Raw genomic sequence first — 115,343 nt, 5'->3', positions numbered from 1 at the left:
AGCGTTGATTCGCCAGTCGTCACCGAGTTGCTTGATGATCGACCCTTGGAATCCTTGGTTCCTGGCGCGATCCTTTCCGCTGTGGGATCGGTGCTGTTTTGCGCGGGGTACTTAGTGCCGCAAGAGATGTTCTTGAAACTGCGTTGGCTGACTCGGACGTTTGAATCCTTCAACCAAAAACGCTTTCTCGCGTTTCTGCCTTTGTGGTTCGCTATTTCAGCCGTTGGCGTGTATTTCTTTTTGAAAGCGACCGGGTTCGAGTTCAGCGGTTTTTCCAGCATCTCCGAAAAACGTCGCGTCTTGATCAACGGCGTTGACTCGTCATTGGGATATGTCCGTCTGATTGGGCAAGAACTTCCCAAGATGGTGTTGCTGTTCTTGGTGGGCGTTTGGATGATGCGAAAACGCACGTCACTAGTGGTCACGCTTTCTTTAGCCGCCTTTACGGTGCTCGCGATTGCATTGCCGTTTGTCGCATCGAGCCGAGGCATTGTCGTTTTGACGATGATCATGGCATGCGTGTTGATCAACCGCATCCGGCCCATCAACGTTGTCGCGGTTGTCGGTGTCGGTGTATTAGCGCTTTGCGTGATCTCAGGAATGCTTGCTCTACGCCGGGTCAATTCTCGAGGTATGCAGTTTGGCGAAGCATTAACCGAAATGGGCCTAGAGCCTATTTTCGGCAATCACAGCTTTGCGGATGTCGTCAAGTTGTCGCACATCTATGAAGCCGTACCCGATGAGATCGACTACAAGTATGGATCAAGCTTCGTGTCCATTTTGTACACTCCGATCCCACGTTCACTATGGGAAGACAAGCCGCAAGTTTCCATGGGACGCGAGATCACTGAAAAGGTCTACAACAAGGGGTTGTTGTTAAAGGACAAAGGAGGCGGAACGCCGCCAGGATTATTTGCCGAGTCGATAATCAACTTTAGTGTCTTTGGCTTCCCGTTTGCCGTGCTCGTTGCGGGGGCCTTGCTAAGGCTACTGGCAAATTCGCTCGACCGGGTTGCTGATTATTCCGTTCCCGGTGCGGTTCTCTATGCGTCGGTGATACCGCCTTACTGCCTAAGCATGATGTCAGGTGACTACACTCGGTCATTGACTCAGTCGCTAACCGCACTCGTCATCGTGGTCGGTGTCACTCTTGTATCAAGAGTCAAGATTGGCAACTAAGCACAAGCGTTGCCGCGTCGAATTGCCTGTTAGTTAGTAGACTTCGCTCGAGGGTTATTCCACGTCGCCAGTGAACGCCCGAGGACGGTCTCTAACTTGGCAACTTCAGGCTCAAAGTATCGATGTAGTTCGAGTCGAAAGGCATCGTCGAGTTCATCGCGAGGTGCATTAACGAACATTGCTCGATTCTTGAGTTGCTTGGCGAAATCAAATGCCTTGCCATTTAGTTTGCCCTTGGCCCAGAATGTGATTTCCCGGACCGCTCGCGATCGAAGTACTCTTGTAACGACGCGTGATTTCGCTTTCATCGCAGCGTTTTGTTTTGGGAATTCAGTGCGACCGTCATCGGGAAGTTCCAAGAACCGTAGTAGATTTTGGTAGCACTTCAATGGATCATGGGCAAAGTCGTCCAGAACGACAAAGTGAATTTGTTCCCGCGGAATGATTGTAAGAGCGCGTTCGATTTGCGAACCGAGTGCCGCGACATAACGGTATTGAAGCAGTTTTTTACTTAGGCACCGATTGGGAATAAGAGTGTCATCGGACAAGCGGGCGTCCTGCAATTGCCAGGCGGTGGAAAAGTTATCTTCGTTTTCCTGCTCGTAAAAACACATTTGCATGTGGTAGGCATGCGCAACCTCGGCCGGACATCGGAACGCAAATACGAATTTTGCGTTGGGATTGTAGGCGTAAGCATCCGGCAGAGCGTTCTCAGAGTACAGGTACATCGTTGAGCCTTCACCGACAGCAGCTTTCCCCGACGCATTGGCGAATAGACGCTCGTAGTCGGCAAGCGTATTGATTCCGATTTGGCTGCTGAGCTTTGGCATGTCGGATGCCCAGAATGTCGGCTCTTTCGGCTCCGAGATGAAAACATTCGGATGCGTGCGCAAGTAGCTTGCTATCGCGGTGGTGCCACACTTTGGCGCGCCGGCGATGAAGAAGTTTGGTTGGACAGAAGTACCACTCACAATCAGCTCACCGGGTGGTTGGTCTTGGCGAAGAGTGAATCGACTTGCACGATCGTTCCGTCTCGGGAAGCGACATTTAGAAATCCGATCGTTTCGTAGCCAGCGTTGGTCATCAGCACGGTCAATTCACCAAACGACGCTTCACCTTCGTAAGCACGCAGAAGTGGGCATTCCACAAGCACGTACTGAAAGTCGTGTAAACGCTGACCCGCACCTTGGATTGCTGGTTCTTCAAAACCTTGCAAGTCGAGTTTCAACAGCGCAGGTTTGCCAAAGTCGACTCCTTGGAAATGAGTGTCGAGCCGGCAAACTTCCACTTCGATTCGGTTGACAACCTGCGCTGATCCAAGCAACGCGTTGTCAGGGACTCCATCAAGAAACGACGAGCACTGTGTGTCTGAATACTCGTTGAACACCATCTTTCCGTCCGTCTTGCCAAGCGCCTTTTGCACTACGGTGACGTTCGGAAGGTCACCGAGGTTGCGATGCAAGGTTGCGACCATCTCGGGTAAGGGTTCAAACGCGACCACCTTGGCATTCGGGAAATACTGGCTAATTGCTCGCGAGAACTGACCTCGGTTCGCCCCGCCATCAACAACAAATTCCAGTCCAGGTGCCAATTTGGTTAGTTGCCGGCCAATCGCGTGCGAGGCGATCGAGCGAGGTTTTCCTTTTCGCAATAGGTCGCGAAAGATCCCTTGTTCGACAACGGAAGTGAGCTTTTTTAGTTTTGAAATCATGAGTGACTTTCCGCTGTGGCGGATTGGAATGAACTCGCGGCGAGATTTGCCAAGTGATCGATGCTAGGAGCAGGACCGTTGATTGCTACGCGAATAAGATCGATCAAATGTTCGTGCGGATCGTTGCCCCAATCATGTAGTGGAAACGGAACTCGCTGCGACAACTGAATTACCTTGTTGCTGCGTCGTATTCCCACGACGGGGACCCGGTGGATCAACGCTAAGATCAGCGGGTGCATACGTACGCTGACGACGCAAACCGAACGGGCATAATTTTGAACGACTTGGTCCGGGTAGTCGAAGTGACAAAACCGAATTCGCGGATGCTGGATTTGCGATTCCAAGTTCGTCAGCATTTCTTCGTCGAAACCGGCTCGGCAGTCGTTCGATACGAGCGACACAGTATGATCCGGGAAGGCTTCGGCAATTGTTGACGCTAGCGCCGACATCTCGTCTGTGGACGCATATGATCGCGACGGCGCGAAATGCAAACCGACCGAGATCATGGGCAATTCGGAAGCGTGGGACTCAAGTGTTTCTAGGTTGTTTGCATCTGAATCGTCTACCAAGCCCGGTAAGTGTTCGCCCGCGATCGCTTTGCTGAGCACGACATCAGCCATTAGATTCAATCGTTTAGCGTCGCACCCCGCCTGCTTGAGCATCTCTTGCGAATACTCATCGCGGCAATCGACGCGCTGACAGTTGTTTGTGATGACTCGGCACAATAATTTGGCGACGCGACGGTGAACTCCTTCCACCCCAATTCCTACCATGATTGCACGGCGACTTAAGACACGTGCCATGGTGGTAAGAATCACCAGGAAGATAAGTCCTTTGTAAGACTTGTCGCCGGTAAGGATTTGTCCGCCACCGATGATCAACTGTCGCCCGCGTAACGCCTTGGCGATTGCGGAAAAGTCTTTGGCTAGGACGATTCTACGGCCGTTTTGTTCGTAAAGCTCTCTTGCACCCTCACGCACTCGCGTGCAGATCACGGTTCGATTGAACTTACGTTGTTCGCCGGTGTTTCGAATCTTTGGAATCGAAAGCAGGTTCTCGACGGTTGCAAGAATCGCCTCGTCGCCAACATTCCAGCCACCAAAAGAACCGTACAGAACGTACTGGTCACTTGAGACATTTGATGCGTTCGCACTAGCTGTCATGATCGCGCCGCCACGGATTGAAGTGGGACGATCCCCTGTTCGCAAGGAGGCATCACCGGCCAGTTGCCGTTTTCGAATGCGTCGATGAAGAGAGACAATTGATGTTCTGCCTCTTCACGCAGTTCTTGCCCCCGACGGTAGGCGGATTGCCGAGCAACTTGGTATGCGTCTGGGTTGGCGATCCATTGTTCCATCAAGTCCGACGATAACTTTGCGAAGTTCTCATCACGTTGAATCACCAAGCCACCGTCACCGCCGACAACGTATCCCGTGCATCCGCGTCGGTACGTCATTACCGGAACTCCCGCCATCAATGCTTCGTTGAGCACGATTCCCCAGGATTCGTTTCGATAAAGCGTTGGGAATAGAAAAACGTCCAAGTTCTCGTAGAACGCTTTCTTGTCGTCACCGTAAACGGGCCCGTGGTGAATGATGCGGCCTTCGCTGCGGGCGATTGCCTGAGCGATTCGCTCCTCAGCATCGGCGCCCCGAATTGGACCGCCAAGATGCAATTCAACGTCGGCGCCTCGACGTCGCATTTCTTCGAAGGTGTCGATTGCTTCGCCGACGCCTTTGGTGATCATCAGATTACTGAGCATTCCCAGACGAAGCGGGCGACCTTGGATTTCGGACTTTGTCAGCGAGGTTGCTTCATCGGAATCAATGCCGACGATTCCCGGAGTTACAAATGCGGATTCAAATTTTGTACCGTAGATCGTCTTTAGTTCATGCAGCATTTCCGGACAAGCAACGACGTGAACCGCTTGGCTGCCAAGGATGCGAATGAGCCAAGCCATCCGACGATCATGGCCATAGAGGTACGACCATCCGTGATGATGAACGACCACCCGGAATCCTCGTAGTCGGGCAAAAATACCTTGCCAGGCGTTGTACAACAATCCAGCATTTGAATTGATAGGAATGTAAAGGTATTCACCAGAGTTAGCTTTCCAGCAAGCAATTCGTAGTCCCGAGAAAATGCTTTGGATCGCTTTTTTCGCCAGCCAAATGCGATTGGATTTCTTGTACCCGCGACCCACATCGCACAATCGCACGCGATACCGATCACGCAGTTCGTCGACAATGCGCTGAGTCATCAGCGTCATGCCGTTCTTAGTGCCGGGCATGACCGCGACGACAGAAACGCGAATAGGTTTTTCTGGTGAAGTCATAGCGGTGCTGGTTGGTCGCTTTTTGAATCGTTTTAGTGGCGATTCGTTTCGGTTTACTGAGCGAGAGGAGTAAGCATCCAAACGGTCGAAGGGAAAAAGTCTTAGCGAACGCTTTGGGAGTCCGGCGCGGGAGGAGCGGTTTCGGGGGCGTCGCTAAGTTCAATGCGCTCGTACCCACAACGTTCCATTGCCGATCCGGCATGTTGCCAGAACTTGCGTTCCATTTCGGGTGTGAAGTGCGTTCGCCATCCGCCTGATTTTCCCGTTCGAACAAAACTTCGATTTGCTTCGCCTTTGGCAGCCCAGAAGTCAGCTTCCTTTTGTTGCATCGCTTTAACGCTGCAATGATCCACCGCTTCGTGAAGCAATTCATCGCTTGCGTCGATGCCGATGTAGTCGGCCATTTTTCGAAGGCACCCCAACGTGTCCGTCTTTAGCTCTTCGAACTTCAGGACTAGGAAATCGTTGCCGTCCAAGTCAGCGGCGTCGAGCCATGATTCAACGTGTCGGTGCCAACTGCGATAACCGTTCGTCTTGCCTCGCAGGAACAGATCTAGAAACTTGGCAAACGAATTCTCGTAGACTGAAAAGTTCTTCGAGTACGCCTTTTGATAGAAGTACTCGGACACAGCCACGTCACGGCCATCACGAACAAAAAGAATTGAGCGTTTGTATTCGCTTCGATAGGGTTCGTGAGTCTTGATCAGTCGACCACTCGTTCCAATCGAAGGTAGGTGTTGGTGCCGGCCGACCGAATGAGAAGTCTGATCGATACCGCCACGCCAAGGTGTTGGTTTTTGAGTGACCATATGCGCGAGCAAATGGCGTATCCAAGTGTTGCCCGACTTCGGGTACGACGCCAGGAACACGTCGTTGGGTTTGAGTCCGCGATGTCGCAGCGAGACGAAACGATGCCGAAGTTCACTGGTTTGAAACCGGTAGCGTCCTGATTGGATCAGACGCTTGACCAGCGAAGGCTGCGAACGTGGGGCCTGCTTGGGTTCGCTGTCCATGAAACGTGTTGCATCAACAAATTGCGGAGAAAAGTGAAAGCATCAGGCTGGCGACTTTCGTGATGGCGTCAGTCTAGTCGACGCTCAATCGTCGGCAATACGCTAAAGCCCTTCCCGCGAATCCGTTGTCGCTGTCGCTGGCTGCTTAATCCGCTTTTGCTTGCGGTTCCGTATGATCGTTAAGATCCCACCCGCCTTGCGAGGGTCCCAGTAGGGTGTGCACCAAATCCCGAGCCGCCACTTCACCAGTGCCGTGGCAATTGCGTTTCGGCTAACGATCACAATGGTGCCCATCACCGCTGCGCCCCAGATTTGATAATGTTCAATCACCCATGGGGTAATCGCAAGGTATAAGCCGCCAATCACGAGCGTTGAGACTGTTGCAAAACCTTGGTTATCGGTCATTCGCAACGCTAATCCCGCACTGCCGGCACCCACGAAGATCACGTTCGCAGCAGCCAGCAAAATCAGCGACGGCGTTCCGATTGTGAACGCGGGATCGAAAATGGCTAACATCCAGCCGCCAAAGAAACAGATTCCAACGAACGCGACGATTGCCGGTGGAGTTGCCAGTGTGCAAGTGCCTCGCAGTAGTCGTTCCATCTTCTTGTAGTCACGATGGCTATGGAGTTCCGCGATAAAGCCGGGGATAGCCGCGTTGATGAACTGCAATGGTGCGCTAACCGCAATCATCAATCGCCGAATCGCTCCCCAGGTATTGATCATCTCACTGCTGCAATACTTGCCGATCAAAATCGTCTCGATGTCAGTGATGCCCCGAGTGGCCACCTGAGAAACCAAAACTTTTGAACTTTCCGAGAACAGTTTTGATGTGGCGACCGGAAAGCGGAAGCTGAGTTGGCGGTCATGCTGTTTGAAAACTCGAAGCATGAACACCATGGAAAAAACCGTGACGATGGATGTCGCGATCAGGTGCAGCATGATCGCCTTACCGGCGGTATCTACATCCTTGCCGTGAACAAGCAGGCTGGCCAACACAAGCAAGTTGACTGCGGGGCCCTCTTGTTGGCCACCGATTATCGCTGCCAATGAGAAGTGCTTCAGTGCTCTCGCCGCCTCGGTGATCAAGCTCAGCATCAACCGAGCGGCGATCCAGGTCACTATGATCGCGGCGATTGGTGCCACGACCCAGCCAAAGAACAGGGGGTCTACAAGCAAAATGCCGACGAAAACAGCAGAAACTAACGCCCATATCCCAAACGAAAGCACCGTTACCTGAAAGAACAAAGCCGATTTCGGAGGTGGCGTTTCCGATTCGGGATGGTCACCTGAATCGTCGGTCCCAGCCCGGCGCGTATGGCTCAACCGACGCAGCAAGACCGACCCCAATCCCGACGCACATACCAAGGCTGCTAAGGCGACGATGCCTAATACAGTGTTGTAAATCGACAATTCATCTTCAGGGAGCGTCTCGCAAACCAGCCGGTAATTCAGCAAAACCGATCCAATCGCTGCAACCCGACCCACAACTGACCAGATGCCGCTTGACGCCAGTTGCCGGGTGAAACTTCGGGGAGGTCTTGATTTAGGCTCGGTGGAGTCGGACATGCAAAGATCTTAATTTGTTCCATGGTGATTACATGTGCGACGCCGAAACAAAATACAATTTCGGAGCCGACGCTGGTTACCAGCACTGCTGGTTCATATCACAAGCGGTAAGTTTCATTGCCGGTCGCGGTCAATGATCGCACCTGGATAATTCATCATGGCAATCGAGCCATGATGACTATTTGTTAGTGACTACCTGGTCAGGAAAAACGTTGACGCTCTTATTCGCTCTCGCTTTAACCGTTGTTCTAGCAAACTTCTTCTGGTTACGATTTCGTCACGACGCCACTTTGGCTCTTGGTACTTCGATCGTAGCGAGCTATTGGTTTCCTACCTACTGGGTTGTCGACGTTCTCGGAAATCCGATCAGTGTGCAAACGGCTTCGGCGGCACTGTGCTTGTTCGCATTCGTTTTGACGCGGGGATCACTCGCTTTTCGTTTGAACATGCTCGACATCGCGATCGGTTCCATCATGGTCGTTCACGCTGTTTCGGACGGTGTGGTACATGGTGAAGGGCCATTGGCGATCGTTCGCGCGTACGGGGAATGGATGCTCGCTTACGCTTCGGGTCGGTATGCGTTTGGTTCTATTGAAGCCCTACGCAATGCACGCTTTCATATCTGGGCGTTCTTCGCTATCTCGCTATCCATTTGGATGGTTGATGTCTTTGGTGGAATCAATGTTTGTTTCGATGTTACCGAGATGTTTGCGGACTGGGAGCCGCCTCGTCGGACCAAAAGATATGGGATCATTCGAACAGCCGGACTCACCACGCATCCGATTTTCTTCAGCGCACTACTAATGTCGATGCTTCCGCTTGCCGTCGCGTCGTTGGGCTGGACTTACAAGGAGCAATTCAATCGACGCTATCTAACGGCGGCAGTCAGTCTAGGGATAGGTTGCTTATTCTTGTCTCGTGCTGCGGTGCTGTCGATATTTGCTGCGGCCGGAGTGTTTGCGACCACGATGAGTCGTAAGGTCTTGTTCGCTGGCTTGGTCAGCGTTGCGATTGGAATCGGAGCGGTTGCGATGAACTTCGAGGCCGCAAAGACAATGTGGATGAAGACCGGCGACTTCAGTGACGAACGCGAAAAAGTCGTAGTGATTAATGGGGAAGAAAAGATCCACACCAGCACGCTGGCTCGCTTTCGGGTTTACGACGTTTATGGTCGCTCGGCAATGCGGGCGGGATTTTTTGGCTACGGAACTCAGGCGGTAAGTGGCTTTCCACCGAATATTCCTTACCTGCCCAAGGAAGCCATGGCCACGGAAGTCGTATGGACGGTGGAAAATTCATATTTGTTGTTGTTGCTTCGCTTCGGTTGGGTGGGGCTCGCGTGCTTCTTGTTGTTGATGGTGTCTCCCATGATCACGATGATGACAGCACGCGAGTTTGAGGTGCGAGAGCAGATGCAAATCTTCGTCGCCGCAGCGGCGTCGGTATCGGTGCTTTTATTCACCGTGTACGCGGACTACCAAATGATCGGCGCCTTTCTGTTCTTGCTAGGCGTCACGTCTAGCTTGGCGGATCCTCGAATTGGCGTTGGCGACGAGTAGGAAGGGCTAATGATCGCTGGCTAGGACACATCTAGTCAGTTTGATTTGTAGCGAGTGGTACACCTATTCCAATTGTTTGGATTAGGGGGGGGAGTCAAGAAAGGCTTCCCAAGACGTGGCAACGTTCGCTTCTATGTTCGAGGTTGAGTAGCTAGTCTCTAGGTGACGTCCATCGGCGGCCGATCAACCGTCGTCTCATGTGGCCTCACTTATTCACTCACTTTTCGCTCAGTAGAACTGCTCGCATGACGCAATCGAATCCCCGCGGTGCCCTCGTTTATGGTTTTTGGGGCCAGAACATCGGCAACGCCTTTTTCAATATTGGTGGCAAGTGGATCGTGGAGAACACGTTCGGTCCCAACGTCAGCGAGATCCAAGATCAACCGGCGTACCGTACTTTTCACAAAAAGCACAGTGGGAACCCTAAGAACGACATCAAGTTGCTTCAGTACATCGACTGTGACTATGTCGTTCTTCAAGGTCCGATGCTAACGACGTCCTTTCGTGCTATTTGGGAGCCGACGTTCAAGGCACTGAAAGCACGCGGGACCAAGATCATTCTGCTTAGCGCTGGTTTCTTTCGCTACACCGACGAAGAGTTCGACGCAGCGATCAGCTTTTTGAAGCAGTACCCGCCCGACATGATCAGTTCGCGTGATGCGAGAACCTACGAGAAGATCAAAGACTTGGCACCGCTTACCTACAGCGGCATCGACAGTGCGTTCTTCTGGCCACGCGCCTACACGCCTGTCAAACTCGACATGGATCCTTACATCACCGTCAACTTCGATCAGTATCCTGAACCGAACATGACGGTTTCTAACGCTCCGCTTCCTGGTTCGGTGACCGCCAACGCGGATCAATCGTTCGAGGCACTGGGCCGACACTGGGCATTGAAGCAGCCTTCACTCCTGAAGAAATTTTCCGCCGCAGGGCAATGGCAGTGCTATCTCGGTGCTCGATTGGACATGCGTTCTTTGCCAGAGAAGATTGACGGACTGACCGTAATGCGTCCCGAGCATCGAGTGAACCCGCACATCACATGGAAGGTTTACAGTCAGCCAGGAGCGATTGGATCCGACGAGCCGTTCACGTACTTCACGATCTATTCCCAAACTGAGTTGACGCTATCGGACCGTGTGCATGCTTGTGTTGCAACGCTCGCGGCCGGCAAGCCAGCAATGCTGTGTCACCCGACACCTCGCGCTTACTTGTTCGAACGACTAGGGCTCGACGAGATACGGGCAAAACCAGTCTTGCTCGATTTAGATATGTTGCATCAAGAACAGGAATCCGAGTTGGCTTTCTTGCGTGACGCTGCACAACAGTTGTTCCCCAAGGGCTAGTGTTATGAAATCAAAATTGAAGGCATTCATCAAAGCGCAATCGTTCGGTGTCCACCGATTGCTTAGCCGTGCTGGATTGCATGTTTCGCCCGTTCACTATTATTCGGCCCAACCTGATGTAATCACACTCGAAAAAACGAGGGAAGATTGGGCCAAGCCGTCAGCGATGCCTGGCGTTGCAGTCGATCTTGATGCGCAAGTCGAAACCCTTCGTCAGACTTGCCTTCCGTATCAGGACGAATACGACAAAAGTGAAACCTTCGCCTTCGCTACCCAGAACAACTATGGGCCGGGATATGGTGCAATCGAGGCTCAGTGTCTACATGCCTTCATTCGCCACCATAAGCCTTCACGCGTCGTAGAAGTGGGCAGCGGAGTATCAACACAATGCATGTATGAAGCGTTTCAAATTAATCAGAAGGAATCGCCCAAGCCGTTCGAAATCACCTGCGTCGAACCCTATCCCTCGGATAAGCTTCGTCAAATGAACGTCAATCTGATCGAGAAATTCGTTCAGCGTGTTGCGTTTGAAGATTGTTTCGAGGCACTGGGTGAAGGTGACTTGTTGTTCATTGATTCGTCGCATGCGGTTAAACCCGGAAGCGACGTGAACTACCTCTTCTTAGAAATCCTGCCCCGAATTCGACCGGGAGTATTGGTTCATATTCACGACATTTATCTGCCGTATGACTATGCACCAAAAACACTGCACACTTATCTTCACTGGATGGAAACTTCGCTGTTGCGAGCCTTCCTAACGCACAATCACAAGGTGGAAATTTTGTTCTGCCAAAGTCATTTGCATCACGAAAGACCTGACGCTTTGCGTGATGTCTTCCCGAGCTATCAACCGCTGGAATTGGTTGACGGCCTTTATCCTGACGGCATGAAGTCGAGCCCGGCAGCGGTAGGAAAACATTTTCCTTCTTCTATCTATCTGCGCATCAAGTAGACGGTGGCCTCTTCTATGAATCAACGAACGGTCATCATTCATGACTATGCCGGACACCCTTTCCAGGTTGAACTGAGTCGGTACCTAGCATCGGTTTGGAAAGATCAGGGCATTCGCGTCATTCACGCGTTTTCGTCTTCCACGCACACACCGCAAGGTTCACTGCAAGTCACGCCGGATGATCCACCAAACTTTGAAGTGGTGCCGTTGTCGCTTGGGAAGATGATCCAGAAGTATCGGTTCGTGGATCGTTTCATCTCTGAAAAAAAGTATGGACGCTTGCTGTGCGAGCTTTGCGAACAACGCAAGCCGGAAGCGGTGCTTTCGGGAAATACTCCCACGGTAGCCCAGTTGATGTTGGTGAATTGGTGCAACCGAAACAACGCTCGCGTTGCAACGTGGATCCAAGACATGTACGGAGTCGCCGCCAAACGTGTGCTAAGCAAGAAAATCCCCGTGTTGGGAGGACTTGCGGGAAACTATCTCATTCATCTTGACGGGAAGAGCTATCGGCAAAGTGATTCCGTGATCCCCATCACCGAGGATTTCACTCCGCTTTTGCTGAAGCAAGGTGTCGACGCTTCCAAGATTCAACCGATTCATAATTGGGCGCCGCTGGACGAAATGCCACAGATGCCTCGTGACAATGATTGGTCGCAATCGATGAAATTGGGGGATGAGCCTCGGTTTATCTATTCAGGGACATTGTCGGTCCGACACAATCCGCAATTGCTGCTCGATTTGGCGATCAGGTTGGACAAAGAGAAACGCGGACGTCTGATCGTGATCTCCGAAGGTGAGGCTGCCGATTGGTTGGCCGAGCACAGCAAGAAACTTCCCAGCCTAAGCGTGCTGCCGTTTCAACCGTTTTCGCAATTGCCAATGGTGCTCGGTGCCGCAGATGTATTGCTGGCGATTTTGGAACCCGATGCAGGAGTGTTCTGCGTGCCCTCCAAGATTCTCACCTATCTTTGCGCGGGTCGAGCCTTGTTAACCGCAATTCCTCACGACAATCTTGCTGCTCGCTTGATTCGTGATCTCGATGTCGGTCTTAACACATCAGCCACTGAGTCCGAACCATTTGTACGAATGGCGATGGAATTGGCCGCCGATAATGAACGACGGCAGGAAATGGGCGAGCGTGCCCGGCAATATGCCGAGAAAGAATTCGACATCGCAAAGATCGGCAAACGATTTGCAGCCGAACTCGGGATTCCAGTTGACCAGGAATGTCTGGCGAAATGACCCGCTACGCTCGTCGAACCCGGATTTGAAAGCCACCTTCGACGGGCTTGTCGCTTATCACGATCAAGTATCCGCCACCACAACCTGACATATTGTATCCTGCGGTTGCGTCGAACTTTTTAAAGAAGGGTTCGAACTCGTCGGGCACCGTGAGCGGCAACATCTTCCGCCACGCATCAAGAGTTAGCAGCAAGGCTTCACCAAGCATCTCGGTGGACTTGGATCTGACCGCTTTCATTGCCAACTCGCTTGAACGAGCTAGACCGGAAATATTGGCACGGGATAGATCTTGTTCGAGCAGGGGATCGTAGCCATCGGTTCGTTCGCGTAGCGGGACCATCCAAATCACGCTTTCCAACCAAGCCGTTGTCTCTTTGTCACATTCAGATTCAATCTTGGTGGGCCAAAACCCGCCGTCGTAATGAAGCAAAGAATAGCCCGGCAAACAGAGCCCCAAAGCGTCCTGTGAACCAGAGATGTATTTCTTGCCTGGTGGGTTCTCGGCTCCGAATAGAATTTCAGCGAGATGAACTGGGTCACCGCTCGGAAACGTCGACCAAATTCGCTTGGCTGTCTCACGAGTGCTCGTGGCCATTCCGCCGCGCAGCATGAAGCTGCGATCGGGTTCTACTCCTAAAACGGTAACACCGCCAGGATGAACTTCCGAGACCCACGGTTGATCGAGCCAACCCCCGGTCATGCATATCCGATAAGGGAAGTACAGATTGGTGGTGTCGATGCTAACTGATTTTTCAGGCGTGGCTTCCACGGGGCGACCATCGAAGTCATTCGGGTCGACAACGCGATACTCAACACCATGCTTTTCGCAGAGTGCTCGTTTGACAGGTGAATCGTTGTAGATCGACGAGAGGTAGCAATCGGGATTCACTGACTCAATAGCTTCTTCAAAATCCGCTTCCCCTTCACCATGCAAAGCAATGCTGCTGGCAACGCATTCCAACGCGGCTAACATGTTGGCGCGGTCAGCTTGCGAATACAGCGAACGAGTTGACTTGAGCCGGAAGTGATTCTCATCCGAGCCCACACCGACGTACAAATCGCCTAGCCTGGCCGCTGACTGAAGAAACCGAAGTTGGCTGGGATTGAGTTGGTCAAAGAATCCAGAGGTCAAAATCTTCATAGGTTGATTCGATCTCAAGACGTCGAGATCTTCGCCTTCTCAATGATTTCAGTAGTCGAAGTGGGTTGTAGAAAACTGGGCACGACGCGCGGGACCGTCACGAGTTCGATGCCTCGGTCGCGACTGAAGTCGCGCTTTTGATCCAGTCCGCTGTCATCGTCGTTAACGATGTAGACATCCGGGTGAACGTCCTCGCAGAACGTGACGCAGTCGATCTTTCCCATGCTGTACTCTTCGTCGCCCAACACTGCGAAATCAACTGGTTCCAATGCCGCGACCAAAAAAAGCCGATTGTTGTCTTGGTTGATGGGGCGGCCTGGTTTGAGCTTGCCAATGTTCTTCCCACGCCCAACGACAACCACTAAATGGTCGCAGTATTCCTTGCATTGTTCGAAGAATACGGCGTGGCCCGACTGCAAAATGTCAAAGCAACCCGTGCAAAAACCAATACGACCCTGCAGGCCGGATAGCTTGGCACCGCACTGACCGGGTTCCAGAAGCTTGGATTCAATAGAACTCATGCTGCGACAATCTCTTGGGTGGACCCTGCCGGCGCACGGGCTTCAACCTTGCGTGCGTCATGGGAAAAACATGAGAGCGATGATTGGCCTTCGCTCTAGTAAGCGCCTTCGCGAAGCAACAGCGTACGAAAGGTGCGAACAACGATGTACGCATCAAGCCAAACGGACCAATTGCAAACGTAATAACTGTCTAGCCGAACGCGTTGGTCATAGCTTGTGTCATTGCGACCGCTTACTTGCCATAGCCCGGTAATCCCCGGAACTACGCGAAGATAAAGAGGATACATATCGCCATAGCGACCGATTTCGTTTGTGACGATCGGGCGAGGTCCAACGATACTCATTTCTCCCTTCAAAACATTGAAGAGTTGCGGTAGTTCGTCGAGGCTGGTTTTGCGAAGGAAGTGTCCGATCTTTGGAATGATGCGAGGATCGTTTTTCAGCTTTTGATCTTCGATCCACTGCATCCGCATGACGGGATCGGCTTCGAGATGCTGCTCAAGAACTTGGTCAGCGTTGGTGACCATCGTGCGAAGTTTCCACGCTTTGAACTTCTTGCCACCACGACCGATTCTTTCATGTCCGTAGAACGCTGGGCCTGGACTTTGTCGTTTGATCATCAGCACAAAAGTACCGATTATAGGAGCTAAGACGATCAACGCGAAAAAGGCGACTACCCAGTCAATGAGCTTTTTGACCGCTTGTGCGATAGGGCTGCGTAGATGGTCGCTGACGTGCACGCCCAGCACACCAGCACATTCGCGCGAACTCGACCACAGGCTGGGCAATAGGTAGGGTGAAGGCAGCACGAGCAGGTTCTTAAGGTCTGCACTGAACTTCATCACCTCATTCATGCTGAGGGTATCGCATCCCGCCGGAGCAACAATTCCCCATCGGATCCGATAGCGTTGTGCTAGTCGCGAGATCCTTTCAACCGAACCAAGATAGGGAAGATCAGGATTCCCTGAATCAAATGTGACTTCCATCGGAGATTGAGGGAAATCGACAAGTCCGATGGGACGTAGGCCGCGCTGCGGGGCACGCTGATGAAAGTTGTAGATCGCACGACCTTGAGGACCAGCGCCGATAATGATCGCCCGTTCGCCCCACCAATCGAACTTAGCAAGTTGATAGCGACTAAACGTTCGAGCAAACGGTAGGCAGATTGCGGTGAAGATCCCGCCGACTGTCCCAATCACAAGTTCCGAAAAACTAAGCGTCGCAAATAGCTTGTTGAGCAACAGGACGAGGGCGCAAGAGATAAGGCATGAGCGGACAAGTTGTCGAAGTTCCAAAACCGGACTCACAGCCGTCCCCGGAAAGAGTCCCATCAACGATCCAATGGCGAAGTAGCAAGCTAATACGCCCAAGGACTGAAAGAACATACTCACGTTCGTGTTAAGTCCGAACGCGAACTGCATCACAATCGCGGTGGCAGCCAAACATGAAACAATGGCGATCGCGTCAACTAATAACAATGATCCGGCGGTTAGGAAGAACCGAACCGTTCCGCTTGGACCTGCGGCTAATGCCTTGGGCCGTTGAATCCGTTTGGCGGTTGGATTTTCATACTCTCCTGTCCATGCGCCGGGAAACGATTGCATTTCCGCTCGCGAGATGGGATCGATCGGTTCAATCGCGTCAGCAGAAATGACGCCAACAGGTAGCTTGGACATGTCCAAATAAATCTCGATGTGGAAACTAATGCAGCTTTGTTACCCAAACCCGCCGCCTGCGGGGTTGGGCCAATCGTGAGTCAAGCAACCTTGCTGGTTGGGCAATATAGCATGTGCTTTCCGGTTTTCTCACTCGGACATCCTAGTCAAGGCAAACATATAGGCACCCCTCATCCAATCAAAACTGTTGCACCGGTTAAGAAACCACCAGTGAGAGTTCTATAAGGAGAGTTAATTCCTCCGCTGCCGCTTGTGATTATTTTAACGGCACCGGACTCTTGGGTATATCACCACTTGGCTCGCGGGGGTGGTGTGCTGATGTGCACTGGCCTGGGGGTATGTACCGATTATTCGGTTCGAACCGGATTTGACCAATGAACCAGTCGCATGGATCGTTGGGTTGAGCTTTAGCCAATCACCCGTTTCGTTGGTGTTTTCAGGCTATAGGAGATCATTGGATCGTCGAAGACAGCAGCTAGGGAAGGATCCCGAAATTCCGCAGGAGCATGTCGTGAACAAGATTCAATGGACACTGGCTTCAGTTGCGTTGTTATCCATGGTGGGATGCGCTGCACTGAACGATGCCAAGTACGAAAACACTCAAAAGGCTCGCGCCGTTCTTGAGTACCACAAGTGTGGAAAACCTGAGTGCGAGCGATATCCGCATGACTACAAGCTCGGATGGCTTGATGGTTTCTATACCATCTCGACCGGGGGACCGAATTGCCCACCAGCGGTCGCGCCTCAGCGATACTGGAATCCGAAACAGGTTCTCGACGATTGCGACAACCGACGCCATGCGTTCTACAGCGGTTGGCAAGACGGTGCGGCACGGGCAACACAGTTCCCCGATACGCATCACTTACGCATCTTTGAAACTTGTGAATGCCCAATGCCACGTTGCGAAATGCCGTGTGGAACCGGAGCCTGCGGACCTTGTGGTGCAAACTACCTGGGTGCGTCGGCGTACACGGACCTGATCGAGATGCCTTACACCGAAACGATCATTCCAAGCGAATCGGAACTGCCTGTTCCACCCGCTCCCATGATTGACGGTGAGGCCGACCAGTCGGCTCTTGAGTATAACGGCGACGAGGTGCTTGAAGCCGACGCTTCCGTTGGAATGATCTCTACGCCCGAAACCTTGGTCACCCAAGACATCGCTGCTGTCCCACATGAAGACCTTCTTAAGGCGAACGATGCCGACACCATCTTCGGTGCCGCGTTCGATGTCATGTTGCCAAGCGATGCAACCGTTCAACTGCAGTCCAGCGACCCGATCGAAAACTTGCAAAACGACGCTGTTGCGGTAAAAGCCACAGCTAAAGTGCAAACCATCGTTGTGGAAGAAAAGGATCTCGCAAAAGAAGAGCTCGAAAAACAACGTCAAGCAGCCATCACAAAGGCAAAGCTTGAGGAAGAGCGAATTGCGGCTGCCAAACTAGCTCAAGCAAAGATCGCCGAAGAGAAACTGAAACAAGAAAAGCTAGCTCAGACGAAGCTTGCCGAAGTCAGCAACGCTCAGCCAGCAATCAAGATTCCGGTGCCCGTTCAAGACCAAGTACCAGCGACAACCGCTGATGCTAAGCAGGCGACCGCAAAGCCTGTGGTCGACAACGCACCGGTTCAGCGAGCTCAAGAAATTACCATTGCTGAAGACAAGCCTACGGCAAAGTCCGACGCGCCGGTTGCCAAATCGAACTCTTCGGTCAAGTCAAATGCAACTCAGCAAGCAAGCGTTTCAGAACATCCTGAAGTCGCTGTTAAAATGCTTCCGGTAACATTCGAGATGATTGAAAGCGATCAACCGCCAGTAGTACTCGCCAAATAAGGTTCGGTACTCAATAGATACAAGTCGAACGTGTTGAATGTGTCGCCTCGCCAAGGGGCGACACCTATCGGATCAAGGATGGTTCGGACACGCAAAATCGACAAACGATGTGTTCGTTGTACGACGACACTTTTCCAAGTCACTAAAAGTCCATTGCGAAGGGAATCAGCAATGAATCAATCGAATCCAATTCGATCGCGAATCGTTACGAAGATCGCATCTAAGCCCGCTCGCCTGCGGCACCTGATGATGGGATTGATGGCCGTTGGGATGTTGACCAGTAGTACTGGTTGTCATTTGGTTTCATCCGCCAAGGATGCCGTTCCAGCTCACCGGCTGCCGCCCGATCTTTTTGACTGTCCTCGCGAATCTCTCGCACCATTGCCGTTCGCTGCGCTGGGACAAACCAAGCCTGCGGATCACGTCATCGGTGCTGGCGACACGCTTTCGGTTTACATCTATGGTGTGTTTCCACCTACCGAAGATGAAACCCCGGTCGTGCAACGAACGCAAGCGGTCAATCAACGGTACTACCCTGCTCGTGGATCAAGCCTTGGTCCAACTACCGGTTTGCCCATTCGCGTCGAAGCCGATGGAACGATCGATCTTCCTTTGATCGGACGACAAGTCGTTGCTGGACAGACCATCACCCAAGCTATCGATTCGATCTTGGAAGAGTATCGTGCGGAAGACATTCTTCAGGAAGGTCGCGAACGAATCACAATCAGTCTGTCGCAACCTCGTGTGACTCGAGTAGTCGTACTTCGTGAAGACACACCAGCGGAGAACGTCAGCATTGTGTCGCCACAGTCAGTGGACGAAATTCACCGCGGTAGTGGTCAAGTCATCGACTTGCCCGTGTACGAGAACGATGTGCTGCACGCGATGGCTGCAACTGGTGGATTGCCAGGAACCGACGCTCCTCGCGAAGTCTACGTGATTCGCAAAGGAAGCGGCTTTGACAATCGCTTCTTAAGTGCGGGTAACTTGCAAAGTCTCGTCAGCGGTGGTCAAGGTGATGGATGCAGCCCTGGCGTGATCCGAATTCCGCTGGCCGGGTGTCCTTGCGAACAAGTGCCGTTCACCGAAGAAGACATTACGCTTGGCGAAGGCGACGTGCTTTACATCCCTCGTCGTAATGAATACTTCATCACCGGCGGTTTGCTACCCGGTGGTAAGATTCCATTGCCGCGCGATGAAGACGTTGACGTGATCGAAGCGATTGCCATGGCGACCGGTTCGGCCGGTGGTCCTCTGGGACTCGATGGTTCCGTGCTTTCCGGCGGAAACCCAGGCTACCTGCGAGAACCAACCCGCGTGTTGATCCTTCGCAAACTGCCCGACGGTCGCCAGATGACGATCCGTGCCGACTTGGACCGTGCAATCTACGATCCGAAAGAACGAATCCGCATCCTTCCAAACGACGTTGTGATGCTGATGTTCAAGCCAAGTGCATCGACTCTGAACGTGACGCTGAACTGGTTCTCCGGCAACGGCATCGTCCAGGCGATCACCCGTACGGTTAACAGCGACTAACAGTCGTTATGATTCCCAAAAAAGAAAGCGGCGAGGATTACCCTCGCCGCTTTTTTTTTTGCGACAACCGAAACGTCGACTTTTAGTTCATGTCCGTTGGAATCGACGACGCGCGTGCCGGCGATGCGATTCGCTTGGACGAACCATTCTTGCTGGCTGGCCTTGAATAGTCGCTGCGGTAGTAACCGTAATATCCGCCTTCGACATTGAACTTCTTGCCAGCACCGAACGCGTTGAGCATACAACCGACGAAGTTACCGCCCGAAGACTCGATCCGTCTCATTGTATTGATTACCTCGTCACGACGAACACGCGAAACGCGTACCACCAAGACTCCGCCGTCAAGTCGAGGCATGACGACGATCGGATCCGAGACGGCTAGCACGGGCGGCAAGTCAACAAGAACCAAGTCGTACATTTCGCGAGCCTCAGCAATCACTTCATCCAACTTGTCGGATTGAAGTAGTTCTGCTGCCATCTTGGGTGACGACCCGGCTGTGACCACATGGACGCCTTCGGCTTCCGTTTCGCGAATCATATCTTTGAACTGTTCACGCCCTTCAAGGACATCGCAAAGGCCAGCTCCCTTCGCGACAGAGAAATAGCGGTGAACACTTGGTCGACGAAGGTCGGCGTCAATGACCAGCACCTTCAAGCCAATTTGCGAGAACGAAACGGCAAAGTTGGACGTGACCGTCGATTTTCCGTCCCCCTGCATCGGGCTGGTAAAACCAAGTACTCGCAATTCACCCGAGCGAATCTCAGGCAACAGGACCGTACGCCCGAGTCGGAAAGCTTCCGCGTTGGGGGAGTTTTCCGCAGCGATCAATCCAGAGATGCCTTCTCGGATCGAGTTCAACTTCGCAACCATTCCCAAGTTGGGGAGGCCGATTGCTTCGTCGAGTTCTGACGCCGAACGGAAGCGTCGATCACGAACTTCATTGGCCACCGCGAGTACCAATCCAGAGAAAAGTCCAAGCATTAGTCCACCGAGACCGCAGATGGGCAATTTCGGCCATGACTTTTTACCAAGGCGTGGAACTTCCAAGAACTCGTAAAGGTAGCCACTCAAACCACTCGCAGTATCGAGGTCGCGGAGTTGTTGAACAACGCCATCGAACAAAGCTTCCTGGCGAGAGATTTTCTTTTGCAGGACCAAATCTTTTAATTCGTATTCGATCAACGCTTTTGCTTTCTCTTCCGCATCAGCGGCCAAGAAAGTTAATTCTTTGCGTTGTTCATTAAGCGCAGACATGTCGTGATTCAGGAAACCGACGTAAGCCCGTAACAATCCCGTAGGTGTTAGTGTGCTATCAGCGAACATCGCCGCTGGTTCCGCAAGCTCGTCGTTCTCTTGCAGGAACGCCTTGACCGATTCAATTTCGCTTTGAATATCTTGAACCTTTGGATGCCCAGGGCCAAAGACAGCGGTAAGACGTTGCTTTTCGCTGTTGAGTTGTAACAGGTGAGTGATTTCGGCTCGTGCTTTTTCCGTCTGAGCAGGCATCGCGGCTCGGAACTCAGCCGTATTCGCTGAATTCATTTGCAGCCCTGCAAAAACTCCTAATCGTTCAAGGCTCTCGCTATCGATCAACGCTAACTTGTCTAGTTGATCCGCCGCTGTGCTTTTTTCCTCGTCCATTTCTGAAAGAGTTTCTTCGACCCGTTCCAATCGCGTGCGAATGGTGGATTCTTGAATATCAATGTCGAGCAATTGTTCCTGCAGACGGCGATAGCGATCCTGGTAGATATTGCTGCTTCCTTCACCTTGGAAGAACAACGGTGCTTCCTGTCTGGCCGTCAAATATTCTTGTTCAGCCGCCACCAGATCGGTCTCAACTTCGGTCTTGGCCTTGTTGACCATTTCGTTGGCGCGACCCATCACCTGCTCAACTTGATTGATGATGAATTGCTCGTAGCGTTTCAGCACCGCGGTCAAAATCAACTGGGTGTCTTCGGGGTCGGTGTGAGTTAAAGCAATGTTCAGGCTACGTGCTGTCTTAGCTGATCCGTCACCGCCCTTTACCAATTCCAAACGATCAATCACGTACTCGACGGGATCACCCGAATCGCCCAGGTGAGGTGTGATGGATTCGAGATTCATCAACCCGTTGGATTCCAGTGCTTCGCCAACGATCAAGCGGCTTTGCAGCAATTCCATGTGGTTGGCCAGGATGTCTTCATCAATGATGTCGGTGGCTGCGGATCCCGCACCCAAGCCCGCGCTCTTTTCATTGATCAGCACCTTCGCTTGCGAGCGATACCATACTTCCGCGTTGAGAGCGTAGATGAGCCCAACCGCCAACCCGGCGAGAGTTAGCAAGCCGATCAACCAACGTTGGCGACTGAGAATCGCGAAGATCTCCAGACCGTCGTTGTCCTCGTCGCTCGAAAGGCGATTGGAGAGCTGTGTTCGCAAGCTGGTGTTTTCTGTGGAGGTCGCCATCAAAGCCAGGCTTCAAAAAATTAAGGGTCGAAGTTCACAGCGAACGCGAGGGGAGCTCCAACCGCTGTTCGTCTGTGCTGTAAATTAATGTTCGCATCTCGGGGCGAACGCTCCCATTGTCCGTGAGTCGTTGAGGAACGCAATGAATTCCTCTGGTCAGCCAAGGCCAATGTCTGGATTCCAGCCGCAAAACTGCCCCAGAGTTGACAGGTGTCACCAACCCTACAATAGGACTATTCCACACCATTGTAAGGGTTCTTTCCCCAAACGCCCTAATCTTCCCCGTCTGCGACAAGAAGCGGATACGGCGAAGTCGAGCCAATTTGCGGATGTATGAGTGGTGAATGAGCGTTTCGCCGCTGGAGGAGACCCGGCTAGGCTCTAGCGGGTGGTTCGGCAATGCGTAGCAGGTAAGGTAGTCGGGGGTCGGCCACTGTCCAGAGCGAAATCGCGGCTGGCTAGCTGACTATTGCCATGCCGATTAGAATGGAGCCGTAGATTAGTGTTGAATTTGAATGACGCTAGTTTTAGATATCCATCTATCGATATCCGGGGGTGATCTGGATTCGACCGGATGTAGAGAAGCGCTGACCTGCGTGTCGTGGTTGATCAGTTGGCCACGTAAAAAGCTGATCACAATTTTTTAATTGCAAACGAAAGTTTCGCACTGGCCGCCTAAGAACAGGTAGCCCGGGTTGATGGGGGCCGCCAAAGTCGCCTGAATACCCGTCACAATTTTGGATCGCTCTCCGTCCTACTCGAGACGCGGTGAGTTAAAAAAGATTCGAGTTAGCGGAACTGGGAGCCTGTCAAGCAGCGCCCAGCGAAGTGAAAAGGTTCTTCAGTGAACTACAAATAGTTTGACTACACATCGTAGACGGTCACGTGGACGCATCGCGGGACGCGGGTTCAATTCCCGCCGCCTCCATCGCTGGTTTGTTCTGTTTTTATCAGGGCGAAGCAGCAATAACTTTCAAGAGCCTCGTTTCAAACGAGGCTCTTGTTGTAGGGAGACGACTGCTATCGCGTTTAAGAACATTCTTTGCAGCCACTCCATTGTTCGGTTGTTTCACGATTGTTGGTTGCTTCACGATTGTTGGTTGCTTCACCGGGCGCGGCCGATAGGGCGAAAGTTGTTACCGATCTGGTAGTGAGACGACCTAGACCAAGCTGACGCGGAAGTTGACACCGCCCAGCCTATCGTGGTCGTTCGTAAGTACGATGTCCTGAGTGTCATCGCCCAGCACCATCCAGAGTTCTGCAACAACGATGTGTGCTTGGTAAGCGCCGGCATCAGCGATCGAATCAAACACGTACCTCCCGCGGTCGTCGGTGACGGTTTCTGCCACAACATTGCCAGTGCTGTCGAGCAGTTCTACCGTCACACCGCTGACTCCTTCATCCAAACGACCATTGTCTGCCGCTGGATGTTGATCGCCACGAAGATTGGACTGATCCATCGCGAGCAAAGTTAGATCGTGGTCACTGATAATGCTTCTAGGATTTGAAGGCCACTCATCAGAATCCGTTGCGTCGACCACTGTTCCGCTTACCACGAATGAGGTCTCACCAGAGTCGGAGGTGTCCGAAATTTCTGTCAACGCATCGAAGTCGGCGGCGACGGAGGCTGCGATTGTTTGACCTACTTCTTGGCCAACCAAGTCATCAAAGTCGAAGTGAATGCCAAGGTAAACTCGACTACGACCGTTTTCTGCCATCGCCTCACTAAACGAATCAAACGTCCGCGTTGCGTCATCAAGGTCAAGACCGTAGGCGTCCTGAAGTTCAGGGTTGTCGAGCAATACTTCTAGCTCTTCTGATGTCACTTCAAACGAGATGTCGTCGGTGCCGTAGAAATCTTGCAGCGTTCCAAACAGAGCTCCGCCAAAGGTCGCGTGGCCTGAGATATAGGTTGGGAATTGCGGAGTGAAGCCGACAATGTCATCACCGCCATCGGGTGCTCCCAGTGCGGTCCACTGCGTATCGCCTTCGGTCAGTGGATTGCCGTCGTCGTCACCTTGTTGAATGGCGGTGATGGGGCGCCAAAACTCTTCGCTGAACTTGGTTTCCCAAGCAACGATGGCAGCATCGGCCATAGCAACCGAGGCCTGGGCGAATAGAGCGACGTTTTCTTCAAATGTATTTCCTTCTTGAGTGGCAACGCTTTCGAGAACGTCCGTGTACAGAGCAATGGGGGTACCGAGACCTTCGCGGTCATAGGCCCAAAAGATGCCGATTTCGGTTTCTTCAGCGGTTCGCTCGGTGCTGTCGACTGATCCTAACGCGAGTACTTCGTTGTACGATGCAGCGTACTCATCACTGGTAAGTGCTGGCGTGGTGTCGGGGACGAATGGTTCGGTGGATGAAATCGAGAAGGTGTCGACATCTCGCCATGCTGTTCCCCAAGCTGGCACGTCAGGGTTCAGCGGATCGGGTTGAAAGTAACCAACCTCATCGGTGTAGGTATATTCGCTAGTCAGATCGGAACCATCATCGACTCGAAGTGCAAGAATCTCGTTGGCAATCTCTTCGCCGAGCAATAGGCTCGCGCTCAGATCGTCACTCGACGAAAAGACCGTGAGCGATTGTTCGAAGGCATCATCAAGCTGAGCTTGTTGATCAGGGTACAGACCACTTAGCGCCGTGTAGGCCGCTGCGGTCGCGACCGCTTCCGCCGACAAGTCATCAGTCGCATTTACGATATCCGAGTCGTAATCGTAAAACGTTCCTTCCGTATTTCCCGACGCGATTGCGACGGAATCAAAGATTGCCAAGTTCAGGATTGCAGCGGACCGTGATGCGTAACCCGGGTTTTGATTCTCGAGACTATCGCCCAAGACTGCTCCGAACACATCATTCCAAAACAAAACAGGATCGCTACTCGCCTCGGAAACTGGTGTGTCCTCGGCCGTAGGATTACCAACGGTCACTGAATCGTCAGTTTCTAATTCGTCATCAGTAGTGTCTTCAGTGGTTGTTGCGTCACTGTTGAGGTCATCGGTTGGCTGTTCATCCGTCGGTGTCTCGTTTGGATTGCCAGGATTGCGAGAAAGTGGATCAAACCTTTCTTGTTCGCGACTGAGGCGATTGATCACCAACAAAGCATCGAGCGCTGAATCTCGGCCGTCATTGTTAACGTCCGTCATTCGGCCAGGTTCGCGATTGAAATCGTTGCCACTTTGAACACCCTGCCCCGATCCGTTCGCGGATTGGCGATTCATTTGGTTGATAATCGTCAGGGCGTCTAAAGCGGATACCACGCCGTCTTCGTTGACGTCTTCGGGCAGTAGTTCGTTGTGAAAGATGTTTGCCGCTAGTAGCTGCCGTGTCTCTAGGTTCTCAGCCAACGCGCGTCGTCGCTGAGACGGTCTTTTAACATTCTTCCGACGCGACCGAGTCCGATTGATCCAGCGATTCCAAAACGTTGCCATGGAATTACCTATGGGTTGGTTGGTACGAGAGAAGAGAGAGCCAACGAAGATCGCCTAACTGCGACTTGTGGCGGGCTATTAGTTAGGGGACGAACAGTTCAGTTCAATGTCACATCGCCAAACCGGACTAGAGTTCCATCGGTTTGCAATTTCTCGCCCCGCTCGGTCGGTACTCTTGGGGTTAGTACTCTTAGAGTGACAAATGGCTGGCAAATCGTCCTAATTCAATGGTGTGCGATGACCTTCTGCCGTCTTGCACATTGTTCGTCATGCTCACGATCTTCAGGTGCAAGATAGGTCACGCGAGCGTGTCGGGAACCGCAGACATGTTGAGACCTTTGTCTACCGGCTTGCTGTTCTAGAATTCGATGCGGAAATACTTGAACTGAATGCCAATCGCGTCTGCAGATATTGGTAAGTTCAGTAGCTCGCGTTATATCGCCGATTCACGCATCACCCTAACGTTCGGCTGCAAAACAAATCACTTCCCTCGCCATAGAAGCTCGACATGAATTCGTTATCGAAGAACCGGTTTGTAACTCAGTCATTCAGCAGCGTTTCTTTGGTCGTTGGTGCCATTGTGTTATCGGCTCTTGTGTCGACGACGTCTGCCGTGGGGACCAATCAAGAAGGGCCGAACACTGCACCGCGAGACACAAGTCTGCTTGTTGACGAGAAAGCACTTGATCAAATGATCAAAGATCGACAAGCCGAGCTTGCAGAACGTCAGTCGCTATTAACCCAGGCTATGAATGACTTGGGCACAGACCATCCATCCGTCGCCGTGATGCAACAGGAGTTGGACGAGGTGGAAAGACAAATCTCTATTTGGTCCAAGCCAACGGAAACACTCGTTGACATCGGCGATGATGATTTGCGTTTGTTGGTAGTGCAGTTGATGTTGCGAATTGATCAACTGGAAAGCAGTCGCAATGAGCAACAGTTTCAGCAGCAGAGAAGTCAGCGAAATGACAGCATGTTCCGTGGCGGTCGTCCTCGTTCGGGACCAAGACCAAGGCTTCGCTAAATCGCCGCGAACGACCTTTGCAAATGCAGATCGGTCTCACACAACAAGCAGTTCAAGTGTAGAGACCACACATAGCCATGCTAAAAATCTGTGTCGTCAGGCCAAGCTACGACTGCTGGTTCTGGAAAGCGTTCCGAATGGCCTCAATTGTCGTGGCCGTCATACTTGGTTTGTACTGCAGCACTACGTCGGATTCCGGTTCCGGTGCCTCGCTATTGGCCGGTTCATTCTTCGGCTGGGAAGCAGATGGTGGTTCGTAAGGCCCCAAGATTCGCATGATTCCGGTATCTGTGACGGAACGATGGTCGGCTTCGGTAGCCGCCGAATCGTTTGCATTCGTCGGAAGAGCAAACTCAAATCCAGCTTGGCATACAGGGCAATGAACCCAAGTTCCAAGCAGCGAAGCGTTTCCTTGCACGTGATGGCCTAGAGGGCAGTGAGTCGAGATTTTATTCATCGTTGATGTGACATGAGTTTGTTTGAGCCATGCATTCTTGCACGGAGTATTCAAACTGTAAGTTGTCATAGGTTGGTGATTTCCGCCAGTGAAAATCAACCGATGAAGGCATTTGCGGTTTAACGGCCGACTTCGATCCCGTCGCTGAACAGGTTGGTGTTCTTACTGAACGAACCCATTTAGGATCGAAAGGCGGGGTCGCGGCCTTTACCACGCTCCTTCGATAATCTCGTGACCATCGCGAGTTCCCAAGGCGTGCCAAACATCAATGTCGATGGATTCCGTTATTGATGAAACACTGCCGTCAAGTTTCGCGACATTGACTAGCCCAATGTGGTAACTCCGCGACGTAATCATGGCGTAAGTGGGGTTTCCGGCGATACCGTTCTTACCTTCTTGCCAAGAATTGAAATCCGTTTCCTCGTAGAGTATTCCGCTATTGGTGTATTCGACTTTGCTGTTGGGTGGAAGTGTAACGGTGAAGCCAGTGTGGTGAACTCGACCATCGGGCCATTCGGTATGGCCGGTGTCCTTAAACTGAGCACCACTGGCAACGATCACTTCGGCTTCAGCTTTGTTGATCGGCAAGGTTGTCGATGACGGCCCGCCATTGCGTTGATAGGGCGTCCAGGCTTTGACTTCACCGACCAGTAGAGTTTGCGTCGTACCGTCCAAGCAGTCTCGGAAGCTCAGGAACGAATTGGGGTAAAACATTCCATCACCTGCTTTGCGATCAGCCGGATTGAAGACAAACCAACGACCGAAGTTGAATCCGTAAGTGGTGGGATACAAGGAAGGGCGACCGTCATCAAATCCGCGAACTTGATCAGTCCCAGGATCACTCGGGCAGGCGTATGTTGCGATTTTCAGCCCGTCAATGGCGGTCTGGTAATCCCATGCAACAGAGAGATCAATGTTTTCGTAAACGTTGCCCTGTTCGAGATAGGGCAAGATGCGACCGTGAACTCCCCACGAACCGTTGTTGCCGGTATCAGTAACGCTTAGATCAACGATCGCCGAAGGAGGGAATTTTTTGAAGGCACTTTGGTAATTGTGACAAGCCAAGGCAATTTGTTTCAGGTTATTGCTGCACTGCATCCGACGGGCCGCTTCGCGAGCGGCCTGGACGGCAGGCAGCAGCAAGCCGACGAGAATACCGATAATGGCAATCACGACAAGAAGTTCAACAAGCGTGAAAGCATCACGACGCTTCGGCATAGAGTTCCCTCTTTCAATCGGCTCGGCTGTTCAGATTCGCTTTTGTGCAGCTCGCTCCAATGCGGCTGTATTCGACGCGGCTCTATTCCCTATGGTCGCTTCAATTCGAAGTCTTTGACCTTGAGTGCGACAGGTATGCAGACCACGTGCCAAACCCAATATTTGCAAAACCAATGGTATTCCCCGAGGCCCAGTCGTCAATTCGGCAATGCGTGACGTTCCTTTCGCCACCGACGGCGGATATTCCACCGGCACGAATTGAATAGAATGGAGACGTGAACCAGCACCCCGCTCCTTTTCGATCGCTTCGACTTCGTCTTATCGCCCCTATGGTCGTCACGGCGTTGTTGGCCGCTGTCGCAGTCGCGATTGCATCGTATTGGCTCGGAGACCGTTGGGCTCAGGGTGATCTCAAGCAGCGGTTCGACGCAATTGAACGCTCACTGGCGGAATCCACCTTTCCGCTCAATCCGATGGTGCTCGATTCGCTAGCCGATCTAACGCAAACCGAATTGGTTGGACTGGACCTTCAAGGCAATGTGACTCACAGCACGATTGATCTGGACGCCGCGTCGCGACAACGTTTCAGTATCTATCGCTTTGCGACAAGTAATCCTTCGTCGCGCCAGGATCGAGTGTCAGAGGTTGAGGTCCTATTCGATAAGCAGCAGATCGCCGCGAGCCGACAACGCGCAGCGATCCTACCACTCGTTACAGGGCTGTCCACCATCCTGGCCCTCAGTAGCGTTGCGTTGCTACTATCGTCGCGATTGGTCAGTCGCTTTGGCAAGTTGCAACGACGTGTGGAACTAGTAGCCGGGGGCGACTTTGAATCAACAGTATCAGATGATGTCGAAGATGAACTTGGACGTCTTGGCGGTGCTGTGGATTCTATGGCTGCCCAACTAAGTGAGCTTTGGAAACGCATCAACCGCCAGCAAAGTGAAAAGCTGCTGCATCAAATCGCGGGCGGAATGGCACATCAACTTCGCAACAGCCTGACCGGAGCAAGGATGGCGGTGGAATTACACGCTAGCCAGTGTCGCAGCGACGATGAAGGGATTGAGGTTGCGATCGAGCAAATCGAAGTTTCCGAAGACTACGTTCGACGATTGTTGTTAGTCGCGTCAGGTCGGCAAGATGAAGATCGACCGGCGGACATTCGCCAGTGTTTCCTTGATATACAGAACAGCTTATCGCCGATAGCGAAACACTTGCGAGTAAACATCGACTGGAATTGTGACGATGCAATCACAGGCTTGTTCGTTCAGGACGGTCCCACCTGGATCGCTGCGGCTAGCAACTTAGTTCATAACGCGATGCAGGCCGGTGACGACGTGAAAGTTGCGTTGCAGAAGGTTGCCGATGACCGAGTTCGGTTAGTCGTGTCCGACAATGGATCGGGGATCGCGGACTCGGTTGCTGATGAGTTGTTTGAACCGTTTGTGACGTCAAAACCCGAAGGCATGGGGCTTGGTCTTTCAGTTGTTCGTAGGGCTGCGGAGCGATTGGAAGGCGACGTGCGTTGGCGCCGCGAAGATGATCGGACCATTTTTGAATTGGATGCCAGAATCCTTTCGCAATCAACCAAGGCCCAAGGGGAACGAACGTCATGACCGAGAAGCAAACGATCCTGGTTGTCGATGACGAACCTTCGATCTGCTGGGCACTCGAAAAGATGCTCACGCGCGAAGGTCATAATGTCGTGACCGCATCGAGTGCCGAGGAGGGATTGCAGTTAGCCAAGAAGCATCAGCCCGCGATGGTCGTGCTGGATGTTCGTTTGCCTCAGGAAGATGGCATCACCGCCCTGCCTAAATTTCTTGCCGCGACTAACAATGCACCTGTTGTGATCATCACTGCGTTTGGCGACTTAGAAACCGCGGTTGCAGCAGTAAAGAAGGGGGCAACCGACTATCTGACCAAACCATTTAAGTTGGAGGATGCGCTGCGAACTTGTCGGCTCACGTTGCAAAAGTCGTCGCAAAGAGCAGTGCCCAAGGCGACTCAGCCAATGGCTGCTGATAATTCTGTCCTGGTCGGTGCCTCACCTGCGATGCAGCAAGTGTTTCGCCAAATCGCACTCGTCGCGGATAGTGACTTGTCGGTTCTGATTACGGGTGAAACGGGCACGGGAAAGGAACTCGTTGCTGCAGCGATTCATCGGCACAGTCAACGTTCCAAGGCTCCTTATATTCCTATCGCACCGGTGGCATTGAACCTGGACTTGATCGAGAGCGAACTTTTCGGCCACGTCAAAGGAGCTTTCACTGGCGCAAGCGAGGACCGTCCGGGGTTATTCGAGAGGGCCGAAGGAGGAACGATCCTGCTCGATGAAATTGGTGACTTGCCACTCGGTACGCAGGTCAAGTTGTTGCGAGTTTTAGAACAGGGGCAATACAGTCGCGTCGGCGATGCGACGCCACGGACCGCGAACGTTCGAGTGTTAGCCGCGACCAATTGTAATCTTCACGACGCGGTAACCTCGGGCGAGTTCCGTGAGGATCTTTTTCATCGGCTGACCGGGGTGCAGATTCATTTGCCACCCTTGCGTGAACGCACCGAGGACATTGGTCCGCTGTGCCAACATTTCTTAACCGCCATGAACTATGGCGATACGACGATTGACGAATCGGTTTTCGCAGAACTGAAAACGCGACCGTGGCATGGAAACATTCGTGAGCTAAAAAATGCGGTCGGTCACGCGGCCGTTGTCGCTCGCGGCCGCCGGCTAACCATAGACGACTTCCCCGTCGCCAAACCGAGTCGCGATGCCGTGCCAGTTTCCTCAACTCACTCGCTTGAATCAGCAATCGCTACCTGGGCTGAAACCAAAGTTGCGGAGGACCCTAGCGCCGTAACGATCCATAGTGACTTTCTCGCCGCCGTTGAACCTTCTCTATTGCGGGTGGTGCTGCGTCATACTGGCGGGAACCGAGCCCGGGCGGCAGAGATGCTTGGCATCCATCGAGGCACGCTACGTGATCGACTTCGCGCCTACAAGATCGACGACGAGAATTGAAGCAATCTCGGCTTTGATTGGGCGGATGACCGCCGCATTAATCCATTGGACATAAAGTATCTTACTAGTAATATATTTTGCAGTGAGATATTTGATCCCCGGCCGCGAGATTGTCCATGAAGCTACAGCACGAACTCAAACGACCAATCCCGTTTGCGTCACTGCAGCAGGAAGCGTTGTTGAACTTGTTGCGCGCCGGTGATCAGCTCGACAACCGCCTGTCGCGTTTATTCCGCGAACATGGGCTGACGCTGTCTCGCTTCAATGTTCTGCGAAGCCTAATCGTTGCTGAGCGGCCACTGACGTGCGGTGAAATTGGGGAGCGGATGATCCAGTTGGTTCCCGCAATCACTTCGCTGGTCGACCACCTTGAACAAAACGGAATGGTCCAGCGGCATCGTAGTAGTGAAGACCGTAGGGTCGTCCATGTGCAAATCACAAAGCATGGACGCGAAGTGGCGGACGCGTTGAAAGATCCACTTGTTGAACTCGAAAAATCATTGTTGAAGAAGTTGAACCGCAGCGAGCTGAAGTCGCTGATCGAACTATTAGAAAAGACACGAGAGTCACTCACCGAGAGCGAAGACTAAACAGAATGCTATATTTTCAGAACAAGATATCGACGTCCTTGGGATTGTTGATGATCGCCTTGCTCGGCGGGTGTAGTAAGCCCGCATCTGGACCACCGCAAATGCCGACTCCGTCGGTTACAGTAGCGAAGCCGGTCAAGAAAACCATCGTTGAGTGGGACGCCTACACGGGGCGACTTGAAGCGGTCGATTTGGTGGAAATCCGAGCTCGCGTGGGCGGCTATCTGCAATCAGTGCATTTCGATGAAGGCCAGATCGTCAATAAAGGCGATTTGCTGTTCGTTATCGACCCGCGTCCTTTTGAAGCTGAGCTAAACGCTGCGAAGGCTAAGCTTCAGCAATCTGAATCTCGGCTGAAACAATCCGAGGCTATGCTCGATGAAGCCAAGGCTCGTTCGATGCAATCCGAGGCGCAACTCAACTTGGCGGAATTGCGGTTCAGGCGATCAAAGCAGCTGAGCCAACGCAACGCGAGTTCTCAGGAGGAAGTGGACGAACGCGAAGCCGAGTATCTGCAGGCGAAAGCAGACATTGAAGGCGTGACCGCAAGCATTCATTCTGCTGAATCAGCAATCGCGACTGCTCAGGCCGAAATTGAAATTGCCAAGGCAGGTGTTGAAACGGCTGAGTTGAATCTTCAGTACACTCAAATACGAGCTCCCGTTTCAGGTCGGATCAGCCGGCAAGAGATCACGCAAGGCAACTTGATTGCGGGCGGTTCCGCCACGTCCTCGATGCTGACAACGATCACGTCGATCCAACCGATCTACTGCGTCTTTGATGCAACCGAACAAGATGTCTTGAAGTACATTCGCCTCGCTCAATCTGGCGAACGAGAAAGTTCGCGAGTCGCCAAGAATCCAGTGTTCCTGGGGCTAGTCGATGAAGATGGATTCCCGCACAAAGGACACATGGACTTTGTCGACAATCGTTTCGACACCGATACGGCTAGTATGCGTGCTCGATGCGTGTTTCGAAATGACGACCAGCTATTGTTGCCGGGTATGTTCGCCAGAATTCGGATCCCCGGCAGTTCCAGTCATGAAGCCGTTTTGATTCCCGATTCCGCCGTTGGGACAGATCAATCATCGCAGTACGTGTTTGCCGTTGTTGATGGAGTGATCAAACGCTATCCCGTCAAGCTGGGACCCATTGTCGATGGACTGCGAGTAGTTCGCGAAGGACTAACGGGTGATGAAACGATCGTGATTGAAGGGCTGCTTCAGTCGCGTCCCGATGCCAAAGTCAACGCAGTCGAGGGAACGATCGAGGTAGTGGAAGATGGTCTACCCGACGAATACGAACCGGTGCCAAAGTCGCAGTGGATATCGCCTGCTCCTGACCAAGCACCTTCGGCGGCTTCGCTAGAACGACCCAATCCGTTGTCGGACAATTTGGCTGATGGAACCATTGGAAACCGCTTTTGTGCTGGGGGCTTGCTCTCATGAAATTTCCACACTTCTTCATTGAGCGGCCAATCTTCGCTGCGGTTCTGTCCTTCCTGATCGTTTTGGTTGGTGGGATTACGTACGTCACTTTGCCCGTCTCGCAGTACCCCAATGTCGCGCCGCCAACGGTGTTGGTGCGAGCCAGCTATCCCGGTGCGACTCCGCAAGTGATTGCTGACACGGTTGCCACACCGATCGAACAGGAAATGAACGGCGTCGACGACATGCTGTACATGGAATCGTCGTCGAGTAGCGATGGCACCATGCAGTTGACCGTTACCTTCAAGTTGGGAACAGATCTCGACGATGCTCAGGTTCTTGTCCAGAACCGTGTCGCGATTGCAGAGTCTCGCCTTCCCGAGCAGGTGCGCCAGATCGGTGTCACTACGACGAAGCAGATTCCCGACATGTTGATGGTTGTTCACATCAACTCACCCGACGACAGTCGCGATTTGCTGTACATCAGCAACTATGCGTTTCTTAGAGTGCGGGATGCTCTGATGCGACTAGACGGCGTCGGCGAAATTCGCATCGCTGGTGGCAACGAGTATGCCATGCGGATTTGGCTGGACATCGAAAAGATGACTCATGTGGACCTGACGGCCGGCGAAGTGGTCGAAGCAATTCGTGGCCAGAACGTCCAAGTGGCTGCGGGTGTGATCGGCCAACCACCAACGAGTGACACAGGTGACTTCCAACTTAACGTGACGACTCAAGGTCGTTTGGTCAAAGAGGAAGAGTTTGGCGATATCATCGTCAAGCGCGGAACGGATGGTCGAGTGACGCGGTTGCGCGACGTTGCTCGCGTCGAACTGGGAGCACAAGATTATTCGCGGTTGAGTTACCTGGATGGTAAGTCGGCGATTGCTGTCTTGGTGTACCAGCGCCCTGGGACCAATGCCGTCGATACGGCTGCCGAGGTAAAACGCACCATGGCAGAAATGAGCGAAGAGTTTCCGCAAGGGATCGGATACGAGATCGCTTACAACCCAACCGACTACGTTGAAGAATCAATTGATGAAGTGATCGAGACATTGTTCTTGACAACCGTCTTCGTCGTTCTAACCGTCTTCATGTTCCTGCATGGATGGCGTCCTACGGTCATTCCGGTCATCGCGATTCCGATTTCGTTGATCGGAACGTTTGCGGTGATGCAGTTTCTGGGCGTGACCCTCAATACTTTATCGTTGTTCGGTTTAGTGCTCGCGATCGGGATCGTGGTGGACGATGCGATTGTGGTTGTTGAGAACGTAGAGCGATTGATTGCCGAGGGGATGTCGGCACGCGAGGCTACGCACAAGGCGATGGATGAAGTCGGGTCCGCCCTAATCGCGACCACGTTGGTGTTGATCGCTGTCTTCGTGCCGACCGTGTTTGTTCCAGGCATCAGTGGTCAGTTTTATCAACAATTTGCGTTGACGATTTCGATCTCTACGGCCATCTCAACGTTTGTGTCACTGACGCTTAGTCCGGCATTGTGCGCTATCTTGTTGCGGCCCACAGATGCCGCGAAGAATCGCGTTGGCCGATTGATTGACGTGTTGTTTGGATGGTTCTTTAGGCTATTCAATCGCACGTTTGATTTCACGAGCAACGTGTACGCCAAAATCATTGGTCGCTTGGTGAAGAAATCGGGAATCGCCATTGTGATCTACGTACTGCTGCTGGTTTGCACCGGATTAAGTTTCGGACTTGTTCCGACCGGTTTCATACCGGACCAGGATCAAGGCTACATCATTGTTGCGATCAATTTGCCCGATGGTGCTTCGTTATCGCGTACCGATAAAGTGACTCGCCAAGTTGCTGAAATCGGGAAAGGAATTGATGGTGTGGCACACGCGGTAGGCATCGCTGGGCTTTCGGGTGCGACCTTTACCATCAAACCCAATGCTGCCGTAACGTTTTTGCCGTTGCAAGATGCTAAGGATCGTGCCGAGCGTGGTCGTAGCGTGGAAGCAATTGCTGCGGATCTTCGGCGTGAAGTCGGCTCAATCAATGAAGCTCAGGTTTTGATTATTCCTCCGCCACCGATTCGCGGGATTGGGCGTGGAGGTGGATTCAAAATGTATGTTCAAGATCGCGGCGGAGCAGGAACGAACGCACTGGGGCAAGTGACCGACGCTATGTTGGCTCAAGCCAATGCTCAACCTGGGATCACTCAGGTGTTCACCAACCTACGCATGGATGTGCCGCAGGTGTACGCTGATATTGATCGGACCAAGGCTCAAATGTTGGACGTGCCGGTTGGTAACGTGTTCGATGCGTTGCAAATCTATCTAGGGTCGATGTACGTCAACGACTTCAATTTTCTAGGTCGAACGTATCGCGTCACGGCGCAGGCGGAACCTGAGTATCGCGATGAGGCGTCCGACATCGTGAAGCTTCGCACTCGAAGTGCGCGTGGTGCGAGTGTAGCGCTTGGGTCGGTCGTCGACGTCACCACCACGGCTGGTCCGGATCGTTTGGTCCGATTCAATCTATTTCCGGCCGCCGACTTGAACGGGACGACTGTTCCTGGTTTTAGTTCCGGTCAGTCACTCGCAGCCATGGAACAACTTGCTGATCAGAATTTGCCCGTTGGTTTCGGTTACGAATGGACCGAGCTTGCATTTCAAGAAAAGCAGGCCGGCAACACGATTGTCTTCTTGTTTCCGTTGGCGGTTTTGTTCGTGTTCCTTGCCTTGGCAGCTCAGTACGAAAGTTGGCTCTTGCCATTGGCGATCATCTTAATCGTTCCGTTATGTTTGCTGTTTGCGATCGTGGGAGTTTGGTTCCGCAGCATGGACAACAATGTGTTGACTCAAATTGGGTTCATCGTTTTGATTGGACTGGCTTGCAAAAATGCAATTTTGATTGTCGAGTTCGCTAAGGCTGAGGAAGATGCTGGTAAGAATCGTTTCGACGCTGCCGTTGCGGCATGTCGTTTGCGACTGCGTCCCATCTTGATGACGGCGTTTTCGTTCATCTTGGGCGTTGTTCCCTTGCTCGTTGCAACGGGAGCTGGATTTGAGATGCGGCGTGTGCTCGGTACAGCCGTGTTCAGCGGTATGTTGGGTGTCACCTTATTTGGTCTATTCCTGACGCCAGTGTTTTATGTTCTGCTTCGTCGGTTCGCAAAGGCAAAGCCAACCGATTCGGGATCCCAAGCAGCTTGACATCGTTGCAAACTGATCAAGCGATGGCTATCAGCATGTGGCAGTGCGCATGGGGTAGCCATCGCAACGAGAGAATGATTGGTCTTAAGGAGAAGTTCACGGCGCAATTGTCAATATGAACCATACAAAACAGAGCACCGGAGCGTGTCATGCTACTATCTTCGCGACTGCCTTCCCGGCACCGGGCAAAGAACAGCTGTGGGAGCTGGCGATTGGCGATTTGATTCGCGCGTCGTCAACCTTCCCTGGTCACCAAGGGACAACCATTCTGCATCCCGAGTCCGCTGACCAACCGCACTATCGAGTGATCACACGTTTCGACACCATGGAAAACATGCGTCGCTGGTATCACTCGAGCGAAAGGCAGGAGCGAGTCGAAAAGTTGAGTCCGTTCGAACAACAGCCTGCTGAGATTCAGCAACTTACTGGCTTCGAACCATGGTTTACGCCACCGGACGATTCGTCGGTGTCGTTCGACGCACCACCGAAGTACAAGATGTTTGTCGTGGTTTGGATTGCTGTCTACGCTGCCGTTCTGCCAATGATCAGCGTTTTGAAACCGGCATTTGCTTCAATACCACCCTTGCTTTCCAGTGCGATGTTGGCAGCCATCAGTGTGGCCACCATGACATGGATCATCCTGCCGCTGCTGACATGGGTGTTTCGAGCTTGGTTGTATCCTAAGCCCTCATAGAATTGGCCCGTTCACAACGACGCTGGTTGTTTGCCAACCTGCGTCGTTGGGTCTGACACGGCGTTAGGGAAGCACGATGCGGTCGATTTGCGTGAACTTACCGATTTCCATATTCGCGCCGCCGACCATTAGCAGTTCGTTTTTGCTGATAGGAAGCATGCGATGAAAGAAGCGAGCGGGATCGCTCTTGGCAAGCGTTGACCAGGATTTCTGATCGCTGCTGAGCCGATGAACGAAGCCGTCCATGGTGCTGACATAGAGGTTTCCGCCGGTGGCAAATGACGATGATCCAAAGCCAGACATTCCGCTTCCTGGCAACGATGGTCCTTCCGCCCAGGTCTTTGCAACGGGATCGTAAACATCGACACGAGTGGTCGGTTTACCGTCGGAGTTCATGCCGCCGAGCACGAATAGTTTTCCTTGGTGAGCGGCCACGCTGATTGCTCGGCGTTGAAAGGTGGGCGTTGCAAGTGGTTGCCAAGTGGCTTTGTCGTCGCTTAGGTCAAGTGACCAAGCCGTGTCATGCCATTGGCTTTCGTCACTTTCACCATTCAGTTTCCAGCCTCCCACGACATAAACCGTGTCGCCAATCACCGCGGCGTCTAATGACGAACGAGGTTCGGGAAGCGACGGCAAATCGGTCCATGTGTCGGTCGCGGCCTGATAAGCGGCCACAGAGTTCTGCGAGTGCAAGCTGTGTTCTTCGCCGCTGGCGTTTGTTGCGGTGAAACCTCCGATGCGGATCACACGATCTTGATGAGCTACCAAGGCGAGCCCTTGCAACGACGGACCGCCGGCCAGTTGGCGCCACTTGCCGTTTTCGCCAGCAGCAACGTCCAGACACCAAAAGCGATCGGATTGTTCGGCCGTCGAATACGAATGGGCGCTCCCGGTATGTCCGCCATACACATACAAGTTGTTGCCAGCGATGGCGGCACCAAAGCTGGTCAATTCTTCTGGCAAAGCGGGCAAGTTGGATGGGACAATCGAAACATCGCTATCGGCTTCCATCGTTGGTCGTTGGGGTTCGCGTTTGACCTTCTCATTTTTCGACGACTCACCGGGAATTCGGAATGTGGCCGTCAAGTAGTCCGTGGTGCTGCTGTATGATTCGCCATCAAGAGTGCCCTTATTCTTGCCGTCGGTCACTCCCGCCACTATCGCATTCAAACCCGGTTCCACAACCGAACTCTTGAACGTCACGATGCCAGCTATGTCGGTCGTTGCGGCGGTTTCTTCGTGACCATCTTCGCAATACAGTTTGACTTCGACATCTTTGGCGGGTTTGCCATCGCGAAGAATCGTAACGCTTAGTCCACCGGTGGGCGACGCGATAATGATCGACTGCAGCGGTGCGTTCGCTCGCTCTTGCGTCGGCCAAGTACTTGAGTCGGTTTGCGGTAAATGCTCGACGTGATAGGTCAGTTTGGTTCCATGGTAAAGGCCATATGTCACAACCCCGGCGACTTCTTCCGCTGACGCGACTGCTTTCTGACTTCGAATGCCGATCAGCGAATCGGACTCGACTGACTCGGTCGAGAGCGTAGAGTTGCCATCGGATAATTGGATGGCTGCGACCTTCTCGGGCATGTGATAGGTTCGGTCTTCCAGTGATTCGCCGAACCACATGACGGCATGACCTTGATCATCCGTAGTCAACCATGGCATGTGGCCATGAGCGAGGTTGGATAACGTTAAGCAGGAAACGGCAACAAGAGCCAGGCGGGATCGGTTGAGGATGTTCATTATTCTCAGGGATTGGTGGAGAGGTAGGTTGTTGCAAAAATTAGGGATTCAAGAACGCGACCGCGAAAGAAAGTGAGTTCGCTTGGTCGGGCTTAAGTTCGCATGTGAGATCGCTGTTTGCGTCAAACGCAGGATCAATCATCGCATCGTCGGGAGGTAGATTCGTTGCTTGTTCGGCAGGGATGCTTTTGCGAATCTCTGCCGGAATCATGGCAACGCGAACTCGGTACAAACCGCCATGCAGGCCCGCACTTGCAGGGACTTCAAACTTGCCATCGAATACGGGAACCGAAGCATTAGGACCGGTTGTCTGACGCATCGGTTCCAGCGTCACCACCGCCCCCGATAAAGGTTCTCCGTCAGCCATCACGATGCCGGTTGCTTCTACCGAAGGGGATGCAGAGTCTTTGCAACCCACCACGCAAGTTGAAATCGCAAGAGCAAGAATCAGCGATTTGTACACGCGACGCATTACCAAGGTTCCTTGTCGATCACTTCACCATCGTTGCGAGCAGTCAGTCGTTGCAGGATTACAGCGTCAACCGATTCCGTCAGAAACCGAACCCCGCCATCGCTAAGTACAAACTGTACGCCGGAAATATGTGGCCCTCGAAACGATTCGTACGAGGGTATGTCAAACAACGAGATTTCAGTCGCGTTGAATTTTCCAAAAGTGGATGCCGTGGAATGGTAGGGATAGCTTAACGCCCATTTTCCAGCGCTTTCGCCACCCGATCCAGGATAGGGAAACGGTAAAGACGACGTTTCGCGAACCTGGACACCGAATTCGCCGGCAAGCAAGGTGTTCGTGGTTCCGTCTGCATTGGAGATATCATCGACGGTGACCCAAGAAAGCCAAGAGGAATCATCGGGCAATCCCGCCGTTACTCGTTCATTGCGAAACACGTTCATCGCATCAACGATCGCACCATCGTGGATCTGGTTGCGATACTTCTTGGTACCAGTGGAAACTGCGTAACTGGAGTACCCATCCGGTGAGCCGCCCACGTTGGGAAATGACATCGAAGGGCAAAGATAGACTTCCGGAGTCTTGCTGGCCGGCACTTCGTTCTGCGGCGACCAAGCATCCGAAGTCAAGTCGAACTGCTCGAACAACGACGACTGTTCCAAGAAAGGCAGAATGGACACAAAAGCCGTGAGTCCACCTTGCTGAATGGGCTCTCGATTGGTTCCGCCGACGCGAACGCCCAATGCACTGGGCGGTAATTTGCGATGGACGTTGTTGTAATTGTGCATAGCCAACCCGACCTGCTTAAGGTTGTTGCTGCACGACATGCGACGTGCCGCTTCGCGTGCGGCTTGAACGCCGGGCAATAGTAAGCCGATCAAAATGCCAATGATGGCGATGACGACCAACAACTCGATCAGAGTAAATCCTGCTCGTCGGCGATTGGCTTTGCGATGCGATCGACCATTCTTATCACGTCGGCGTCGCAGTAACACACCGCCGGCAACAAGTCCTAGGAGTGCCCAGCTACCCGGTTCGGGAACGGCAGTGGGTGAGGCAAAAGCCGTGCTTTGAGTGAACGTGTCAACATGGAATTGTTGCAACGACAATGAGCTCCCCGCTGCACCAAAGTCTAGGCGAAACGAATCTTGGCTCGTGGTAAGGTCCCAAATCGCGAGATATTGAATCATGTCGCCGCTGGAACCGCCCAACGACGTTCGACTGGTTTCCATGGCGAAGGTAGGAGCGATCGTTCCCGCGGTCAGTTCGTCAAAGCTCAACAGCAAACCGCCGTAATTCAGTTCACTGCCGCCTGTTTGGAACTGGGCGACGATTCTCGTGTTGTCGCCTCCACTGGTTCCTGAATTGATTGTGGATTGAAAGCTAAGCGGTGCAAACGGCGAATACGCATTCCCGCTTTCGACAGAAATGCCGCCCGGACCAACGGCAATCGAGCTAGCGGTTCCGAACTGTCCTGCGATGTCCGGAGTTGAATCCACAAAACCGTTAATGGGATTGTTCGGCAGTATCGCGGCTTCGAACACGTCCCAACCGCTGTAGGTGCTGTTCGCATCGCCACGGGACCATCCAAAGATTTCACCGGAGACATTCGGCACAACATCGCCGGGAACATAAATCGCTGCGAATGCAGCCGAAGAAGATACGAGCCCACCGTAAGAGACGGCGAGTGAGATCCAAACAAAACGACACCAATGCATAGCACTGACCTCTGCAAAACAAGTCACGAAAATCGCCCGCTCGTTGCACGATGCAACGGGGTGCGGCGCTTCTGTCTTGCTCGCTGGATCAAAGTCGAGTGGGCGATTTTGGCGTCTTCAGACGCACGAATGCCAGCACCGATTGGTCTTGCTTGCTACCTTGGAAGGCTGTTGAGAATTGATCTCAACAAGGCCGATTCTAGGTGCTTGGGGTTGGCCGCGAAAGCCCCAGCTTTCAAAATTCTCGAGCAGGCCTTCGTTTGGCACTGAAAAACACGGCCATTTTTTTTTTCGCAGCCGACGTTGACAAAATTGACTCCGGGAGTTTTCTTAATGAGACCCGTTCGCAACAAGGCGGGATGCCCGCCGTCTCTTACTCCCCTACCAGCTCTATGCCTCTGCCTTCTGATGATCCTCAGGGCGAACGATGCGCAAGCCAAAGTGATGCGCCCCAAGAAAATCTGGCCCGGAAAATACTCCGGTTTGAAGAGCTCGCACTCTGTGGTGATGAGATTTGGATCGAGTACCAAGGGAAGCTTTATCGGCTACAGAGCACCCGGCAAGGCAAACTTGTTTTGACGAAGTGAGCCTTGTTCAAACGATTGGCTGCTCGGCACGATAACGCACCAAAAACCATCCGCGGCCAATCGACGTTGCGGTTTCTAGTTCATGCGGATCTGAAAGCCCACCAATGAAAGAGGAGGGTCTACTGTTGGGCGGATGCCACTCGGCCCAGTCGCCACCATCAGTGCCGGTTAACTGCAACTTGATCGCACCATTCGCACAACGTTCGATTGCACTGATGTAGACGAGGCGACTTTCGATGCGAGGCGCTTCCAACAACACAAGCGTTGTCGGGCGACCAAATGGATAAGCCATGAACGGTCCGACCGCATTACGTTGTCCATCAGTCGTCGGCCAGTCGTCTCGAAAGGTCGAAGCGATCGCTTCGAGTTGATCAACACGACTTGCAAATCGAATGCGTTTGCCTTGCCACGCAATGGATTGGTGGTAACGCCCCACCGAACACCAAATCGCAATCACGCCGACCAGCACAAACAACTGCCGTATGGAGCGACTGCCTAGTGCATTCTTAGAACTGTCTAGTGCATTCTTAGAACGCCCCAGCATTCTCGCGAACAGTGCAATAAGGGTGACCGCCGCGACCACCGAAGTAATGCTGAAAGCACCGAATCTAAACCAGTCCGTGTTGCCCATCGCGTCCGAAAAATCAAGCCTTTGCATTATCGATTCGACGGACGGATCGACTGCGATCCACAAAGGAAACGCAATCAACGTGACGATATGGATAATCCAAATTTGCTTGGTTTTCATTGGTAATTCTGACGTTTCAACGCAACGAGTAAACCGCTGGAACGGATTGCAATGCGTCTGCGTGCGCTCGAAGACTCCTCTGTTGACTTCGCTTATTTGCAATAGGCCAAGGCCATTAATGCAAAGCTAGTTGCAAGGTTTTTATCGTTCTCGAACCAACGCTGATTGTCGTTGCTCCAAGACCCATCATCGTTTTGCCGCTTGGCAAGTTCAGCAACCAAGTCAGCTTTCCAATCGTGCTTCGTTCCGTCGCTTTGATCGACCGTTTTTAAGCCGCTCGCGTTGAGACCCGATGCGAAGGTGTGGTAGTAGTAATACAACCCAGCGGAACCCATTCCTGGGTTCTCTTCGACGCTGTAGTGATCCGTGATCCATTGCTGAGCCGCTTTAACGCGGGGATCGTTTGGCGTAAGCCCAGCAAAGATCATGCTCTTGAGTCCCGTGTAGCCCATCGAGCCATAACTTCGTAGTCCACCGTTGGGTGTGTATCGTTCATCCGAAGTGCTTGGGTCAATTTTTGTTGTTGGGATTTCGTAGTAGAATCCTCCGTCATCGACCTTCGCGGCGAACTGGGTATCGTTGTATTCGGCATCAAGATTCTGGCACCGCGAAACAAAGGCGAGTGCTCGCTGAATAGCTGGATCGTCAGGACCGGTTTCGGCTGCTCGTAACGCTTCAATGAAGTAGCCAGTGTTGGAGAGGTCTGGACGGCCTTCACCACCGTAGCCCACGCCACCGTACCAAGGGTCCGACGGTTCGCGTTTTCCCTTGCCGTACTGAACACCGGTGACAAAGTCTTTGGCACGATTGATCAGCTCGTTGTACTTGCCCGGATTCTTGTTCGTGGGTGAATTATTCGCTTCAGCAAAACAGACGATCGAGACGCAGGTTTCGTAGTTCTTCAGCCGGCCGTTCCCGTAGATGCCTCCATCGGGTTTGACGTAGCTTTCCAATGCGTCCAATCCCTCGGCAACGATCGGTTCGTCAACGCCGCGGCCGTTTCGCAGCGCCGACGTAACCGCTAGTGCTGTGACACCGGGACCGACTTTGTCCGAAAATGTGCCCGCGTCGGACTGACCTTCGTTAGCCAAGAAAGCAAGTCCTTTGTCGACAATTGACTGTCGCAAGGTTTCTGTCTTGGAAATCGGCTGCGTTTCTTGGGCATGAGCTAGCGAGACGGTGAAGGCGAGCGCGACAGAGGTGACAAAAAAGCGTCGAGTCTGGCGGAAATTCCGGCGGTGTTTCATAATATGGCACTCCGATGCAACGAGGTTTGGGTAGGCAGGAAAGCTCCTAGCAAGGAAGGCGAAATAAGGCACAAGCCGTGCCAAAGCTATCAAAACGCGGAATTAGATAAGCGTGCCGGCAACAAAGCGGCGAAGCCCAGCGGATGGGAATCAACGTCATGGACCCGTTTGAAAACGCCAGATTGAATACCGATTGAATGCCGGTTAAATGCTTGGGGCGGGCCTCAAGGTGGCGACTAGAACGAGCCCCATGCAAAAGTATGGCCGCGGTAGGAAATAGCAAAGCTCCGGACACTAATCGGTGTCACGTTAGAAAAAATTACCAATTTGAGCGTGACAAATAAGCTTCGTTTTGGCCAAGCGTATTAGGGAGTGTTAGGTGACAGATTGTGGAGATCCCGAAGAAAGACTCGATTTGTTCCGCCGGGCTATCTCCGGCGATACCGAGAGTCTTGATCGCCTTTTAGCAAGCTTTTCAGGTTACCTGCACGTCCTTTCACGCACTCATTTAGACAAGCGAATCCAGCACCGGGTCAGCCCGTCTGATGTAGTTCAAGAGACACTGATGGAGGCGCACCGCGACATTGCAAATTTCCATGGTCTCGAACTTCATGAATTCACCGGTTGGCTCCGTCAAGTCTTAGTACACAATATCGCAAACGCCGTAGGAACTCATATGTTGGCCGCAAAACGTAGCGTCCATCGCGAACAACTTGTAGGAAGCCTTTCCGCTTCCGTAGATCATTCGCATCAGCGACTTTCAGCACTTGCTGCGGACGCTTACCGTTCGCCTGCTTCAGAAGCGGGGCATCAAGAAACGCTATCGGAACTAGCTGCTGCACTCGAACAGTTACCCTCAGACTATCGGACCGTCATTGTTCTTCGGCATCTCGAAGGGCTTGATTTCGCCGAAGTGGCAGATCGAATGGAACGTACCTCGGGCGCGGTCAGAATGCTTTGGCTTAGGGCAATCGAACATCTGCGTTTGGCAATGGAGAAGCAATCATGATTTTGGATCAAAAAACCGAACAACCCCACGACATGATCGCTGAACTGTTAAATAAGTACGCCGAGCGTCTTGAACAAGGAGACGAACGCGGCGCTTCATTGCTGTTGGACCAGCATCCGGAACTCAGCGCACTTTGGGGCCAGCACTTAGAAACGTTGCAAGCTCTTTGTCGCGTTTCTAAACAAGCCCAACGATCCGTTGCTCCTGACCAGCAATCCGAGATCAATGGATCGGTCCTGGGCGATTACCGTCTCAATCGAGAGATCGGTCGTGGTGGCATGGGGGTTGTCTATGAAGCAACGCAACTTTCTTTGCGTCGCAGCGTGGCGTTGAAGGTGTTGCCTTTTGCCGCTGTCTTGGACAAGCAACAAGTCGCTCGATTTCGAAACGAAGCCCAGGCTGCTGCATCCTTGCATCATGCTCACATCGTTCCGGTCTACGCGGTCGGGTGTGAACGTGGTGTGCACTACTACAGCATGCAGCTCATCGACGGCCAGACACTGGAACAGGTCATTGAGTATCCAGATCTGTATGCGGCTCCTGACCGAAGCAGGAAGCGTCAAAATGATACCACGATCGAGCAAAACGTTCGGTGGAACCACCGTAGCTCGTCACCATCTCGCAAGTTCGTTCAAGACTCCGATTCGCTCGCTGAAGAATCCGGCGATTTGTCGTCGGGCAAAGTGGATATAAGGGCGAAAGCTGATCGAACAACGCATGTAGCCTTTGATGATCATGCCAGCACGTTGCATTCGATTCGTAGCCGGGACTACATCCGAAACTCAGTCGAGTCAATTATCTGTGTTGCCGACGCCTTGGATTTCGCTCACCAACAAGGTGTGGTTCATCGCGACATCAAGCCATCCAACCTCCTCATCGATTCCACAGGAAAGGTTTGGGTTGCTGACTTCGGACTCGCTCGAGCCAGAGGCTTGTCAAACCTAACCGCCGAAGGAAAGGTGATGGGCACGGCTCGCTACATGAGTCCTGAACAGATCTCTGGTAAACCCCAAGAGATCGATCATCGAACTGACATCTATTCGCTAGGGATCACGCTCTATGAACTATTGACGCTGACACCAGCGTTCGCGGCAGAGGATCGTGAGACGATGTTCGCTGCCATCGAGTGCCTCGAACCGACGTTGCCTCGGCGAATCAATCCGTCCATCGCAGTGGACCTTGAAACCATCGTTCTCAAGTCAATCGCCAAGGGAAAAGACGATCGCTATGCGACAGCCGGCGAGCTTGCCGAAGACCTTCGCCGCTTTCTTGATGGACGACCTACAATCGCGCGTCGCCCGACGCCGGTTGAGCGCGCCGTGCGGTGGGCGGTTCGTCGCCAACGTTTGGTAGCATCGGTTTTTTGTTTGATGTTGGTGGCCATTAGTGGACTGGGAGCAGCGACTTTCCTAATTGCAAAGGAAAGCCGATTAAAGGATGAAGCAACTTTGGAAGCGAGGCTGCACCTTGACCAGGCTCACGCACTGGTTGATCGTTTTGGTGGTTTGATGTCGAGCCGTCTTTCGAACATTCCAGGTGGTGATCAAATCCGAAGTGAAGTTTTGCGCGAGGCAGAACGTTACTACGAAGACTTTCTTAGATACGCCGAAGACAAACCAGCGCTCGGCGCTGACCTGGCGAAGGTTCGTTTCCGTTTGGCGGCAACGCTATCGCAGTTAGGCGAGATTGATCAAGCAGAGCACAAATACTTGGAAGCCTTGGCGGGCTATGCAGCCATTCGCGATGACTTCAATGGGACCACCATTAACGATGCTGATATGGCATTGTGTCTTCACAACCTAGCCGCACTTCAGAAAGATCAAGGCCGCTTTACCGAAGCTTTGCACCACTATCGCCAAGCAAGTGAACTGCATGAGCATCTCGTGGATAAATTCCCCGACAATGCAAGCTATCGGCAGCAAATGGCGATGACGAAGAACAATCTCGGCCTGCTGCTTTGGCAAAGTGGCGATGTAGCTGAAGCAAGAACATGCCTGTTAACAACGCAGACTCAACTGCAGGATGCATTGCAACAGTCGCCATCGAACGTCGAGCTTCGTCAGCAATTGATCGAATGCCGGAACTCGCTAGTGGCAACCTGCCTGGAGAACGATCTCGGTGAGGCGGAGTCGTTGCTGCTTGCGAACATTACCGATTTAGACGACTTGTTGGCTGAGCAATCACAAGCCAACGGCAAGGACACCAGTGCGGTTCATGCATCGATCAGTCAACCGCTTGACTATCAGATTGCCGTTTCACGGAACAATTTGGCGACGGTGCTTAGCCGAGGGGCAAGATACGAAGAAGCGGTACGAGTATTAGAAAGAACGATTCCACTACTTAATGATATTTGCGCCAAGTCTCCCTCGAATGCGACATCGAAGATGCAGCTTGCCATGGCCCATAACAATCTGGGGCAAGCCTTATGGTCCAATGCTACAGCGAACGAAAACGCAGATGGTAGTGCGGCGGTTGAGGCTTTCGAGACCGCCGAGAGTCTTTTGCGACAAGAGTTCGCTCAATCCCATTCCCGCCACGAAGTACTAAGCCAACTTGCGTCGGTGCTGCACAATCGGGGAACCGTCTGTCAAAGTCAGGGATCCCTGGCTGAGGCGATGGATCGATTAACAGAAGCTCTGGGGTTGCAGTCGCAAGCCTTAAAGCAAGCTCCGTTTCACCACGGGTATCGAAGCCAATTGCAGAAACACCGCGAACTATTGGACCGGTTGTTGAGTCAACTAAAAGCCTGTCATCCCTATCACTCGCCATCAATAACAATGGCCGCGGTGGGCTCGCCAGCAGGTGGGAAGTAAACAAGGATTTATGTGATGCAAAATAGAATAAGGACAATTCATCATCGCAGTACTTCGCGTCAAGTTCGCGGGTTTGTTCGCGTAGAACAATTGGAGTCTCGCAGCTTGCTGGCTGGTTTGATCAACGTTGGCGATTCTTTGCTTCCGTTGGATACCGGCCCGGTTGTTGCCGTGGCGGCGGAAGTTAGACACGAAGTCATACAAGACAATGCAGCGAACCAGGGTCGTGATTTGTCGGGTGTTTCCGATACAGATCTCGAGAACGACATTTGCCATCATGGTGATGGCGAACATGATGATGAACACAGCCATGGGCAGGATGGAGAATGCCTGGAAGCCGAACTGAAGAACGATCAGTTCAGCGGCACTACCACAGAGCCTGCTGATCGGCCCGATATATCCGTACCGCCAGCGATCCGATCGGAACGTGGGTCAGAAAAGGAACAACAGGCTCCCATCGAAGTTAAGGAATCCTCGAACTGGTTGTCCTCTTTCGCGACGTCAATGGACAGCGGTCGTTCCCGGTTATCTTTCGACTCGGGGCAACCATCGTCCGCATCCGAAACGCGCGCGGATCGATCATCAAGCTTTCGATACTTTGTCGCTTCCAATCAAGCCGTTCATGACCCGTTCAAGAGCCTAGATGCAGAACCGTTGATGACTGATGCGGTACGGAACACATTCTTCGCCCATTCGTTGTTAGAGCGATCGGGTTTGCAGTTACGTGAAGGTTCTGCCAAGTCATCGACCGATTCGATGAACAAAGAATCCCATGTTGCTTCAAACGATGCCAGGTTTGCGGTGAGCGGACGCGAAGTCGCCTCTGGCGAAACGAGTGACCGCAACAACGATATGACGATGATGGATGAAAACGATGTCGCGGATCAATCTGCCATCGCAGCCGCGGAAGAGGCTCTGCGTATTGCGGACCACGCACTCGCATCGTCACTGCTTGATCCAGCGGCAATCGACGTCGCAATCGCTCAGGAATTCGTTGAACAAACGGGTGTGGCGATTGCGCAAACGCAAGGGCAGCCCGCCACGATTGAAAGTCGATTGGCTTCGGCACCGCAAGGTTGGCAGGTTGGTTTCTTCAGCGTCGTGTCGTTGGTGATTTCAGTGCGCACGTCTCCACTGAGTAAGAAGTCGCAAGACACGACGACTTTTAGATCCATGACTCGCTACGTTCGCTCGATAACCGAAGCTCCGGTTCGCCGCAAGAAATCCGCCATCCATTATCTGCTTCGCGGAACTCGTCGTCTGTTTTATTGGTCATCCAAACTGAAGAATGTTGAGGTCGGAAAACGAGGAGTCAGGCAATGTTGAAACGTCATCACGCTATTCAGTTATGTTCGTTACTAACCTTCGTTGTCTTAAACGTTGTTGGTTCGCAACGACTTTGTGCCCAACCCGTTGGGGAGCCGGAGGTTAAAGCCGAGTTTGTCGAACCCAAGATTCGTCATGTGCCTCGCTTAGGCGAATGGTACCTTGGCGTTTATGGCAATTACACCTCCACCGGTTTGCAGTTGACTCAGGTTTATCCACGGACAGCGGCTTCGGCCGTTGGTTTAGAAGTTGGCGACCGAATTGTTGCTGTCAATGGTCAACGGATCAGTATGCGGTACCCGCTCGACATTGCATTGCAATCAACGAGAAATGGTTGGGTGAGGTTGTTGGTGCAGGATCACCGAACCAATCGACTGCTCAACGTGAACGTACGATTGACTCGCGTTCATCGACACTTCTAGCACGTCCTGTCGTTTGGAATTGGTTCTCGCGTTATGCCGAATCGTTTGATTCGGATGATTTCCAATGGTGCCTAGAAATCCAGACGCTACAAGGTGCGTGGCGCAGGACGTACTTCGAGGTGCTGCCGAGCAAGAAGTTTCCAAGCCGGCTATGTTCACTGTCACCAACAATGATTAAGTCCGCATTGTCGGACTCTGCAGCCTGGACGATAGCTTCGCCGACATGATCTGCAATCTGGATGCGAGACGTCGTATGAGGGAACGTATCGGCAAGCCGGCTAGACATTCGCTCGGCCGTCTCTGTAATCGGCGCGATTTGTTCGGGAGTGACGGTCATTGGGTTTGCCATGTAACCTTCCCCGACGAAGACGTACGGATTAAGGACCACGCTAACCACCTCGACTCTAGTGTCGCTTTGCCAATTCAGTTCTAACATTTCGGCGACGGCCTCACGCGACGCACGCGATCTGTCAAAGCCGAGCACGATCTTCGCTGGTTGGGAAGTGTCGGATTGTGGTCGTACAACAACGACGGAACATTCGGCGCGACTGGCAACGCTGTCCGATACGCTTCCCAGCAACAATCGTCCGATGGCCGAGTGCCCCTTCGCTCCGATAACAATCAGGTCGGCCTGCGATTTCTTGGATTCTTCTAAGATGCATGGCACGATCGCCCCCGATCCATGAACAATCGACGTTGAGTTGCATGATGCATCCAGGTCAGTTTGTGCTTGATCCAAGATCGCTTTGCTACGTTGGTTCTCTTGTTCCGACCATTCCGCCAGCCATGGTTGCAATGCGTAGCCCGTTGGATCGTAGGTGACGTGCATGATCGTCACATCGACCGTGTTGTCTTCGGCGAGCGATTGTACAAAACCGATGGCTTCGTCTGCGTTGTCCGATCCATCAATCGGCAATAGAACTTTCATCGTCGTTTCTCCGCTGGCGGGCAGTTGGGGATCAATGTTGCATGACTGTGGATGCAGCTTTCATACCAAGCCTAATCTGCAAACTTCATCCACATCGGGCGACCTAGCCATTGTCGACTAAGTTCATGTCACCGTGGGGTGGATTGTTGCTATCTGTAACCGATCTTGGGTGCTTCAATCTGTGAATTCTTTGCATCATCTTCGCCAGTGGTATCGCGATTGCAAAACAGTCGGTTTTAACAAAAAGCCGTGCAGAAAAAGATGTCAGAAACGCAAACACGAACCGCAAGCATTCGCCAGAATGGTCTCGCAAGTAGGTTGTTAGAATTATCGCCCGCAGCGGTCTTGATAACGAATCTGTTGGGGGAAATTCAGTGGGTGAATCGTGTGACACTGACATGGTTTGGATATAGCGAAGCCGAATTGCAAGAAAAGGTCGTTGACGTCCTGTTCTCGAGACAAGTAGCGAGTGACGCTGGTGCACACCAAGCGTGCCCCCTGTCACATTTTGGGCAACGATCGGGTGAGTACGATGGGAAACAATGGGACCTTGTTGGCCGACGAAAAAATGGCAGCATCTTTCCCGTTCGATTCACGTCGCATCGTTTGTCGAAGACTCTGGATGAGATTGTGTTTTTCGGTGAAATGAATTTTCCGCTAAAGGATGCTGATCTTGCAAAGCGAATCGAGGACGAGCGACTATCCGCCGTTCTAGAGATGGTTTCGGGACTCGCCCACGGGTGTCGAAATGCCATGCAACGCGCTCAATCCTGTCTTGCTTTGATAGAGCTTGATCTGCCGAAGGAATCGAGTTCGTTGCAACTTACCGACCGTGTTCGCGCGGCACTGGCGGACTTGCATAAAAACTACGAAGAAGCAAAAAGCTATGCCTCTCCGATCACGCTTCGTCGAAGTGATGTGGACTTGGCTAAGTTGTGCGGTGATACCATGACTGAACTTTCGATCGAACTTGCTCAGTACTCAGTGCAACTGAAAGTCGAGTGCGATAGCGTATGCCAGCGTGCTTATGTCGACCAAGCTCGAATGCAACAAGTCATTTATCATCTGCTAAAGAACGCGATTCAGGCGAGTCCCGAGCTCGCCCTAATCCGGTGCGTCTTCCATGCAAGCACTGCACCGAGTGGAGAAGGGCTTGAACTTCGGATTCGCGACTACGGTTCAGGGATTGGCGAAGACATTGCCAAACGTGCGTTTGAACCATTCTTCACAACAAAGCAGCAAGGGACTGGACTTGGGTTATCGCTGTGTCGCCGTATTGTCGCGGCTCATGGAGGCACGATTGATTTCGTATGTCACTACGATGTCGGCAGTGAAGTGTTGGTTCAGCTTCCTAGCATGCGAAATGAATCATGACATTACTTTCGGGCCAACACCTTTACCCACACGCATGATACGATTGGAAGTCAAAACATCGTCGCGGTCGCGCGCGAATGCAAGTTCACTTACATCGATTAAACCATTGACTCGACATTAGCGACCTGAGGATGCTTAACGTCCATCGTTGTACGAACGATTGACTGACAAAGTGCTTTACGAACGATACCTAGATCACTGATGTTTCCAGCGTTGGGCCGTGAAGCAAGTCCATTGAAAGATTTACACCGCGAGTGATTAAAAGCAAGCTCAAGTCGCCGCTTCAACGCATCGCCAGCGGTGGAGTACTGTTGTTGGTGGTCTTTGGGGTTTCCGTCATCGGTTACCGATTCTTGGGCAACTATGGGTGGCTGGAATCGGTCTGGATGGTCGTCATCACGATCTCCACCGTGGGGTACAGCGAATCAAGTTCGCTTTCCCCAATACTGCAAGTGTTTACCGTCATGGTCATTCTGTTTGGCATGTCGGCAGCCGCCTATACCTTCGGCGGCTTGATTCAACTTCTCTTGGAGGGCGAGATTGATCGTCTGATCGGACTTCGACGTATGACTGCAGAAATTGCCAACATGAAGGGACACGTCATCATCTGCGGCTTCGGCCGAATGGGACAGTGCTTAGCTGAAGAGCTTAAATCGCAGGGCCGCAAAGCGGTTATTCTCGAAAGCAATCCGGATCGACTGCGTGAAGCTGACATGCTCGGGTACGCTTGCCTGACCGGCGATGCGACGGAGGAGTCAACGTTAATGTCCGTCGGGATCGATCGCGCCAGTACTTTGGTCGCGGCTTTGTCGGGTGATGCTGAAAACGTGTTTTTAACGTTGACGGCTCGAAACTTGAACGCCAATCTTCAAATCGTTGCCCGAGCTGACCAGGTAAGTACCGAAAAGAAACTGCACCAAGCCGGTGCGAATCGAGTCGTCATGCCCACGGTGGTCGGGTCGAGGCAGATGGCTCGTGTTATCACTCGTCCCACTACTGCAGACTTGATTGAATTGGTTTCGCAGCGTGAATTTGCGGATCTTGAACTTGATGAGCTGCGCATTAGCGAGCACGGGAAGCTTGCGGGACTAACCGTTGGAGCTACCAACGCGCACCGAGATCACAACCTGTTGATGATTGCGATTCAAGATGCTACGGGAGCATTAACGTTTAACCCGAATGCTATGCACACGTTCAAAACTGGCGAGGTTGTGATCGTGATGGGGCATACCGGCGATATCAAAAACTTTCGAGCCAAGTACGAAGAGCAGCTTTCTGAGGCTTAGCAAGTGTTCGAAATGCACCGCCGCATCCGCGTTACTGCAGCATTGCTTGAAGTCGCATCGAGGTGACCACTTGATGAATGATGGCTTCCTCTTTCTTGGAAATCTTTCCAATACCCAGATGGCCGCCTGAAGATTTTGCAACTTCGATCATCTGTTTCTGCGTCAATTCAACGAGCCGGTTTTGAGCTGTGCTCGACATCTTTGCGAAAGTCTCATGCGTGTATCGCTTCCACGCATCAACACAAAGTCCTGGGGGATGTTTCGTCAGCCAACGGTCCAGCAAGATCCAAGCCGTCGTCGCTTCGTGTATACCTAAACGAGTCGCAGCAGCAATCACCGCGGTCCGCTCCCGTTGATCAGCGACTCCTTCTGCCCAAGCGACCAACACTAGCGGAATCAATCGTAGCGCGATCACGCCATCGGCAGTGATGCCGAGCTTCGCCATTTCGTCGAGTAGCTTTTCGTCGTGAATGCCAGTGCTGCGTAACAGTTCACGGCGCCCATCATCGCTGGTCGCTTCCGCGTGCAGCTTTTGAACGATCTTTTCTTCTAGCTCAGCGAAAAAGTGTTCCGCCTCAGCGTGTTTACTTAGCGGTGATTGGTGTTTCAATTTCTTCATGATGAGATCTATTGCTGAGATATGCAGAACGAGCCAAGTCTTATGGAACACTCGTGCAGCAAAGGGTGGGCCACTCACTGCAATCACTGCTGCGGGTATTAAACATCCGAGCGGAAGTGGAACGTCCACGCTCATTTGTGCGTTATGGCGCGCAACATGCACGCTGGATGTATGGTTTTTCACCGATTCTTGGTTTGGCATCACGAATGCGTGCACTACTGATTGCGTTACCTCTCTGGAAACCCACGGGAGACCATGATGAAAAAAGTACTGCTTGCCACCGACGGTTCTGAACCAGCCCTTCAGGCGGCTAGGTTTGTTGCAAGGCTTCCTCACGATGGGCAGTTAGAGCTAATCGTTGTGACGGCTGTTTTCGTGTCTGGTCGCGAGAAAACTTTACTCGACAGCGATTGGATTGCAGCGTGTTTAGCTCAGGAACGCAAACAGGCTGACCAAGCGTACAAGTCAGTTGTCGAAATGTTCGAGGGGGCCAACGTGAGTCTGAGGCAGGTCGTTCGTGAAGGACTGCCCGCTGAAACTATCGTACAGGTCGCCAATGAGGTTCGTCCTGATTTAGTGGTAATCGGAGCAACGGGACATTCGGCTATCGCTCGGGTGTTACTGGGAAGCACCAGTGACTACATCGCCACCCATGCACCCTGCAGCACGCTTGTGGTCCGTCCGAACCAAGCGTCAACGCAGAATCACCCATTGCAAGTCACGATTGGGTACGACGAAACGGGGCCAGCGCAAGCTGCATTGGAAGAGTTTGCGGAGTTTCGCTGGGGATCCAGCACTAAAGTTGACGTCGTTACTGTCGCCACCACACCGGCACTTCAGGCGCTAGCCGGCGGAAAGAGCGAGGACGACCAGCGTCTTACCCAGCATGCAGTCGATGATGCCGCGCAGCAGATTCGCGAGGTTGCTCCGAACGCTATCGGTCGAATTGTTAACGGTGATCACGTCGGGGAAGGATTAGTAAAGTTTGTCGAATCCAACCGGGCTGACTTGTTGATTGTCGGCGAAACGCCTCGGACCCGTTTGAACCGCATGCTTATGGGGAGCATGACTCGATTCGTTCTTCGCCATGCTCCGTGCAGTGTGTGGATCACTCGCAATCGAATGATCGAGGGCGTTAAGAAAAGAACATCAAAATCAACAGTAGCGTCGCAATAGATAGAAGATGAATAGGTCAATTGATCTTCTTCGTAAATTTCAAACAAGCCGTTTCAACTGAGGCCACCGGACATGAGAAACTTTAAGCACATCCTAGTTTATGCGGGTACCGAGCAGCCGGAAGTTGCTGTCACACGTGCTGCTCAGTTAGCCCTCGAAAACAACGCATCACTGACATTGATGGACGTTGTCAAGCCAATCCCTAAGGCATTGGGTTTGATGACGGATGTTGCGAAACCGGACGAGCTTGAAAAACTCGTCGCAGCGGATCGCCGTCGCCGTTTACTAGATCTTGCCAGCGAGATATCTGACACTGGACTGCAGCTCGATGTGCTGGTTGCCATTGGCGATCCGGCGACGGAAATCACTCGTCAAGTTGTCAGTGACCAATACGATTTGGTGGTCAAAACAGCAGACGGATTCTCACCGGCTGGCAGGCTATTTGGCAGCATTGCCAAGTCTTTACTACGACTGTGCCCATGCCCAGTATGGTTGCTGAAACCGCAAATTCATGGTGAATTCGATCGCGTCCTGGCAGCCATCGACGTTGATTCTTTGGATGCGAAACATGCGGATTTGAACCGCAAAATCCTTGAACTCGCTTACTCAATTGCTCAGCGTGACCAAGCGGAATTGCACGTCGTGGGTGCATGGCAAATTTGGATGGAGGACGCCGTGCGTCGAAACGCCGGGGACGACGCTGTTGAGCTACTTCGCAAAGAGCATGAGGCGAAGGTCAACAAGGCAATCGATGAATTATTGCAAGCCCCGTATTCCAAGTCGGACGACGTTCATCTGCATCTGCGCCAGGGGACGCCTGCCTCAGTGATTCGAAGTGTTGCGGATGAGATTGAGGCGGACCTAATGGTGATGGGGACCGTCTGCCGAACTGGCGTTGCAGGGTTCTTAATCGGAAACACTGCCGAGACGGTGATCTCCGACGTGACATGCTCTCTGCTGGCCTTGAAACCGGATGGCTTTGTGTCACCCATCCAAGTTGCAAATGCATTGTTGATTGAAGAAGACGAACCCTTGCCTCTATTGTGAGACCCTTGATGAAACGCTTTCTACTTTATGTTGTTCCGATTGCGACGGTACTTGTGGCGGTGGCGACTGCGGCAGATCCTCCTCTAGATCAACCCAGCAAGATCACTCCGCTGATGCATTTGAAACTCGATAAGTCAAAGGCCATTCTCGAAGGCCTAACGCTCGAGCAATTCGACACCATTAAAATCAATGCCCGGGCACTTCGATTGCTGAGCACAGAATCTGGTTGGAACGTGTTGCAAACAAAAGAGTACGCAGCCCAAAGTCGCGACTTTCAACGTGCTGCGGATTTGGTGATCGAAGCCGCTGATGACAAAGATATTCATCGTGCGACGCTTGGCTACGTTGCCCTCACCGTTCGCTGTGTCGAGTGCCATTCCTATATGCGAAAGCACCGGGTTGAGTTTATGAAACTGGATGTCGAGTAGCGCGGCGGTACCGATAACGAGGCAAACCGCATGCACACGTCGCTCAAGGGTCTTTCCTCCGTGGAACCTTCGGCCTCTGACCTTCGAACTTGAAAGTTTGTCTGATGACTGTATCAACTGAGAACTCCGTGAGCATGGAGCAATTGATCGAGGGACTCACCCGGGACGCCGCCTATCCGCACCCGACGGCGGGCGAAGTCGAAGTACACGAAACGCATATTTCAGTGGTGTTTCTTGCCGGGGATTTTGCCTACAAGATCAAGAAGCCGCTTCGAACCGATTTTTTGGATTACAGCACCCTCGAACTGCGAAAGCAGTTTTGCGAAAAGGAATTGGCGCTGGATAGCCGATACGCAAGCGATCTGTACCTAGGCGTTGAATCCATCGGTTGGGAACGTGGGCAGTTGTGTTTGGGGACTTCTGCGCCGCCTGTTGAATACGCAGTGAAAATGAGAAGGTTTGCTAAAGGGTCGTTGCTTAGCGAACGCATTGAGACCGGGGAATTGACGACATCGGATCTGAAACAATTAGCGAAGACGATCGCTTACTTTCATTGCGGTGCAACGAAGTGTGAAGCGAGCTTTGCATCCGGATGGACGGATTATCTGGTCAAAAATTTTCATCAGATCGCAACTCAACTCAAGGACAACACAGATTCCCAAACGGCATCCACTCTAGCGGAATTGCATGATTGGTCGGATGACTACTTCAAGCAGCATCTGCAGGTGTTCGGCAGTCGTGTTGCCGATGGTTTTATTCGCGAATGCCATGGCGATCTGCATTCCGAGAACATTGTTTTTTGGGACGGACGACTCGTTCCGTTCGATGGCATCGAGTTCAACGAACGTTTGCGGTGGATCGACGTTCTCAGCGATGTGGGGTTCTTACAAATGGACCTTGCCGCCCGAGGACACCAAGATTTGTCGCATACCGTCATCAATACTTACCTGGAAGAAACGGGCGATTATCAGTCGCTAGTCATTCTTCGTTGGTTTCTAGTTTATCGCTCCTTAGTGCGATCTTGGGTTGCAACGATGCGATCTAAGCAGAGCGGACTGAGTTCCAGCGAACGTCACGCTTCGATTGCCGATGCTCGGCAGCACATCAGTTTGGCCCAAAAGTTCACGATGGACAGTCGCCCTCAGTTGTGGATCACGCATGGCGTAAGCGGTAGTGGCAAAACGACCCTCAGCGAATCGGTCGTGCAAAAGCACAGCGCATTCCGCTTGCGCAGCGATCTTGAACGCAAGCGGTTGTTTGGTCTCTCAGAAACCCAACGCCCTTCAGAGCAGTTGCAAGCTGAGATGTACAGTGACACGGCCGATGAACGCACCTATGAGCGACTTGCATCACTTGCGAAAGATATTGTTCGGGCTGGTTATAGCGTCATCGTTGACGCGACGTTCTTGCGTCGAAATGACCGTCAGCGTTTTCTTAAGCTGGCAAGTCAAGAACACGTTCCGTTTGCGATTTTAGATTGTCGAGCAGATCCTCAAACGCTTCGCGATCGCATTGCCAATCGCATGGCTTTGAATAACGACGCGTCCGATGCCGATCTTCGTGTTCTCGAGGATCAACTTGTTTCCCGCCAACCGCTCTCTGGAAACGAACTTGATTATCTCGCAGACGTGCCGGACGCGATCAAGATTGCCGATCACTTATGACTTCACTCAATCGTTACCCCATTCACATGGATACTAAGATGACAACCTCTCTGCTGACCAATTTTGGTGGCCTCTCGCTTCAATCTCCTTTAATCGTCGGTGCGTGCCCGATGACGCTAAGCGAGCAATCTCGACTGGCGATGCAAAATGCCGGCGTTGGCGCAATCGTGTTGCCTTCTCTATTCGAAGAGCAAGTCATCGGATGGAGCATCGCTTCGGGACGCACGATTACCCAACGAGAGAAAGAAATCTACGCGCGAGCCAACCGGACCGAACACAATTGGGCGGTCCAAGATGCGGAATCGTACTTGTCGCTTGTCAATCGAGCGAGTGCGTTGCAGACAGTTCCCATCATTGCCAGTTTGAATGGATTTACGGCTGGCGGCTGGATGGATTTCGCGGGTGAACTCGAAGAGGCCGGGGCGTCGGCCATCGAACTCAATGTGCCTCATTCGCATGCCCGCGATTACGACAATTCAGTAGAAATTGAAACGATCATTCGCGATGCGGTGCGCGAAATCAACGCGGCAATTACGATTCCGTTGTTTGTCAAACTTGGCCGCAACTTTACCAGCGTCCCTCACATTGCACGCCAATTGCTTTCTGGTGCGCAGGGACTTGTTCTCCATGGTCGCGCCCCAGCACTTGATATCAGTCTTGAAACGCTAAATCTAACTAGGCAATGGAAGCTGACCAATAGCGGTGTTCAAAGTGAGTCGCTTGATGCGCTGATGCAAGTCCACAGCTATTGTCCAGCAATGCCGTTGGCGGCTAGTGGTGGCATTGGTCATGCTGACGATCTAGTGAAAGCTCTACTAGCGGGAGCCGATGTCGGTATGGTCACGTCGGCTGTTTACCGCGAAGGACCTGATGTGATTCGAACCTTGTTGGAAGGGTTGGTGGAGTTCATGGAGCGTCGCCAAATGAAAACGCTTCGCGACTTGCAAATGCAACGTCCGCTAGAATTCAACAGTGATGAAGAGCGTGCTGCCTACATCGCCGCGTTGACAGAACATCTTGAGACGTCGGAAAAGCAAGCTCTGATTTCGCAAGCACGCAATGAAAGCTAACTCGATATTCGTTCTAACGATGAAAACTTGTGCTCCGACTGATTTGTCTGCATCCCAGTCATTGGGGAAACGATTAAGCGATGTGCAACAATTTCTGCCATTGGCGGCTAAGCACGCCGACGAAGATTGTGAATACGTGCACCAATTACGCGTTGCCACCAGAGAGGCGATTGCGGGATTGGACTTGTATGAAGATCGCCTACCATCCCAACTGGTGAAGTGGTTGCGGAGAGAGCTGAAGCGAATCCGATCGGCTGCCGGCGAGGCTCGCGACTTGGACGTCATGCTGGCCTACTATGAGAACTGCAAAACTAGTCGTCTGAAAAAGCTCAAGCGATGCCTCAAGAAGCAACGAGCCCAGGCTCAAGGTCCACTGAAGAAGATACAGAAGCGATTGTCGTCCGATAGGAGGCTTAGCAATCGGATTGTTGCATGCGTTGTCGCACTAGATTTGGCTTCTGCCGACGAAGTCTCGGCAATGGTAGAAAGTCACGTTGCCGAGGCAGCTAGGTCGCTCGCGGCGGTGATCCAGGCCCGGAAGATCGACCATGATTCATTGCACATGCTTCGTAAGAGAGCGAAGCATCTCCGCTACTGTATCGAACTACAGCAAGAGTCTATTCCGAACGATTCGTTGCGAAAGCTCTACTCCGCAACGTGCTCCATTCAGAAGTCCATTGGCCTGATTCACGACCGCGTTGTTGTTTCGCAATACTTGCTGAAACTACGAAGGAAAGTATGCTCAAAGCGATTTGAATCATGCCTGAAAAAGTTGCGTAGAAAAGAAAAGTGTCTGGCAAAGCGAGAGCGAAAAAAATTTCTCCGTTGGTTCAATGGAGACCGACAGGAAAGCATCTGCATGCTCACGGAGAGTCTAGATGCCCCCAAGGGCATTCCTGCCAATACAACCTTTTAAGTAGATATCCAATGGTGGGTTAGCAGGGCTCGGTTTGCCCAGTTGATGCGGCGTCACAGCTAGTCGCACAACACGTCCCACTGGCAGTGCGTTTGAACCTTAGAAAACTGCGTTTACCTGCGATTGCGAAGATTATGGAATTGAGGAATTCACTTGATCGATGATGACGCCGCGAATTTGTCGCGGCTCGTAAATGGGCAGAACAGTAAAGTGGAAAGGAATGTCTACTGGGCAGGTGTGATCGGAACTTCTGCGATCTTATCAAGGACAGCTTGTTCCGCTGCTGAAATACTCTCACGACTAAACTGCTTCTTGGAAGCTTGAGCTACAGCGGTGGCCAATCTTAAGATTTCTTGTTGGAGCATCTTTGCAAGTGTCGGTGTGAGTGTTTGCCCTAGTGCAATGGCGTACTCTTTCCATAGTTCCAGAAGCGAGTCCGATGGGCGATGGTGGAGCCACTGCTCCAGTACTTCAGACGCTGTTGGATTGTCCTTGATCCCTCGATGCAACGCTGCACTCAAGATTGATTGACGTTCCGCAGGGGTAATGAACCCGTCCGCCCATGCGACGAACACCAAAGGCACTAACGCGATCACGGCTATCGATGCCGGTGTAAAGTCGGAATCCACAAGGTGACTAAGCAACTGAGCGTCTTCAAAACCGGTGGCCGATTGAAGTCTCGCAACGGCATCGTCATGTTCCATCTTTCGACGCAATTCGGCCCTTAGTTTTTCATCGACGCGATGGAAAAACTCATCTTCCAGTGCTTTGCCTCGTTCGTGAATAGCATCTCGTTCAAACATGGAATTGCCTCAGTGGGTGGGGGTGCGTTTCGAACAGAGTGGATGAGCAAAGGTCATGCCTATGCCGCTTTGACATCAGGTGAAAAAGCAAAACGCTCGAAAGCGAAAAGCAGAAGTGCAACGAACCAAACGTATTCGAATCTTAAACGCGATCCAGTCGCGGAACGAGTTGTCCGGTCTTCTCTTGGTAGTCGCGGTATTGCGGAAAACGCTGCAGTATCGACTGTTCTTCTTCGTTTGCCTTCATGACCAGTATGACGGCTAATACGCCCCATACGGCAAGTCGCCACCAAGCAAATCCACTGCCAAGCGTTGCTGCCCCAAACCAAAGCAGGCCTGTGTACATGGGATGGCGAACGAGTGCATAAGGACCGTTCACGAGCAGTCGTGTGTTGTCGTTAATGGACGGATGGATTCGCAGTCGAAGTAAGCCCATTGTAAGCCAAGCCCAAACTGCCAGTAATATTCCGGGAAGTGAAAGTACGATGACAAGCCAAGGTATCGGCCACCAACTCGCCGATAGAACTAGAACGGCGGCGCAAACAAATTGACCGGCGATCAGCAGTGAATGGAACATGCGATGAAAACGGAATCTTTCGTTTAGTGAGCCGCACCACTTCGTTGTGTCTGCTCCGCCGCTTCCTGCTTCGCTTTGGCGCGGTCATTCTTGTCTCGAACGGTCAGCACACTGCATTGAGCATGACGCAGCACATAACGTGACGTGCTGCCCATGAACACACGCGTCAGCAAACCACTGTCGCTATCGCCCGTCATGATCAAGTCGCAACCATGGTTTTCGGCGTATTCGATCAATGCTTCGCCCGCATGACTACTTTCGACGAGATGTGTTTCGGTGTTCAGACCCATCGATTGTAACTGAGTCTCAAAGTCAAGGATCTGCTGCTGTGCATCGTTCGAGAACGACTGCCAGAATTCCGAGGCTTTTTGACGGATGTCTTGGCGGTAAAGCGTTTCAAGAATCAAGATTCGCACCAAGTGAACTTCGACGCTCGGTCTTAAGTTTAGTTGACGCAACCAGTCCACCATCCGTTGGTCTTCGGGGCCGCCGGATAAGGCGATCATGATCTTTTCAAGTCCCGGCGGAATTTCGGAACGCCGATTGGGACGGACCACCAGCGTCGATACGTCGCTATGAGTGGCCACGTAATCAGAGATGCTACCCAACAGAACTCGGTCAAGAGCCGAATGTCCTACCGCCCCCAGCACAATCAAGTCAGCGTCGGTATCGTCCGCCACACGCAACAGTTCGCTTGACGCCGGTCCGATCGGCACGTGTGTATTTACCGAATGCAACAGCTTCTGATGAGCGTCTGTACGAAGTTCGTCGGCGGCGGCATCGACGCGTTCCTGAACGGCATCTCGTTCTTCACTGATGAACAATCCGAGATCGACGGGCATCCCGGCCATTCCCGTATCCAGGACCATCGGTGGAGCCACTGCTGCGACGATTTCTACATCAATCGGTTTGCGAAATGGAATCGCAAGCAAGTAGTCTGCAGCGGCATGAGAGTGAGGGGAAGCGTCGTTGGCAAGAATAACTCTCATCGTTGTCTCCAGAATTGTTTACAAGAATCACCGATCGGGATTAACACTGGACTACACGCAAAGCAGGTGCCAACTCAATATACTGCAACCGCAAGAAACAATCGCTCAGTATAGTGCGCGAATTAGCACGCTGTGATGTCACGGACGCACGGATCGAAACCGGTCATAAAGGAAGTACCCAAGATCAACTACCATCGAATCGGAAGCGAATCGGAAGTGACCGGGCAGCGATCTCGTAGCACTCGTTTCATTGGATCATCTTCCGGATATGATCATCCTTCTCTGAGAGTTTTTCGAAGAATCGTCCTGTTTGCAAAGAAGTGAGGAAAAGCGTGCCAGACGCCAATAGCAGCCCGTCGGAACCGGTTAGTCAGAACCAGATCAGCCGGAAGAATATTTCTGATGATTGGCTCGCGATCATCTGCGCAACATTCATTTTGATCGGTTCACTGGCTTGTGTCGTGGTCAGCACGACCAGCGCGGCATCTGAAACTGGTGAAGTGGCCGTTACCGCGGTCAATCCTCTGGCCCAATGGATTGGCAAGCCTGCGAAGTGGTCCAGTTCACCGCTTGGCGCCTTCTCAAAGACCGACGATTCAGGAGCATTGAGCTGGGGACCACTTTGGGCAACCCTAGGTTCATTTGCGTTACTTTCCGGGTTGCTGTCGTTGGCAATACGTTTTCGTGACGGGCGCGGCAGCGGTGTAAGGTTTCTGCGAGGCTTCGCCGGTGTCTTCCTGTTGGCGACGTTCAGTTATGCATTGGCCGAGCAAAGTGTGGTTAAGGCCTACAACTTAGAATATGCGTTATGGGCATTGATGGTCGGATTAATCATCTCCAACACGATCGGGACGCCGTCTTGGTTACGACCTGCTGTCCTCACCGAGTTTTTCATCAAAACTGGTTTGGTCTTGTTAGGTGCCGAGGTGTTGATGTCTCGTCTGTTGGCGTTGGGATTGCCGGGCATCTGTGTCGCCTGGATCGTAACACCCATCGTTCTCATTAGCACTTATATCTTTGGTCAGAAGGTTCTAAAGATTGAATCCCGATCATTGAACATGGTGATTTCGGCCGACATGTCAGTGTGTGGTGTATCAGCCGCAATTGCGGCGGCGGCGGCTTGCAAAGCGAAAAAAGAAGAGTTGTCGCTCGCGATCGGAATGTCACTTTCCTTCACAGTGGTGATGATGGTGGTCATGCCGTTGGTCATCAAAGCGATCGGTTTAGACGATGTGGTGGCGGGTGCGTGGATGGGAGGCACCATTGATTCAACAGGAGCCGTAGCGGCCGCCGGTGCTACGCTAGGCGATCGTGCACTCGAAGTCGCCGCCACGGTAAAGATGATTCAAAACATTCTGATCGGTGTGTCGGCGTTTGGGATCGCCAGCTATTGGGTCGCCTATGTTGAAAAGGATGCGGAAGGAACACGACCGGGGATATCAGAGGTTTGGAAGCGATTCCCTCGGTTCGTGCTCGGATTCGTTGCTGCTTCGATCATCTTTTCTCTGCTTCACTCGTTCATGGAAGGTGGCCCCGAAATTGTTGGAAGTATGATTAAGGGATCGACCAAGACGTTGCGAGGTTGGCTGTTCTGCTTGGCGTTTGTGAGTATTGGTTTGGAAACCAAATTCTCTGAACTGATTCCTTACTTCCGAGGAGGCAAGCCTCTGTTGCTTTATCTAGCTGGCCAGTCGCTGAACCTGATTTTGACATTGCTGATGGCTTACTTGATGTTTGGCATTCTGTTTCGAGATTTCATTGCGCAATAACCACTCCTTCACGAGGGTCGCCATGGCGAGACCCAACCGTCGTCCCCTGCTTTCGTTTGTCACGTGCGTGCTAGGCATTATCGTGACATGGACGGTGATCTTGCCTTGGGTTTCCAGTCGTCCGGCAGTGCATCAGCGACTTGAATTTTTGGATCGTCGTGGTATCGATCCCAGCGCGATGTATTACACCGAATTAGACGTGATGGACGACATTTTGGATCGCCTCGAAGGGCGTCCGTATCGCGACGCAAAACAGCAATAGGATCTTGGCTTTCGTCCAATGAGTATCCACGAAAGTCGATTTCGTTTCGCAAAACGATTACGATGCCTGCATCCTCAGTCGATCTTCAACTGATCCTCCCTTCCCCCTTTCTCACCGAGTGGCCCTGCCGTGATATTCCCACGACTAGTTCTTTTGACTGTTCTTGGCGTACTTGTTTCTCATGACGCAATATCTGGTGAGGTCAAAAAGCCGAGGGTTGTTTTGGATTGTGATACGGCGAATGAAATCGACGATTTGTTTGCCATTGCGAGGATGATGAAGCAAGACGAATTGAATGTTGTTGGGCTTAGTTCGGCTCAGTGGTTTCACTACCTGGGGAATCCGAAATCAGTCGAGGCGAGTCAGCGTGATAACGAGGACTTGCTGCAAGTAATGAATGTTACCGGTTTGCCGATGCCACAAGGGTCGTCTGAGCCATTTGGTAAGCCTTGGGGTGGCGAGCAACCTAAGGATTCCCCGGCTGCGCAGTTCATCATCTCGCAAGCTAAGAAGACTCCGGATGGCGAGAAGTTGATCGTTATATGCACCGGAGCATCCACGAACCTCGCGTCGGCAATCAAACTCGCGCCTGAAATTGCACCCAAGATTAAAGCGTACGTTCTTGGGTTTGCGTATGATTTCGAAATGGGTGTTTGGAACAAATCCGAATTTAATGTCAGACGCGATTTAAATGCCGCTGACTACTTGCTCAATCATCTCGAGCTTGAACTTCACGTGATGCCGTTGGAAGTAAGCGGTCAGTTGAAGTTTGATCGGGATGACACGTTTTCGCGGCACGAGGCGATGGGTGAACTAGGGAAATACTTGACGCAGAAATGGAAATCCAAGTTTGAGGGCAGCGAGACGTGGGTTATGTGGGACGTCGCATTGGTCGAAGCGCTAATCCATCCTCACTTGGCATCCGAAAAGCAGGTCACGACGCCGCCGGAAAATCGAAAGCGAATGGTTTGGATGTACGACTCCATACAGGTTGATTCGATGAAGGACGACTATTGGCAAGCAGTCACGTCGAACCGTTAAGTGCCGAAGTCCCTGGCCTTACGCACCGCCTGGATGAAATTTGGCATCCAGGTTCAATCCGAGGTCGACTTCTTATGCGTTGGCAGTCAAACCAAGGTACCAGTATTCACGCAACCACTATTTCAAGCAGTTCGTGAATTGTTGGCAGGCCATTGAGTTGAGCAATTGAGCGAGTGCAGGGTCATACCGATGTCCTTCGTCTCGCATGAAGGCGTGCTCGCCGTTGAATTCATGCCACGTGAATCTTGTTTCTGCGGCGTTCATCGCATCGTAAATCAACCTTCGTCCTTCCACCGGGATGTGAGGATCTTGGCGGCCCCAGATCATCATTATCTCACCTTTAATTTCAGCAATGCGCTCAAGCGAATCGTCTGACATACCTTTGCCCAAGCTTCCTTTGTGAATATCCGTTGCGTAGAAGCAAACTGCGGTTTCCACTTCGGGATTCATTGCGGCGCGAAATGCAAGATGCCCGCCTAAGCAAATGCCCACCGCACCAACTCGCCCAGAGCATTGTTCGTCGTTAGCGAAGAAGTCGATCACTGCTCGTGCATCCGCATCGTAGCTGGCGAGTTCTTTAGTTGTTTTTAGCGAGTTTCCCCGCTCGGTACCGCTAGCGTCATACGCAAACGATTCGCCCGGTATGGTGAATTCATGATAGACGTCCGGGACGGCAACTAGAAAGCCATGTCCAGCGATCATTGCCGCCGTTCGTGCGATGGGACCAGTCATCTGGTAGATCTCAGCGAACAAAATGATTCCAGGGTATTTCCCCTTTCCATCAGGGCGGAAGAGGTGAGTTCGCATCGAGCCAAATGGTGTGTCCAAGTCGACCGATGAAAGCGGCTGTATTCGCATAGGTAGTCTCTGGGATTAGATCCGTGAATCGTTCCAAGCCTGAATGAAGGACTCGGTTCGTCATCTTACTGCGCATCAGCTAAGACGATGTCATCGTTGGTGAGTTCGTGTCTGTGACAGCTGAACCGATGAACCAAAGTAGTTGCCCAAATGTCGGTGTGAGTCGCGTTTCGGAAGAACGGAAGATTGCGTTTGCGTCGTTGAGCCAATTGATGCGTTGGCGCTCGCTAGAAAGTTTCCGAGAACGCTCTTGAACCAAAAACAACGGCTCGCACTAAAAAGCGCGAGCCGTTGACGAGGGGATACTGGATAGCAGATGTGGGGCTGCTGAATCAAATGGCAGCTTAGTATCGAACGATCAGGTCCATCATAAAGCGATCTTCGATCACGTCTTGAAAGTCCGTCAATGGGAACTCGTAAGCAATGCCGGCTTCAATGTTTCGTCGAGGTTTGAATTTCATCCCAACGTTTTGAGTGACCAAGTCGTTTCCATCAACACCGGTCGTTGGCAAGTTGAAAAGGTCTTGTCCGGCGACGCCAAGAGGCAATCCCGTGCTGGCCTCATCGGTCCAGTGCCACCAAGCTACTTCCGTGAACAGGTAAGCGCGATTGGTGACCTTGACGTCGAAGTGGTTGGACCAGTGAATCGAGGTTGACTGGACTTCGTCGTCAACAGGCAAGCGATATCCCACGCTGCTTAGCACGTGAGCGTTCCCGTCAAGCAAGCGTTGTCCAGCAGTGGCAAAGAAATGGAATTCGCCGTCGCCAACGCTTTGCAATGATTTGTCGCTGCCCATTGGGATTTCATACGTGAAACCAACTGAGGCAAGGGTCCCGCTTTGAACATCACGAAGCACGTTGTACTTCAGACCAGCCGAAACATCGGCGAACCCGTCATCGAGCAGCGTGTCCAAAGCGCCACCGGTGTTGTCGATGATCACACCGTCTTTGACCGCGATCAAGCTCAGACGCTCGGTAAGGGCGACGCGAAACTGCAAGGCAAACAACTGAATATCGCCACCGCCGAGGGAATCGGGGATCCGGTGGTTGACGAAAATAGGTCGCAACTCAGTGACGTTCCGAGGATCTTCAAAGAATACGAAGTTGATCATCGGGCTGATGAAGTCGTCGAAGCATTGGTCGCTGGGTTTGATCAAACCGCAGGTTCCGAATTGCTTCGTGATTCGACTCATGCAATCCGCTGCTGCGCATCCCGAGTCGCAACACGCACTGTCGCAACATCCACCGTCGCAACTTAGTTCATCACAACCATTCGACCCGCAGCCCATCCAAGTGCCGCATCCACTGTCGCATGCAGGTTCATCGCAACAACCGTATTGGGCCTGGGCTGAAACCGTTACGCTCGTGGCGAACGCGATGGCCACCGCAGCCATTGTTTGAAGCAAGTGTTTAGAGGTTCTCATCATATACCTTTGGTCGGTTCGTACTTTTCAGCCCCAACGATGTCACTGGAGAGACAACAAGCGTTATGTCAGCATCGCTGCTTGAACCTTTTCGGTAGAGCGCTGTCACACGCCTACGGTGCGAAAGCTGGACAACACGTTCCGCGCAAGCCGCATAGGTTGACCCGCAGTGAGCGGACCCGCACAAGTTGATTTCGAATCTCGAACATCGGGCCCCCAGAGTGTGCCGACCACGCACGGATGAGTCGTGATTGGTCGTAAAACACGAACGGGTCGAAAGACATTTTCTTCTCTCAATTTTTCGCAGCAGGCGGACCGATTGGCAGAACCGGAAGAAGTTATCAGCCAAATAGCAAGGCTAGGTGGGGGATCGCGGTTTCCAACCGAGGCAGCTCCCAAGACACCGACAACCGGATATGGAAACCGGGGCATGTCGGTCAGGTCGTTGGAGATCAAGACGCTGGAGATCAAGACGCTGGAGATCAAGGCGCTGGAGATCAAGACGCTGGAGATCAAGGCGCTGTAGATCAAGGCGCTGTAGATCAAGGCGCTGTAGATCAAGGCGCTGTAGATCAAGGCGCTGTAGATCAGTGGGGGCAAGGGGGCGCGGTGCAAAGTCCCCGTTCAAAGTCTCAGTGCAAAGACTCAGTGCAAAGACTCAGTGCAAAGACCTCGAAGAAGGGCCCAGTCGGAAGATTGAGTGCGTTGGCGTAGGGCATAACGTGCCGTGCCAAGGTGCCGTGCACTAGCACAACGCGATGGCTACGAGGTCGCGTTCCAACCCTTTGGCACCTGAACACATGGGGCGAACGAGGACACTCGTCGGTACCGGGGCAACCAATCGGTTCGTGGCGTTGGCTGTGAATCGAGCCCACGTGGTTTAGATTTCGGCGGTCTCGTCAACGATATGGAAGATTGTTCGCCGTGGCTCCTATTCCAAAATCACATTGGCTGTAATATGAATCCCGTCAGCGTTTCAATTTTGGACTGTTTGCCTCGAGAGATCGTCCAGGCTCCCTTTTGCTGGCTCAATGGAAAACACTCACCGCTCGCTCCAGTCGTTTTTGCATCTCTTGCGAGCTCTCGTTCGTGAGCCCTCTGTCGTTGGTATGGAGGACGCTTTTTTTCGCGTCCTGCGACGCGAGTTGGAAGAGTTTCCCGTCACGGTGACTCGATATCACGGGTTACTCGTCGTTCAAGGGAATAAACCCGAAAGCGCCTACGTCTCGGCTCACGTGGACCGTCACGGGTTGATGTGCACCGGTCCGCGGGAATTCCAGTACGCGGCATTCATTGCGGGTAACCGAGGCGAACTCAACGGCGATTCGATTTCCGAACAGTTCATGGAAACGATCGCGGGGCGATTTTATGGCCAGCGCGTCCAGGCTCATACGCCATACGCAGGTTCGTATCTGGGCCAGGGCGTGATAACGGAATCGTTCATTTGCCCTCGTCGTAAGAACCTGATATTCGAAATCGAAGGCCTCGACTTCCTGCAACCTGGAACCCCTGTTTCCTTCTTGGATCGTTTGAAAGAGGAAGATGGCCATATCTCGGCACAACTCGACAACGTTGTGAGTGTTGCGGTCGTCATTGAACTGATTCGTCGCGGGTTTCAAGGGACGGCTTTGTTCACGGCGGGGGAAGAGTCGGGACGGAGTTGGCGATATGCGGCGGAATGGTTCCAGCGGCGTGACGTGTCGACGGACCGGTTGATTGTTTTGGATACGAGTCCATTTCCGAACATTGAAGACTTGGCCGATCAAGACGTGGTGCTGCGTCATTGTGATTCCACCGCCAAGTTCGACCCAGGTCTAACTCAAAAGCTCGCTGATACCTGTGATCGAATGGGGATATCCTATCGATACAAAGATGACTATATCAACGAGTTAAACAAAACACGCGACAAGCCAAGTTCGTTGGGACGTACCGAACTAGGCCGGCTCATTTCCGCCTCAAACCTAACCATTACCGGCACTACGCTTCAGCTACCAACATCTTCGTATCACACTCAAACCGAGACAGCATCGATCTCAAGCGTTGACGCCATGTTGCGAGTGTTGTCGGCGATGGCGGGGCTTGGCAGTGCGGAACGTAGCCATCGATGACAACGCCTTTCGATGCCCGCGAGCATTTATTGGAGCTGGAAATCCAGCCTCAACCCTCTGAAACAAGCTGCGGGCCGACCTGCCTAGCGGCCGTCTACGAGTACTGGAACGCCACGGTTTCGTTGGATCAACTGATTCGCGACGTCGGCGAACTTGGCACAGGCGGAACCCTAGCAGTGAACCTTGGCTGTGACGCGCTCAAACGCGATTTTGACGTCGTCATCGTTACCTATAACCTTCAAATCTTTGATCCCACGTGGTTCGATGAGAATGGTGAAATGTTTTCAGCCGACTTTCTGGCTGAGCGGTTGCAGTTGCAACTTGAGGCCAAGCGAAACCAAATAGGCATTGATCAAGCTCGGCTGCAGGCGGCCACGGATGCCTACTTGCTGTTCCTTTCGCTTGGTGGACGCGTGCAGATGCAGCCGCTTGAAGAGTCGCTGATAGTTGATCTGCTTGCAGCTCGCGTCCCCATCCTTTGTGGCCTTAGTGCTACCTATCTTTATCAAGAATCCCGTCAACGGGCAGCCATCGTCGATGGTATCCATCGCAGTATTGATGATGACGTCATTGGCGATCCGATGGGACACTTCGTCGTGTTGCATGGTTACGATCCCGCGAAGCAAGTTGTCCTGATTGCCGATCCGCTACACCCCAACCCAATGGCACCGACGAACAAGTACCCAGCCATGTTATCGCGTGTGACATCCGCGATTTTGCTCGGTATCGTCACGTACGATGCCAACCTGATGACCATTCGTCCCAGAGAACCTATTCCTACATGAACGCAATCTTAGTCGCCGAAAATGGCGATGATTGGCTTGGTCCATTCTACGACGTCGAAACAGTTGACCCGCGTGACTATCTCGCGAGCAACGACGCTTCGCTTCGACGTGGAACCCGAATTTACAACTTAAGCCGTTCCTATGGCTACCAAAGCATTGGATACTACGTTTCATTGCTAGCCGAGGCACGCGGGCATCGGCCTTTTCCCGATGTTTCGACCATTCAAGACTTGCATGGATCGGCTGCTGTGCGATTGGTTCCACAGTCTCTAGAGGACTTGATCCAATCGTCCCTGAAGGGAGTCAGCAGCGACGAGTTCGTCTTAAGCGTTTACTTCGGAGCCAACTTCGCCAAGAAGTACGACAAGTTGGCTAAGGAACTCTACGGACTCTTTCAGGCTCCGCTGTTGTGTTTTCATTTCTCGCGTCGCAGCAAATGGCGATTGAGGAGGGCTTCCGCACTAGCACTGAATTCAATTCCCGAAGGCCACCGTGACTTCGTCGCCGACGCCGCGGCCGAGCACTTTTCGCGTCGTGCCTTCAGTCGTCCCAAGCGAAAGTCGGCTCGCTATGACCTAGCGATTTTGCACAATCCCGAAGAAGGTGATCTAGCGCCCTCGGACGAATCGGCGTTGAAGAAATTGGTGAAAGCTGCAGCGGCCGAGGGAGTATCCGCTGAACTGATCACTCGCCAGGACTCAGGACGGATTCTTGAATTTGATGCGTTGTTCATTCGCGAAACGACGGCAGTGAACCATCACACCTATCGCTTGGCTCGACGTGCCGAAGCCGCAGGCATGGTGGTGATCGACGACCCTTTGTCGATCCTTCGTTGCACGAACAAGGTTTACCTCGCAGAATTGCTCAATCGAGCAAAGATTCCCACACCTCAAACTTGGATCGTTCACCGACGAAACGCTGCTGAGATTGCCCAGGAATTTATGTTTCCCGTTGTACTGAAGCGGCCCGACAGTGCGTTTTCCCAAGGCGTCGTCAAAGCGGCTGATGAACAGGAGTTAAGTTCCCGGCTTTCCGAGTTTTTCGAAACGTCCGAGTTGGTGATTGCTCAACAGTACATGCGGACCGACTTTGATTGGCGGATTGGTGTCCTGGACGGGCGAGCAATATTTGCTTGCAAGTACCACATGGCAAAGGGGCATTGGCAGATCGCCAAGCACAATGCGGGCGGCAGCAAACCTCAATTTGGAAAAGCCGACACGCTGCCGGTGGAATTGGCGCCGCGAAAAGCCGTCGCGACAGCGGTGAAAGCGGCCAACCTGATCGGCAACGGTCTATACGGTGTCGACATTAAGGAAGCCGACGGTCAATTCTACGTCATTGAAGTCAACGATAACCCTAATTTGGATTCAGGAGTCGAGGACGCCATCCTTCGAGACGACTTGTATCGCCGAATCATGGAGTCCTTCGTGCGTCGAATCGAAGCCAATAAACAATCGAACTCATGACATTGTTGGCAAGATATTGCTTCTTCAAAACGATGTACGCAACCTTCAACTGAATCAACCGCCCCATGACTACTCAAGATCTAAAACTGTTCGAAGCTTTCGGCATCGAAATGGAATACATGCTCGTTGATCGAGATACGCTTAACGTGCGCCCTGTTGCTGACACGGTGTTGGCAATACTTGCCGGAGGACAGCTCGTCAGTGATTTTGAATCCGGTCCTATCACATGGTCCAACGAGCTAGCCCTACACGTCTTAGAACTTAAGACCACACTACCAGCGAAGAAGATTCGATCGTTGCCGTCGCAGTTTGAAAAAGCGATGGTTGATCTGCGCCCGGTTCTTGATCGGCTTAACGTCCGGTTGCTGCCTACGGCAATGCATCCTTGGATGAACCCTGCGATCGAGACAATTTTGTGGCCTCACGAGAACTACGAGATCTACCAAGCCTACGATCGAATTTTCGACTGTAAGTCGCACGGTTGGGCGAATGTCCAAAGTGTTCACTTGAACCTTCCTTTCGATGGCGACGAAGAGTTTTCTAGGTTGCATGCCGCGGTGCGGTTGGTGTTGCCGATCCTGCCCGCGTTGACCGCAAGTTCGCCCATTGTCGACGGCCAATACACCGGGAAGATGGACACTCGGATGCAGTACTATGCCGACCACTGTCGCGCGATGGGCTCATTGACCGGTCAAGTGATTCCAGAATCAATCTTCGATGAAGCGACCTATCGCCGCGAAGTGTTCGAGCCCATACAGCGTGACGTCAAAGTGCATGATCCCAGCGGTGTATTGCAGATTGACTTTTTGAATGCTCGGGGCGCGATCGCTCGGTTTGATCGCGGCAGCGTGGAATTGCGAGTGATGGATGTGCAGGAATACCCCGGTGCTGACGTCGCCATTTGTGCGGCGGTAACGGCGGTGGTGAAGTGGCTGGTCGAAGAGAACGTGTCCAGCCTAGAAGCTCAGCAAGCAATCGGGACGGCGTCTTTACGTGCGGTCCTAGATGACGTTTCCACGGATGCTGAAAATGCCGTCATCTCGGACAGCGCCTACTTAGCTACGCTTGGCGTGAACCGAGCGAGTTGTCGGGGTCGCGAACTGTGGTCCGAATTGCTTCATCGTGTTCGACGCGACGATTCTTCGCTCGCCACGTTGTACGCCCCGTTGGAGGTTATCGAAAACGAAGGGACTCTCGCGACGAGAATTTGCAAATCCCTCGGCGATGATTTTTCGCAGGAAGATCTCCACAACGTCTATGACCAACTCGCAGACTGCCTTGACCAATGGGAACCGTTCCAGCCGTGAGCCGTAAGCTCGCGAGCCGCCAAGATCGCGTATTTGTCGTGACTTGCGAGCATGCAGGCAACGATGTGCCGATGGCGTATTCGTCGGTGTTTGCGTCACCGCAAGCTCAAAAACTACTCTCAAGTCATCGTGGCTACGATCCAGGTGCGGTAGCGGCCGCCCGCCAGATTGCCGATCGCCTGGGTTGCGATCTTGATTCTTGCCAAGTGACTCGCTTACTCGTAGATCTCAACCGTTCGATTGAGAATCCCGAGCTGCTTTCAAAGTTCTCGCGACGTTTGCCAGCATCTCAGCAGCAACAAGTACTTCAGCAGTACTACTATCCCTACCGCAATCGCGTGCGTGATACGATTGCGGCGGCAATTTCAGTTGGAAGTCTTTTGGTCCACTTGTCCGTGCACACGTTTACCCCACGAATGAAAGGCAATTGGCGACCGATCGACGTGGGGTTGTTGTTTGATCCATCACGACCCGGCGAAACTAATTTTTGCGAAAGTTGGCGATTGGGGATGCTGAAGGTCCGTCCAAGACTACGTGTGGTCAACAATCAACCGTACGCGGGAACCGACGACGGTTTCACAACAGCATTGCGTCGACAGTTTTGCGAAAGCGAATATTTTGGAATAGAGATTGAAATCTCAAACCGCTTTTTTAAGCGTGATCCGATCCAGCAGCACTCTATCGTGGCTTCTTTGCTGGACCAGATTCCGTCGGATGGACGATAGTAGTACTATCGAACCTCCCTTCGCTATATTCGCTCTAGTTGTCCATGCACTGCGTCCCCACTACCAACAGTCAAGTTTCGTTTACTCACATCGACGGCGAGCAGCAAAACCTCCGACGTAGCATGGGGGATGCCGCGTGTTTTGGCGGGATGGTTGGCTGCGGAGAAACGTATTTTCCAGCCTTCGCGTTGGCGGTTGGCCTGGGGGAGACCGAAGCCGGATTGGTAGCAAGTTTGCCGCTGCTTGCTGGCGGGGCGATTCAGTTGATTTCACCCATTGCGATCCGCTGGATCGGCGGTTTGCAACGTTGGATTGTCTTAGGGGCAGCCATCCAGGCAATCACATTTATTCCACTCGCGTACGCGGCTTGGCGGGGTTCACTTTCCTTGCCGTTGCTTCTGCTCATCGCCTCGGTGTATTGGGCCGCCGGCTTGGCCACAGGCCCAGCGTGGAACACTTGGATGGAAACCGTCGTCGCCAAGGAGCGTCGCGTTCGCTTTTTCTCTAAGCGGTCACGCCTGCAACAAGTCTGCACGTTTGCCGGGTTGCTCTCCGCTGGCATGCTTTTGCAATGGTCATCGAACAAAGAACTAGGTCTGGAAGCTTTTGCTGCCATGTTTTGCATTGCCGGTGGGCTCAGGATTGTGTCGGCTGGCTTTTTACACCGAACCACATCGTCGGACAGCAACGCGGTATTACTAAGTTCATCCCCTAGCCGCGAAGCCACATCGCCGACCGATACGATCAGCCACACGGCCATTCGTTTGCTGATTTATCTAGTCTTCATGCAGGCGTTTATTCAATTAAGCGGTCCCTTTTTCGTCCCGTACATGCTTAAGCAATTGGAATTCGGCTACGGCACCTATGTTTTGTTGGTGTCATTGGCTTTCGTTAGCAAGGTGCTGACCATGTCCTTTTGGGGACGAGTTGCTGAACGAACCGGAGCCGTGAAAGTGCTTTGGATAGGTGGCCTCGGGTTGGTCCCGTTGGCATCGCTTTGGATTGTCTCGACCAACGTTTGGTGGTTGGGGTTCATTCAAATCATCAGCGGAATTGCGTGGTCGGCGTACGAGCTTGGGTTTTTCTTGATGTTCTTTGAAACGCTTCCGGCAAGCCAAAGGACTCGTTTGTTGACCTACTACAATTTTGCCAACACGTTGGCGATTTGTATCGGCGCGTTAGCGGGGGCTGCGATCTTGGCTTACTGGGGATGCCAGTTTGAAACGTACTATTCTCTGTTTGCGATCTCGTCGTTAGGACGTCTGTTGTGCTTGGGGTTATTGGTCGGTGTTGTCGTACCGACGCATCACCTGAAATCAATTGGGATGCGGATCTTGTCCGTCCGCCCCGGCGCAGGCAGTATTGTCAGCCCGGTGCTTGCTAGTGAAGAACGTTCGTGATGCATTTTAGGGAACGATCACTTGCACGCGAACAGGGACATCGTTGACTTCGATCGTCCGTGTCCATTGGTAGTCACCTTGTCGAATGGTGACCTCATGCATTCCTTTGAAGACGCGAGTGGTCCAATCGCCATTGGCACCGGATGATCCCGATTCGTGAGATAGCCACTGGCCAAGAACAAGATCGTCGAAGGCTTGGCTCGATGGAGTCGGTTCCCATTCTTCAGTCAGCAGATGTCCTCGAGGTTTCCACATGTCACCTTCCCAAAATCCCCACGCGACAACTCCTTTGACCGCCGGGTGACTAAAGCAAACCGTATAAAAGTCTCGCAGGTAATCGCCTCGTGCCTGCTTGTCGTCGATGTCCATGTCGAACTCGGTGATCATGATTGGGCGACCCAGGTTTGCTATGCGATCAAGGATCTGCAGCAGCCGTGGAGGAGCGGTCAATTCGCTGCCGAAGTGGCCCTGCAATCCGATCCCGTCGATGGGGGCTCCTTGCGCAACCAATTCATTGACTTGTTTTTCTAACGTGGCTTGTTCGTTCTCGGTGTGACCTCCGTTGGTGAGAATGACAGTCTCGTTGAGGTACAAATCACCCGAAGGCAGATGCTTTCGTGCTAACTTGAACCAGTCGGCGGCAACGCTTAACCCGCCTAGCTCCTGCATGAAAGTTTCGTTGAAACGAAGTTCATTGGTGACATCCCACTCGGTCACGCCGCGATCTTGGTAAGCGACGATCGCTCGTGGAATATGTTCGGCGAGTTTCGTTCGCAGTTCGGGTTTGGGAATGTCAAACCATTCCGGCGGTGTCGCCGTCCATCCCGGATACACCAACAGGTGGCCGCGAGCGGGGATACCTTCGTTCTGGGCCCAATCGGCGAGTTGGAAATAGTGCCTGCGATTCGTCTCGCTCAGCCATCCCCAGTTCGCTAAGTACGCAGGTAGCGTCACAAAGTTGTATCGTGACTTCACGGCCTCACGATACCGTTTTGCGTCCTCTGTGTCGCCGAGCATTTTGCTGCCGACAAATGTCCCGAAACGCCACGCATGCTTTTGCTGATTGATAGTAACCTCAGCACCATCAACTGGATTGCCGTCCGCATCGACCACAGAAACGCTAAGGTCCTGCTTGCGGATCTTTTCAATGCGTTGATTGGCTGCATCTCGCCAAGCTGCATCAAGGCTACGTCCCGTCCAATCGATTCCATCGAGGCGAAGCAGTTCGGGATCCGTATCCGCTGGATAGACCTCCATTTTCGCTCCGTAGAACTCAACCACCTGAGCCTTGATTCCCAAATGCACCGAAAGAATAAATTCGCCGGGTTCGAAATCGTTTGGGCTGACGACGCTGCGACGGAAAGTTCGCAGTTCGGTCGTCGGATGAACCTGCTCACCAACGCTGCCTTGTTTTTCTTTCACCGCAGATTCTGCGTAGACGCCGATAGATCCTTCGGTAGTGCGTTCTCCGGTGACACGCGTTTCGATTTCAAACACAACGAAGTCGCCTTTGCCCACCGGCTTAGTATTCGGTGGCGAATGGTGAAGCACACTCCAGTTCTTTTCACCTGCTTTCGCGATGTCGATGCGTATCGCTGTTCGCCCATCGACGCCTTTGATCAACGACTTCGAGGCATCGCCACCCAAATAAAACGTCAGATCATCCGAAGCGCCGTATTGAAGTACCGTGGCCGCGTCAGCAGCATCAGTGCGGCTGCCTAGGACGGCGAGAAGAGCCGTGACGATCAATGCGAGTTTAGTGTTCATGGGTGGTGCGGTGACAATGCTCGAGAATTGGTACAATCCAAGTTCTTGATTTTGGATTGCTGTGGATTCGGTTTTCGTACGTTCCAACTGGTGTTTACATGAGATTGTTTTGCTTAGTGCTAAGTATTGCTTGGCTGATAGAGTGCTCGACTGTTGTCGCAGTTGAGCCGGTGTCATGGTTTGATGATAACCGCGCCGAGCATCTGGAATTGTACCAGTGGTTGCATGCCAACCCAGAGTTGTCTCATGACGAAGCCAACACGGCGGCTAGACTTGCCGACACTTGGCGAGGATTTGGTTATGAGGTCACTGCCGGCGTCGGTGGTCATGGTGTCGTTGCAACTTTGAAGAACGGTGACGGTCCCACGGTGATGTTGCGCACTGACTTAGACGCGTTGCCGGTGACTGAATCGACTCCCCTGCCCTTTGCGTCCACGGTGACCAAGCAGACTGAAAGCGGAACATCGACTGGCGTGATGCATGCTTGTGGACATGATGTTCACATGACAAACCTTACGGCCGTCGCTGGCTTTCTTGCCGAGAATCAAGATCAGTGGGCCGGAACACTAATGTTGATCGGGCAGCCGGCGGAAGAACGTGGCGAAGGAGCAAAGCAAATGCTTGCCGATGGACTCTTCGAGCGATTTCCACGTCCTGATTTTGCATTGGCGATGCACGTCTCGGGAGACACCCCGACCGGGACTGTCTCGATCCGCCCCGGATTCTCATTGGCGAATGTTGATAGTGTAGACATCACGATGAAGGGGCGTGGCGGTCACGGCAGTGCTCCTCACACAACCATCGATCCGATCGCCATGGCGGCCGAACTCATCGTGTCGTTGCAAATGATCGTAAGTCGCGAGGTGGCTCCGATTGATCCCGCAGTCGTGACGGTTGGCTCCATTCACGGCGGCACCAAGCACAACATTATCGGCAACGATTGCAAGTTGCAGTTGACGGTTCGAAGCTACAAACCAGAAGTCCGCGAGAAGCTGTTGGCCTCAATTAAACGTCGAGCGTTAGCCGTCGCCCAGGCTCACGGAGCCGACCCACCTGAAGTGACGTATAGCGAAGGAACTCCGTCGCTTCGCAACGATGATGAACTAGCCGCTCGGATGAAGGTTGTTTTTCAGCGAGTGCTCGGGGAGGACAATATCATCGACGACGAACCGTCGATGGGCGGCGAAGATTTCAGTCGCTATGGTATCGCAGGTGTACCGATTTTGATGTACCGAGTCGGTTCGGTGAATCAAGCACGACTCGACCGGTTTGAAAAGCTCGGCATTCCAGCTCCCTCTCTGCACTCGGGCGTTTACTACCCCGATGCCGAGGAAACGTTGGAAACGGCGTTCAAGGCAATGACGTTTGCGACGCTCGAATTGATGGCACCCTGATCGCGAAGGGGTGACGGGCTGCTATGATTCCGCAAACCGTTTTACTTCCTAGTGTGATGTTGCTTCATTGACATGCTCTCGATTCTTTCGCCCGCCAAAACGCTCGACTTCGATTCACCCTCACCCGTATCAGGGGCTACCAAACCGGCACTAATAAAGGATGCTGCCGAGATCGTCGAAGTGCTGAAGGAATTGACGCCTCCAAGGCTGGCGCAATTAATGAGCGTTAGTGCAAAATTGGCTGACTTGAATTATCAGCGGTACCAAGATTGGGAGGCCCCGCATCCCAAACTCGGTAGCAAGGCCGCCCTATTTGCGTTCCAAGGCGATGTTTATCGTGGGCTTAAGGCTAGCGCATGGACCAAGTCTCAAGTGGCCTACGCCCAGGACCATTTGAGGATCCTTTCTGGCTTGTATGGAATCCTGAGGCCGCTCGATCAAATTCTTCCCTACCGTTTGGAAATGGGAACGTCGCTGAAAACATCACGCGGCAAAGATCTCTATGCGTTTTGGGGGACGTTGGTTGCCAACCAATTGCAGCAACAGATCGAGGCCAGCCAATCGAAAATACTGTTGAACTTGGCTTCCCAGGAATACTTTAAGGTCGTGGACCGAAAGACATTGCAATGCCGCGTAGTCTCGCCAGCATTCAAGGAATACAAGAACGGTGACTATAAGGTCATTTCCATATTCGCGAAGTTGGCGCGAGGTGAAATGGCCGCTTGGGTGATCAAACACAAAGTGAAGACGTTGAAGAAATTAACGCGGTTTAGCGAAGACGGGTATCGCTACGATGCGGATCGATCAACTGACGAGGTGCCCGTTTTTGTTCGTGGCGGTCATTAAACAGCGTACACGTATCAAGTGAACGCGGGTCAAGCGTCTTCTTCGGGATCTTGGTCTTCAGGTTGGTCTGAATTTTCAGGCGGTTCAGGTTCCTGGCCAGTAGGCCGGTCTCCGGCCGATCCAGCTTGAGGAAGGTCGCTCGGCGGTAACGACGAAACGGTCATCGCTTGCTCAAGCGGATCAATGCCGAGTGCTATTTGAAGTGCTGCGAGTGATGTGAACCAAGTCTGTTGAGCCTCAACCAATTTGATCTCGGTCTCATTAACCTTGGTTTCAAGCAGGTTCAAATAGATCAAGTCGATCTTTCCACGTTCGAATGCGAAGCGGTACCGATCAAGCGTTTCCAAAGCTGCTTGAAGTGAAAGTTCGCTTTGTCGTACGATTTGGGTGGCCAGTTGCAGAGAGTTATTTTGAACTTGAATCTCCGCACCTATTTTGTTGCGTACCAGGCGGATCTTTTCGTTGATCTGTTGGATCTTGCCAGCGGTCGACTGTAGTTTTCCGCGAGCCTTGCGACGTTGAATCGGGACCTCGCTTTGAAATCCAATGACAAGTTCAAACTCACCTTTGTCGTCTGCCTTGGTGGCCGGTTCGCCCATGTCTTGCGATGCTTCCGAGATGAAGTCAAGGCGAGGCAGCATCTGGTTGCACGCTAGTTGTCGTTCCAAGTCCACTTGTCGCACCTCGTATTGCAAGACTTGTGGTTCGGGGCGTCGGGCCAACGCTAAAGCGAATTCAGCTTCAAAATCCATCGGCTCAGGTGCGACGATTTGAGGAAACTGCTTGGGAAGCCATTGAGCGGAAGGCACGAGTGGGCGGCCAGCGTCATCACGTAGATACAAACTGAGTTTGAATGAGGTTGCTTGAAACTTTTGCTCTGATTCGAGTTGCTTGGTACGGCGTTCTGCGATGAGTTGTTGGTTAAGGATCAAATCAATCTCGGCAAATTTGCCTGCTTTGACGCCAGCTTCGTACTGCTCCCCGCGCAGTTCCGCCAACTCAAGGAGTTCTCGTTGCGCTTCCAAGAATGCGCCCGTAGCGACCCATTCCCAATAGGCGGCGGTCGCTTCACGCGAGATTTCCAGAATGGATTGTTGCACCAGCGGACCGACGGCCTGTTGGGCTAGCCGAGCTTGGAAAACTGCCACTCGCTCAGCGTCGATGGCCCTACCTTGCAAGAGCGCTTGATTGAACGCGACTTTGAACTCGCCTGCATCGTCGGTCTGACGTTCCTTGTACCAGGGCTGATAGTATCCTCGCCCGATACGATAGCCGGCTGAAACGTAGCCACCCCACCAAGTTTGGCGTGCAACACCCAATCCGTTTCGAGAGTTCCTGTAGAAACCCGTCGGTTCGGTCAATGAGAACGCTTGGAACTTAGTGTCGTACGATCCGTATGCCGAAGTTAAATTGCCACTAGCAACTTGGCCTTCGATTCTCGCACGGTTGATTTCCGGATAGGAACGATACAGACTCGCGACCACGTCTGCGAGAGACAGTGGGGGCTCGTTAGCAGTCAGTTCAGGCGTAGCAGTTGGATTGCCTGACGATGAAAAACCATCGGTCGGTTCCCGAGAAAGCGAGCTGCCGGTCGTCTCACTGGAACTGCGCCGTGAAGGTGTTGGCTCAGAGGCTGGCAATTCTTCGAAATCGGATGTCTCTTGATCCGCGACAAGGTTATTGGGCCGGTCATTTCCGACTTCAACTTCAACAGGTTGAACGTTTTCGTCTTGAGCTGTTTGGATTGACGAGTCGAAGTCATCCTCGACGGTCATCAAGAACTGGGCAAACGTTCGTGCTTGCGGTGTGGTTCCGGATTGCGCACTCGCCAAACCACCGCATCCAAGGCATGAATAGGCGAAAACTAAAGAAGCAAAAATGAAGGGTTTGCCTAAAGCTTTGGCAGCTTGACCTTGTTTGCTTTTTCCTTCGAGTTGCCCGGTTCGTCGGTGGCAACGGTTGGCGGAAAACCGTTCAACTGACGCCATACTTCGTAACCCAATGGAACACGCTTGAGCAGCACCCATCCGTTGGCGCGTACTCCCTGACGAAGATATCGGTCATCCGGCCAGCCGTCCTCGCGTTCAAAGTGATTATCAGGGGTGACAACCACGCGGAAATTTCCTTTGCCATCATCAGTTGGGAAGACTCGGTTGACTTTTCCGCCGAACGTACCGACCGCGACCGATGGCCATCCAGCGAACTGGACAGCCGGCCAACCCTCAAACTGCAGCCGGACTCGGTCGCCTTCTTGAATCAAAGGCATGTCGTTTCCGCTGACTCTCATTTCGACTGCCAACTCATCGGCATCAGGAACGATCACAAAAAGTTGATCGCCTTCTTTGATCGTGTCGCTACCCTCAACACCAAACCACTCTTGGATCTGGCCCGTTCGTGGGGCTCTGATTTCCAAACGATCGAGTTCGCCGCGCTTGTTCCGAAGGTCGAGGATCTCTTTCTCGATCGTATTGATTTTCTGCATCGATTCCAAAATCTTCTGACTTGCGGTGCGATTCTTGATGTCGATTTCTTGCCGTTTCGATTCGATCTCTTCCTCTTTCGATAGAAGCGAGGCGTAGAGTTCTTGGACGTAGTTTTCGGACTTTAGCACCTTGGCTCGAGCTGACTGAGCAGCTTTTCGCTTGGAAAACAATTCTTCTCGTGAAACTAAACCTTGCGATGCCACTTCTTCAGCGATTCGAAGCTGATTGTCCTTGTCCTCAAGTTCCGCTTGCAGGGCGGTGACTTCGTTCTTAGCTTGTTCCCACTTTTGCTTGGCAGCCTCGTAATCCTGTTTCAAGGATTCGTTCAGGCTGTTGCCGCTGCTGACCTGCAATGCCGCTGCTTGCTTGGCGACCTCGAGACTCGAAAGTGCCGAAGCTTCTTTCGATTCCATCGCAATGATTTGTGTTTCCAACTGAGACACTCCATCAGCGGAAAACGGAGTCAGCCGCAACAGCAACTCGTCCTTCTCGACGAAGGAGCCCTCACGCAAACCAGGTTTGACATAGCTGACAACGCCTTTGGACGGACTTCGCACGGGTTGCGGTCGTTGTTGAGGATCGATTGCCACTACCGTTCCTTCGCCGCGAGCGGTTTGTCGCCACGGAACGAAGATCATTGCCACGATAAGGCTTGCTAACAATAGAAAAGTTAGACGACCCACGGCGCGCATCATGCGACCGGTGCGAACCATTTGCATGGCTGGGAAGTCGTCGGATGTTTTCTTGATTTCGATCATAGGACTTGAGCAGGACTCGAATAGGATTGAGCAGGGCTCGAATGGTTCAACTACGTTTGGCGTACGAAGATTTGGGTCTCGCAACGATCGGCAATCGCTTGAACGTTCGTTCCCACGATCAACGTCCAAGGCTTGTTTTTATCGATCAGCGCATCAAGAATTCTGCTCTGCACGTCGGTCGAGAGTCGGTCAAGGAGTCCGTCAATGACAACAACTTTGGGTCGAACGACGATTGCTCGCGCGATCAGCAGTTTGATTTGTTGGCTCGTCGAGAGCGGGAATCCACCTGTTTGTAAATGCGTTTGCAAACCGTTGGGCAACTTCAGGATTTCTTCGGTCAAACAAACTTGGTTCAGGACTTCCCGAACGTGATTTTGGTTGATGTCGGGACGTCCCAATCCAATGTTGTCTAGCAGACTTCCGTTGAAAATCTCAAGGTCGCCGGCATAGCCGACTAAACGATTGTCGCGGGCCGCAGAAGCCTCGCTGCAATCGAACTGGTCAATCTGAATCAAGCCACTTGTGGGCTTGCATAGTCCAGCGATCGAACGAGCCAAATCGCTGCGTCCATCCACGTCATCACCGACAAGTGCTACTTTCGATCCCGCTTCGATCACCGTGCTTCGGATCCGTGAGGACGAAGATGCTCGCTCGAACACCAGATCATTCCATCGCACTGCTATCGGCCCCGAGTTCAAGCTACCGATTTCTGTGCGGGGATCGGTCGGGATGTCGACAAGATGACCCACTTTATCGATACCCGCCATCAAGTCATAAAACTTCTCGAGCGACTTTCCTGCCTTTGCAAATGCACCGACGACGGCGGTAACGACAAGCTCACTGGCGACGAGTTGCCCAAGTGTCAGTTGTCCATCGATGACCAACCATCCTCCCATCGCAAGCACTGCTGTGGACGCAATGACTTGCAGTCCAATCGCAAACGATGTTTGTCGAATAACCACGCGAAATTGACGACGCCGCGCGTAGATGTACTCGGCCGTCAATTGGTTGGCTCTCTCGATCGCAAGCGATTCACCGCCACCTGTCTTAAACGCACTCGGCGACGCGATCACGTCCTGCAACCAGTGGGCAACGCGGTACTTTGTTCGCGATTCATCAATTGCGGTTCGAATACCACTGCGACCAAGAATCCACGTCATTCCGATCATCGTAATGATCAGTACGATATCGAATCCCAGCAGGTAGGGGTGGTAAAACCCTAACAGCAACAAGCCCAATAACGTCGTCAAGGCAATGCTCAAACCGTCTAGCAATAGCATCGACGTCGCCTTTTGAATCGTCATGATATCGAAGACACGATTCGCTAACTCTCGCGGGTATTCGTCAATCAGTGCAGGTTGATGCGCTCGGGGGAAGCGATGCGCCAGATCACTGACAATCCGGACGAATTGGCGACGTTGGATTAATTCCACGGCAACGGTCTGCAGGATACGAAGCAGTCCTGCGATTCCAAGGCAAGCCAAAAGAATAGCGCCCAGCACGATCAATGGTTGCAGATACGTTCCCCAACTTACGACGTTCACCAACGATTCGACCGCAAGCGGAGTCGCGAGCGTTAGCAGACCCGAAACGAATCCGAAAAGAGCGACCGTCAGGATGTCTCTGCGTTCAAGGTAGAGCAGCCCAATGAATCGCTTCAGCGGTGACGCGTGGACGTGATGGGATTCATCATGCTGGTGCCCCGATGTCGATGAAAGGGCCTCGCATTCAAGTTCTTTCTTAACGACAAAGATTCGGGTTCCCTGATCGACCACAAGCCAGCGTTGCAGTTTGCCTCGGCTGATTCGCTCCGTCGATACATGTTCATTGATCAGAACGGTTTCGAGTTTGCGTCCCGTGAGTCGTTCGACCACGGCGAAGGACAAGTCGGCGAATGCTACAACCACCGGGTAGCCTTCGGCGACAAACTCGATCGCTTCCTCCACACTTTCAAAGCGAACTTCCTTGGCGAAGATTCCGAATTGTTCCGCGTTTGCTAGGAAGCTGTGCAAAGGGTCAAGTGATTGTTCGCTTTCGGAATCTTCGCTGGTGACAAACTTTGAGCGTTGCACCGGAATTTCAAGTGTCATTCCGAGTTGCGATAGCAACCGATAGATGGTTTCCCCGTCTGGTCGGGGTAAAGCGGTGATGGAATCAGATTCATGCATGCTCATCTCAGTGGTGTCTGTCGTGAGCGTTGCCAAGAAAGTCGGCCAAGATGGGAATCATACTTTGCGTAGATTGCTCTTCCGCCCGCAGATGTGTTTTCGGACCGGACCATACTCATCATCACCGATTTGCATCGTCCTACGATCAGATCCGAAATCAACTTTGGCGCAGCCCCCGTAATCGTCAGAAAGCATTCGATTGGATAGCGAAAAATATTGCGTTCTGCGAGTTGCATTCCCTCAATCGAGTCCTCGACGGACATTCGGTCAAAAGTGCTACCGCCGATCCATTTGCTACATTTGGGAAGCTTTGCCTAGTGTAGGTAACTTGACAAGTCCCGCACGCCATTTCTCGCGGATCCTTCGACCCACGCGCTAGCCGCTAGTCCGCATTCCTGCAGCGATCCCATTGATGGAAAGTCGAGTCAACTGACGCAGTTCCGCCGAGTCCGCTTCGTTGGACGGGTCAGCGGACTGGCCTCGCCGCAAAAGTTCCACCTGAATCATATTCAGTGGATCAATAAAGCGATTGCGTACACGAATCGACTCCTTTAACCAGGGGGTCCCGTCGAGCAATTCCTGCTGGTTCAGCACGGCCAAAATCGAACGGCAGGATGAACGGTATTCATCAGCCACCATTGCCGCAATGGTTTGCAGCGCGTCTTGGCCTTCCGCCAAACTGGCGTATTCACCAGCGATCTTCAGGTCTGATTTGGCCAAAGCGAGTTCTGCATTATCGATCAATGCGCGGAAGAACGGCCATTCCTTGTACATCGCTTGCAAATCACTTCGGCGTTGGTTGTCATCAAGCAAAGGAGCCATAGCGGTTCCGATGCCATACCACGCAGGAATCAAACAACGCGATTGCGTCCATGAAAATACCCATGGAATCGCTCGCAAGTCCGCTAGGCCGCCATCGGGTTTGCGACGTGAGGGACGGGAACCGATTGGCAGTTGCTCGATCTCTGAAATCGGTGTGACCTGGCGAAAGAACTTCACGAAACCGGGTTGTTCAAGCAACTCGCGATACTTCGCGAAGGAGCGATCAGCCAGTTCGCTCATCGTTTCGTACCACTGTTCGGAATCCAGCGACTTGGTCGCTCCGCCAGCCAGCAATGACGACCAAACCACCTGCTCGAGGTGCCGGTGCGCGATGGCAGGATCGTCGTAGCGATCTGCTAATACTTCGCCCTGTTCTGTTAATCGCAGGTTTCCGTGGAACGTGCCGCTTGGCAGAGACAAAATACTTCGGGCCGCCGGGCCACCGCCACGGCCAAGTGACCCTCCGCGACCGTGAAAGAATGTAAGTTCGATTTGGTGCTCGCTTGCAATCTCGACCAGCGCCTGTTGCGCCTGGTGTAGTGACCAGCAAGCCGACAAGTAGCCACCGTCCTTGGTGCTATCGGAATAACCTAGCATGATCATTTGACGATCACCCTGGCGACGCAACAGTTCACGGTAGGCAGGAATCGAGAGCATTCCCGACAAGATCGAGGGCCCGGCTTGTAAGTCACCAATCGTTTCAAGCAGTGGCACGATCGGCAAGCAACTTTCGGCTTGATCTGGGTCGGATTCTTCCGTCGTCAATTGCCACAACCACAAGACCGTCAAGGCGTCACTGGGGGTGCTGGTCATGCTAATCACATGAGTACCAATCGCGGCCATAGAATACGTGCGAGCGATCTTGTGCAGCGTTCGAAACAACGCAATTGTTTCAAGCGTCATTGCCGATGCACCGTCGAGGTTCGGGACCTTTTCGCCGAGCGAGCTTGTCAATGCTTCGCAACGTCCTGATTCATCCAAGCTTTCCGGGGCGTCGCTCCATCCACCACGTTTGAGTAGTTCGTTGACGACTTCGGTGTACACCGCCGCGTTTTGTCGAACATCGAGCTTAGCCAAGTGCAAACCGAACGTATCAATCTGGCTTTGCCACGCTTTCACATCGGACGTGACGTAGCGGCTTCCGGGAAGGTCACGCAAAACGGTCTCGATCAGAGCCACGTCGCCAGCAAGTTGGCACGCTGAGTCATACGCTGCACCATCGCTGCTTTGGCCATCCTGATGTTCCGCTTGAGCTTCTGATTGGGCTTCCGATTGCTCCAAACGCCAACGAATAATGGAAAGCCAGCGTCGGCACCATTCGCCAGGTGGCAATTGCTCAAGTCGACTGCTCAGCTCAGGAAAGCTTGACGTCATGCGCTGAATCGCATCGGTGATTCGCGGGTCGACGGGAACTTGGCGATCCGAGAGGCTAAGCGAGTCGAACAAACGATCACACGTGGCAAGATGAAACTTAATTGCTTCGCGACGCAGCCAAGAAAAAGTTTCTTCGGTGACGTCCGCTGTCACGCCGGGGTGGCCATCGCGATCCCCTCCGATCCAAGATCCGAATACTACAAACGGACGTTTGCGAACCACTTCGTCGCCGTAGTTCGCCGCAAGGGCCGAATCCAACTCGGCTGTAATGCGAGGCACCTCGTTCCACAATACTGGCTTGATCGACAATCCTCGCGCGACCTCCTGCATCACCGTCGGTCGCCATGGTCGGATGAAATCCGTTTGCCAAAGTTTCGCGATCTCGGCGCGGATCGCATGTTCGGTTCGCTCGTGGTCGCGTGGTGTTTGGTCTGAGTTGTAGTCTTGCATCAAGTGCCGGATGGTTCGCAATTTATTGCGGACCGAACGCCGCTTGGCATCGGTGGGGTGGGCGGTGAACACGAGGTCCACGAGCAAGTGGCTGATCAACGTTTGAACTTCGTCGGCTGACTTCCCTGAGGCCTTCAATTCAGCAATCGCTGCCCGAATCGACTCGCGTCGCGGATTGGGGTACGCCTCGGTGGCGCGATCGTTGAGAACCTGTACTCGCCGGCGATCCTCGACCAAGTTGAGCAAATCTAAGAAGATTGTGAATGCACGAATCACCACCCGCATTTGCTCGGGATCAAGTTCTGCGACAAGCGTTTTCATTTGCTCGTCCGCGTTTGCTCGGCCAACCCGACGATCCCAGGCAGCCCGTCGCAATTTTTCGACGATATCCAAGGATTCTTTTCCGGCAAATTCTTCGATGGTGTCACCGAGGACGGTTCCTAGGTATCCGATTTCCCGGCGTAGATCGTCTGATGTGGATGTGGTCATATTCATGGTTTCAAATCTGCTGATCGTAGAGGTTTGCTCGCCATTATTAGAACTTCACCGAATGATGGCAGGGTACGGGCAGGAGTCGGTACGACACTTTTTTGCGGCAGCGGTAAAATCTTCGCCCTCAACAGCACTTTGGGACGCTGACTAGTCGACGAGATTTCTTCGGGCCAATCTTTACGCGTAGTTTTTGGTCCGAAACTAGTCGACCAGATGCTAAATGGCCAGCATTCCATGGCCAGCAATCATGCATGGCCAGCCATCAATGGGACATCGTTCAAGTCCAGAGACGTTGGCCGCGGGTGACGGTTGTGGCTGGGCGGATAAAATAATGGGCGGCGGAGCCTGTTGCGATCTCGCAACGAAGAGCTGCTGAAGCGTTCTCTCCGTTCTAATCCTTGTCTTCCCACCCTCTTTCCACCAATTCCAGGTTGTCAGGGTTAGCCGATGAGTACTTATTAAAGGGGGCGTTGTTGTTCAGAGACTCCGCCACAAAGTCAATCGCCGTCCCATGGCCAATTGCATCGATCACGCGTACATCTAACCAAAGGTGTAGCATTCCTGTTAAGCTGTGCGCGATAGGACTAATCGAACCCAGCGGCGGACACGCTATTTCTACTGTTGATGGTTAGTAAGGGTGCACTCCATGAGCGAAATACAACAACCGATAGATTCAGAGCGGACGCTCGTTCGTTTCGCCGATGACCTCGAGCGAATCTTCCAGAGCGCCATGCGTTGCCTGGACGAAAAGATTCCCTTTGATGAAGGTCTAAGGGATGAGAATCTATCGGTGTATATCAAGTCATCGGAAACTCGCATTCTTTACTTCAACGAGTCGTACCGAATGGTTTTTGCCAGCGAGTCACTTCCTACGGGGCGGCTATCTAAGGCTTATTTGCAAGACTCAGTGATCCCAATTTCCTTAGCGTCCGACGAATTAATCCTAGCGGGATGCACCACGGCAATTTTTGACCACTTCGGTCACGATTCCGAGGGCAAACCGGTGATGCTTCGCACGGGAAAACGCTCGCTTCGGTCCATGGCGCACCCTTCCTTTGCGATTTTGGGGGTGACCGAGGTGATTGAATTGCTTCCTGAAGAGGCACGCCGGTCGGCTAAATCAGCCGAACTGACTGCCAAATGGAATCTGTTCTCGAAACTTTCCGACGAAGACCGTTCCCTTTCCATCTTGTTGGCCCAAGGGTTAACGCCAAGCGAGATTGCGGAACAGCGTTCGGTAAGCAAACGCACGATCGAAAATCACCGCACTCGCATCTTGCAAGATTTACGATTGGATCAGCAAGTTGACCTGATCAAATTGGTCGTTCGGCTGCAAGAAAAGGGATTTGCGGATTTCGGAGTCTGACGGATTGCAATCGCGTCCGCTATGGCTTCGGATGGCTGCAAACTATCATAGGTTGGGTTACCGCCGAGTCTTTTATATTTTTACTATTGGATGACGCCCACGTTTTGAGCGGTGCATCGGGTCTCACTTGCGCGGGATAAAGATTGACTCAGGTTGCCACCAACGAAACGCTGTTTCAAAGTTACGAGGCACGGCCCAGTAGCTTCGACGAGTTCAAGTCGCACGATGGTGTCGTACGTCCAAAGTGGCTTCATATCCGTGAGCATTTTGGAAAGCTTGGACCGTCCGGCATTGGCGATGCCATGGCTGAAACGGAGCGTTTGGTCCGCGAGAGCGGTGCTAATTTCCGAGCCGTGCAGGGCGACCGACAAGGGATTCGTCCGTGGCGACTTAATGTGGTGCCACTGGTGTTGAACGAAAGTGTTTGGCGAGCTCTGGAATCGGGGCTCAAACAACGCGTTCGTGTTCTCGAGGGTGTCCTAGCAGACTTGCTGGGCGAACAACGACTGCTTCGTGAACGCATCATTCCCGCTGAACTGCTCTGTGCGAATCCGAGCTTTGCACGCGCTTTTCATGAACTACCGTCTTTGAAGCCAAGGTTGGACCTAACCGCGACTGATCTTGCTCGCGATCGAGACGGTTCTTGGTGGGTTACGGGAGATCGCACTCGGGCACCAAGCGGTCTGGGTTATGCCTTGGAAAACCGAGTGATCATTAGCCGCGTGTTTCCGAATCTTATTCGAAACAGCAATGTCATTCGCCTGGCATCGTTCTTTGCTTCCTTGCAAAACCATTTCAACTCGCTTGCGGCTCAACGTCGCGATAACCCACGCGTTGCAATCTTAACGCCCGGCGAAGATAGTTACCGGCATACTGAAGACGCCTATTTGGCGCGATATCTCGGCTACACACTCGTTCAAGGTCGAGATTTGGCCGTACGAGGAAGTCGCTTGAACGTTAAGACGCTCGGCGGTTTGCTTCCCATTGAAGTCCTTTGGCGTCACGTTTCCGATCGCAAGTGCGATGCCCTGGAGCTCGATCCAACGGAACTTCAGGGAACGCCTGGAATGTTGCAGGCAGTTCGTGCCGGGCATGTCGCGGTCGCTAATAGTTTGGGAAGTATGATCGCTGAAATGCCGGCACTGCTACCGTTTTTGCCCGCGGCCTCGAAGTTTTTATTCGGAGAACCATTAAAGCTGCCTAGCATTGCGACATATTGGTGCGGCGGTGCCAAGGAGCGCGCATATGTGCTGGAGAATTTGGACAAGCTTATTCTGCGACCCGCGTTTGCGATCTCGGGAGACCCGCCTATCACTCCCTCTGAAATGTCAGCGGAGCAGCGGCAAAGTCTTACTGAACATATCAAGGCCAAGCCATTCAAGTACGTCGCTCAGATGCGTCCGTCTCGAAGTACCACGCCGGTTTGGGAAAACGGACAAATGCAATCTTGGTACTCGTCGCTAAGGACGTTCCAATTGCAAACGACTAGCGACGTCGACGTGTTGCCCGGCGGATTAGCGCGAGTGACGCCTGATCCAGCGACGCTTGAACATAGTCCCACCAGTGGTCGGTTGGGCCAGGATTGTTGGATCGTATCGGATGGTCCGGTAGACCAAGTGACGTCATTGCTAAGTGTTGCAACGACAAGCATTGAACTCACGCGAGGCGGCGCTGAGTTGCCCAGTCGGGTGGCGGAGAATCTGTATTGGCTAGGTCGAAGCGCTGAACGCACTGAGGCGATCGCTCGACTATTGCGAGGAACGCTCATTCGCATGACCGGCGAAAGCTCGGTCGAAAGCACGCCGGAACTCTTGCACATGGTGAAGGCGTTGGCGGCATTGGGCCAAGTCGACGCGACTTACGCCATCGACGAGTTTCGTGGAAATGTGCCGGCAATGGAAACCGTGATTCCGCAATCAATTTTTGATACCGAAAGCGGTAGCGGATTGCGAGCGGGGATCATCGACATGAGCGATAAGGCGTCTGCGGTTCACGACCGCATTTCACTCGACGCTTATCGTATTATCAGCAAAGTAGGGGAGCACCTCTATCAACTAGATCATGCGCAATCGAAAGACCTGGGAACGGTAATCATTCAACTCGACCGAGTGATTACCGATCTGCAGGCGCTTGCTGGTTTAGCGAGCGAAAGCATGACGCGAACTCACGCGTGGCGTTTCTTGCAGTTGGGTCGACGAATTGAACGGGCCGCTCAAACCGCCGAACTTTTGTCCGCAACACTCAACGAGCCCGCCGCAGACGAACGATCGACGCTAGAGGCACTCTTGCAAGTCACCGACAGCTTCATGACCTACCGATCACGCTACTTATTGCAAATGCGACCTTTGGCGGTCATCGACTTGTTGGTCAACGACGTTTCCAATCCTCGTTCGATCGCTTTTCAACTACAAGATATTGAGCAGTTGCTATCCCAATTACCGGGTGACAATCGGAAGCTCGGGTTGGGTACGGACGAGAAACTCGCACAAGGTCTTTCGCACGTGGTGCGAATGTCCGACCCTGCTGAGTTGGCGGTGATCGGAGATTCGGGGCGACGCGAGGTATTAGCAACACTAATGGACCTGTTGATCGAAGGCTTGCCGAAGACTTCTGATGCAATCGCAGCACGCTATCTCATTCACACCAACGCTACCCAGCAATTGACACAGCGAACGACTGATGATCTGCCCGGAGTTCACCAACCGTGAATCAACTACAAGGTCAAACTAACGTGAGTGGCGAGGAGAACGCCTCGACTCGGTATCACATCAGCCATCGAACGATGTACAAGTACTCGGCGCCGGTTGCGATTTGTCAAAATCAGTTACGCATGATGCCTCGCAGTTTGAAACGGCAAACGTGTGAAACGATTTGTCACCATGTCGAAACGTTAATCAAGCCTGAACCGACGGTGACCCAACAGCACGTCGATTACTTTGGCAATCAAGTGATTGCGTTCTCGGTTGAGTCCCTACACGATGAACTTGACATTCTGGTTCAAAGTGATGTGACCGTTAGCCAGACGATGGAAATCAAGAGTTTGGTTTCGACACCTTGGGAAAGTGTGCTGGAATCCATCAACAATGCGACTGACCCTAATTGGTTGTTTGCGAAAGAATTTCAATACAACTCTCCGCGAATTCATCGCCGGTCTAAGTTTGCTGAGTACGCGGCTCCCTCGTTCCCCCAGGGGCGACCAATCATCGAAGCCAGTTTGGACTTGACCAAGCGTATTCATCAGGACTTTGCTTACGACAGCAAGGCGACTCACGTCGGGACGACCACCGAAGAATCGTTTCTTCTTCGGGCGGGTGTATGTCAAGACTTTTCGCATGTCCAAATTGCATGCCTGCGATCTCTCGGAATCCCCGCGTGTTACGTAAGCGGCTACTTGCGAACGGTTCCGGCTGACGGCAAGCCGCGAATGACTGGGGCGGACGAATCGCATGCGTGGATCAGTGTCTACACTGGTCCTGAATTTGGCTGGATCGATTTTGACCCAACGAATGCCTGTGCCGCCGACACCAATCACATTCCCATCTGCATCGGGCGTGACTACAGCGAAGTGAGTCCGATGCGAGGCGTTGTTATCGGTGGCGGTGTTGCCACGCTCAGCGTTGCCGTCGATGTGATCGAAGTTTGATCGTCTCGACCTAGTCTTAAGTCCTTCGCAAATCCAGCGTTACGGGATATTCCCCACCGCCGACGTAGCCAATGTCATCCGGAACGTGGATGGTACCACCGGTCATGCCCAGGGTTTCAAAGCGAGCCGCTCGACGCGATTCTGCCTCGTTAGCATTGATTGGGAATCTTTCGTCACCACGTCCGCCTGGTTCGAAGACGTGATAGGTGCATCCGCCGATTGATTGTTGGTTCGCAACATCAACGATTTCGAAACGCAGGGGTGAATGAATCCCGATCGTTGGATGCAAGCAACGTGGGGGTTGCCATGCGCGGAACTTGATTCCGGCCACGTATTGGTTCACGACTGCGGTCTGGTGCAAGGGAACGTTGACTCCGTTGCACAACACTCGGAAACGCGTCGAATTGAATTGGTCGAGCTTTATCTCGATTCGTTCCAATGATGAATCGACGAACCGTGCCGTTCCACCGCCGGCGGGCTCTTCACCCATCACGTACCAAGGTTCAATGGCCGAGCGAAGTTGCAGCTTCATGCCTTGGTAGTTTGCTTCACCAATTTTGGGGAATCGGAATTCCAAGTGAGGTAAGAACCATTCGGGTTCGATCTTGGCATGAGGCAAAGAGACTTCGTTCAAGACATCCTTCAGGTCCTCCCAGACAAAGTGAGGCAGCATGAATTTGTCATGCAACGACGTTTGCCAGCGAGAAAGCTTTTGCTTGTAGGGAGTCTTCCAAAATGAGGCAACGATCGCACGAATGAGCAATTGCTGGGCAAGGCTCATTTCCGCGTGAGGCGGCATTTCGAAGCCTCGCAATTCAACCAATCCTAAGCGACCCGTAGAACTGTCAGGCGAATACATCTTGTCGATGCAAATTTCCGCGCGGTGCGTGTTTCCGGTTAAGTCGACCAGCAAATCACGGAACAATCGGTCAACCATCCAGGGTTGAAAAGATTCGCCCGGATGCGGAACCTGGTTCAACGCGATTTCCATCTCGTAGATCGCATCATGTCGGCTTTCGTCGAAACGAGGGGCCTGGCTAGTTGGGCCAATGAACCGACTGCTGAACAGGTAGGAAAGTGATGGGTGATTGTTCCAGAACGCAATCATGCTCGCCAGCAAATCCGGTCGTCGCAAGAACGGACTTTCCGACGGTGATCGTCCGCCGAGAACAATGTGATTGCCTCCGCCCGTCCCGGTGTGCCGTCCATCAAGGTCAAACTTGTCCGTTCCAAGTCGGCAATGCCGGGCTTCGTGATAGAGCGTCTGGGTCAATCCGCATAAGCTGTCCCAATCGGCAGATGGCTGCGTGTTGACTTCGATCACGCCGGGGTCTGGCGTTACTTTGAACAATTCAACTCGATCATCCGGCGGCGGTAGGTAGCCTTCGATCACGACCGGTAGTTTCAAGTGCTTTGCGGTATCCTCAATGGCCTCGACGAGATCAAGGTAATCTTCAAGCCGCTGAGCAGGGGGCATGAAAACATACAGTCGACCGAATCGGCATTCCACGCAAAGCGCTGTACGGACTACGTCGCCGCTAGTCGGAAGGTAGGCGTCATCTTCTTCATCGAGCGTCTGCTCATTGATCGGCAACCCGAGGTCGGCTTCTTGTGGATTGTCGCCGTCACGAATCACCTCCGCTTCATTTCCCTTAGGGAAATTGGCGTTCGAAGGTAACGGTCCTCGCGGAACAGTGGGGTCAAGGGGTTCGGTGTAGAAAGCACTAGACGCAACGCTTGATGCCGGAAGAGTATCGAGCGGCAACCGAAGTCCAATCGGCGAATTACCAGGTAGCAGGTAAACCTTACCACCGCGAACAGGCCAATGGCCACCAATCCAGCCCGGTCGAGCCTGCCACCAAGCACGGCGTATCGGCATCACAAAACCAACGGGCGTACCCAGTCCGTTTTGAAACGTGCGGATCATCATTGCGCGTTCGTTAGGATCGCTCAACTTTGGATCGGTAGGATCGACATCGATCGGCAAGCGGTTCTCGCTCCACAGATAATGGAACGTGTCTTCGTAGACTGGAAACGTTAGCTTGGCGCTAATGTCTAACTCGCGAGCCAGGTGACGAACGAAACGATTCGCATCTTCCGACGTGAATCCGTAATCGTGACCTTCATCGGCCAATAAGCTAGGGTCTCGCCAAATAGGTTCGCCGTCTCGACGCCACAGGCAAGACAGTGCCCAACGTGGCAAGGATTCGCCCGGGTACCATTTTCCTTGACCGTAATGCAGTAGCCCACCTGGCGCGAACTGATCTCGCAGTCTCAGCAGCAACAGGTTACTTAGCACTCGCTTCTCTTCGCCGACTGCGTCGGTTGTCCACTGCGGATCTTCCATGTTGTCGATCGAGACAAACGTGGGTTCGCCACCCATGGTCAATCGCACATCACCAGCTTCAAGTTCCTTGTCCACCTCATGGCCCGTCTGCATGATGGCAGACCATTGATGTTCGGTGTAGGGCTTCGTGACGCGAGGGTCTTCGTAGTGCCGACGCACTGACATCGCGTGATGGAATTCAACTTCACAGGGTTCGTGTCCGCCGGTGATCGGCGCCGCGCCAGTGAAAGAAGGGGTGCAAGCGAGTGGAATGTGGCCTTCGCCAGCAAACAAACCGCTGGTAGGGTCCAAGCCGACCCAACCCGCGCCGGGTAGGTAGACTTCGGTCCAGGCATGCAGGTCACAAAAATCTTGTTCGGGCCCCGAAGGTCCATCGAGCGACTTTTGATCGGCGGTCAGTTGAATCAAGTACCCCGACACAAACCTCGCGGCCAATCCAATTTGACGTAAGGATTCGACCATCAGCCACGCGGAATCACGGCAAGATCCACTGTTGATCGTTAAGGTTTCTTCCGGAGTTTGAACGCCGGGTTCCATTCGTACCAAGTAGTCGACGCGATCCTTGAATCGCTGGTTGACACTGACGAGAAAATCAACCATTCGGTCTGCGGACTTGGGTAGCGAGTCGACCCATTGAGCGAACTTTGGCGTCATCTCTGGCTTCACCAAATAGGGTGCCAATTGTTGACGCTCATCGTCGGCGTATTGGAAAGGCCAGTGATCGGAATCCTCTTCGACAAAGAAATCGAAAGGATTGATCACGGTCATGTCGACGATCAAATCGACCGTGATTTTCAGGTTTTGGCAAAGTTCAGGAAACACCAACCGTGCGATCGGATTGCCAAACGGATCTTGTTGCCAATTGCGAAAATGGTTTTCAGGTTCGATCGTTAAGCTGTACGCTTCGATCGGCGTTCGCCCATGGTAGGCCGGACGCAAACGCACCAACTGTGGACCAACGGAAATTGGGCGTTCGTAGACGTATTCGGTTTCGTGGTGGAGTGCAACGCGGATGGTCATGAAGGAACAGCTGAATGAAAGTAATCATGATTCATCGCTGCACCAATTTGGTTTAGTTCAGTTTGCAATGAATCGATGAATTGGTGCATGCCTGTCGAGAGGACTTGTTGGACGTCCGTGCTGACGAGCCGATCGTGCAGCGCTTTCGCAAGCGGCAAGGTTGTATGTTCAGAATCTGAGTTCGAAAAACCTTGGATCTCCGCGAGTGATTCACACATTCCAAACAAGCAAAATGTGATCGAGCGTGGAAAACGATGATTGAATAGAAAGAACTCAACCACGTGTTCGATGCTAATCAAGTGATGTTGGCGACGGTAGGCTTCGACACCACTTATCGCGGACAGAAGCGCCGACCACTGCAAATCGTCTATTGCAGTGCCCACATCATCCACCTGCGGAAGGATGTTGAAATACTTCACATCCAAAATGCGTGACGTCTTGTCGGCTCGCTCGAGCAGTCGTCCGACGTTTGCGAAGTGCCATCCCATGTCGCGAGGCATAGTGCTATCGAGAACGCCGGTCCATTGGATCGCGATTCGTCGAACGGCATCGAAGAAATCGTTGGGCGATTCTAAGGACGCTTGGTTCGATGCATCACGCACAAACCGGTAAAAGTCATTGATCTGTTCAAACGCTTCGGACGAAAGCGACTCGCGAACACCCCTGGCGTTTTCTCTCGCTTGGCGAAGCGATGACAACATTGAATTCACGTAAGTGTCATCAAAGGCCAAGAACTGGGTCACCGTATCAGCGTTCGCTTCTTTAAAACGCTCGTCAAACGCTTCGTTGTCGGCGGTGACTTGGACTAAGGGCTTCCAAGGATTGAGCAGATTTTCAGGCTGATCGAGGATCAAGTTGTGAGTAACTTCGAGAAACCGTGCCAAGTTCTCGGCACGTTCGATTTGCCGGCTCATCCAATAAATTGATTCAGCTACGCGGGAGAGCATCTTTGATGGAGGGTTGCGAGGAGACTAATTGAGAGAAGGGAGGTAGGATGGAATTCGCTTTTAAAGTTCCGCTACCGCCTGGCCAGCGTCGGCATGAACCCAGGTGTCTTTGCTGCCGCCACCCTGCGATGAGTTAACGACCAATGAGCCTTTACGAAGGGCAACGCGCGTCAGCCCACCGGGCATGACCCAAACGTCGTCCCGACAACAAAGCACATATGGGCGCAAGTCAACGTGTCGTCCTTCCAGAGATTCGCCCACCACGGTCGGAACTCGCGAGAGAGATAGCGTCGGCTGAGCCACAAAGTTTCGTGGATTTTCTTTGATCTTCGCAGCGTAGGCGTCCCGCTCAGTTTTCGTCGAATGGGGACCGATCAAAATTCCGTAACCGCCCGATTCGTTTGCCGCTTTGATTACCAACTCGTCCATGTGTTCCAAGACGTACTTGCGATCGTCGTCTCGTAAGCAAACGTAAGTTGGCACGTTGGGCAGTATTTGCTTCTCGCCCAAATAGTATTCAATCATGTCGGGGACATAGGCATAGATGACTTTGTCGTCCGCGACGCCGGTGCCCGGGGCATTAGCTAGCGACACGTTGCCAGCACGATACGCACGCATTAGTCCAGCGACGCCTAGCACTGAATCTTTGCGGAACACTTCGGGGTCGAGAAAAATGTCGTCGATTCGCCGATAGATCATGTCGACCTTTTGCAAACCGTCGGTGGTACGCATGTAGACAAAGTCGTTCTTGACGATGAGATCCCGACCCTCCACCAACTCGACGCCCATCTGCAGAGCAAAGAACGAGTGTTCGTAGTAAGCGCTGTTGTAAACACCCGGCGACAACACAACGACGGTGGGGTTCTCAACCGTCGGTGGTGCCATCTCACATAGCATCTCGTAAAGGTGAGCCGGGTAATCGCTTACCGGGCGAACGCTGGATGCTTGGAAGAGTTGCGGGAAGTTCTTTTTCATCAAGAACCGGTTTTGCAACACATACGACGCGCCTGATGGGCAACGCAGGTTGTCTTCTAGAACGTAGAACGCGCCGGTGTCGTCTCGCACAAGGTCGGTGCCGGTGACATGACACCAAACATCGTTAAAAGGCTTTAGCCCCATGCACTGTGGCAAGAACGTCGCGGCGGAGTCAATCAGTTCCTTTGGCAGGATGCCTTCTTGAACAATCGCTTGTTTCGAGTAGATGTCCGTCAAGAACATATTCAGGGCACGAATGCGTTGCTTCAAGCCAGCTTCGATATGGTTCCAGACGATCCCGGAAATGATCCGAGGGACGACGTCGAACGGCATGATCTTTTCCGTGCCGGCTTCGTCGCTGTAGACCGTGAACGTAATGCCCATTTGGAAAAGCGATTTCTCGATCGCTTTTTGCCGCCGCATCAATTCGCCGGCGGGCATTTGGCTGATCAGATTCAGCAGATTTTGAGCTTCCGGGCGAGCAACGCCACGCGGATCCACGATCTCGTCAAAAAATCCCTGAGTTTGGTACGCGCCCAAGGCATTGCCTGAACCGGTAGCCAAACCTGCAGTGGACTGATTTTGTGACTGGTTCATAGACATAGATCACGGATCTCAAAAGATGCGAAATACGGGTCAACGAAGACCCACCAAATAAGAGTCCGTAACCAATTCAGAAACTTGCCTAGAGTTCCTGAGTATTGGTCCGCCTAACGGGATACCGGATTGTAGTACATCGATCGTACATTGATAGCGAGAAGCCCATTTTCTCTTTAGTCGGGCGTCTTTCGCCTCCTAAAATCGGAATCTCTGGATAGTTTGACGCCTTGCCAATCAACGAGTTCGCTCTCCTGCAAGGCAGCGTCGCGGTTGGTGGCTCGCCTTAGTCGGAACCATCAAACCTTACAAACCCCTGTGCGGATCGTCCCAAGGTGTGTCGCTGAGGCACGAGAATGGTTCAGATTGCGAAAATGTATGCAGATTCGACAAAACCCATGCAAGATGCCCATCAACGTGGTCGATGGCAATCGTGCAACCGGTTCTGATTTTCCGGTTTGGGTTGGAAAGAAGATCAATCGAGGAAGGCGACAAGCTTATGAGTCGACGAATTGCATTATTGGGATGTTCCACAGCGTTCGCATTGGTTGCCGCACTGGGCAGCGGTGTCGTCACGTACCTTCACGCCCAGTCGCCCATCGACGGACTTTCCAAGGCCCCCGGTGAGGCCCAACTTGGCACCGTTCAAGACGATTCGAATCGTCGCAAGCCGACTTTGAGCGCTGTCACGCCAACGACAAAAGTGCCAGGATCGTTGATGCGATTAAAGCTGGAATCGTCGCACGAAGTGATGGAAGGATTGTTGCGGCGAGACTTCGACAAGATTGCAGAAGGAGCACGGCAAATGAAACGAATCAGCGAAGCAGCCGAATGGCCACGGGCACGCGATGAAGTTTACGAGCACTTCAGCCAAACCTTTCGACGCCAATGTATTCAACTCGAAAGTCTGGCTAGCCAGAGGAACCACGAGGGTGTCACGTTCACCTACTTGGGCATGACGAAAACATGCGTTGATTGCCACGACTACGTGCGCGATTCCCGAAAGATCGCAGGGCCGCAAGAAGGCGATGTGCGTCTGATTCCTTCTCACTGGCCCGAGCGAGTATCCGGTCGGTAAACGCGAACTCTGTTCGCTGGGCTTCATGCTAATTGACGGCCGACAACAAGGAGACGTCGGCATCGCTGATTTCTTGGTCCGCCCCAAAGTCCATTTCGTTGATCGCCACGTCCGTTGAATCACCGGCCAACGCAGTCGAAGCGGGATACGATGGCAGAGAATCATCGTTGTCGAAACTCGCGACACCACCAACGTCGCCGCTGTTGATCAACGCATCGACCGACGCGGGGTCAGCCTGCGACACGGAACCGATGGATGCAATCTCACCTTCGGGAACGGGGAACTGACTAAACGAATCCACTGAAGTTGATTGGCGAGCCAAATGATTGACGACAAGCAATGCATCCAGCGCACTGATGTTTGAATCGCGATTGACGTCTAAGAACATGCTTGCTTGGCTGGCAACTTGCTCGCCCTCGCCACTGGATTGGCGGGCAATGGAATTGATGATGACCAACGCATCGCGTGCGGTGGTCTGACCATCCGCCGTGGTGTCAGTCGGTTGCAGGATGTTTGTCCCGGGGAAGTGCGAAAGTGCTTCATAGCCGTTTGACGATTGCACCGAATAGATGCGATCAGTGGATTGAGGCTCAAACACGATCGCATAAAGGCCGCCCGCGTTCACGGTAGCCGTGGCGATGCCATTGATCATTTCGCTGATGGGTTGTACATCGCCATCTAGTATTCGAATGGTTTCGCCCGCGGTAGCAAAATCAATCGGCGTCACCGTCACGATGGTGTCGGTCAACGCTTGGAAGATAATTGCGGTCGGGAGACTGTCGCCGGGAATGATATGTGCCCGGGCAACCAAAGACGGAACCATGATTCGGGTTTCCCGCTGCGGACGGTCGTCGTCGCGAATGACACCTTCGGCGGCAGCGGTCGTGATGGTCGCACCCTCGCTGGGATTGGAAAGCGTCACCGAAAATCGTTCGTCAGCTTCGACGTCATTGTCGCCGCTCGCCGTGATGGTCACGATTTGGCTGGTTTCGCCCGCGGCAAACTGAACCGTCGTCACCGGAAACGTTCCGCCAAAGTCGTCGGCATCAGTTGGGTTCGCACCCGCACCGCTCACTGACACTTCGGCCGATGCCGCGACGTTTAGGTTTCCGCTTCGAGTCACCGTGAAGGTAAAGTCAGTCTGGCCGGCATCACCCTCGGCGCGGTCTGCTTGAAGCGATGTGATTGCCAGCGTAGCGAGTGCGACCACATCTTCATCGTCGTTCACAATTAAGCCGGTTGCCGTATCGGTGACAATGGTCGCTTCCGAGGAAGGGTTGCTTAGCGTTACGGTGAATCCTTCGTCGGCTTCGATCGTGGTGTCGCCAGCTACCGAAATCGTGATCGTCTGAGACGTCTCGCCATCGGCGAATGTAACGGTGCCACTGGGGAATTCAGCGTCAAGGAAATCGTCAGCGTTAGCGGGTGAAGTGCCGCTACCGGTGACGATGTAGTCAACGGTGGTCGTTCCCGTCGTTGCATCAGCTCGCGTTACCGTAAAAGTAAACGAAGTGGTGCCCGAATCTCCTTCGTCTTGTTGTGCATTGGACGCGGCCACCGACAAGGTTGGATTGGGCGTCACGATTACATCGTCGTTGCGAATGATGCCGTCTGCGGAAGCAGCGATAATGATCGTGTCGCCCGAGGGATTGCTTAGCGTGACGGTAAACGTTTCGTCGTTTTCGACAACCGTGTCGCCCAACACTTCCACCGAAATCGCTTGTGTGGTTTCGCCATCAGCAAAGGTGACGGTACCGGTCGCGAAAACGCCATCAACAAAATCATCGCTGCTGGCCGCATTGGTTCCGCTGGCCGAAACGGTGTAGTCGACCGATGTGGTTCCCGTTGTCTGAGCCCCTCGGGTGACCACAAAAGTAAACGCGGTGGTGTCGGCGTCACCTTCATCGTTATCCGCATCGTCCGCCGCGATGGCGACAGTTGCACCAGGAGGAACATCATCGTTTCGGATGGTCCCCTCGGCTGTTGCGGTTGAAATCGACGTGCCGGAGGAAGGATTGCTTAGCGTGAGCGTGAAAACTTCGTCCATCTCAATCGATGTGTCGCCGGTGACATTCACCGTAATCGTTTGAGTCGTTTCACCATCGGCGAAGGTCACCGTCCCGCTGGGCAAAATGGTGTCAGCAAAATCGTTCGAATCAGCGGGGTTTGAGCCGCTTCCCGTGACGGCGTAGTCAACGGTTGTGGTGCCGGTCGACGGTGTGGACAGAGTGACGATAAACGTGAACGCAGTCGAGTCAACGTCTCCCTCATCTTGGTCGGCATTGTCACCAGCGATCGCCAAAGTTAGCCCCGCATCGACATCATCGTTGCGAATTCTGCTGGTAGCTTCGCTGGTCGTCAGGTCGGTGTCGCTGGGTGGATTAGTTAACGTCACCGTGAAGGTTTCATCGGGTTCAATAGTCGTGTCGCCAGTCACATTGACGGTAATCGTCTGAGTGGTTTCTCCCGCAGCAAACGTGATCGTTCCTGATGGCAGGACGCCACCTTCGAAATCGTCGGCATCAGCGGGTGTGATGCCGCTTCCGGCGACAACGTAGTCAACCGTTGTGACGCCAGCGGTCGACAATCCGCGAGTGACGGTGAACGTGAACGGGGTCACGCCTTCGTTCCCCTCGTCTTGGTTGTCGCTGTCGGCTGCAATGGCTAACGTTACCGTGGCTGCTTCGTCATCATTGCGAACCACTGCGGACGCCGTATCGGTCGTGATGCTGGCATTGTCCGATGGACTGTTGAGCCGAACTACAAACTCTTCGTCTGGTTCAAATGTCGTATCGCCAACGATTCCGATAGTGATCGTCTTGGTTGACTCGCCCGCTGCGAACGTGACGATCCCGTTGGGTATAGCATTGTCGGCGAAATCGTCAGAACTTACGACATCGGTCCCGGCGAGGTCGACTCCGTACGCCACCGTCGTGACGCCCGTGATCGAGCCGGAACGAGTGACGGTAAATGTAAAGTCGGTGATGCCGGAATTGCCTTCGTTCTGATCTGCGTTGTCGGTCGCGATGGCGAGGTTGATATCGTCATTGCCGATGATTGTCGCAGCAGAATCGGTCGTGATTAACGCATCACCAGAGGCATTGCTAAGGGTCACGACGAACGATTCGTCGACTTCAAGTTCCAAATCCCCGGCGACGTTAATCGTGATGGTTTGTGTCGTCTCGCCATCGGCGAACATGACAGTGCCACTTGGCAATACACCGCCAACAAAATCTTCAGCGCTGGCTGGGTCAGAACCGTTTCCGGTGACGGCATAATCCACCGTAGTTGTTCCCGTGGTCACAGAACCTCGAGTCACGGTGAAAGAAAATGGAGTGGTCCCCGAATTTCCTTCGCTTTGAATGTCGGCGTCCGACGCGATTGAAAGCGTAGCACCGGGTGGATCGTCGTCGTTGAGTATCGTTGCACTAACCGATGCTGTAATAATCTCTGCGTCACCCGATGGATTACTTAGGGTGACTGCAAATCGCTCATTCATTTCAATTGCAGTGTCACCGGCAATGTCAATCGTGATGGACTGCGTGGTTTCACCGTCGGCGAACGTAATGGTTCCGCTGGGGAACTCATTGCCCGCGAAATCTGCTTCATCAGTGGGGTCGCTTCCGTCGCCGCTAACGGTGTAGTCAACGGTTGTGATTCCATCGGTCAACACTGATCGCGTGACCGTAAACGTAAAGGAAGTCGATTCCGAGTTGCCTTCGTCTTGACTTGCGTTATCCGCGCTGATGGCAAGCGACGGGACTAGTACCATATCATCGTTAAGAATCGTGCCGAACGCGGCATCCGTGATCAACGTTGTGTTCGAGGACGAATTACTCAATCGAACCAAGAAACCTTCGTCCGGTTCAATGGTGGTGTCACCGGTAACGTCAATCGTGATCGTTTGCGTCGTTTCGCCAGCGGCAAACGTGACGGTTCCCGACGGGAAGGAACCGCCTAGAAAGTCATCAGCCGTTGCGGGCGAAGTGCCGTTGCCGACGACGACATAGTCAACCGTCGTTACTTCGGCCGTGTCGGCGCCTCGCGTGAGTGTAAATGTGAACGATGTACTGTCTGAATCACCTTCATCGATGTCAGCACTTTCCGCAGCGATCCTAATCGTAGAGCCTTCGGATACATCATCATTCAAAATCGTCGCGGACGCGGACGGCGTAATGATGGTCGACCCGGTGGACGGGTTAAGCAATGTGATCAAGAAGGCTTCATCCGTCTCGACAGTAGAGTCGCCAGCTACGTTAACAGTGATCATTTGTGTCGTTTCGCCATCTGCAAACGTCACGGTCCCAATCGGCAGTGAACCGCCGGCGAAGTCGTCATCGCTGACCGGATTCGTTCCCGCACTGGTCACGGCATACTCGACCGTTGTGCTTCCGGTAACGTTGACTGCTCGGGTGACGGTGAATGTGAACGACGTTGCACCGGCGTCCCCTTCCAACTGACTGTCATTGTTGGCGGCAATGGCAAGCGTTGCGTCGGGGGCGGCGTCGTCATTTAGGATCACCGCGTCCGCAGTGGCGGTTGTAATCGTGGCATCCGACGAAGGGTTGCTCAACGTGACGGTGAAAGTTTCATCCATCTCGAAAATTGCGTCACCCGCGACGTCGATTGTTATCGTTTGGGTCGTTTCACCGTCTGCGAACGTCACCGTACCGGAAGGCAATGTCGCCCCGGTAAAATCGTCGGCATCGGCTGGTGATGTTCCACTTCCACTGATTGCATAGTCGACCGTGGTGGTGCCGGTTGTCGAATCTGCTCGAGTAACCGTGAAGGTAAAGGACGTGTCACCAGCATCGCCTTCATCTTGATCGGCTGCGTCAGTCGCGATGGTCAGCGTGGCTGACGGAGCGACATCGTCATTGCGGATGATGCCGGTTTCGATCGCGGTGGTAATGGTTGCGCCAGCAGAAGGGTTGCTGAGCGCGATCGTAAAGGTTTCATCCATTTCCACAACGGCGTCTCCCGCGACGTCGATCAGGATAACCTGAGTCGCTTCGCCATCGGCAAAGGTTACCGTCCCCGTCGGCAATGTGCCGCCGAAGAAGTCCTGGGCGTCGGCAGGGTCTGTGCCAGTCCCGGTGACGGCATAGTCGACAGTAGTGGTGCCCGTGGTGTAGTCTGATCGCGTGACAATAAAGGAAAATGACGTAGCACTTAAATCACCTTCGTCTTGATCGGCTGAATCAGCCGCGATGGTAAGCGTAGGGCTTGGTGCAATATCGTCGTTTCGTATCGACCCCGTGGCCGTCGCATCGGTAATCACAGCATCCGTGGACGGATTGCTAAGAGTGACGGTAAAGGTTTCATCCATTTCCTCTACCACATCGGCAGCCACGTCGATCGTAATGGTTTGCAGCGTTTCACCATCAGCGAATGTCACCGTCCCGGTCGGGAATGCAGCGCCGACGAAATCATCTTCGCTGGCCGGGTCGGTTCCGCTTCCCGTGACCGCAAAATCAACGGTTGTGGTCCCCGTCGTCGAATCGGCTCGCGTTACCGTGAACGTGAACGATGTCGACGTAGCGTCTCCCTCATCTTGGTCTGCGGTCGTCGCGGCGATCGCAAGCGTTGCACCTAAAGGAACATCATCGTTGGTAATCGAGCCGTCGGCAGATGCAATCGTGACCACCGCATCGGTAGACGGATTACTCAAGGTGACGGTGAACGTTTCATCCAATTCGACAGTCGTATCGCCTGCGACGTCGATCGTAATTGTTTGAGTTGTTTCGCCATCGGCAAACGTCACCGTTCCGGTTGGTAAAACGCCTCCGGTAAAATCGTCAGCGGCAGCGGGGGTTGTTCCACTTCCAACTACCGCGAAGTCGACCGTGGTTGTTCCCGTTGTGGAATTGGCTCGCGTGACAGTGAAGGTGAATGAAGTTGCGTCCGCATCGCCCTCGTCTTGATCAGAAGTCTCAGCGGCAATTTCCAACGTAGGACCGCTTGCGAGGTCATCATTCCGGATGGTGGCCAAGGCCGATGTGGCGGTTGTGTCGACTTGCGAACCCACCGATGGATTGCTCAACACAACATTGAACGTGTCGTCTGCTTCAGTAGCGGTGTCGCCGACCACGTTAACGGTAATCGTCATCGTCGTCTCGCCATCTGCAAAATCAAGCGTGCCGGTGGTCAGTTCCATGTTTTCAAAATCCGTGGCGTCGGCCGGACTCGTACCGGTTCCCTCCACAGCGAAGTCAACGGAACTAGCCCCAACGGTGTTGACGCTGCGAGTGACCGTGAACGTGAATGCGGTGACGCCGGTATCACCCTCGTCTTGATCGGCGGTCGTTGCGGCGATTGAAAAAATGGCGTCGTCGGTGGAAACGGTTCCCGTTCCTTCAAACGCACCAATGTCAGCTTCGCTGCCTTGCGGTCTGGCTTGCCCGCGTTGGTCGACGTCCAGGCCCGCCAAAACGCCCGCGTCAATCGCAGGACTACCCGCGAGTAACTCAATCGTCTGAGTCGGTCCGCTATTGTCAGCAAGGGTGCCAATCACTGGATCGGTGTCAAGAAGGTCCGACGACGCGGAATTCACAATCGTCGCATCAGTAGTGTCCCCGACAATATTGTTGCCGTTGCTTGTGATTGAACCTGAAATATCTGGGCCAGTCGTAGCGGTATTGGTCCCGATGATCGAGTTGATGGAGGTGACGGTTCCATTCGCGACTCCGATACCACCGCCGATTGCCGCCGTGTTGGCTGCGATGGTCACGCTGGTCAGGTTGACGGTTCCATCTTGGATCGCGATGCCTCCGCCCAATCCCGTAGCTGTATTTGCGGCAATGGTTGAGTTCGTGATCGACGTACTGCCCGTATCGCCAAGATTAAACACACCACCCCCGTCGATGGACGTGTTGGCGGCAATCGTTGATCGCTCAATTGTCATGGTTCCCGTGGCGCTGTTCCAAAGACCACCGCCTTCAAGTGCTGATATATTGCCGGAGACCGAGCTATCGATGATCGTCACTGAACCGGGGCCACTGGTGTGCAGGCCACCACCGTTTCCTGGGCTGGCGATTCCAGTCGGTCCTGCTGTGTTGTTGTCGAGCGAGACATTGGTCAGGGCGACTACTCCATCGTTGTTCTCAATTCCTCCGCCGGCTCGACTAGCGACATTCGACGAAATCACTGAGTTTGTTGCTGTGACTTCACCTTGATCGTTGAAGATTCCTCCGCCGCTTCCCATGGGGCTTGGGAAAACGATTTGACCTCGGATCTCGCCGCCACCATTGTCGCTGCTGTGGATATTTACATAGGCACCACCGGTTAGTATCGCATCAAGGTTGGCGCTGGGAACAGCAACATCATCTAATCGCAAACGGATACCTGCACCGTCGTTGACCCAACCGTTGGTGCCAAAGTTGATCTCAACGGCTCCGTTGACTCCAACGTCGCCGATATGAATGTGGGCACCCGACAATTCCGGCAGCGCGGTGTCATCGGTCAGCTCGATCCCTTCGACGTAAATATCGACACGAAGTGTTTGTGCTTCTGCGTCATAAATTAGCAAGGCGTCGCCAAAGGCATCCGTGATGACCGCCGGATTTTCTTGATCGCCTGAAAGGGAAAACGCGGCAGCGCCGGCTGCCACATTGTTCGTAACCATCGTGTCAAAGATGTCGATGATCCCGCCTGCGTTGAACACACCACCGCCTCCTTGGTCGGCACCCATCCCAGCGGCAATGTTATTGGTGATCACCGAGTCGGTAGAAATAGTCATCGTGCCGCTGTCGTTCCACAGGCCGCCGCCTTCGGATGCGGCAAAGTTTGCGTCGATGGTGCTGCCGATAACTTCTACGTCGGCGGTGCCGGTCACATGCAGACCTCCCCCATTGCCGGGTGCAGCAAACCCGGCGGGACCTGCCATGTTTCCGGAAAGCGTGACCCCATCAAGCGTTGTCCCAAATCCTGATCCCGAGTTGTCTTCGATTCTTCCACCTGCCCGATTGGCAACATTGTTGCGGATGATCGAATCAGTGACTGATAGAGTTCCAATCTCCGCATTAAAGATAGCACCGCCGCTACCTGATGTTCCCGATGCGACGTTGTCTTCGAAAGTAGAGTTTGTGATCGTGACTATGCCACCATCGTTAAACAACGCACCGCCACCTTCGGTTGACTCATTCCCGGTGGCTTCACTCGTTTGGATGGTCACGTCGTTAAGCGTGAGTTCCTGGAGTCGGTTCACCAGAATTGCACCGCCGATGTCAGCAACCCCTTCGATCAAAGTTAAGCCATCGATGCTTACTTCATTAGGAATCGTAAAAATCGTTCCGATGTCGATCGAAAAAATTCGCGATGCAAAATTCCCCGAAATGGTCACGTCTGTCGCATCGCCCAGCGAAATTGCGACGGCATCACTAATCGTCAACTGGCTCGACAACGTGATCTGAGATAAGCCGCTCGCGAACGTAATGGTGTCGACTATGTCGGGGCCAGCTTCACCAGCGATCGTATCCGCATTCACCACCGCATTGGTATTGGATGCCTGCAATGCTTCTCGAAGGCTGATCATTCCATCATCCGCGACCACATCTTCGGCGGTATCAACCACGTAGCTTGCGAGCACGCGGCGGTCTTCCAAACGCTCGCCTAGAAGACTTCGGAATTTGGAACGCAGACGGTTGCGAGTTCCAACGGCGGTCGAGTTTCGATGCGGTTTGCCCATACTGACTGGTTGCCTTGCGAACATGATGTATTACTTACCTAAGTTGCGTGAAGCCTGTATTTGACTCTGTTTTAACAGCTCGAACCACAGTCGTGCGCCATCTGGTCCGTAATTCCCAGAACTTCGCAACAGGCTGTTCATCCGCAAAAAGTCGCCCAGATTGCTGGTTTTTACGCAGATGCGGTTGATTGCTTGCCACCGACACGCAGCTAGAAAACTGGCCGCTGAACGTCAATTTGGTTCACGTCGCTTCAATTAGGCGTATGGCATTCGTTAGCGAGCGTTGGGGCCGACGAATGAGTGAGGTCTAAGGCACCGGTGGACCAAATTAGATTCTTCGCCAGCGGCATTTGATGGGAAGGCGATTCCATCATGTGCATCCAGTAGCCTGCCGTATTCGGAATCATGACGATGTCGCCAACGCGAACACCCTTGGGAAAGTGAAGGCATCTCAGCATTATCAAATCGGTTTCCGTGCAATAGGCGCCGACAAGATAGCCATCGATGGGTTGGTCATTCGCTTCGTCGTTGGAAGCACAGCGACTAGCTTCGCGGAATGTTGTTCCCATCGCCGACGGTATCAAGATCGGATCCACCATGTGTTCATCATGAGTCGTTCGGCATTGAGTGTGGTTCATCGCCAACCCAATCAGCCAACGATCTTCACGCCGTTTGCGAAACTCAACCCGCGCGAGTGTCACCCCGCAACCGTCCAGTAAACTGCGTCCTGGTTCGCATCGCAGTTGCAAGTTCAAACGTATGAACTCATTTCCAATCGACGATCGTGAACTCATGCTTGAATCAACGTTTTCAAACGGCGTGTCCAGGAGTTCGCCTAGCCACAAGGATCCCACGGGACCTTTAAAGCAGGGGTAAACGTTGGGGACACCTTCAATACGATTGCCGTTGATGTGTCGACCTAATTTGTGATTGTCGTGCGTTATAGCATCGCGTCGGTCTAGCATGGCATCGCCATGTTGGATCCAAAAGTCGTCCCACTGACTTTCTTGATCGAGATAGCCAACCGGAATTCCGCCCCCCATGTCGACAAATCGGATTGCATGACCTGCGGACCGGAAACGCTCGACGATTACCAGTGACTGACGCAAGGCCTCGACTCGTTGCTGTATGCTAGCGCCGTGCAAATGGAAATGTATTCCCTGAACGTTCAATCGGTGATAGTCCAAGGTCATCAGTAAGGTTTCGATTTCGCTGACATCAAAACCGAATCGCGATTTCAACGGTTGTCCATCGCAATGGAAGCCGCTTATTCGGATAGCGATTGGGGGCGGTGTTGTAAACGACTGCAACGAAATGATTTCGTCGTCGTTATCGATCACTGTCAAGATTTGTTGTTGGCTGCATCGGCGAAGCAAGTTCACACCCTTCACCGCCGCCGTGCAAACGATATCGTTCGCCTTGGCTCCCGCTTCCAATGCCCGCTCGAGTTCTTGCAAGCTGGCCACGTCGACGCCTAGCCCTTGGTCAATGGCCGTCTTCAAGAATGCCGAGCATTTGTTGGCTTTCATTGCGTAAAACACTCGAAAGTCCAACAAGCGTTCACGACCGCACTGAACCAACGACGCCATGTTCTGGCGCATCAAATCGGGATGGATCAAATGCAGCGGCGAACCGTGACGTTGGATCATTTCTGCCAACGTGCCACTGCTAATCGCTTCCACCATCCATGGTTCAACCTTTGCGTCCAATGGGCACAATCCGACGCAATGCTTACGAAAATCATTCTCGCCTTCGCGATGATTCGACGACGCGGAATCCGCGGCATCAGGGTTAGCGGTGGAAGACATCGCTAAGCACCGAAATGCCGCTAAGTACCGGGGTACCGCTAAGTAACGGGATATCGCTTCGCAGCGAGACAACGCATTGGAACAAGTCGTATTCCTTTTAACTAGCTAGACCAGCGATTTCAAATGACCATCAGACCATGGTGCCCTATGTCGGGATCCTTCTGATGCCGTCACGCAAGTCTTAGCGTTCGAGCAGTACCGCTTCAAGGACACGGTCCGACTCGGGTGTCCGTGAACGTTTGCCATTCAACAACGTTCCAATCGGCGTGTAACGAATGAACCAGTGATAGCTCAGCAGCAAAATCACAGTCGTTACCGAACATACGATGGCAAACTTGATCGCCGCTGGTAGCTGATAGTGATACACCCAATACTGGACATAGATAATCAATGGAATATGTGCCAGGTAAAGCCAATAAGATGAATCCGACAAGTATCGCATCGTGGCGCTAGGATGCGAAAGGTGTTTGCGGAATAGCCCCATCATGCCAAACGTCATCATCCAAGCGAAGCAAGACTGAGCAAGAAGACCACCCCAACGCATTTCGGCGTTTTCCATATGCGTCAGAATCAATCCAACGGGGAATACGAGCAACAGGCAGGCTGGAATCGTGACCCACCACAAATTGCCAATTTGCAGTTGCCCATGTTCAGAGCGTTTCTCGCGATCAAAACAGATTGCTCCGAAACCAAAAAACAAAGCGTAGTAAATCAACACGGATGGTATTGGCAGCAATCCCAACGATGTATCAGGTCCAAATCCAGTGCCAAAATTCCTCATGAAACTTTGTGCTGCCATCGTTGCGGGAATTAGCCACAAATAACAAAAGCGGCCCGTCATCCAATCCGGTAACGCCTTGAAACGCAGCCATCTGGCGACTGTCATCACAATCGCAAAGCCAGCGACAAGCCATGTGAGAAACCAAAGAAACCAAAGGTGACCGAAGAGAGGAAAGTCAAAGAGCAACCCCCGAAGTTCGCCTGCTTTTGTCGCAACCTGTCCGTCGGGAACCTTGGGAAGCAGTCCGGCAATCCTCCTGCGACCAGCTTCAACTTCATCTCGTTGAACTTGCACCTTGGACAGATCTGCGAGCCATTGCGTGATTCCCCAGGGGGCAGCCAGGACCGTGTTGGGAAGGTCACCATTATGATTAGCAATGTTCGGGTCGGCACCGCGAGCGAGTAGAAGTTCGACAACTTCAACGCGTCCGAAAAATGATGCAATCAACAATGCCGTTGCACCGTCGGCGGATCGTTGGTCGATGTCGGCTCCTTCATCAATCAGCTTGCGAACTTGTTCGACATCACCACTTGCTGCCGATGCAAAAATGTCGGTTGGCGACTCGGTCGGCTGAGTTTCCTGTGTCGCCTGAATTTGTTCGCCGACGTATGCCGATACTATCCAGTTAGCGGGAATGATCGTGATCAGGCCGATTAGCATTGGCACCAAAATGCGTTTCGTCCGTTGCCGCAGCAAGGACGCCATCCCGCGACGACGGTAGAGCATCATGGTGAAGTAGCCGCTAATCAAAAAGAACAGCGGCATGCGAAAGCCATGAATCCCGGCCAACAACCACGCAAATCCCTCGCTTGACACCGGATCTTTGACCGCCCATCCGCCAGCGCCGGGAATGAACGAAATTGCCCCGTGCAGCACAATTCCTAGCAACATCGCCACCCCACGCAGTGCATCCATGTCGTGTCGACGACGTTGGGGCGTTGGCGAGAATGACGGGTTCAACTCGTTTGACATCTTCAATAACTATTAACAACGCGGAACTTGCCTCGGTTTGGCGTTGTTATATTCGCTTGGCGACAGCTCGATATTGGTTTCAGTGTGTATCAATGCGTAAAATCTGATCCTGAACATTATTCGCCTAGTGACTTTTTGAAACGAAAAACTTTCAACGCAGCCAAGTCTCGGACGAATAATCGGTCGCCAGCGATTGCTAGATGAGCCCAAGCGTCCTCGGCAACGTCAGCCGAATCCAGGATGCGGAGTGATTTCTCATCATGAGCAATCAAATTCAACGCCCCGCTGCTATCAAGTGCGAGAATTTGATCGTCGTTGACGATCATGCTGCAATATTTCCCAAACGGTTTGCTCGTCCAGCGGATGTGTCCTGACGCGATATCGAATGATGTGAAGCGTTGGTTTTTGGCATGCAGATAAATCTGATCTTTGATCACAACGGGTGACGACATGTAGCCCTGGGTTTTTTGATTCCAAAGTTCATCAACACGCCATCCATCCTCGTCGTCATGTGTGACTTCGAAGAGCTGCGATCGACCACTGTGTGCCGCTGTGAAGATTTTGTTTCCGATCAACGTGGGGGTCAGAATGTTCATGCCTCGGAACGCTTCGACAGGTTGTCGCCATAGTGATTCGCCCGTCTGCAAATCAACACCACACAACTCGCTTCGCGTTTGAACGAGCAATTGTCTTTGGCCTGCCACTTCACCGATGATCGGACTTGAAAACGCACCGCTGCTCATCATGCTGTCTCCACCGGCTAGCGATTGCCAGCGTACGCTACCGTCGGTGAGTGAGACTTTGACCGTGGGACCACCCGTTTGAACGTAAACGTTTTCGCCGTCGATTAACGGAGAGCAAACTGCACCGAAAGCTGGCAAACTTGATCCGATCACCTTGGGGAAATCGACCCGCCACCGTTCGTTGCCCGTCTTCGCGTCCAGGCATACCAGTACGTCACGCATCCCCAACACAACCAGTGCGTCTCCGTTGCAAGCAGGTGTCGCGCGGATCCAATCGCCGTTGGCGGCGGCGAAGAAAGGTACGGCCATCGCTCCTTCCCAGGAAACGGTCCAGGCAACTTCGCCGCTTTCTATATCGAAGGCTGTCACTCGTTCGGACTTCTTGTCCACCGTTTCTGTGGTGTAGACCAAGTTGTTTGAAGTCACTGGACCGCTATAGCTCGGTCCAAGCGGTTTCTCCCAAACCAAAGAGAATCCCTCACTCAGCGACGCTGGCCATGATGGGGAAAGTGAATGACCATCACGCTGGGGACCACGCCACTGGTTCCAATCTGCGCTAGAAGGCATATCCTCTGCACAGGCGATGTTGCCTGGGACGCCGACGCTCTCGGACGAGCCCGCGTTCGCCAAAAAGAAAGCGGTTAGAAAGACAGAAACGATGGTCGTTGAATTTCGCATGGCGTTTTGGACTTTACGGCAGGATGATGAGGTTTTCCAAGTGAACCATAGCAATCGGGAAAGTCGATCGCAGCGGTGTGGCACCGTAAACCACGTTTGTTCAGCGGGCAGAGACCTTTTCGATGTTTCCTAGACTGCCAATCAAACTTCACGATTGCTACCAGCACGGTGTCGGAACGGAAGCCGAAATCTTCATCGTCGAAGGTGATTCCGCGTCCAAGGCGGCGGTCCGCGCCCGCAGTCCTCGGACCCAAGCGGTCTTGCCAATGCAGGGCAAGCCACTGAACGCTTGGAAGGCAAGTCGCAGCGCCGTGGCGAAGAACGAGTTGTACTTAGCTTTGATCGACGCGCTCGGTGCGGGGTGGGGGGAAACGTTCAACTTGGCATCGCTACGTTACGAGCGTGTAACCCTGTTGTTTGACCCTGACGCCGACGGGATTCACTGTGGTGCGTTGGCGTTGATGTTCTTCTACCGTTGGATGCGGCCAGCACTGCAGGCAGGTCGAATCGGTGTCGTCCGACCACCGGTCTACGAGATCGCTTCCCTTGATCGTTCCGAGGTTTTGCATGCCTACAGCGAAGATCACTACCAAAAAATCAAAGCCGCACTGGATGAAAAGAATGCGAAATATCACACCCAAAAGTATCGAGGCTTGGCCAGCATGAATGAGTCGGCGTTGGTCGCGACCTGTATCGATCCGGCGACCCGCAATCGGAGCGTGTGCGATTGTAAGGACGCTGAGGCCGCGATTCGTGTTTTCGGCGGCCAATTGCCGAAGTGACTAGAGATTCTATGTGAACTCGAGATTAGGCTCGACGTTGAATTGAAGCTGCCTAAATTGACGGCCCATCGAGCTTTGTATCCGAGAAATCTCTGCCATTGAGTGATCGCGTACCTGAGATTCCTTCCCCACCAAACTGTGCCCCTCCTTTCGATCGTTCTGTGCCGCACCGGGTTATCAGGTCGATTTAGATCAAACCGTTGAGCAACTCCAAACAAACGATCGTTACGCTTTTTGGCTTCTCGTTTTTGTCAGCGGCGAGCTACGTCGTCACCAGCGCTCTCGGGATCAGTTTGTTCATATCGCGGGTTGGATCCTATTCGCTTCCTGTGGTCCTGGTTGCATCAGCACTAACCGTCATTTTGGTTTCGTTTGCCACCCGCTGGTTGATCGCTCGAATCTCGCCACGCCTTTGCGTCGTGATGAGCTGGTTGATCATGGGGGCAAGCTCACTGCTAATCTCGTTGTCGCTGGTCAAAGATCATCACTCGTTCTTTCTGTTGGCCTCGTTGTATGTGCTCGGGGAAGTCCGAGGATCGTTGAACTCGGTATACGTAACCACGTTCACCAACGATTCGTTTGCGTCGTCGTCAACGAAAAGGCCTTATGTCGTGGTGGCGATGGGCGGTCCGATCGCCGGGATCGTTGCGGGAGCATTGATGAGTCTCGGGTCGACCGAAATACAAGGAACCACTTGGATTGCCATCGTGGCTGCCTTGGACCTTGCGACGTTGGCGTTGACGCGATGGTTGCCTCGGCCTTCTTCGTTTGGGCGAACTCCCAGCTCGAAGTCGCTGCTAAAGTTGGCGAGTGCCAAGGTCGTCGTGCGAGAGCGAATGCAAGCGGTGCATCGCCGTCCTATTGGTCATGCCGCGTACCGATATCGCTATGCACTGGCAGCGTTAGTCGGTGTGAAGGTAGCCGTGTTGGCGTTGGTAGGATACCAGTGGAAAGTGGTCGCAGGGGATTACTTCGTTGACGAACAAAGATTGCTCGCTTACTTCGCGGCCTTCTATGCGGTTAGCGATGTATTGATTTTGCTGTTGCAACTCTCCACCGCTACCAAGCTGCTTGATCGCTTTGGCATTGGCTTACCACTTCATGCCTATCCCTTGTTATTGGCGGTGCTCGGTGTTACGGCACTGGCGACCGGTACG

Annotated in this window: 83 protein-coding genes and 1 other RNA gene (2 of these 84 running past the window's edge); 46 read left to right on the top strand and 38 right to left on the bottom strand. The window is 52.9% G+C overall.

All coding sequences use genetic code 11. From position 1 onward, the window contains the following. Nucleotides 1–1,179, top strand: partial view of an O-antigen polymerase gene (locus tag Pla22_RS23105; RefSeq protein WP_146517165.1) — the 3' portion only. Its footprint begins 279 nt before the window's first position; 1,179 of the gene's 1,458 nt are visible here — the last part of the coding sequence; its start codon lies beyond the left edge, outside the window; its stop codon occupies nt 1,177–1,179. A 29-nt stretch (nt 1,180–1,208) separates the two neighbouring features. Here the strand turns inward: Pla22_RS23105 and Pla22_RS23100 are convergent, their stop codons facing one another. From Pla22_RS23100 to Pla22_RS23075, 6 genes are all read right to left on the bottom strand, one after another. Continuing rightward, nucleotides 1,209–2,150 (bottom strand): sulfotransferase domain-containing protein, encoded by a 942-nt coding sequence (locus tag Pla22_RS23100; RefSeq protein ID WP_165440804.1) that lies wholly within the window; start codon nt 2,148–2,150, stop codon nt 1,209–1,211. A gap of 2 nt (nt 2,151–2,152) precedes the next feature. Next, entirely contained in the window at nt 2,153–2,890 is a 738-nt protein-coding gene (locus Pla22_RS23095) for an FkbM family methyltransferase (protein ID WP_146517161.1), read from the bottom strand. Further along, nucleotides 2,887–4,053: a polysaccharide pyruvyl transferase family protein gene (locus Pla22_RS23090; RefSeq protein ID WP_146517159.1), complete on the bottom strand. Its 1,167-nt coding sequence runs from the start codon at nt 4,051–4,053 to the stop codon at nt 2,887–2,889. The genes Pla22_RS23095 and Pla22_RS23090 overlap by 4 nt, the downstream gene beginning before the upstream one ends. Further along, on the bottom strand, nt 4,050–5,225 hold the full coding sequence (locus Pla22_RS23085) for a glycosyltransferase family 4 protein (protein WP_146517157.1): 1,176 nt from the start codon (nt 5,223–5,225) through the stop codon (nt 4,050–4,052). The genes Pla22_RS23090 and Pla22_RS23085 overlap by 4 nt, the downstream gene beginning before the upstream one ends. Before the next feature lie 101 nt (nt 5,226–5,326). Then, on the bottom strand, nt 5,327–6,238 hold the full coding sequence (locus Pla22_RS23080; RefSeq protein WP_146517155.1) for a sulfotransferase domain-containing protein: 912 nt from the start codon (nt 6,236–6,238) through the stop codon (nt 5,327–5,329). Between the two features lie 102 nt (nt 6,239–6,340). Then, on the bottom strand, nt 6,341–7,807 hold the full coding sequence (locus Pla22_RS23075; RefSeq protein ID WP_146517153.1) for a lipopolysaccharide biosynthesis protein: 1,467 nt from the start codon (nt 7,805–7,807) through the stop codon (nt 6,341–6,343). 212 nt (nt 7,808–8,019) lie between these two features. On the opposite strand from Pla22_RS23075, the gene Pla22_RS23070 reads away from it, so the two are divergent. The 4 genes from Pla22_RS23070 to Pla22_RS23055 all read left to right on the top strand — a co-directional run bounded on the left by Pla22_RS23070 (nt 8,020) and on the right by Pla22_RS23055 (nt 12,909). Next, a complete protein-coding gene (locus Pla22_RS23070; RefSeq protein ID WP_146517151.1) occupies nt 8,020–9,366 on the top strand; it encodes an O-antigen ligase family protein in 1,347 nt (448 codons plus the stop codon). A 245-nt stretch (nt 9,367–9,611) separates the two neighbouring features. Beyond that, nucleotides 9,612–10,712, top strand: a complete 1,101-nt coding sequence (locus Pla22_RS23065; protein WP_165440803.1) for a polysaccharide pyruvyl transferase family protein — start codon at nt 9,612–9,614, stop codon at nt 10,710–10,712. A 4-nt stretch (nt 10,713–10,716) separates the two neighbouring features. Then, nucleotides 10,717–11,664, top strand: coding sequence for a class I SAM-dependent methyltransferase (locus Pla22_RS23060; protein ID WP_146517147.1), 948 nt, complete (start codon nt 10,717–10,719; stop codon nt 11,662–11,664). A 15-nt stretch (nt 11,665–11,679) separates the two neighbouring features. Next, nucleotides 11,680–12,909: a glycosyltransferase family 4 protein gene (locus Pla22_RS23055; protein WP_146517145.1), complete on the top strand. Its 1,230-nt coding sequence runs from the start codon at nt 11,680–11,682 to the stop codon at nt 12,907–12,909. A 4-nt stretch (nt 12,910–12,913) separates the two neighbouring features. Here the strand turns inward: Pla22_RS23055 and Pla22_RS23050 are convergent, their stop codons facing one another. The 3 genes from Pla22_RS23050 to wbaP all read right to left on the bottom strand — a co-directional run bounded on the left by Pla22_RS23050 (nt 12,914) and on the right by wbaP (nt 16,247). Then, a complete protein-coding gene (locus Pla22_RS23050) occupies nt 12,914–14,050 on the bottom strand; it encodes a nucleotidyl transferase family protein (RefSeq protein ID WP_146517144.1) in 1,137 nt (378 codons plus the stop codon). 14 nt (nt 14,051–14,064) lie between these two features. After that, nucleotides 14,065–14,571 carry an adenylyltransferase/cytidyltransferase family protein gene (locus Pla22_RS23045; RefSeq protein ID WP_146517142.1) on the bottom strand — a complete coding sequence of 169 codons (507 nt, stop codon included), beginning with the start codon at nt 14,569–14,571 and terminating at the stop codon, nt 14,065–14,067. 95 nt (nt 14,572–14,666) lie between these two features. After that, the gene (gene wbaP / locus Pla22_RS23040) at nt 14,667–16,247 is read right to left on the bottom strand and encodes an undecaprenyl-phosphate galactose phosphotransferase WbaP (protein ID WP_146517141.1); all 1,581 of its coding nucleotides are present in this window, start codon (nt 16,245–16,247) and stop codon (nt 14,667–14,669) included. Nucleotides 16,248–16,758: 511 nt separating this feature from the next. Between wbaP and Pla22_RS23035 the strand changes: the two genes are divergently transcribed. Continuing rightward, on the top strand, nt 16,759–18,078 hold the full coding sequence (locus Pla22_RS23035; RefSeq protein ID WP_146517139.1) for a hypothetical protein: 1,320 nt from the start codon (nt 16,759–16,761) through the stop codon (nt 18,076–18,078). 171 nt (nt 18,079–18,249) lie between these two features. After that, the gene (locus tag Pla22_RS23030) at nt 18,250–19,614 is read left to right on the top strand and encodes a polysaccharide biosynthesis/export family protein (protein WP_146517137.1); all 1,365 of its coding nucleotides are present in this window, start codon (nt 18,250–18,252) and stop codon (nt 19,612–19,614) included. 82 nt (nt 19,615–19,696) lie between these two features. Here Pla22_RS23030 and Pla22_RS23025 read toward each other — a convergent pair whose 3' ends face one another. Beyond that, nucleotides 19,697–22,060, bottom strand: a complete 2,364-nt coding sequence (locus tag Pla22_RS23025; RefSeq protein ID WP_146517135.1) for a polysaccharide biosynthesis tyrosine autokinase — start codon at nt 22,058–22,060, stop codon at nt 19,697–19,699. 551 nt (nt 22,061–22,611) lie between these two features. Here Pla22_RS23025 and ssrA point away from each other — a divergent pair. After that, nucleotides 22,612–22,991: a transfer-messenger RNA gene (gene ssrA / locus Pla22_RS23020) on the top strand. Between the two features lie 229 nt (nt 22,992–23,220). On the opposite strand, the gene Pla22_RS23015 is transcribed toward ssrA, so the two are convergent. Further along, entirely contained in the window at nt 23,221–25,491 is a 2,271-nt protein-coding gene (locus tag Pla22_RS23015) for a dockerin type I domain-containing protein (protein ID WP_146517133.1), read from the bottom strand. A 508-nt stretch (nt 25,492–25,999) separates the two neighbouring features. Here Pla22_RS23015 and Pla22_RS23010 point away from each other — a divergent pair. Beyond that, entirely contained in the window at nt 26,000–26,518 is a 519-nt protein-coding gene (locus tag Pla22_RS23010; RefSeq protein ID WP_146517132.1) for a hypothetical protein, read from the top strand. Nucleotides 26,519–26,624: 106 nt separating this feature from the next. Here Pla22_RS23010 and Pla22_RS23005 read toward each other — a convergent pair whose 3' ends face one another. Together Pla22_RS23005 and Pla22_RS23000 are read right to left on the bottom strand one after the other, a co-directional pair. Beyond that, entirely contained in the window at nt 26,625–26,975 is a 351-nt protein-coding gene (locus Pla22_RS23005) for a hypothetical protein (protein WP_146517130.1), read from the bottom strand. Between the two features lie 207 nt (nt 26,976–27,182). After that, nucleotides 27,183–28,193 (bottom strand): DUF1559 family PulG-like putative transporter, encoded by a 1,011-nt coding sequence (locus Pla22_RS23000; protein ID WP_146517128.1) that lies wholly within the window; start codon nt 28,191–28,193, stop codon nt 27,183–27,185. A gap of 275 nt (nt 28,194–28,468) precedes the next feature. Between Pla22_RS23000 and Pla22_RS22995 the strand changes: the two genes are divergently transcribed. The 6 genes from Pla22_RS22995 to Pla22_RS22970 all read left to right on the top strand — a co-directional run bounded on the left by Pla22_RS22995 (nt 28,469) and on the right by Pla22_RS22970 (nt 37,102). Then, nucleotides 28,469–29,809: a sensor histidine kinase gene (locus Pla22_RS22995; RefSeq protein WP_242632280.1), complete on the top strand. Its 1,341-nt coding sequence runs from the start codon at nt 28,469–28,471 to the stop codon at nt 29,807–29,809. Next, entirely contained in the window at nt 29,806–31,215 is a 1,410-nt protein-coding gene (locus Pla22_RS22990) for a sigma-54-dependent transcriptional regulator (RefSeq protein ID WP_146517126.1), read from the top strand. The genes Pla22_RS22995 and Pla22_RS22990 overlap by 4 nt, the downstream gene beginning before the upstream one ends. A 116-nt stretch (nt 31,216–31,331) precedes the next feature. Further along, on the top strand, nt 31,332–31,805 hold the full coding sequence (locus Pla22_RS22985; protein ID WP_146517124.1) for a MarR family winged helix-turn-helix transcriptional regulator: 474 nt from the start codon (nt 31,332–31,334) through the stop codon (nt 31,803–31,805). 5 nt (nt 31,806–31,810) lie between these two features. Further along, nucleotides 31,811–33,253, top strand: a complete 1,443-nt coding sequence (locus tag Pla22_RS22980; protein WP_242632279.1) for an efflux RND transporter periplasmic adaptor subunit — start codon at nt 31,811–31,813, stop codon at nt 33,251–33,253. Continuing rightward, nucleotides 33,250–36,408, top strand: coding sequence for an efflux RND transporter permease subunit (locus Pla22_RS22975; RefSeq protein ID WP_146517123.1), 3,159 nt, complete (start codon nt 33,250–33,252; stop codon nt 36,406–36,408). The genes Pla22_RS22980 and Pla22_RS22975 overlap by 4 nt, the downstream gene beginning before the upstream one ends. Before the next feature lie 115 nt (nt 36,409–36,523). After that, complete coding sequence (locus Pla22_RS22970; protein WP_146517121.1) at nt 36,524–37,102, top strand: antibiotic biosynthesis monooxygenase; 579 nt, start codon at nt 36,524–36,526, stop codon at nt 37,100–37,102. A 63-nt stretch (nt 37,103–37,165) separates the two neighbouring features. Here Pla22_RS22970 and Pla22_RS22965 read toward each other — a convergent pair whose 3' ends face one another. From Pla22_RS22965 to Pla22_RS22955, 3 genes are read right to left on the bottom strand one after another with little or no spacing between them, the layout of a single operon-like run. Then, nucleotides 37,166–38,848, bottom strand: a complete 1,683-nt coding sequence (locus tag Pla22_RS22965) for a kelch repeat-containing protein (RefSeq protein WP_146517119.1) — start codon at nt 38,846–38,848, stop codon at nt 37,166–37,168. Nucleotides 38,849–38,888: 40 nt separating this feature from the next. Next, nucleotides 38,889–39,320 carry a hypothetical protein gene (locus tag Pla22_RS22960; RefSeq protein ID WP_146517118.1) on the bottom strand — a complete coding sequence of 144 codons (432 nt, stop codon included), beginning with the start codon at nt 39,318–39,320 and terminating at the stop codon, nt 38,889–38,891. Further along, on the bottom strand, nt 39,320–41,062 hold the full coding sequence (locus Pla22_RS22955; RefSeq protein WP_146517116.1) for a DUF1559 family PulG-like putative transporter: 1,743 nt from the start codon (nt 41,060–41,062) through the stop codon (nt 39,320–39,322). The genes Pla22_RS22960 and Pla22_RS22955 overlap by 1 nt, the downstream gene beginning before the upstream one ends. A 332-nt stretch (nt 41,063–41,394) precedes the next feature. Between Pla22_RS22955 and hemP the strand changes: the two genes are divergently transcribed. Next, nucleotides 41,395–41,622, top strand: coding sequence for a hemin uptake protein HemP (gene hemP / locus Pla22_RS25895; RefSeq protein WP_146517395.1), 228 nt, complete (start codon nt 41,395–41,397; stop codon nt 41,620–41,622). 7 nt (nt 41,623–41,629) lie between these two features. Here the strand turns inward: hemP and Pla22_RS22945 are convergent, their stop codons facing one another. Next, the gene (locus Pla22_RS22945; protein ID WP_146517114.1) at nt 41,630–42,370 is read right to left on the bottom strand and encodes a hypothetical protein; all 741 of its coding nucleotides are present in this window, start codon (nt 42,368–42,370) and stop codon (nt 41,630–41,632) included. 92 nt (nt 42,371–42,462) lie between these two features. Next, entirely contained in the window at nt 42,463–43,617 is a 1,155-nt protein-coding gene (locus tag Pla22_RS22940; RefSeq protein ID WP_146517113.1) for a prenyltransferase/squalene oxidase repeat-containing protein, read from the bottom strand. Between the two features lie 379 nt (nt 43,618–43,996). On the opposite strand from Pla22_RS22940, the gene Pla22_RS22935 reads away from it, so the two are divergent. From Pla22_RS22935 to Pla22_RS22920, 4 genes are read left to right on the top strand one after another with little or no spacing between them, the layout of a single operon-like run. Next, the gene (locus Pla22_RS22935; protein ID WP_242632277.1) at nt 43,997–44,626 is read left to right on the top strand and encodes a sigma-70 family RNA polymerase sigma factor; all 630 of its coding nucleotides are present in this window, start codon (nt 43,997–43,999) and stop codon (nt 44,624–44,626) included. Next, entirely contained in the window at nt 44,623–47,439 is a 2,817-nt protein-coding gene (locus Pla22_RS22930) for a serine/threonine-protein kinase (protein WP_146517111.1), read from the top strand. Before Pla22_RS22935 ends, Pla22_RS22930 begins: the two co-directional genes overlap by 4 nt. A gap of 15 nt (nt 47,440–47,454) precedes the next feature. Continuing rightward, a complete protein-coding gene (locus tag Pla22_RS22925) occupies nt 47,455–48,765 on the top strand; it encodes a hypothetical protein (RefSeq protein ID WP_146517109.1) in 1,311 nt (436 codons plus the stop codon). Further along, complete coding sequence (locus Pla22_RS22920; protein WP_146517107.1) at nt 48,759–49,187, top strand: PDZ domain-containing protein; 429 nt, start codon at nt 48,759–48,761, stop codon at nt 49,185–49,187. Before Pla22_RS22925 ends, Pla22_RS22920 begins: the two co-directional genes overlap by 7 nt. Before the next feature lie 31 nt (nt 49,188–49,218). Here Pla22_RS22920 and Pla22_RS22915 read toward each other — a convergent pair whose 3' ends face one another. Next, nucleotides 49,219–50,115 carry a universal stress protein gene (locus Pla22_RS22915; protein ID WP_146517106.1) on the bottom strand — a complete coding sequence of 299 codons (897 nt, stop codon included), beginning with the start codon at nt 50,113–50,115 and terminating at the stop codon, nt 49,219–49,221. Nucleotides 50,116–50,376: 261 nt separating this feature from the next. Between Pla22_RS22915 and Pla22_RS22910 the strand changes: the two genes are divergently transcribed. After that, the gene (locus Pla22_RS22910) at nt 50,377–51,489 is read left to right on the top strand and encodes a two-component system sensor histidine kinase NtrB (protein WP_146517104.1); all 1,113 of its coding nucleotides are present in this window, start codon (nt 50,377–50,379) and stop codon (nt 51,487–51,489) included. A 254-nt stretch (nt 51,490–51,743) separates the two neighbouring features. Further along, a complete protein-coding gene (locus tag Pla22_RS22905; RefSeq protein ID WP_146517102.1) occupies nt 51,744–52,775 on the top strand; it encodes a potassium channel family protein in 1,032 nt (343 codons plus the stop codon). 31 nt (nt 52,776–52,806) lie between these two features. Here Pla22_RS22905 and Pla22_RS22900 read toward each other — a convergent pair whose 3' ends face one another. Next, on the bottom strand, nt 52,807–53,394 hold the full coding sequence (locus tag Pla22_RS22900; RefSeq protein WP_146517100.1) for a hypothetical protein: 588 nt from the start codon (nt 53,392–53,394) through the stop codon (nt 52,807–52,809). A 258-nt stretch (nt 53,395–53,652) separates the two neighbouring features. Between Pla22_RS22900 and Pla22_RS22895 the strand changes: the two genes are divergently transcribed. The 6 genes from Pla22_RS22895 (at nt 53,653) to Pla22_RS22870 (ending at nt 59,695) form a co-directional block, all read left to right on the top strand. Beyond that, a complete protein-coding gene (locus tag Pla22_RS22895) occupies nt 53,653–54,570 on the top strand; it encodes a universal stress protein (protein WP_146517098.1) in 918 nt (305 codons plus the stop codon). Nucleotides 54,571–54,642: 72 nt separating this feature from the next. Continuing rightward, nucleotides 54,643–55,617 (top strand): universal stress protein, encoded by a 975-nt coding sequence (locus tag Pla22_RS22890; RefSeq protein ID WP_146517096.1) that lies wholly within the window; start codon nt 54,643–54,645, stop codon nt 55,615–55,617. A gap of 8 nt (nt 55,618–55,625) precedes the next feature. After that, on the top strand, nt 55,626–56,045 hold the full coding sequence (locus tag Pla22_RS22885) for a hypothetical protein (RefSeq protein ID WP_146517095.1): 420 nt from the start codon (nt 55,626–55,628) through the stop codon (nt 56,043–56,045). 104 nt (nt 56,046–56,149) lie between these two features. Further along, nucleotides 56,150–57,709 (top strand): bifunctional aminoglycoside phosphotransferase/ATP-binding protein, encoded by a 1,560-nt coding sequence (locus tag Pla22_RS22880; RefSeq protein ID WP_146517093.1) that lies wholly within the window; start codon nt 56,150–56,152, stop codon nt 57,707–57,709. Between the two features lie 38 nt (nt 57,710–57,747). Further along, nucleotides 57,748–58,779 carry a dihydroorotate dehydrogenase-like protein gene (locus tag Pla22_RS22875; protein ID WP_146517091.1) on the top strand — a complete coding sequence of 344 codons (1,032 nt, stop codon included), beginning with the start codon at nt 57,748–57,750 and terminating at the stop codon, nt 58,777–58,779. Between the two features lie 19 nt (nt 58,780–58,798). After that, the gene (locus tag Pla22_RS22870) at nt 58,799–59,695 is read left to right on the top strand and encodes a CHAD domain-containing protein (protein WP_165440802.1); all 897 of its coding nucleotides are present in this window, start codon (nt 58,799–58,801) and stop codon (nt 59,693–59,695) included. 224 nt (nt 59,696–59,919) lie between these two features. Here Pla22_RS22870 and Pla22_RS22865 read toward each other — a convergent pair whose 3' ends face one another. The 3 genes from Pla22_RS22865 to Pla22_RS22855 all read right to left on the bottom strand — a co-directional run bounded on the left by Pla22_RS22865 (nt 59,920) and on the right by Pla22_RS22855 (nt 62,064). Beyond that, nucleotides 59,920–60,498: a hypothetical protein gene (locus Pla22_RS22865; protein ID WP_146517088.1), complete on the bottom strand. Its 579-nt coding sequence runs from the start codon at nt 60,496–60,498 to the stop codon at nt 59,920–59,922. 142 nt (nt 60,499–60,640) lie between these two features. Next, nucleotides 60,641–61,075: a methyltransferase family protein gene (locus Pla22_RS22860; RefSeq protein ID WP_146517086.1), complete on the bottom strand. Its 435-nt coding sequence runs from the start codon at nt 61,073–61,075 to the stop codon at nt 60,641–60,643. A gap of 23 nt (nt 61,076–61,098) precedes the next feature. Next, a complete protein-coding gene (locus tag Pla22_RS22855; protein ID WP_146517085.1) occupies nt 61,099–62,064 on the bottom strand; it encodes a universal stress protein in 966 nt (321 codons plus the stop codon). Between the two features lie 332 nt (nt 62,065–62,396). Between Pla22_RS22855 and Pla22_RS22850 the strand changes: the two genes are divergently transcribed. From Pla22_RS22850 to Pla22_RS22840, 3 genes are all read left to right on the top strand, one after another. Further along, nucleotides 62,397–63,833: a YeiH family protein gene (locus tag Pla22_RS22850; protein ID WP_390620298.1), complete on the top strand. Its 1,437-nt coding sequence runs from the start codon at nt 62,397–62,399 to the stop codon at nt 63,831–63,833. Between the two features lie 22 nt (nt 63,834–63,855). Beyond that, nucleotides 63,856–64,095, top strand: coding sequence for a hypothetical protein (locus Pla22_RS22845; protein WP_146517081.1), 240 nt, complete (start codon nt 63,856–63,858; stop codon nt 64,093–64,095). A 153-nt stretch (nt 64,096–64,248) separates the two neighbouring features. Continuing rightward, nucleotides 64,249–65,136: a nucleoside hydrolase gene (locus Pla22_RS22840; protein WP_165440801.1), complete on the top strand. Its 888-nt coding sequence runs from the start codon at nt 64,249–64,251 to the stop codon at nt 65,134–65,136. Between the two features lie 117 nt (nt 65,137–65,253). Here Pla22_RS22840 and Pla22_RS22835 read toward each other — a convergent pair whose 3' ends face one another. Further along, entirely contained in the window at nt 65,254–65,994 is a 741-nt protein-coding gene (locus tag Pla22_RS22835; RefSeq protein ID WP_146517079.1) for a dienelactone hydrolase family protein, read from the bottom strand. A gap of 344 nt (nt 65,995–66,338) precedes the next feature. Continuing rightward, nucleotides 66,339–67,187 (bottom strand): hypothetical protein, encoded by an 849-nt coding sequence (locus tag Pla22_RS22830; RefSeq protein ID WP_146517078.1) that lies wholly within the window; start codon nt 67,185–67,187, stop codon nt 66,339–66,341. Between the two features lie 478 nt (nt 67,188–67,665). Here Pla22_RS22830 and Pla22_RS25425 point away from each other — a divergent pair, with 478 nt between their 5' ends. From Pla22_RS25425 to Pla22_RS22795, 7 genes are all read left to right on the top strand, one after another. Beyond that, nucleotides 67,666–67,944 (top strand): hypothetical protein, encoded by a 279-nt coding sequence (locus tag Pla22_RS25425; protein WP_165440800.1) that lies wholly within the window; start codon nt 67,666–67,668, stop codon nt 67,942–67,944. Between the two features lie 505 nt (nt 67,945–68,449). Beyond that, a complete protein-coding gene (locus tag Pla22_RS22820; RefSeq protein WP_146517077.1) occupies nt 68,450–69,526 on the top strand; it encodes a peptidase M42 in 1,077 nt (358 codons plus the stop codon). After that, entirely contained in the window at nt 69,523–70,311 is a 789-nt protein-coding gene (locus Pla22_RS22815; protein WP_146517076.1) for a cysteine peptidase family C39 domain-containing protein, read from the top strand. The genes Pla22_RS22820 and Pla22_RS22815 overlap by 4 nt, the downstream gene beginning before the upstream one ends. Next, nucleotides 70,308–71,777: a RimK family protein gene (locus tag Pla22_RS22810; RefSeq protein ID WP_146517075.1), complete on the top strand. Its 1,470-nt coding sequence runs from the start codon at nt 70,308–70,310 to the stop codon at nt 71,775–71,777. The genes Pla22_RS22815 and Pla22_RS22810 overlap by 4 nt, the downstream gene beginning before the upstream one ends. A gap of 65 nt (nt 71,778–71,842) precedes the next feature. Further along, on the top strand, nt 71,843–73,084 hold the full coding sequence (locus Pla22_RS22805; protein WP_146517074.1) for a carboxylate-amine ligase: 1,242 nt from the start codon (nt 71,843–71,845) through the stop codon (nt 73,082–73,084). Beyond that, nucleotides 73,081–73,809, top strand: a complete 729-nt coding sequence (locus Pla22_RS22800; protein WP_165440799.1) for an N-formylglutamate amidohydrolase — start codon at nt 73,081–73,083, stop codon at nt 73,807–73,809. The genes Pla22_RS22805 and Pla22_RS22800 overlap by 4 nt, the downstream gene beginning before the upstream one ends. A gap of 44 nt (nt 73,810–73,853) precedes the next feature. Continuing rightward, nucleotides 73,854–75,209 carry an MFS transporter gene (locus Pla22_RS22795; protein ID WP_242632276.1) on the top strand — a complete coding sequence of 452 codons (1,356 nt, stop codon included), beginning with the start codon at nt 73,854–73,856 and terminating at the stop codon, nt 75,207–75,209. Between the two features lie 6 nt (nt 75,210–75,215). On the opposite strand, the gene Pla22_RS22790 is transcribed toward Pla22_RS22795, so the two are convergent. Then, nucleotides 75,216–76,976 (bottom strand): endo-1,4-beta-xylanase, encoded by a 1,761-nt coding sequence (locus tag Pla22_RS22790; protein ID WP_165440798.1) that lies wholly within the window; start codon nt 76,974–76,976, stop codon nt 75,216–75,218. Between the two features lie 98 nt (nt 76,977–77,074). Between Pla22_RS22790 and Pla22_RS22785 the strand changes: the two genes are divergently transcribed. Continuing rightward, nucleotides 77,075–78,370, top strand: coding sequence for a M20 metallopeptidase family protein (locus tag Pla22_RS22785; RefSeq protein WP_146517071.1), 1,296 nt, complete (start codon nt 77,075–77,077; stop codon nt 78,368–78,370). A 72-nt stretch (nt 78,371–78,442) separates the two neighbouring features. After that, nucleotides 78,443–79,216, top strand: coding sequence for a peroxide stress protein YaaA (gene yaaA, locus Pla22_RS22780; RefSeq protein ID WP_146517070.1), 774 nt, complete (start codon nt 78,443–78,445; stop codon nt 79,214–79,216). Nucleotides 79,217–79,245: 29 nt separating this feature from the next. On the opposite strand, the gene Pla22_RS22775 is transcribed toward yaaA, so the two are convergent. The 5 genes from Pla22_RS22775 to Pla22_RS25420 all read right to left on the bottom strand — a co-directional run bounded on the left by Pla22_RS22775 (nt 79,246) and on the right by Pla22_RS25420 (nt 88,322). Next, nucleotides 79,246–81,048, bottom strand: a complete 1,803-nt coding sequence (locus Pla22_RS22775; RefSeq protein WP_242632275.1) for a TolC family protein — start codon at nt 81,046–81,048, stop codon at nt 79,246–79,248. Between the two features lie 59 nt (nt 81,049–81,107). Then, on the bottom strand, nt 81,108–82,457 hold the full coding sequence (locus Pla22_RS22770; protein WP_146517069.1) for an HlyD family secretion protein: 1,350 nt from the start codon (nt 82,455–82,457) through the stop codon (nt 81,108–81,110). Nucleotides 82,458–82,507: 50 nt separating this feature from the next. Next, nucleotides 82,508–84,625, bottom strand: coding sequence for an ATP-binding cassette domain-containing protein (locus Pla22_RS22765; protein WP_146517068.1), 2,118 nt, complete (start codon nt 84,623–84,625; stop codon nt 82,508–82,510). Between the two features lie 375 nt (nt 84,626–85,000). After that, on the bottom strand, nt 85,001–87,766 hold the full coding sequence (gene ppc / locus Pla22_RS22760) for a phosphoenolpyruvate carboxylase (RefSeq protein WP_146517067.1): 2,766 nt from the start codon (nt 87,764–87,766) through the stop codon (nt 85,001–85,003). 388 nt (nt 87,767–88,154) lie between these two features. After that, nucleotides 88,155–88,322, bottom strand: coding sequence for a hypothetical protein (locus Pla22_RS25420; protein WP_165440797.1), 168 nt, complete (start codon nt 88,320–88,322; stop codon nt 88,155–88,157). Between the two features lie 87 nt (nt 88,323–88,409). On the opposite strand from Pla22_RS25420, the gene Pla22_RS22755 reads away from it, so the two are divergent. The 3 genes from Pla22_RS22755 to Pla22_RS22745 all read left to right on the top strand — a co-directional run bounded on the left by Pla22_RS22755 (nt 88,410) and on the right by Pla22_RS22745 (nt 92,772). Continuing rightward, nucleotides 88,410–89,129: a helix-turn-helix transcriptional regulator gene (locus Pla22_RS22755; protein ID WP_146517066.1), complete on the top strand. Its 720-nt coding sequence runs from the start codon at nt 88,410–88,412 to the stop codon at nt 89,127–89,129. A 143-nt stretch (nt 89,130–89,272) separates the two neighbouring features. Next, nucleotides 89,273–91,837, top strand: coding sequence for a circularly permuted type 2 ATP-grasp protein (locus Pla22_RS22750; protein WP_242632274.1), 2,565 nt, complete (start codon nt 89,273–89,275; stop codon nt 91,835–91,837). Further along, nucleotides 91,834–92,772 (top strand): transglutaminase family protein, encoded by a 939-nt coding sequence (locus Pla22_RS22745; RefSeq protein ID WP_242632273.1) that lies wholly within the window; start codon nt 91,834–91,836, stop codon nt 92,770–92,772. The genes Pla22_RS22750 and Pla22_RS22745 overlap by 4 nt, the downstream gene beginning before the upstream one ends. Before the next feature lie 16 nt (nt 92,773–92,788). On the opposite strand, the gene Pla22_RS22740 is transcribed toward Pla22_RS22745, so the two are convergent. From Pla22_RS22740 to Pla22_RS22730, 3 genes are read right to left on the bottom strand one after another with little or no spacing between them, the layout of a single operon-like run. Beyond that, nucleotides 92,789–96,139 carry a transglutaminase family protein gene (locus tag Pla22_RS22740; RefSeq protein WP_146517065.1) on the bottom strand — a complete coding sequence of 1,117 codons (3,351 nt, stop codon included), beginning with the start codon at nt 96,137–96,139 and terminating at the stop codon, nt 92,789–92,791. After that, nucleotides 96,136–97,086, bottom strand: a complete 951-nt coding sequence (locus Pla22_RS22735; protein WP_146517064.1) for an alpha-E domain-containing protein — start codon at nt 97,084–97,086, stop codon at nt 96,136–96,138. The genes Pla22_RS22740 and Pla22_RS22735 overlap by 4 nt, the downstream gene beginning before the upstream one ends. A 60-nt stretch (nt 97,087–97,146) precedes the next feature. Then, a complete protein-coding gene (locus tag Pla22_RS22730; protein ID WP_242632271.1) occupies nt 97,147–98,658 on the bottom strand; it encodes a circularly permuted type 2 ATP-grasp protein in 1,512 nt (503 codons plus the stop codon). A 499-nt stretch (nt 98,659–99,157) separates the two neighbouring features. Here Pla22_RS22730 and Pla22_RS22725 point away from each other — a divergent pair, with 499 nt between their 5' ends. Next, nucleotides 99,158–99,736 carry a hypothetical protein gene (locus Pla22_RS22725; RefSeq protein WP_146517062.1) on the top strand — a complete coding sequence of 193 codons (579 nt, stop codon included), beginning with the start codon at nt 99,158–99,160 and terminating at the stop codon, nt 99,734–99,736. A 28-nt stretch (nt 99,737–99,764) separates the two neighbouring features. Here Pla22_RS22725 and Pla22_RS22720 read toward each other — a convergent pair whose 3' ends face one another. The 4 genes from Pla22_RS22720 to Pla22_RS22705 all read right to left on the bottom strand — a co-directional run bounded on the left by Pla22_RS22720 (nt 99,765) and on the right by Pla22_RS22705 (nt 113,404). After that, nucleotides 99,765–108,446, bottom strand: coding sequence for a Calx-beta domain-containing protein (locus Pla22_RS22720; protein WP_146517061.1), 8,682 nt, complete (start codon nt 108,444–108,446; stop codon nt 99,765–99,767). Nucleotides 108,447–108,673: 227 nt separating this feature from the next. Beyond that, entirely contained in the window at nt 108,674–110,230 is a 1,557-nt protein-coding gene (locus tag Pla22_RS22715; RefSeq protein ID WP_146517060.1) for a type III PLP-dependent enzyme domain-containing protein, read from the bottom strand. Between the two features lie 181 nt (nt 110,231–110,411). Beyond that, nucleotides 110,412–111,983: an acyltransferase family protein gene (locus Pla22_RS22710; RefSeq protein WP_146517059.1), complete on the bottom strand. Its 1,572-nt coding sequence runs from the start codon at nt 111,981–111,983 to the stop codon at nt 110,412–110,414. A 116-nt stretch (nt 111,984–112,099) separates the two neighbouring features. Further along, nucleotides 112,100–113,404 (bottom strand): PQQ-binding-like beta-propeller repeat protein, encoded by a 1,305-nt coding sequence (locus tag Pla22_RS22705; protein ID WP_146517058.1) that lies wholly within the window; start codon nt 113,402–113,404, stop codon nt 112,100–112,102. A 122-nt stretch (nt 113,405–113,526) separates the two neighbouring features. On the opposite strand from Pla22_RS22705, the gene Pla22_RS22700 reads away from it, so the two are divergent. Together Pla22_RS22700 and Pla22_RS22695 are read left to right on the top strand one after the other, a co-directional pair. Further along, a complete protein-coding gene (locus Pla22_RS22700; protein WP_146517057.1) occupies nt 113,527–114,186 on the top strand; it encodes a toprim domain-containing protein in 660 nt (219 codons plus the stop codon). A 200-nt stretch (nt 114,187–114,386) separates the two neighbouring features. Further along, on the top strand, nt 114,387–115,343 hold the 5' portion of the coding sequence (locus Pla22_RS22695; protein ID WP_146517056.1) for a hypothetical protein. The gene runs 342 nt beyond the window's last position; only the first 957 of its 1,299 coding nucleotides appear in the window; its start codon is at nt 114,387–114,389; its stop codon lies beyond the right edge, outside the window.

The organism is Rubripirellula amarantea (genome assembly GCF_007859865.1).
GTDB lineage: Bacteria > Planctomycetota > Planctomycetia > Pirellulales > Pirellulaceae > Rubripirellula > Rubripirellula amarantea.
The sequence above is the reverse complement of the archived record's forward strand: the minus strand, read 5'-3'. Positions and strand labels throughout refer to the sequence as shown.

What these genes read in the sequence shown, in the direction of transcription:
- Pla22_RS23095 (WP_146517161.1), bottom strand. Translation starts at nt 2,890, where the DNA reads ATGATTTCAAAACTAAAAAAGCTCACTTCCGTTGTCGAACAAGGGATC.
- Pla22_RS23090 (WP_146517159.1), bottom strand. Translation starts at nt 4,053, where the DNA reads ATGACAGCTAGTGCGAACGCATCAAATGTCTCAAGTGACCAGTACGTT.
- Pla22_RS23085 (WP_146517157.1), bottom strand. Translation starts at nt 5,225, where the DNA reads ATGACTTCACCAGAAAAACCTATTCGCGTTTCTGTCGTCGCGGTCATG.
- Pla22_RS23080 (WP_146517155.1), bottom strand. Translation starts at nt 6,238, where the DNA reads ATGGACAGCGAACCCAAGCAGGCCCCACGTTCGCAGCCTTCGCTGGTC.
- Pla22_RS23075 (WP_146517153.1), bottom strand. Translation starts at nt 7,807, where the DNA reads ATGTCCGACTCCACCGAGCCTAAATCAAGACCTCCCCGAAGTTTCACC.
- Pla22_RS23065 (WP_165440803.1), top strand. Translation starts at nt 9,612, where the DNA reads ATGACGCAATCGAATCCCCGCGGTGCCCTCGTTTATGGTTTTTGGGGC.
- Pla22_RS23060 (WP_146517147.1), top strand. Translation starts at nt 10,717, where the DNA reads ATGAAATCAAAATTGAAGGCATTCATCAAAGCGCAATCGTTCGGTGTC.
- Pla22_RS23055 (WP_146517145.1), top strand. Translation starts at nt 11,680, where the DNA reads ATGAATCAACGAACGGTCATCATTCATGACTATGCCGGACACCCTTTC.
- Pla22_RS23050 (WP_146517144.1), bottom strand. Translation starts at nt 14,050, where the DNA reads ATGAAGATTTTGACCTCTGGATTCTTTGACCAACTCAATCCCAGCCAA.
- Pla22_RS23045 (WP_146517142.1), bottom strand. Translation starts at nt 14,571, where the DNA reads ATGAGTTCTATTGAATCCAAGCTTCTGGAACCCGGTCAGTGCGGTGCC.
- wbaP (WP_146517141.1), bottom strand. Translation starts at nt 16,247, where the DNA reads ATGTCCAAGCTACCTGTTGGCGTCATTTCTGCTGACGCGATTGAACCG.
- Pla22_RS23030 (WP_146517137.1), top strand. Translation starts at nt 18,250, where the DNA reads ATGAATCAATCGAATCCAATTCGATCGCGAATCGTTACGAAGATCGCA.
- Pla22_RS23025 (WP_146517135.1), bottom strand. Translation starts at nt 22,060, where the DNA reads ATGGCGACCTCCACAGAAAACACCAGCTTGCGAACACAGCTCTCCAAT.
- Pla22_RS23015 (WP_146517133.1), bottom strand. Translation starts at nt 25,491, where the DNA reads ATGGCAACGTTTTGGAATCGCTGGATCAATCGGACTCGGTCGCGTCGG.
- Pla22_RS23010 (WP_146517132.1), top strand. Translation starts at nt 26,000, where the DNA reads ATGAATTCGTTATCGAAGAACCGGTTTGTAACTCAGTCATTCAGCAGC.
- Pla22_RS23005 (WP_146517130.1), bottom strand. Translation starts at nt 26,975, where the DNA reads ATGAATAAAATCTCGACTCACTGCCCTCTAGGCCATCACGTGCAAGGA.
- Pla22_RS23000 (WP_146517128.1), bottom strand. Translation starts at nt 28,193, where the DNA reads ATGCCGAAGCGTCGTGATGCTTTCACGCTTGTTGAACTTCTTGTCGTG.
- Pla22_RS22990 (WP_146517126.1), top strand. Translation starts at nt 29,806, where the DNA reads ATGACCGAGAAGCAAACGATCCTGGTTGTCGATGACGAACCTTCGATC.
- Pla22_RS22985 (WP_146517124.1), top strand. Translation starts at nt 31,332, where the DNA reads ATGAAGCTACAGCACGAACTCAAACGACCAATCCCGTTTGCGTCACTG.
- Pla22_RS22980 (WP_242632279.1), top strand. Translation starts at nt 31,811, where the DNA reads ATGCTATATTTTCAGAACAAGATATCGACGTCCTTGGGATTGTTGATG.
- Pla22_RS22975 (WP_146517123.1), top strand. Translation starts at nt 33,250, where the DNA reads ATGAAATTTCCACACTTCTTCATTGAGCGGCCAATCTTCGCTGCGGTT.
- Pla22_RS22970 (WP_146517121.1), top strand. Translation starts at nt 36,524, where the DNA reads ATGAACCATACAAAACAGAGCACCGGAGCGTGTCATGCTACTATCTTC.
- Pla22_RS22965 (WP_146517119.1), bottom strand. Translation starts at nt 38,848, where the DNA reads ATGAACATCCTCAACCGATCCCGCCTGGCTCTTGTTGCCGTTTCCTGC.
- Pla22_RS22960 (WP_146517118.1), bottom strand. Translation starts at nt 39,320, where the DNA reads ATGCGTCGCGTGTACAAATCGCTGATTCTTGCTCTTGCGATTTCAACT.
- hemP (WP_146517395.1), top strand. Translation starts at nt 41,395, where the DNA reads ATGCCCGCCGTCTCTTACTCCCCTACCAGCTCTATGCCTCTGCCTTCT.
- Pla22_RS22945 (WP_146517114.1), bottom strand. Translation starts at nt 42,370, where the DNA reads ATGAAAACCAAGCAAATTTGGATTATCCATATCGTCACGTTGATTGCG.
- Pla22_RS22940 (WP_146517113.1), bottom strand. Translation starts at nt 43,617, where the DNA reads ATGAAACACCGCCGGAATTTCCGCCAGACTCGACGCTTTTTTGTCACC.
- Pla22_RS22930 (WP_146517111.1), top strand. Translation starts at nt 44,623, where the DNA reads ATGATTTTGGATCAAAAAACCGAACAACCCCACGACATGATCGCTGAA.
- Pla22_RS22925 (WP_146517109.1), top strand. Translation starts at nt 47,455, where the DNA reads ATGCAAAATAGAATAAGGACAATTCATCATCGCAGTACTTCGCGTCAA.
- Pla22_RS22920 (WP_146517107.1), top strand. Translation starts at nt 48,759, where the DNA reads ATGTTGAAACGTCATCACGCTATTCAGTTATGTTCGTTACTAACCTTC.
- Pla22_RS22915 (WP_146517106.1), bottom strand. Translation starts at nt 50,115, where the DNA reads ATGAAAGTTCTATTGCCGATTGATGGATCGGACAACGCAGACGAAGCC.
- Pla22_RS22910 (WP_146517104.1), top strand. Translation starts at nt 50,377, where the DNA reads ATGTCAGAAACGCAAACACGAACCGCAAGCATTCGCCAGAATGGTCTC.
- Pla22_RS22900 (WP_146517100.1), bottom strand. Translation starts at nt 53,394, where the DNA reads ATGAAGAAATTGAAACACCAATCACCGCTAAGTAAACACGCTGAGGCG.
- Pla22_RS22895 (WP_146517098.1), top strand. Translation starts at nt 53,653, where the DNA reads ATGAAAAAAGTACTGCTTGCCACCGACGGTTCTGAACCAGCCCTTCAG.
- Pla22_RS22890 (WP_146517096.1), top strand. Translation starts at nt 54,643, where the DNA reads ATGAGAAACTTTAAGCACATCCTAGTTTATGCGGGTACCGAGCAGCCG.
- Pla22_RS22885 (WP_146517095.1), top strand. Translation starts at nt 55,626, where the DNA reads ATGAAACGCTTTCTACTTTATGTTGTTCCGATTGCGACGGTACTTGTG.
- Pla22_RS22880 (WP_146517093.1), top strand. Translation starts at nt 56,150, where the DNA reads ATGACTGTATCAACTGAGAACTCCGTGAGCATGGAGCAATTGATCGAG.
- Pla22_RS22875 (WP_146517091.1), top strand. Translation starts at nt 57,748, where the DNA reads ATGACAACCTCTCTGCTGACCAATTTTGGTGGCCTCTCGCTTCAATCT.
- Pla22_RS22870 (WP_165440802.1), top strand. Translation starts at nt 58,799, where the DNA reads ATGAAAACTTGTGCTCCGACTGATTTGTCTGCATCCCAGTCATTGGGG.
- Pla22_RS22865 (WP_146517088.1), bottom strand. Translation starts at nt 60,498, where the DNA reads ATGTTTGAACGAGATGCTATTCACGAACGAGGCAAAGCACTGGAAGAT.
- Pla22_RS22860 (WP_146517086.1), bottom strand. Translation starts at nt 61,075, where the DNA reads ATGTTCCATTCACTGCTGATCGCCGGTCAATTTGTTTGCGCCGCCGTT.
- Pla22_RS22855 (WP_146517085.1), bottom strand. Translation starts at nt 62,064, where the DNA reads ATGAGAGTTATTCTTGCCAACGACGCTTCCCCTCACTCTCATGCCGCT.
- Pla22_RS22845 (WP_146517081.1), top strand. Translation starts at nt 63,856, where the DNA reads ATGGCGAGACCCAACCGTCGTCCCCTGCTTTCGTTTGTCACGTGCGTG.
- Pla22_RS22835 (WP_146517079.1), bottom strand. Translation starts at nt 65,994, where the DNA reads ATGCGAATACAGCCGCTTTCATCGGTCGACTTGGACACACCATTTGGC.
- Pla22_RS22830 (WP_146517078.1), bottom strand. Translation starts at nt 67,187, where the DNA reads ATGAGTCGAATCACGAAGCAATTCGGAACCTGCGGTTTGATCAAACCC.
- Pla22_RS22820 (WP_146517077.1), top strand. Translation starts at nt 68,450, where the DNA reads ATGGAAAACACTCACCGCTCGCTCCAGTCGTTTTTGCATCTCTTGCGA.
- Pla22_RS22815 (WP_146517076.1), top strand. Translation starts at nt 69,523, where the DNA reads ATGACAACGCCTTTCGATGCCCGCGAGCATTTATTGGAGCTGGAAATC.
- Pla22_RS22810 (WP_146517075.1), top strand. Translation starts at nt 70,308, where the DNA reads ATGAACGCAATCTTAGTCGCCGAAAATGGCGATGATTGGCTTGGTCCA.
- Pla22_RS22805 (WP_146517074.1), top strand. Translation starts at nt 71,843, where the DNA reads ATGACTACTCAAGATCTAAAACTGTTCGAAGCTTTCGGCATCGAAATG.
- Pla22_RS22795 (WP_242632276.1), top strand. Translation starts at nt 73,854, where the DNA reads ATGCACTGCGTCCCCACTACCAACAGTCAAGTTTCGTTTACTCACATC.
- Pla22_RS22790 (WP_165440798.1), bottom strand. Translation starts at nt 76,976, where the DNA reads ATGAACACTAAACTCGCATTGATCGTCACGGCTCTTCTCGCCGTCCTA.
- Pla22_RS22785 (WP_146517071.1), top strand. Translation starts at nt 77,075, where the DNA reads ATGAGATTGTTTTGCTTAGTGCTAAGTATTGCTTGGCTGATAGAGTGC.
- yaaA (WP_146517070.1), top strand. Translation starts at nt 78,443, where the DNA reads ATGCTCTCGATTCTTTCGCCCGCCAAAACGCTCGACTTCGATTCACCC.
- Pla22_RS22770 (WP_146517069.1), bottom strand. Translation starts at nt 82,457, where the DNA reads ATGATCGAAATCAAGAAAACATCCGACGACTTCCCAGCCATGCAAATG.
- Pla22_RS22765 (WP_146517068.1), bottom strand. Translation starts at nt 84,625, where the DNA reads ATGCATGAATCTGATTCCATCACCGCTTTACCCCGACCAGACGGGGAA.
- ppc (WP_146517067.1), bottom strand. Translation starts at nt 87,766, where the DNA reads ATGAATATGACCACATCCACATCAGACGATCTACGCCGGGAAATCGGA.
- Pla22_RS25420 (WP_165440797.1), bottom strand. Translation starts at nt 88,322, where the DNA reads ATGCTACACCTTTGGTTAGATGTACGCGTGATCGATGCAATTGGCCAT.
- Pla22_RS22755 (WP_146517066.1), top strand. Translation starts at nt 88,410, where the DNA reads ATGAGCGAAATACAACAACCGATAGATTCAGAGCGGACGCTCGTTCGT.
- Pla22_RS22740 (WP_146517065.1), bottom strand. Translation starts at nt 96,139, where the DNA reads ATGACCATCCGCGTTGCACTCCACCACGAAACCGAATACGTCTACGAA.
- Pla22_RS22735 (WP_146517064.1), bottom strand. Translation starts at nt 97,086, where the DNA reads ATGCTCTCCCGCGTAGCTGAATCAATTTATTGGATGAGCCGGCAAATC.
- Pla22_RS22730 (WP_242632271.1), bottom strand. Translation starts at nt 98,658, where the DNA reads ATGAACCAGTCACAAAATCAGTCCACTGCAGGTTTGGCTACCGGTTCA.
- Pla22_RS22725 (WP_146517062.1), top strand. Translation starts at nt 99,158, where the DNA reads ATGAGTCGACGAATTGCATTATTGGGATGTTCCACAGCGTTCGCATTG.
- Pla22_RS22720 (WP_146517061.1), bottom strand. Translation starts at nt 108,446, where the DNA reads ATGTTCGCAAGGCAACCAGTCAGTATGGGCAAACCGCATCGAAACTCG.
- Pla22_RS22715 (WP_146517060.1), bottom strand. Translation starts at nt 110,230, where the DNA reads ATGTCTTCCACCGCTAACCCTGATGCCGCGGATTCCGCGTCGTCGAAT.
- Pla22_RS22710 (WP_146517059.1), bottom strand. Translation starts at nt 111,983, where the DNA reads ATGTCAAACGAGTTGAACCCGTCATTCTCGCCAACGCCCCAACGTCGT.
- Pla22_RS22705 (WP_146517058.1), bottom strand. Translation starts at nt 113,404, where the DNA reads ATGCGAAATTCAACGACCATCGTTTCTGTCTTTCTAACCGCTTTCTTT.
- Pla22_RS22700 (WP_146517057.1), top strand. Translation starts at nt 113,527, where the DNA reads ATGTTTCCTAGACTGCCAATCAAACTTCACGATTGCTACCAGCACGGT.